The sequence below is a fragment of the Prevotella sp. OH937_COT-195 genome, from assembly GCF_003932845.1.
In the GTDB taxonomy this organism is placed as follows: Bacteria; Bacteroidota; Bacteroidia; order Bacteroidales; family Bacteroidaceae; genus Prevotella.
Genome location: NZ_RQZH01000012.1, coordinates 1 through 90,598, shown reverse-complemented (window position 1 = coordinate 90,598; position 90,598 = coordinate 1). Strand labels below are relative to the sequence as shown.

Genomic DNA, 90,598 nt, shown 5'->3' with positions numbered 1-90,598 from the left:
CTTTTATTCCTGTTCAAAACAATAAGAGAAATGCTAAGAGAGAGGTCATTGATGAATCAATTCCCGTTTAGCATCTCTTTTTAAGGGACGACTAAATACCCATCTATTTTCTTTTTTGTTATACACAAGTTCTATTCTATAGTCAATTCCGCCCTCTAAGTTTTCTGATATTTTAATTTTTGAAGAGACCGGAACATTTAACGTTGTGTCTGCATATGTAAATGTCTTTTTTGCAGCAACAATGTCGCTTATTTGAATAAACTCATATTGGGGTTGGTTTAAACATGTGCCATCTGCACTGATTTCTAATTGCAGATAATCATCAAAAATGTTCCTTTTTATATTATCCGAAAGGAACTTCCTCATTTTTGTACTATCGATGCTTATATGATACTTTGCAGAAACAGATGTTTCTTTGTTTTCAAATTGTGGAATGCCATTCTTTCCCCATTCTTTGAGGATATCTAATTCTTGCCATTTCTTTTCTTCTCTGTAGCAACGCAATATTGAGTTAATTTCAACAGAATTAAATCCTATTGCTTTAAAATTGTCTATAAAATCCTTTTCTCCAAATGATCTGCAAAATTGAAGAGCAAATTCTGCAGCTTTAATAGGTTCTTCCTTAAATCTATATATTGAAGCGTTGAATTTATTTAGGGCATCCTTATCCCAAGTATCAATTTTGTTTTCATAAGCATACCATTGCATCAAAGGATACGACACACCTGTAGTCGTATAGACAGGTTTGAAATAAGCTGTAATTATTTTCTGGGGCATATCCTTAATCTCGTCCAATGATATTGAAACTTCTTCTTTTCTTTGTGCAAATAACATATTAGCACAAAGTAACATTATAAGTACAATACATGTACGATTCACTTTCATTCCTTCTTATTTTGTTGTTTGTTTATTATTTATTTCTGTTTGAACGCTAACATTGAAAAAAACTGAGATTATTATAGAAATCATGTTAATCTCTCTTTCCCTCCATCTTATCTATAAATGTCTCGTAGATGAGAGGATAAGCTTCACTTGCATTAAACGATATGCCAGGACGCAATAGAGATTGCATATCATTGGTAAACTCTGGATCTTCCATCTTCTCCTGCATGTTATTGACAAACTGCTTGTAAGATGGAGCCTTGTCAACGACAAACTCCATATATTTCTTGTAGCATTGAAGAACTTTATCAACATCTACTTCTTTTTGTTGTAAAGCAATATAAAGGTCAAAGAGGTCACGACCTTTCTTTCGCTGGTAAAGGGCACGAAGTTTAGTGCCGAGCAATTCTTCAAAATGATAGGTGGTTAGTTCGGCTTCGCCAGTGAACCAAGAGTTCTCGACTCGGAATGGAACGTTGGTCAAGCCAAGCACGTTAAAATGCTCGAAGCAATTGATTTCAACTTTCAGACGTATTTGTATCGTTGGCGGTATTTCTGACTCTACTCGGAAAAGCATAGTGTTATTATATCGTTTCTGCTTAGTTACTCTATCTGGCAACCAGTCAAGAACTTCCCCTAAGCGATACATTATAGGCTTGATAGGTCCTGGTGTAATCTGAACCAAATCAATGTCCTCACTATATCGTGGCAGGGGTGAAAGATAGAGTTTATGTAAGGCTGTTCCACCTCGGAAAGCCAACTGCGATGCCAGAAACTCATCACTAAAGATGTCAACCAAAGCACGACATATAATCAAGTCTTGCTCAATCTGTGCATTGTCTATCCATGGAGCATGATTACTCCACTGCTGTATCGCTGCTCTGTTAATCATATATCATCTGTTTCAATTTGAATGTTTATATTTATCTTCCATCGGCTATCCCTATTTGATGGATTATCTTCTGCTGATGTGCTTAAAGGCATATACATAAGAGTTCCAGGAATAGTGTGTATTTGGTCATACAGTGCATCTGCCATTTCCTTTTCTTCTATTATATGTTCAAGGATGTACCCAAGCCGTTGCCAAGTCACCTTTTTTATAAAAGCAGAAAGTGGACCAAACTGACTCTTGATGTCAATCTGTTCTGATAGTTCTTCAAGTACAGTTGCGACGCGAGACAATCCTCCTGCGTGCTGTTGATATCGAACAAGGTCAGCAGCCGTCAAGAGAGGATTTGAGATTCGGATGGTACCTGTTTCAGTATTCTTTGTAATCAGAGCATCTTCTGGTAGTTCGTCTCTATAAAACCAATCAATGGTTACATTACGAGTAGAGACTACCCGACGCTTTGGAAAAGTTGTCATAACAGAAAACTGCTGAGGACGCTGATGGGCGGCACCAAGCAATTCTGCTGCATTGAGCATACATACATAGTATGGCTTGTTAAGATAAGCCATCAGCTGGTCAATGTAATAGGTTGCTGGAACGGAACCACGCAAAACATATTGAACAGGAATGATAACATAGAATCCTCGATACACACTGGCTATGGTTTTATTAGAACAAAGTCGGTATAGTTCGTTTTGAAGAATTTGCTCTGAAGAGTACATTCCTGTCTTTCTCACGTCCTCTATAGAAAACGTGGAAAAACCATGAATAGCTCTATCCTTAATCCACTTTTGTAATGTCATAATAAATAATTTTGGTGCAAATATAATAAAAAAAATATTATATGCGTTCTGTTAATACGTAAGTCATGCTTCGTTTTATGGTATTTTAATAAAAAGTGAGCAGTTTGAATCTTCTAACAACCATTTTCTCCCAAGTAACTTCATTGACATGGTTCCTCAGTTAAAGGAGAAGGGGTAGAGAAGAGTATAAATCGGTTTATCTTCAGTAAAAAGAAAAATGGTTGTGTTGGAGAAACATCAAGCCGTTTCGTCCTGCAAGGTTTAGGTTTACGTTTACCATGTATAATACATGCACCTCTAAACTTAAATATTAAACTTTCATTCTTCTAATTTGGGTTTACGATACCTTATTATATATATAAGAATATCTAAACTTAAACCTAAACTTACAGCGCAAGATTCAGGCTGTTTTTCTTTTAACTGAAACAAATTATGGCAAGATAAGATGTCAGTTCGTCTATATATGTTAAAAAGTAAACACATTCTGCAAGAAAAACGTGCAGAATGAACGTAAATTCAGAAGAAATCATTAACTTTGCAAACAAAGTTTGCAGTATGTGTTTTGAAGGCTATGGCCTTTATGAATATGTGAAGCATTAATAGATAAGGATTGTACGACTGAAGTCGGGCAATTTATTGTAAAACCCAAAATAGTAAATATGACATAGAAAGAGAATTTTCTGCCGTAAAAACACGTTTATCGTTGTCACGAGCGTGTAAAAACGTGCAGAATGTGTCGCAAAAGAGTCGCCTGCAGTTTACAACAACTCTGTAACTCGTTGATAATCAACATTCGTTGGCCGCGGCACAGGCAGCGGTAGAGGAATAAACAAAAATCCTTACTATAAGCGAGTTAGGCGGAAGACCCTGAAAAATAAAGGGTTTTCCGCCTGATTTCGTAAAAGGAGGTTCTTACTTTCTGATAACAAATGAACAAAAATGTTTGGGATTTACTCCGGTTCTGGATAATACTACAAGAAAAATACGCTATAAATTCTGTTTACAATTGAATATTTATTGCAGATTGGCTTGAAGGTTTACATTTTCTGCATTTTGATGATAAATAAAGTATGACAATGAGGCTTTAGCACCTATTAAAATGTTTTTAGAGGACACCAACATCGATTAATATCTTTCCGTATCATGTTTAATTTTTAACTTGTCCGCATTTGGTACTCTTTTGCATCATAATATCGCCGATTTTGTAAAGCAATATAGGCGATATTGCAATGCAAATTCGGCGGAATTGTTTTATTGTCAGATATGTTACTACGGCTTGGAATAATAAATGACGTAAATAGTTAATAAAAGGTTGGCAGCCTGACGGAATTTCGTATCTTTATAGGTATAAAACAAATAGTTACAAGAAGAATCATTATGACTGACGACTGTGAAATGTTTCAATTTATTACAGGGGTTCGGGTTAACATGAAAAACAAGTTTATGCCTTTTTGTGAATTTCCTTATCTCGAACCGTAGGTAAATATATATTTAGGGGACACTAATAAAATTATAATTATCTTCTTATTTTTAAGTATTGAAATACTGTTCTATTTGTGCAGCCGCAGAACCTTCCTCATTTATTAAGTCTTTTATTATCACTCCGTGTTCAAGCAGTACAATGCGTTTGCAAATATCAACCGTGTGTGCGATGTTATGACTCGAAAGAAGTATAGTCGCATTTGTCTCGCGGTTGTATTCCGTCAATAAGTCTTTCAGTACGTTTTGACTTGTAGGATCGAGGAAATTGAACGGTTCGTCAAGAATCAAGAGTTGAGATCGTGCAAGCAGTGCAGACATTATTCCAACCTTGTGTTTATTACCGGCCGACAGATTTCTTATAAGTTTCTTCTGTCCCAATATCTCGCCTCCCATGAATGTGGAAAATTTTTCCATTTGCCATTTGACACTTTCCTCGTCTATGTTGCTTACGTTTGCCACAAACCGGAAATATTCCTCAGGAGTGAGAAAATCAATAAGGAAACCTTCGTCTATGTATGCCCCCGTGTGGTTTTTCCAATCTTCGCTTAAGGCGGGATTTACAGTAACCGTAATACCTTTGCCGTTTATGTAAGACAGTGATATTTCTCCTTTGTCTGCCTTTACAAGGTCAACTATCATTCGGAAAAGAGTTGTTTTTCCCGCTCCGTTGTTTCCCACAAGTCCAAGAAAATCGCCGTCATCGATTTTTAATGAGTCAATCGAGACGACGTTTTTCTTTTCATATTCCTTGATGAGATTGTTTATTTCAATTCTCATGGTTCATTTTATCTGTTCTTATACCAATTTTATACCAATCCACGTCCGTGGCAGTTTTTAAATTTCTTTCCGCTTCCACATGGACACGGGTCGTTTCGTCCCGGAAGTTTCTCGCGCAGTATCGGTGTACATCGCCGTTGTTGTTCTGCACTCTCTCGTGTATCGTGTCGTGCGGCAGCCTGTTGGTTGGGATCAACAAGGTTTGTACCCTTCTGTTCGTTATATCTTTGTGAGCGTTGTTCCGGTGCTGCCTCTCGCACTTCTTCCTGCTGCATTTCCGGTATTTGTCCGCGCATGAGGATACTTAGGATACGGTTGTTGTTCTGATCCACCATATTTTCTTTGAACAGTTCCGCACTTTCAAGTTTGAATATCACGAGTGGATCTTTCTGCTCGTAACTTGCATTCTGCACGCTGTGCTTCAGTTCGTCAAGTTGTCGAAGGTTCTCTTTCCAACAATCATCAATGATATGCAGCATTATCGATTTTTGGAACTGTATTATCACACTCTTGCCCTCTGTTTCGTATGCTTCTTTCAGATTGCATGGTATCTGATACATCCTCTTACCATCTGTAACAGGCACCATTATACGTTCGTACACAGCTCCTTGATTTTCATATACTTGTTTGATTACCGGCCATGCCACGTTCTGAATTCTTTCTGTCTTTCTGTTGAAAGCCGCAATTGCACTTTGATATGCTTTTTCTGTAAGTTTCTCTATGTTCTCATTGGTAAATTCCTCTTCGTTGAATGGGCATTCCATTGCCAGCACCTTTATGAAAAGTTCTTTGCATCCTTCGTAGTCGTTGTTTGCGATCATGCTTTCCACCCTGTTCCAGATGAGGTTTGCTATGTCCATTCCGATGCGTTCTCCCATGAGTGCATGACGCCGGTTCTTATATACGATGGTACGTTGAGTGTTCATAACATCGTCGTATTCGAGAAGACGCTTTCGTATTCCGAAGTTGTTCTCTTCTACTTTCTTCTGTGCTCGTTCAATACTGTTTGAAATCATTGAATGTTCGAGTCGTTCTCCATCATCGAAATGCAGTCTGTCCATGATTTTCGCTATGCGTTCTGATGCAAAAAGACGCATTAACTTATCTTCGAGCGAAACGTAGAATACCGATGACCCTGGGTCGCCTTGTCGTCCGGCACGTCCTCTGAGCTGTCTGTCTACGCGTCGGCTTTCATGTCTCTCCGTTCCAATTATGGCGAGTCCTCCCGCTTCTTTTACTTTTTCTGAAAGTTTAATGTCGGTACCACGTCCTGCCATATTAGTTGCAATTGTCACAGCTCCGAGACCGTTGATGCTCTGTCCGGCATTTGCAACAATGTCTGCCTCGCGCTGGTGAAGTTTTGCATTCAGCACTTGATGTGGTATTTTTCGTAAGTCAAGCATTCGGCTGAGCAGTTCGGATATTTCCACGCTCGTTGTTCCCACGAGTGTAGGTCTTCCGTTCTCTCTCATTTCCTGTATCTCGTCAATAACCGCATTGTATTTCTCGCGTGCCGTTTTATATACACGGTCATTCATGTCGTTTCTCACGATAGGCTTGTTCGTCGGTATCTCGACGACATCAAGTTTGTATATATCCCAGAACTCTCCTGCTTCTGTACTTGCCGTACCTGTCATTCCGGAGAGTTTGTGGTACATTCGGAAATAGTTCTGTAGTGTTATGGTGGCGAAAGTCTGTGTTGCTTCCTTTACCTTTACATGTTCTTTTGCTTCGATTGCTTGATGCAGTCCGTCACTCCACTGTCGGCCTTCCATTATACGTCCGGTTTGTTCATCGACGATTTTTACTTCTCCGTCCATCACGACATATTCATCGTCTTTGTTGAACATGGTATATGCCTTAAGCAGTTGTTGCAAAGTGTGTACGCGTTCGCTTTGGATACCATAGTGGCTCAGCATTTCGTCTTTCTTTGCCACTTTCTCCTCATCGGACATCTGTTGTGCTTCGAGTTGCGACATCTCGGTAGTTATGTCCGGCAGCACGAAAAGTTCGCGGTCGTTTACCTGCTTTGCCAGCCAGTCGGTTCCTTTGTCAGTCAAGTCAACACTGTTAAGTTTCTCGTCTACGACAAAGTAGAGCGGTTCAATGGCTTCCGGCATGTGGCGGTTATTATTTTCCATGTAGTATTCCTCGGTCTTGAGCATTCCTGTTTTAATGCCGTCCTCCGAAAGATACTTTATGAGCGGTTTGCTTTTCGGTAAGGCCTTGTGGGAACGATATAGTGCGAGGAAACCTTCTTCCATTTTTTTCTGTCCCTCCTTGTTACCACTCTCTACCATCTTTGTTCCTTCTGCAATCATGCTTTTTGCATCGGCAAGGTATTGCGAGGCAAGTTTGCGTTGTACGTCAACAAGTCTTTCCACCAAGGGCTGGTATTCCTCGAACATCTGATCGCCTCCGTTCGGTACCGGTCCGGATATTATAAGTGGTGTACGGGCATCGTCTATAAGCACCGAGTCCACCTCATCGACTATTGCATAGTTATGACTTCTTTGTACGAGATCGGCAGGATTTATTGCCATGTTGTCTCTCAGATAGTCGAAACCGAACTCGTTGTTCGTTCCGAAAGTTATGTCTGCCCGATATGCTTTGCGTCTTTCCTCCGAGTTTGGTTTGTGTTTGTCTATGCAGTCAACCGACAATCCATTGAACATGTAGAGAGGTCCCATCCATTCAGAGTCACGTTTTGCAAGGTAGTCGTTGACGGTTACGACATGCACTCCGTTTCCCGTAAGTGCATTTAAGAATACAGGTAATGTCGCAACAAGCGTCTTTCCTTCACCTGTTGCCATTTCTGCAATCTTTCCCTGATGCAGTACGATACCTCCGAACAACTGCACGTCATAGTGTACCATTTCCCATTTCAGGTCGTTTCCTCCTGCCATCCAATGGTTCTGGTATATTGCCTTGTCGTCTTCTATCCTCACAAAATCTTTTGTGGTTGCGAGTTCTTTGTCGAACTCTGTCGCCGTCACAATAACTTCTTCGTTTTCGGAGAAACGCCGTGCCGTCTCCTTTACTATGCTGAAAGCAACCGGCATAACCTCGTTGAGAGCCTTCTCGTATATTTCGAGTACGTCTTTTTCCAATTTGTCAATTTGGTTGAAGATTTCCTCTCGTTCATCGATAGGGGTTGATTCTATCTTTGACTTCAAGTCTGCAATCTTATGCTTTTGTTCCTGTGCGGAGTCTTGAACGTATGATTGTATTTCCTTTGTTTTTGCGCGGAGCGCATCATTGTTGAGTTTCTTAATTTCAGGATAAACTTGTTTTACCTTTTCCACGAGAGGTTTCACAAGTTTCATGTCTCTTGTTGACTTGTTTCCAAACAACGAAGTTAACAATTTGTTTAAGTTCATATTTGTATTTAATTTTTTGTTACTTAATTCGATTTGCAAAGTTACGAAAAAAAACGATATTTGCACATAAAATAAATTCCAAATGATACTTATGTAATTAAAATCATATCAATGGAGTTGCAACACAAGCATTTGGTGCCCTGATTCTAATTGCTTTTGATATTGTTGGCGATATTCTTTCTGCTGAAACATGAGTTTCCAATCGTTCCGGTTTTATTCCGGAACCCCATATTATAATAGGAAAAGTTGCTGATGTTGTATTTGGTTTAATCTCTTGCTTGTTTTCCTCGTTTAATAATTTCCATCCGGGTTGTGTAACAATTATAAGGTCTCCGCATGTATTACTGTTGAACGAATTTCGCATTGTTGCAAGCATGTCGGAACCTGCGGTCAGCAATTGGTGTTTTGTAAACACATCGCCAACCCCCGAACTTTCAAGAAGGAACATCTGTGACCTATTGAGCATTTCGCTCACTTCAATCTTTTTCTGTTCTGCAAGTTTCGTGTTTAGATATATCTGATTGTTCATACAGCCTTCGACATATTTCCCTTGGTCGTAAATGGCATTTAGATATAGTTCCAACAGTTTTGCCGAACGGTTTATGTAGTATGTTCCGTGTGGTATTCGTAGTTGCGCGTAGTCAATGTTTTGCGGTGGATAAAGTCCGGTTCCGGTAGTTATGACAAGCAGATTCTCTTCTCCCACTGCACTCGTTGCCATTTTTACAAGACGACTTATGTCTTTATCAAGTTCTTTGTAGGTTGCCAGTTCGTCCGATACGTCAAATGTTAGTGCCAATATGTCACTATCATCGTCTTTCCCCAAAGAAAAATTTGCAATACAACTTATTGCTGCGTTTGCAACAAGGTAGTTGTTTTGTGACAAATTAATTTCGTCTTCCTGTTTCTCAATGTTGGGTAGCCAATTCGGAAGTTCCTCCGGATAATATGTTGAAGTACTCCATCTTCTTGTTATGTCGTCAATCCAAAAAGCGCAGTTGGCATAATGACATGCCGACAAGATTGCAGCTTCACGTTTGGCAGCAATTGCATATACCTTGCCACGGTTTTCTGTTTTTGCCTTCAGTTCATCGCCAATCATCGAAGATAGTACATTCGATGCAGAGCCGCTGGAGTATGTACCTACTGCACTGTATTTGCTGTCGTCAACACAAGAAACTACCTTTAGGGAATGTCTGTCAAGCCATTGGGAGTTGGCAATGCCATTATAATACGGCGTGGTACCGGTATATATAGATGTAATGGCAGACGCGATGTCAACAGGTGCGAACGGCATTGTTGCCGTGGCAAAGACTTTCCCGGACTCGATAAGTCGGCGGAAGCCACCTTCCTCAAAATATCCGGAGTAACTGTCGAGGCACTCCGATGTCATTTGATTGATCACAATGTTTATTACAAGTCTCGGTTTGGGATTCTGTTGTGCCTGAAGCCCCGTGGATATTATGGCAAGCAATGTTGCCGTAAGGTATCGTCTGTTAAACTTTAATAGGTTGTCTCGCATCCTAAAGTGTTATTATTTTATTTATAATTTCACGCTCATACCTTTTCGGGCGAGCCAATGGTAAGGCGGGTATTGCAATTTGAAAGCAGCCCCTTTAAGCTCCTTATCAGCAAAGATAATGCCAAAAGATACATTCCGTCTGCATATAACTGGAAAAATCCGCCTATGAAGAAAAGACATGCCAATGCCACCCATATTATATGTTGTTTATCCTTTATGCCTTTCCTATGTCTTTTGATTAATCTCTTTATGAAGAAAAACGGTAGTGGGTTGAGAATCAGTATTTGGAGATTAAGTCTTACCGTAGGGTGTTGTGAAAAAATCATCAGGAAAAGAATTATACCTGTGGTTGATACAAACAGCATTAGAAACACATCAAAATATATCATTCTTGTACTCTTGACAAATTCAACTATTGTAATCACGATGGTTATAACGAGTAACAACAATGCACAATGGTTGGGTGTCAAAGGGAATCCTTTATCTAAAACAGGAGGCTTGGCATCAATGATTGTCGTTGTTTTTTCAACCAGACGCTTGTGGTTGTCGTTCCTTGTCGCATTTTCAAAATCATACATCAGGTTGTCCGGTAAAAACTGCCGTTGTTCTTGTGTCGTGGGCATGTCCGAGCCTATACCGAGCAACAAGTCGTTTCCGAAGCGTGCCCATGGATAATGTTCGTTCTTTTGATGAATAATCTCTCTGAAAGTTCCACCATTGCGTGATGTGTAATTGATGCCTCCTTTGATATTGTTCACAATTATATCACGTGCTCTCGTGGTGCAGTTGTCATAGAAAAAATTATATCTGTAATATTTGTTCTCCGGCAATAGGTTTACTTGTATGGCATCAAATACAAGCATTTTCTCATCAGGAGTGAGATTAAGCACTTGCTGTACTACACGACTCCCGCCGTCCTTGTATTCTTTAATAAAATATTTGAAAGGGATAATTCCGATTTCATAATCGGTCATGCCAAATACAAACCGTGGTACAAATAAAGGTTTGTCAAAAGAAAACACCCCATAATTCACAGCCACATCAAGACCGGTGCGCATGTCGCGAAGTCTTATGGCAGTGTGTCCGTAAAGGCTGTATATTTGCTGGCGTGGAGAACATGTCAGTAAACTTATCTCCAGTGAGTCAAGAGACAACCTTTTATTCTGTCCGTTCGAAAGTGTTACATTCTGCATGGCCAATACCAATAGTAATACTTTCAATATACCAATTCTCTGTTTCACGTTGCAAAATTACTTTATATTTTCCACTTAACGTTCTTTTGTTTCAAAAAAAAAAGATAATTTTGCACCCGATATTAGTTCGTTTTTTATAATCCGAGCATTTTTGCAGATTGTGACAAGTGATTTACGTCTCATTATCGATGTTGGCAATACATCAATAAAAATGGTTTGTTTCGATGGTATGAATGCCGTTGATGAAGTTCGCATCAATAATATTTGTGACAATGAAGCATTGGATTTTATATCAAGACATAAATTCTCAAAGGGAATATATTGCTCAACAGTATTGCTGAATGACGGTTTTATGGACTTTATCGGCAATCTGCATTTTCCGATGCTTTATTTCCAGCCCGGCATAACTGCCGTACCAATAAGGAATTTGTACAAGACACCTTTGACATTGGGATCCGATCGGCTCGCCGCTGTTGTTGGTGCATCGTTAAACAACAAGGGAATGGACATTCTTGTAATTGATGTTGGAACATGTATAACATACGATTTCATTAACTCTAAAGGAGAATATGAGGGGGGGAATATTTCACCCGGAATAGAGATGAGACTGAAATCACTACATGCATTCACTTCAAAGTTACCTTCCATTGATGCCGAAGGACGCATAACGGAAATTGGAGATTCTACGGAGACTGCCATAAGGAGTGGCGTAATAAACGGTGTGAAGCGTGAAATAGAAGGGTATATAAACATATTTGGTAGTAAATATTCTCAACTTTACATTTATTTAACGGGAGGAAGCCATGTAAATTTGCATTTCTCAGAAAAAAATCACACCTTTGCACCTGCAAATCACAATGGCACAATGCCAAATCTTGTAGAGGACGGTTTGTTAGTGCCGAAAGGATTAAATGCAATACTCGAATACAATAAAGAACAATGAAGAAAATAACTATCGCCATTCTTATGATGGTAACGACGCTTACGGCAACAGCCCAGAGCGGTACTAATTCACCATATAGTCAATATGGATTTGGAGTTTTGTCAGATCAAACCAGTGGCTTTAACAGAGGCATGAACGGACTGGGTATAGGATTTAGGGAGGGCAACCAAATAAATTTCATTAACCCGGCTTCTTATTCATCAATGGACTCGCTAACGTTTATTTTTGATGCAGGAGTAAGCGGACAGTTGACAAACTTTTCAGAGAATGGAGTAAAAAAGAATGCGAATAATGCAAATTTTGAATATGCCGTTGCAGCATTCCGTTTAGTCAAACATTTTGGTTTGAGTTTCGGTATATTGCCTTTTTCCAACGTAGGGTATAATTACGCATCTTCCGGATACATTAACAATGATAGAACTTCAGGATATGTAAATACATATTTTGGGAGTGGAGGTCTTCATCAAGTATTCCTCGGTCTCGGATTGGAACCTTTGAAAAACATATCCATAGGAGTCAATGCTTCTTATCTGTGGGGAGATTGTAATCGCTCTATAATAAATTCATATACGGATGTTTACATAAACAGTTTGTCTAAATTCTATTCGGTAAATGTAAAAAGTTACCGATTGGATTTCGGTTTGCAATATTCCATTCCGTTTGGTAAGAGCAATTCGTTGACAATAGGAGCGACATACGGATTGGGACACAACCTTAATGCTGATGCAGAATGTAAGATTCTGTCAACCAATAAACAGACAGGAGTAAAAGACAGTACGGTGTTTGCAGTCAACAACGGACTGTCACTGCCACATTTTATTGGTGCCGGTTTTATGTATAATCATAAAAATAAGATAAAATTAGGTGTGGATTATTCGTTACAGAAATGGGCTTCCACTTCTTTTCCTGTCTATACCGAAATAGGAGGGAAGGCTGGTTATATCCTCAATGACAAGTATTTTAAAGACAGGCATAAGGTTACTGTGGGAGGCGAGTATTGTCCGAGTGCATTCAGTAGAAAGTTTTTCAACAGACTTGCCTATCGTTTGGGTGCATCATATTCGACACCTTATTTAAATATAAATGGATATGACGGACCGAAAGAATTTTCCGTAAGTGCAGGTTTTGGAATACCCATAATGAATAGTTATAATAACAAGTCGGTACTTAATATATCGGCTCAGTGGGTACGTATAGATACGAATAAGTTCATTACCGAGAATACGTTTAGGATAAACATCGGATTAACTTTCAACGAGCGATGGTTCATGAAATGGAAAGTTGAATAGTCCGTATTGCCGAGTATAATGAAAAAGATATTTGAAAGGCTATGTGGTTTTTCATTGAGAAAGAGGTATGAGAAAATGTATCTCTTACCTTTTTTGTTACCCTTGCTTGCCATATCTTGCGAAAGTGGTGTGGAACATACTGCTCCTGCCATTAACGAGCGTGACTCGGTGGCTCTTATGATAAGTTACGGAGTAAACACGTTGATTAGTGACTCCGGAATAATGAAATACAGAATTGTTACGGAGGAATGGGAAATTAATCAAAACAGGAATCCGTCACGTTGGATATTCAGGAACGGATTGTTTCTTGAAGAGTTTGACAAAAGTTTTCATGTAGAGGCTTTTCTCCAAGCAGACACTGCATACTACTATGATACAAAACGTTTGTGGGAATTGCGCGGAAGGGTTAGCGTAAGGACAAAAAACGGAATGTATTTTACCAGTGAAGAACTTTTTTGGGATCAGAATCTTCACGAACTATACAGCGACAAATATTCGCGTTTGATTACTCCGACAAGGGAACTCGAAGGTACACATTTCCGCAGTGACGAACGACTTACTCACTATACCATAACCAATACAAAAGGCTCATTCGTCAAAGGTAAGAATGGTATAGGAAATTCGGAGGCTGACACGATATTGTCTGCACCGGACACCGCAAAAGCGAAAATAAGGATGCCGGCAAATCCGAAAGCGAAAATACAAGATACACCAACAATCACGAACAAAAGATAATCTCTCATGGATGATATTGACATAGCATTAATCATAGAGATATTAGCAACAATGATTCTGTCTGCATTCTTTTCCGGAATGGAGATCGCATTCGTTTCGAGCAACCGCATGCTTGCCGAAATGGAAAAAGATAAATTCGGAATATCCAGATTGCCACTGCAAATATTCTATAAATATCCTAATAACTTTGTCAGCACCATGCTCGTGGGAAACAATATCGTACTTGTGGTGTATGGCATTCTTGTCGCAAAATTATTCGACAACACGATATTCCAAGGATTTGAGCCAAGTGTTACCGTACCATTAGATACTATTCTTTCTACCATAATTGTACTATTTACCGGAGAGTTTCTTCCTAAATCTATTTTTAAAAGCAATGCAAACAGATTGCTTACCATATTTGCTTTTCCTGCATTTGTCTTTTACATATTGCTATGGCCTATATCAAGATTTTCAACAATAATATCTCATATATTGATGAGAATTGTAGGAATAAAGGTCGAGAAAGAAAGCGGAGATGAGATATTTTCCAAATTAGACCTTGACCATTTGGTACAATCTAGTTTGGCCAAGGCAAAAGACGATTCTCAGATAGACGACGATGTCAGGATATTTCAAAATGCGCTTGAGTTCTCCGATACAAAAGTACGCGACTGCATGATACCGCGTACCGAAATTTGTGCGGTTGAGTACTCTTCGTCTGTATCCGAACTTAAAAATATATTTATTGAAAGCGGCAAATCTAAAATAATCGTTTACAGAGAAGACATAGACCATATCATTGGCTACATACATTCATCGGAAATGTTTCGTGATGCAAACAACTGGCACAAAGGCATACAGAACATGCCTTATGTACCGGAGACAATGCCTGCGAAGAAACTGATGCAGACATTCATGCAACAAAAGAAGACTCTCGGAGTGGTTATTGACGAATTCGGAGGAACATGCGGTATTGTTAGTCTTGAAGATATTGTTGAGGAAATATTCGGAGACATTGAGGACGAGCATGATAACTCCAACTATGTGGCAAAACAAATCTCTGAAAATGAGTTTATATTATCTGCACGCCTTGAAATAGACAAGGTAAACGAGAAATTCAACGTAAATCTGCCGGAAAGTGAAGAATACATGACCATAGGCGGACTCATTCTGAACTATTACGAAAGTTTCCCGAAACTAAATGAAATTGTGACCGTTGGCGAGTTTGAATTTAAGATTATAAAGAATACTATGACAAAAATAGAGTTGGTAAGGTTGAAAGTGTTGAAATAGCAAAACTTTTTCGATATTATATGCCAATAATTATCATCTTTTTTGTAATTTTGCACCTTGAAACTCATTATTTGGGAAATTGTTACTGCGTGTGGTTAAGCAATGAGGCCATACAGACAATAATTCCAATGAAGTTAAGAATAATAAAATAATAAAATAAAATTAAAAACAAAAAATGGCAGCAATTGGAAAAATCAGAAGTTGGGGACCTATCCTTATCGTGGTAATCGGTTTGGGTCTTTTTGCATTCATTGCTGAAGATTGGAGCAAAATTGTCGATGCTCTCTTTGGCAAAAGGAACGAGGTCGGTACCGTGCTTGGAAAGACGGTTGACATCAACGATTTCAATGAAAGGGTAAACGAGTTTACGGAATATGTGAAAATTGCCCGTGGAATGGAGAACCTGACAGACGAGCAGACAACGGCTCTGCGCGATCAAGTTTGGCAGACAATGGTTCAAAACAGCATCATTGAAAAGGAAGCAGGAGAACTTGGTCTTACTGTTACAGATGAGGAGTTGCAGAATATGATGAAAGAGGGAACAAACCCAATGCTTCTCCAAACTCCTTTCGTAAACCGGCAGACCGGTCGGTTTGACTATACCATGGTACAGAAATTTCTAAATGACAAGTCTGCATTGAACAATCCCCAATTAGCCGAGCAGTATGAAGCAATCAGCAAATTCTGGTCTTTCACAGAGAAAAATCTTCGCACACAACTTCTCGCACAGAAATATCAGACCCTTTTTGCTCGTTGCATGATGGTTACAAACAATATTTCAGCAAAGTTGGCATTTAAGGCAGAGAACGAGGAAAGCACAATAGAACTGGCTTCAATACCATATTCGTCGATTAATGACAATAAAGTAACTGTAACAGATGCCGACCTGAAAGCAAAATATGAAGAGTTGAAACCTATGTTCCGTCAGTTTAAAGAGACTCGCGACATAAAATTTGTAAGCGTCAAGGTCGCAGCTTCAGATGCTGACCGTAAAGCAACAAACGACCAAATGAATAAATTTGCAGAAGAACTCAAGAGTGCCGAGACACCGGGTAATGTCGTAAGCAAAAGTTCTTCACTCATTCCGTTCAATGGCGTTCCCGTGGGTAAAGATGCTTTTCCAATGCCTGTGGCATCAAAACTTGACTCTATGTCCGTTGGACAAACGTTAGGTCCGGTAATCGGTGAAGACAATACGATTAATATTATACGTCTCATTGCAAAAGAGCAATTGCCTGACTCAATACAAATTCGTGTAATCCAAGTTGCGGATCAAAATGCAGATATGGCATCAAAACGTGCAGACAGCATCTACAACGCATTACAAGGAGGTGGAGATTTCGATGCACTTGCAAAGAAATATGGTCAGACAGGGGAGAAAACTTGGGTGACAACGCGTCAATATCAGAATGCTCCGGCAATTGACACGGATTTCCGTTCTTATATCAACTCGATTAATAATATGGCTGTTAACGAGACGAAGAACGTAAAACTTTCAGGTGGAAATATGATTGTACAGGTTACCGACCGCCGTTCAATGGTTACGAAATACATTGCTGCGGTTATTTCCAAGACAATGGATTTCTCTAAAGACACATACAATACTGCATACAACAAGTTCAGCCAATATGTAAGTGAAAGCCGCACCATTGGGGCTTTGGAAAAGAATGCCGCAAAATATGGTTATAAAGTGGAGGAACGCAAAGACTTGTCAAGTACGGAATATTATGTCGCAAATGTCAACAACACACGCGATGCAATGAGATGGATTTATAGTGCAAACGTGAATGAGGTTTCTCCGCTTTACGAATGTGGCAACAATGACAATCTCCTTGTCGTTGCATTGACAGGAATACATGATGTCGGATTCCGCACGCTTGACGATTCCAATGTTAAGGAATATATAAAGAATGCAGTCATTCGTGACAAGAAAGCAGAACAGATAATTGCCAACGTGAAAGATGTAAAGTCTGTTGAAGCAGCAAAAGCAAAGGGCGCACTGGTAAATGAGGTGGCACAAGTGACATTTGCAGCACCGGTGTTCGTTCAGGCTACCGGTGCAAGCGAACCGGCTCTCAGTGGTGCTGTGGCTGCGACAGGCAAGGGCAAGTTCTCTGCTTCCCCCGTAAAGGGTAATGCCGGAGTATATCTTTTCATGGTAAAAGACAAGGTTACTCTTCCCGGAAAATATGATGAGGCAACATACGCCGCACGTCTCGGACAGAGAGCAGCACAGGCAGCTCAGCAGGCATTGCAGGAGTATTTCATCAAGGCAGACGTGAAAGATAAGAGATACGTTTTCTTCTAATTTGAATCTTCTATTAGAAAGTATGTAATGTAAACAACATAATACAATTATGCCATTAGGGCGGGTTCCAAAAGTTTTACACACTTTTGGAACCTTCTTTTTTCAATATCAGTTAATGCGTTGTTGTTCCAATTTATATCATACGATGCAACATTTAACCCAAATCGGTCATTAGACCGCATTTACTTAGATTTGCTATTGCCGTTACGCTTCCCAACCGCTTTAGCCCGCTTGCTGACATCTGCGCAGCCATTTCATCTCTACGTTAGCCCGCTACGCCTTCGATGAAACGGCTGCACATCTGCTCAACAATCGAACAAAATCGGTTGAGGGTTCTAATGACCGATTTGGGTTTAAACATAAATGATTTTTTCACTTGTACTTAACCGAACAGTAAATTCGGCGATTTTGGTCTGTAAATTCGGCAAATTTACTATCTTGTTTGTAATTAGTGGCAGGTCTATTCGTCGTTAACATAAAAGCAAGAGCATAAGTCACGATGTTATTTGGAATACGACGAATAATGCAATAAATCTTTTTGGTAAATAGGACTTTATGAGAATAAAAGGATTATCATCAAAATGCCGTATGAAATTGATTACGGTTTCTGGTTGGAAATCAATCGAGATATGTAGTGTTTTTTAGAAATACGGCATTCAAATAATAACCGGACAAGCATTCAAATACTTGTGAGATTTGCCATATTAATATCGGTGTACAGAAGAAATCAAATCTATCCGTGACAATTAGAACGATGGAAAAGCAAAAGAACAGAGCGCACTTTGTGCAGAATACGGATACATATATATTGTAAGTTTTAATGTGTTAATTCTCATTTTTCACTCCTACATATCGACGAATTACAAGATGACAAAATGTAATAAAAAAAGGTTAAAAGCACTTTTTCTTTAAGTAAACATTCTTTTTTAATAAATAAAATCGCTAACTTTGCACCTGCAAAAATGGGTAAGTCCTGCACGGCCAGCTCCCTTCGAATCCTCCAGGACGGGAACGTAGCAAAGGTAGTTGGTTGTAGCGGCGCGATGCAGACCGCTTACCCACCCGCCTCTTTAGCTCAGTTGGCCAGAGCACGTGATTTGTAATCTCGGGGTCGTTGGTTCGAATCCGACAAGAGGCTCAAGAAAGTTAAAGGTTAAAAGTTGAATGTGCAGGTATTTTCTTTGCCATTGACTTTTAACCTTTTATAGTTTAACTTTAAAGAATATATGTGAGTTATGAGAGATTTTGGAACATTGGCGCAGGTTAGACGCAGCCATCGCAAGTTTACAGACGAAGAAATTGGTGCAGACGACGTAAGATTGATACTTCGTGCCGCACTTATGTCTCCTACAAGTAAGAGCAGAAGAGATTGGCAGTTTGTTGTTGTTGATGACAAGAATGATCTTGAAAAGATTTCAGATGCTAAAAGTCATGGTTCACAACTTATAAAAGAAGCCTCGCTTGCCGTTGTAGTCTTAGGCGATCCCATGACAAATGACTGTTGGGTGGAGGATGCTTCCATTGCTGCAATATCCATGCAATACCAAGCCGAGGATTTAGGTCTTGGTTCTTGCTGGGTGCAAATGCGCGGGAGAGGACTTTCCGACGGCACATCTGCCGACACCGTAATACGCGGAGTACTTGATATTCCTGAAAATCTATCGTGTCTGTGTGTGATTGCATTCGGACACAAAGCCGAAGAAAGGAATGCTCAAAATGAAGATCGCTTGAAGTGGGAGAATGTTCATGTCGGGCGATATTAAGCGTATTGTAATCATCGGTGCCGGAAACCTTGCCACGAACCTTGGCGAGGCATTGTTGCGACAAGGCATAAAAGTAGAACAGGTTTTCAGTCGCACGGAAAGGTCTGCCGAATCTTTGGCAAAAAGACTCGGCAGTCGCCGGACGACATCTTTTGACGGCATCGTTACGGGAGCCGACCTTTATATCGTTTCTGTCAAGGACTGTGTACTCGACATTGTTCTTCCGAAAGTTTTGGAAAAGGCGGCAGGCGGCATAGTGGTTCACACTGCAGGAAGTGTCCCGTTAAGTGTTTTCGGAGACACAAATGTGGCGCATGGCGTTTTTTATCCCATGCAGACTTTCAGCAAGCAGAAGAATGTGAATTTCAGAGAGATATCAATTTTCGTTGAGGCTTCCGACGAGCGTACTTGCGAGGTGCTTGAATGTTTCTCGCACGAACTTACGGAAAAGGTATATCGTCTCGATTCCGAGAAGCGTCGTTATCTTCATGTTGCCGCAGTGTTTGTGTGTAATTTTGCCAATCATTGTTTTGCCATTGCAGATGATTTGCTTTCTGCCCACAACATACCATTCAGTGTGATGCTTCCGTTGATAAATGAAACCGTGAAAAAACTTGAGATGCTTTCTCCACGAGAATCACAAACAGGTCCCGCGGCAAGGAGAGATATTGATGTTATCAATGAGCATTTGGAACTTATAGAATCTCCTGTGGCGAGGGATATTTATGAAATTATGAGTAAAAGTATAATGGGAATTGATAAATGACAGAGTAATATAAAAATGATAAACTACGATTTGAGCAAGATAAAAGCCATTGTGTTTGATGTTGACGGGGTATTGAGTTCCGAGACTGTTCCTCTCCACCCCGGCGGCGAGCCAATGAGGACGGTAAACATTAAGGATGGATATTCCATACAGTTCGCCATGAAACAAGGTCTTCGTATTGCCATAATAACGGGAGGTGGCACAGAGGCTGTGCGGTTGAGGTATGAAGGTCTTGGCGTAAAGGATATTTATATGAAAGCCGCCGTTAAGATAAATGCTTACGAAGATTTAAAAAACCGTTACGGATATTCTGACGATGAATTGATTTTTATGGGTGACGATATTCCGGATCTTCAAGTGTTGAGAACGTGCGGTTGTCCCTGCTGTCCTTCGGATGCTTGTGCCGAAGTAAGACAGACTTGTATATACATAAGTGACAGGCGTGGCGGATATGGTTGTGGTCGTGATGTGGTGGAGCAAGTATTGAAAGCACAAGGAAAATGGCTTTGTGATGCACGAGCATTCGGATGGTGATTTTTTAATTGGAAACAGATAATATACAATGAAAATAATATTGGCTTCGGGAAGTCCGAGAAGAAAAGAATTGTTATCGGGGTTAAATGTTGATTTTGAGATAAGATTGTTGCCCGGAATAGATGAGAGTTATCCGGACGATCTGCCTGTACAGGAAATTAGTGAATTTATTGCGAGAAAGAAATCTTCTGCTTACAAGGGAAGTATTTCTTGCGACGAACTTGTGATTACCGCCGATACGATTGTAGTGATTGACGGTAAAGTTCTTGGTAAACCTGTTGATGCCGAAGAAGCCTGCTCAATGTTAAGATTGATAAGCGGTCGTACGCATCAGGTCATAACCGGAGTATGCCTTATGACAAAAGAACAAGAGCGAGTTTTCTCGGTTGAGACCGACGTTACTTTCAAAAAACTTTCAGAGAGTGAGATAGAATATTACGTTGAACATTACAAACCTTTTGACAAGGCCGGTGCATACGGCATTCAAGAGTGGATAGGCTTTATTGGGGTGGAATCAATACAAGGTAGTTATTTCAATGTAATGGGACTGCCGGTACAGCGTATTTATAGCGAACTTTTGGCATTCCAAAACTCAATGTAGCGGCGTGCAACCTTTACATGGTCATGATGTCTTCGAACATATTCGATACTGTCTTGTTTCATCGTCGGAATATCTTTCTTGTGTTCTATCAGCCACTCTAATTGTTCAACGACACTTTTGTAGCATGGCAGAACATTTATAATGGGACGAAGTTCTCTTTCACCTATAATATCATAGTTTTCCGGTTCTCCTCCACCTATACATATTATTCCCTTGCTCATTGCAAGCAGAGAATTCATGCTTGGTGTGTATGAATACAACTGGTCGAGAATGACATCGCTTCCATCCATAATTTTTTGGTATTCGTTGAATGACACCCCCTCCGCTTTCATTATCTCAATTTCTTCCGGATGGCGTGCGGCAACGTCGAGTGCAGCCTTCAGCATAATATCCGTTCCTTTGTATTCGTTCCTTCCGCGGCTTATTCCGATGAAAATTCTAATCTTCTCATTGTGTGAGGTTATGGAGGAGGGGGAGTTTTTTCCAAGATTAATTGGAAGTGGAATAAAACTTGTTTTTTCCGGGAATACATTCTTGTATGTTGCATAGTATTCGTATAGACAAGCAACTATTCCGTCACAGTCTTTTGCTATTATTCTGTTAAGTTGCTCTTTCGGAGTACCTATCCAATCTTTTCTTTCCTTTACCGCATCATAGTTATTTCTGATTTTGTTGCCAATATTGAAATCGCTATATCGCAGAGGCATTTGACAAGAATTTATTTTTGCCCAATAATAGTCCATACCGAAAGCGCCCATGAAAAGTTTCCCGTTTTCTTTTCTTATTCGTTTGTAGAATGGAATAATACGTTGCGCCTTCAATTCAAGGAACATGGGGTTTATTAGTTGAACAACATCGAAGTTTTTCATTTTTGGCATTACGGATAACAGTTTTGCCATTAATTTGACTCCTCCAATCTTCCCCGGTTTGCGTGCAATATCAATGTCTCTTGGGAAATCTTTCCAAAAATCTCCATTGCTTGCCACCACGACCTCGTTTCCCAATTCACGCAATCCCTCGGCAAGTGTCGCATGCAAGTTGCTGTATTCGCCTAACAGTAATATTCTCATCTTTCACGTTTCAGCAAAGGCAGTGCAAGCATTAATACTTTCTTTCCGGTGTCGGATTTTATCATCTTGTTGAATATCTTGTATTTCCATGTATAATTGTCGGATGGGAGCGGATATAGTCCTTTTTTCTCTAAATTCCTTATTCGCTTTTCGAGTTGATGCCTTGACCGGGTAAGTACAATGGTGTTATAAATATAGTCCATGGTAAGTTGTGCCACTCTTCGACGCAATGCCGCGGAATCTTGTGCCGGCAAGGTGCCGGCAAGGTGGTAAAGGTTGTATATGACATGCTCGGTGTCTGCAAGTCGTTTGGCAAGTCTTCGTTTACCTTTTTTGTGCGTTACCGATGAACTGTTCTTGCGGTAATAATATGCGCAAGTATCAGTGGCATACAATTTTTCTGCGCTTAGTATTAGTTGTGGTGTAAATTCTTCATCCTCACCAAATTCTACTCCTGCGCTAAATTTAAGGTTTGCAAGTATGTTACGGCTGAATACATATCCGCACACAGATGCCTTGATGTTGTTACGACGCATGTATTCTTCTCCGCTCAACGGTCCATCGAACATATATGGCGTGTCTATGTTTGTGTCTTTTTTTGTGAAATTGAATAATACTATGTCGGGATCTTTGAATCTAACTATGTCGAGACAGTGTTCATACCCGGCAAGAATTAGTTTGTCGTCTCCATCGATGAATTGTATGTATTTTCCGCTCGCGATTTTCAATCCCATATTCCTTGCCACACTGACACCCTTGTTTGGTTGCCGTATATATATGATATTGTCGCAGATTTCCCTTATACCCGAAAGCGTATCCTCGTCAGAGCCGTCATCGACAACTATAATTTCCACCTCGCGGTGGTTCAGTGATAATGCCGTTATGCTTTGAAGGCATTCTTTGAGCATTTCATCCGGCAGATTGTATGTCGTGACTATGAAACTAACGAGCGGAGTTTGTTCCGTAGCATAAATATTGTTAGGCATCGTAATGGTATTTTATCGTTTGCAAAGTTACGATATTGATTTGAAAAAATGATGTTTTTCATGTGAAATATTTATATATGACATTTTGCGTTTTAAATATTTTTATAAAAAAAGGCGGTGGCGTGTAATAAAAAAGCACTTCCCTCGTTAATAAATGAGGTTATGGAAAGCAACAGGGTCAGTTATAATCATATTTTGAAATATACCGGTATTTTTGGTGGCATACAAGGTGTCAATATTCTTTTTGCCCTTGTTAGGAATAAGTTTGTTGCACTAATACTGGGACCTGACGGAATGGGGCTTGTCTCGCTATTCAATTCCACGGTCAAACTCGTTTCCGATTCTACTAATTTCGGCATTCATATTAGTGCTGTGAAGAATATTTCCGAAGCGTTAAGCAAGAATGACGGGTATGAGGTAGAGAAAAACATTGCAATAGTAAGGTCGTGGAGTCTTCTTGTGGCATTATTTGGCATGCTCGTGTGCATGCTTACGGGATCAATGTTGGACAATATTGCTTTTAGTTGGGGCGACCACAGTCTTCATTTTATACTTTTGTCTCCCATTGTGGGTATGGCTGCGATTACCGGCGGTGAAACGGCAATTTTGAAAGGTACGCAGAAACTTCGTGGTCTTGCTGCTATTTCCTCGCTTAACATAATATTTGCACTTGTCACAACAATACCTATATATTATATATGGGGTGAAAGCGGTATTATTCCGTCGCTTATCGTCGTTGCTGTAATACAGATGTTGCTCACAATACGTTACTCCTCCAGAAAGTATCCTTTAAAATTTGATTTCTCAAAGGCAGCCCTTGGCAGGGGAGGGGGCATGATAAAACTTGGTGTGGCATTTGTTTTGGCCGGAATAATGGGAAGCGGCATCGATTTTGCCATAAGGTCGTTTCTCAACAACTATGGTGCGTTGGATACAGTAGGATTGTATAATGCGGGATATGTCATCACTCTTTCCTATGCCGGCATGGTGTTTTCTGCTATGGAATCCGATTATTTCCCGCGTTTGTCGGCAATTACATCAGATACGGCGGCACGCAACATCGCCATAAACAACCAGATTGAGGTATTGCTTTTGCTAATATCTCCAATGATAGTGGCATTCATAGTCTTTATGCCTGTTATAGTGCCATTATTGCTGAGTTCCAAGTTCCTACCCTCTATAGAAATGATGCAGGTAATGGTGTTGTCGCTCTATGGGAGGGCACTTGTCCTGCCTATGCAATATCTGCCACTTTCCCGTGCTGATTCGCGCTCTTATCTTCTGCTTGAGGCTATATATGATGTGTTGTTGTTTTCTGCGACGGCATTACTTTACATTAATTTCGGCCTTATCGGAGCCGGTGTAGCCATCACGCTTGTGGGGCTGATAGATGTTTTCGTTACTATTTTTTTTCTTCGTTTAAGATATTCTTATGTCTTTAGTCGCAATGTAATGAAATATGTCGTTGTGCAAGTTCCGCTCGGTATTTGTGCCCTCGCAATAAGTTTCCTTATCAACGGCTGTATGTATTGGTGTTTCGGTGTGTTGCTCGTTGCTTGCAGTATTCTCTTTTCGTATATGATTTTGAGACAGAAAGTGAAACTTTGGAAAAAGCTTTCCGACAAATTCTTGAATATATTAAAAATAAAGTCGAAGAGGGGAGATGATGGGGAAAGTTAGTGTATTGGTGGCGGTTTATAATGCCGGGAAGACTATTGCAAGATGCCTTGACTCGCTTATTGCCCAAACACATAACGACATAGAGATACTGTGTGTAGATGATTGTTCCACCGATGACTCTTTTGACCTGTTATGTGAATATGCAAGAAATGATAACAGGATAAGAGTTTTCAAGCATACTGAAAACAAAGGTTCGGCGATGGCGCGTAACAAAGGACTTGCAGAAGCTACAGGAGATTTTGTATGCTTCCTTGACAGTGACGACCGTTTGTCTGAAGACGCATTGGAAAAGGCTTTGTGCGTGTTCGATGACAATCCGCGTACAGATTGCGTTCTGTTTCATGTGAGAATGGTTGACGGAGAAGTGGAAGAGAATTACCCTATGTCACACTTTGACTTTATGACAGGATATGAGGCTTTCGAGGCTTCCCTTACTTGGAAGATACACGGCTGTTACATGACACGCATGCCGCTTCACAAACGATATCCTTATGACGAAACTTGCCGCGCATATAGTGATGACAACACAACGAGAATACATTACTTCAATTCAAAGGAAGTGAGATGCTGCGACGGAATTTACTTTTATTATAAAAACGAAATGTCGGTTACCCATAAGCCAAGCGTAAGACGGTTTGATTACATGAAAGCAAATGAATCGATGAAAAGACAACTCACGCTTATGGGTGTTGACGACAAAGTGATGCGGATGTATGAAAAAGTAAGATGGCTTGTGGTAGTAGATACATATATGTTTTATTTCGTTAACCGCAATCGATTGAAAAGAGAAGAAGCCGATTTCGGTATCAATGAGATTAAACGTGTGTGGGAAACTATTGAAACTGACAAGATTGACTTTGCATTGAAACACAAATTCGGATATATGCCCCTGCGTTTCTCTTGGAAATTATTTCGTCTTCAAGAAGAAATTTACTTCACTTTAAAGAAACTTATTGGAAGAATTTGAAAAATGTCAGATAAAACTTTGAGTTTCGACAAGAAAATGGTAATTTTGCGGTTGAAATGACACTGATAATCGTAACTATATTGATTTTGAGTTATCTTTTGATAGCCACATCAAACCTCACAAAAGTCAATAAGACGGCAATAGCCATCTTTGCAGCGGCTGTGGGTTGGGTGTTGTATATCTGTTACGGAACAGATTTTGTGATGAGTCAGCACTCAGCCGAATATATTGATTTTCTCGGTGGAGCAATTCCCACAAGTACTGCGGTTAAACACTATATCGCACAAAACATTTTTTTGAAATATGTAGGTAGAGGAGCGGAAATAGTATTGTTTCTACTTGCCACCATGACTATTGTGGAGATACTTAACAATAATGGTTGTTTCGATTTCCTTACAGAATTGATGAAAACACGGAATAGTAGGAAACTGCTATGGATGATGACCGGAATAACATTTGTCGTTTCTGCAAATCTTGACAATATAACCACTACTACAATGATGCTCGTAGTGATGCACGGTTTGATACCAAACCGCCGTCATCGGATAATATATGGGTGTGCAATAGTATTGGCGGCAAATTGTGGAGGTGCATTGACCGTCATCGGAGATCCGACAGGCTTACTTTTATGGAATAATGGCGCAGTTACGGCATCGAGGTTCTCGGCATCATTGGCAATTCCATGCCTCGTTTCATGCGCATTGCCGGTATTTATGTTGGGCAGAATGCTTCCGGAAAGAATCAGTATTGAATGGGTCTTACCTTATAGAGGAGACGATACCAACTTATCAAGATGGCAGCGCATAATGATGCTTTTTGTGGGTATAGGCGGACTTTGGTTCATACCCACATTCCACAACATAACCAAGTTGAGTCCGTTTATAGGGGCACTTTGCGTACTGTCGCTTTTGTGGATAGTAAATGAAATTGTGAACCGCAAACTTATGAATGTTGACAAGATGATACAGCGCAGAATGCCGCGTGTACTTCAGTATGGAGTTATACAGATGATGCTTTTTGTCATGGGTATGATGCTTGCGGTCGGGGTGGTATATGAGACTGGCGCTTTGAGTTGGCAGGCGCGAAATATAGATTATCAGATACATAATATATGGATAGTAAGTGCCATGGCTGCTGTAATGAGCAGTATGGTGGATTCTTTTGCAACATCATTAAGTTTCATATCGCTATATCCGATTGTTGATGCCGAAGCATTGAACAGATGGACAGATGCAGACTATATGGCATCGTTTGTTCAAAACGGTAATTACTGGAAAGTAATAGCATATAGTACGGCAATGGGAGGAAATTTTATGCTTACCGGCTCGCTAAGCGGATTGGCATTAATGAAAATGGAACGCATACATGTGGGATGGTATCTGAGAAACGTAGGTCTCATGTCGTTTATGGCATGGATTATAGGAATGTTTGTCATTATGATAATGACATTATAGTTATTTTGAAAATAATAATGCAATGAGTAGGATAAAAACTATTGGCGTGCTTACATCCGGCGGAGATGCTCCCGGAATGAATGCTGCCATACGTGCCGTGACACGTGCAGGAATATATAACGGTTTTAATATAAAAGGTATATACCGGGGTTGGGATGGATTGATTAATGGAGAGATACATGATTTTACGACCGAGAACGTTTCCGGTATCATAATGATGGGAGGGACAATACTAAAAACGGCACGGTCAAACGAATTTATGAAACCGGAAGGCAGGAAGAAAGCATACGAAAACATGCAAAAAGAAGGTATAGATGCACTCGTGATTATAGGAGGCAACGGCTCATTGACAGGTGCGCGCATTTTTGCAGAAGAATATGATGTTTGCTGTATAGGACTGCCGGGTACAATAGATAATGACCTTTATGGAACTGATTCAACTATCGGATACGACACCACGATGAATACAATTATGGAGTGTGTTGACCGTATAAGAGATACTGCGCAAAGTCATGAACGCATTTTCTTTATTGAGGTAATGGGAAGAGATGCTGGTTTTCTTGCGCAGAACAGCGCAATAGCAAGTGGGGCAGAGGCAGCAATTATTCCTGAGGATTCCACCGATGTTGACCAGTTGTCTCGTTTTATGAAAAGAGGTATAAGAAAGTCGAAAAAGAGTTGCATCGTTATCGTGTCTGAAAGTAAGAAATGTGGTGCGTTGTATTATGCAGATCGTGTACGGAAAGAATTCCCAGACTATGATGTCCGGGTGTCAATATTAGGACATTTGCAAAGAGGAGGCAGACCAACGGCACACGACCGTGTACTCGCTGCGCGAACCGGAGTGGGAGCAATAGAAGCAATAATTCAGGGACAAAGGAATGTGATGATTGGAGTGAGGTATAATGAAGTTGTATATGTGCCTTTCAACGAAGCAATCAGAAGTGATAAACCATTTGACAAGAAACTCATAAAAGTGCTTGATGAATTGAGCATATAAATGTATTGCGACTTGCAAAAAATCATAATATGGATTTTATAAGTAAAAAATTTGTCCATGAAGAATTAATTAATTAATTTTGCACCATTATTACTTGCTTAACTCTTAAATATATATAAATTATGACGCAAATCAAAGGGCGAATATCCCAGATTATTGGTCCAGTAATCGATGTGTATTTCGATACAGAGGGACTTGATGCCGAGAAAGTATTGCCTAAAATACATGAGGCCTTGAAGATTACAAGACCCGACGGCTCTCCACTGATTATCGAAGTTCAGCAGCATATAGGCGAAGATACCGTAAGATGTGTTGCCATGGACAACACTGACGGATTACAAAGAGGATTGGATGTAGAGCCGATGGGATCGCCTATTCTTATGCCTGCCGGTGACCAAATAAAGGGACGTATGCTCAACGTCATAGGACAACCTATAGACGGCATGAATAAATTGGATATGAAAGGCGCATATCCAATTCACCGTGAAGCACCGAAGTTTGAGGAACTTTCCACAACGAAAGAAATGCTTGCCACGGGTATAAAGGTGATCGACCTACTTGAGCCATATATGAAAGGTGGTAAGATTGGCTTGTTCGGTGGAGCTGGTGTTGGTAAGACTGTACTTATAATGGAACTTATCAACAACATTGCAAAGGGACATAACGGATATTCTGTTTTTGCCGGAGTGGGAGAGCGTACCCGTGAGGGCAACGACCTTATACGTGAAATGATAGAATCCGGAGTTGTAAGGTATGGTGATAAGTTCAAAAAAGCAATGGATGAAGGTAAGTGGGACTTGTCACTTGTTGATCCGGAGGAGTTGAAGAAATCACAGGCAACACTCGTATATGGACAGATGAACGAACCGCCCGGAGCACGTGCTTCTGTTGCACTATCAGGACTTACTGTGGCAGAGGAATTCCGTGACAACGGAGGTAAAGACGGTGCTGCGGCAGACATCTTGTTCTTTATAGACAATATCTTCCGTTTTACACAAGCAGGTTCAGAGGTATCTGCCCTTTTGGGACGTATGCCTTCTGCCGTAGGTTATCAGCCGACTTTGGCAAGTGAGATGGGTACAATGCAGGAGCGAATAACTTCAACTAAAAAAGGTTCAATCACCTCTGTACAAGCCGTTTATGTACCGGCAGACGACTTGACCGACCCTGCTCCTGCCACAACTTTTACACATCTTGATGCAACTACGGAACTTTCTCGTAAAATAACGGAACTTGGTATATATCCGGCTGTTGACCCACTTGGCTCAACAAGTCGTATCCTTGATCCGCTGATAGTTGGCAAGGCTCATTATGAATGTGCGCAACGTGTAAAGCAAATACTCCAGAAATATAACGAACTACAAGATATTATTGCAATTCTTGGTATGGATGAGTTGTCTGATGAAGACAAACTTATAGTAAACCGTGCCCGTCGTGTACAGCGTTTCCTTTCACAGCCTTTTACCGTAGCAGAACAGTTTACCGGAGTTAAGGGAGTGATGGTAAGTATTGAGGATACTATCAAGGGCTTCAACATGATACTTGACGGAGAGGTTGATTACTTGCCGGAACAGGCATTCCTCAATGTCGGTACGATAGAAGATGCCATTGAAAAAGGTAAGAAACTCATGGAGGCCGCAAAAGGATAGACTTTGTAATCAAGGATTAAAGTTTAAAGATAAAGATTAAATTTGATGCTGAAACTTAAAATTGTTTCACCCGAAAGGGTGGAATTTGAGGGAGAAGTAGAAAGCGTGACGGTACCGGGTACGGCAGGAGAATTTGAAATATTGGTTAACCACGCCCCCATAATATCGTCTTTAGAATGCGGAACTTTGACTTATGTCGGAATAGAAGGAAGCAAACGTCTTGACATACAAGGAGGTTTTGTATCCGTACAAAAAAATGATGTCAATATCTGTATAGAGGTATGATGGACGTTGACAAAGTTGCCAAACACTATGTGGGAATAGGTTCTTGCATTGTCATAGTACTTTTGACAATCGCTCTTCTTGTTTCTGCACTCCGACCGGAATGGAATATGACAGCACCGATATGGGTAAGCACCTGCTTCTCTGTTGTGTTCATGTTGTCGTTTGCATTTTTGTGGAGATGGATTTCCATAAACAATAAAGAGTCTCTTACGACACTTTATTCTGTGGTATCAGGCTTACGTATGGTATTGGCACTTTTCACGATGTTCATTTGTTTCTTGGTAGTTGGCAGGGATGCCATGTTCCCTTATGTGTTGGTGTTCATGGTATTCTACCTCGTAATGGTCGGGTTTCATACCATTTACTTCTCTAAAGTTACTAACCGTCAATAAATCTTTTCAAGTTAACAACTCTATTAATTATATAATACATGAATCACTTCAAGTCTATTTTACTTGTTTGGGCATTTGTGATACTACCCATAAATCTCTTTGCCGGAGAAAAAGAGAAGACCATAGACATACCGGAGATTGTGCTTCATCACATGTCAGATGCCTACGAATGGCATATTGCCGGAAGTCTAAGTGTGCCATTACCAATTATTGTGTATGGGGAGGACGGGTGGTTCTTCGGCACATCTGAGGGAATTGTGAAACATGGGAAATTGTTTTTCGATGAGTCTCACCATGGTAAGATATTTGAGAAAATGTCTGATGGAACAGTAAGACGACCGCTTGATTTAAGCATGACTAAATCGGTTTGTCAGATTTGGATAGTGGCAATAATTCTTATTGTTGTTTTCCTGAGTGTTGCAAAGTGGTACAAGAAACGTGACTGCACGAGTGAGGCACCAAGAGGCTTTGTCGGTGCAATGGAAATGATAGTCATGACAATTCATGATGATGTCGTAAAGGGATGCGTTGGCGAGAAACATTACAAGAAGTACGCTCCCTACTTGCTTACGGTATTCTTTTTCATACTCGTTACAAATCTTCTCGGACTGCTTCCTGTTTTCCCGGGAGGTGCCAACGTTACAGGTAATATCAATGTTACTTTCTTTCTTGCAATATGTACAATGTTGATGGTTAATATTTTCGGCAGTAAAGAATATTGGAAAGAAATTTTATGGCCGGAAGTACCATTCTTCCTAAAAGCATATCCGGTGCCATTGATTCCGGTAATTGAATTGGTAGGTATATTCACAAAGCCGTTTGCCCTCATGGTACGTCTTTTTGCCAACATGATGGCAGGACATGCCATAATATTGAGTTTCACATGTGTGATATTCCTCGGATGGACATTGGGAGTCGGCATGGGCATAGGATTAAACCTTTTCAGTGTAATAATGCTTCTCTTTATGAATTGTGTGGAATTACTTGTTGCTTTCGTACAAGCATATGTCTTCACATTGCTTTCGGCTGTGTTCATAGGATTGGCACATCCGGAGCATCACAGTTCATAAACTATAAGTAAAAAACGAAAATAAAAATATTTATTAATAACAATTAAAAAAATTAAGATTATGATTTCATTATTATTGGCAGCAGAAGGACTTGGTGCATTAGGTTGCAGTCTTGGTGCAGGTATCGCAACAATTGGTGCAGGTATGGGTATTGGTAAGATTGGTAGCAGTGCAATGGACGCTATCGCCCGCCAGCCGGAGGCAACAAGTAAGATTCAGACAAACATGATTCTGACATCTGCATTTATAGAGGGTGTCGCCTTGTTTGCTGTGGTTGCTTGTGCATTCCTTATAAAATAAGGCGTAATGTATAGGAGTCGATGATGTGTATAATCGATTCCGACAAGTGAAACCTTTAATATTATTAATCTCAACAACAACTAATTGCAAATGGATTTTCAGAATTTGCCATCCATACTCACTCCGGATTTGGGACTTCTCTTCTGGATGCTTTTGGCATTTCTCGTAATCTTCTATTTTTTGGCAAAATACGGATTTCCCGTTATCACCAAAATGGTAGAAGAACGAAAGGCATATATAGACGAAAGCCTTCGTAAGGCACATGATGCCAATGAGAAACTTGCCAATATTCAGCAGGAAGGCGAATCCTTGCTAAAAGAGGCACGCGAGCGTCAGGCTCAGATACTTTCTGAGGCAGCTACCACTCGTGAAGCCATCGTTGAGCAAGCCCGAGAGAAGGCTCGTGAGGAAGGAGTACGCATAATATCTGAGGCGAAAGCACAGATTGAGGCAGAAAAACAGAGTGCGATAAGCGACATCCGTAAGTTGGTTGCCGAACTCAGTGTTTCCGTTGCCGAGAAGATATTGCGTGAACGTCTTTCCGGCGAGGCAGAGCAGATGAAATATGTTGATAAGTTGCTGGATGAGTTGTCTTCTAATGATAAATAATTGTAGGATATGGATATAGGCGTCATTTCTATTCGCTATGCGCGTGCTCTGTTGAAGAGTTCCATACAGAACGGATGCGACAAAAATGTGTATAACGATATGGCGGCATTGACAAAATCATTTGTTGATGTTCCTAAATTACGTCATACCATAAACAACCCTACCTTAAATAAGGAAACAAAGAAACAATTGCTCATAACAGCATGCGGAGTGGATATTAATCCGCTAACACGTAACTTTGTTGAACTGGTAATCAAGGAGGGAAGAGAGATGGTCATGATGTTCATTGCTTCGTCCTACATAACTTTATATCGTAAGCAGAAGAATATTATCCACGGCAAACTTATCACTGCTACTACCGTAAGTCCTGCTACGGAGCAAAGAATGCGGCAAATCGTTCAGGACAAGACAAATGGAACGGTAGAATTTCTCACCGAGGTAAACCCCGAAATAATAGGTGGGTTCATCCTTGAGTATGACACTTATAGAATGGATGCGTCTGTGCAATCAAAGTTGCGCGACATCTTGAAAACGCTGAAATAAAAAAAGAATAATGGATAAGATAAAACCAAGCGAAGTATCAGAGGTTCTGCTCCAACAATTAAATAGTATTGGTTCCGGACAGGATTTTGAAGAAGTGGGAACGGTGCTGACCGTAAGCGATGGTGTGGCACGTATCTATGGCCTTCGCAATGCAGAAGCTAACGAGTTGCTTGAGTTCGAGAATGGCACCATGGCCATTGTGATGAACTTGGAAGAAGACAACGTAGGTTGTGTGTTACTTGGTCCTACGGCCGGTATAAAGGAAGGGCAAGTGGTAAAACGTACCAAGCGCATTGCTTCCATACTTGTCAATGACAATATGCTTGGACGTGTTATAAACCCGCTCGGTCAGCCGATAGATGGTAACGGTGACATTGACCTCATAGGCGCATTTGAAATGCCGCTTGACCGTAAGGCACCCGGTGTGATTTATCGTCAGCCGGTTAAGGAACCGTTACAGACCGGACTCAAGGCCGTTGACTCGATGATTCCAATCGGTCGCGGACAGCGCGAGTTAATTATTGGTGACCGTCAGACAGGAAAGACAGCCATCGCAGTTGATACTATAATCAACCAAAAGAGTTTTTATGATGCCGGCAAGCCGGTATATTGTATTTATGTAGCCATCGGTCAGAAAGCCTCCACTGTTGCCGCACTCGTTGCAAACTTGAAAGAACATGGGGCATTGCCTTACACTATCATAGTGTCCGCAACGGCTGCAGATCCGGCAGCCATGCAGTATTATGCGCCGTTTGCCGGTGCTGCCATCGGGGAGTATTTCCGTGATCGTGGTGAGAGTGCACTCGTTGTATATGATGACCTTTCAAAGCAAGCCGTAGCATACCGTGAGGTGTCGCTTATTCTTCGTCGTCCTTCAGGACGCGAGGCATATCCTGGCGATGTCTTCTATCTGCACAGCCGTCTGCTTGAGCGCGCCGCACGCATAAACGATCAGAACGAAGTGGCTATGCAGATGAATGACCTGCCAAAATGTATGAAAGGCCATGTAAAGGGTGGAGGTTCGCTGACAGCCCTGCCAATCATTGAGACCCAGGCCGGAGACGTGTCTGCATATATTCCCACAAACGTGATTTCTATTACTGATGGACAGATATATCTTGAGACCGATCTCTTTAATCAAGGCTTCCGTCCTGCCATCAACGTTGGTATCTCCGTCAGTCGTGTAGGAGGTTCGGCACAGATAAAGTCTATGAAAAAAGTTGCAGGAACATTGAAGATAGATCAGGCTCAGTATCGCGAGCTTGAAGCATTCTCCAAGTTCTCAAGCGACATGGATGCCGTAACGGCAATGACACTTGACCGAGGACGAAAGAATAATCAACTGCTTATCCAGCCCCAATACAGCCCTATGCCGGTAGGCGAGCAAGTCGCAATTCTTTATTGCGGAACACACGGGCTGATGGCAGATGTTCCCGTAGAAAAAGTACGCGAATGTCAAAACACATTCCTTGACAAGATGCGTTCCGCACATCCGGAAGCTATTGCAATTTTGGGAAGTGGCAAGATTGACGATTCTGTGACGTCTGTCATAGAATCAACAATGGCTGACATCGCCGAAACATACAAAAAATAATTGCCTATGCCGTCACTGAAAGAGATAAAAGGTAGAATAGCAAGTGTAAACAGCACCCGTAAGATTACGAGTGCCATGAAGATGGTTGCCTCTTCAAAGTTGCACCATGCACAGGTAGCAATTGAGAATATGTTGCCATACGAGGCAATGCTTGAGCATATCTTGAAGACTTTTCTTGCTTCCGATGCTGATGTACGCAGCATATATGTGGCGGAACGTCTTGTGAATCGGGTGGCATTGATAGTTTATTCGAGCAATTCGTCCTTGTGTGGTGGTTTCAATGCCAATATCATAAAAGAGATGCAAAAAGCCTTAGATGATTACCGGCATCTTGGTAAGGAGAACATAATAGTCTATCCGATAGGTAGGAAAGTCGCAGAGAAAGTTAAGAAACTCGGCTACAACATTGCCGGCAATTACAATTCACTTGCCGACAAACCGAATGCACAAAACTGTCGCGTTATAGCACAAGAACTTGAAGCGATGTATAGCCGAGGAGAGATAGACCGCGTGGAAATGATTTATCATCATTTTAAGAGCGCAGGTTCACAGATACTCACTCGAAAGACATTTTTGCCAATTGACATTGAGAGCGAACTCACAACCGACAAAGAACGTGACTTGAAATCGAATGTCGCAACTCGTGAAGCAGTGGAATACCTGCGTCAACGCGACATGAATCAAGGAGCGAAGAGGAGTGAGAACGATGCCGTACCGATTAATGACAATTTCATAGTTGAACCGGATATTGCATCAGTGATGAACAAACTTATTCCGAAACTTGCACACCTTATGCTCTACACCGCATTACTCGATTCCATAGCGTCCGAACATGCCGCACGTATGGTGGCCATGCAGACTGCGACCGATAATGCAGACGAAATATTGCGCGAGTTGAACTTACAATACAACAAGAGCAGGCAGCAAGCAATTACGAGCGAACTTCTTGACATTGTAGGCGGATCTGTAAATTAGATGTCAACGAATAAATATATAAAAGCCATATCTTACCTCTTGCGGTGTAGGTATGGCTTTTATTTTTCCAAAGGAGGACACATTTATTTATTGTGACATAATGTTACAGTGTAGAGAATATGGGGAAGAAAATTAAACTTTTCCACCATAATGCAATCGTTTTACAAATATTATGTGTAAATTTGTGATTGTCGGTTGACTATTAACATATAACAAATTCTGTTTCATGCAGATGTTTAATAAAATTAATAACTTTGTTACCTTAAAAAATAATATAATATAATGGGCGGTTTTTTTGGAACTATTTCTGTAAAAGATTGTGTGAATGATTTGTTCTATGGAACGGATTACAACTCTCATCTTGGTACAAAACGTGCTGGTCTTGTTACGTTTGACGAAGAACGCGGCTTTTCCCGTTCCATTCATTCATTGGAACGCGATTATTTCCGTTCTCGTTTTGAAAAAGAACTTGACGGGTTTTCCGGCAACTCCGGTATAGGAGTAATAAGTGATACAGATCCTCAACCGATTCTCATCAATTCTCATTTGGGGCGATATGCTGTTGTTACAGTAGCAAAGGTAAACAACATGCGTGAGATAGTATCGGAATTGATGGAAAGACGTATGCATTTAAGTGAAATGAGTGCCAATAATATTAATCAAACGGAATTGGTCGCTCTTTTGATTAATATGGAGGATACTTTCGAAGCGGGAATCAAAAATGTATATGATAAGGTTAAAGGTTCCTGTTCAATGCTTATACTTACAGAGGATGGTATCATCACCGCACGAGACGCGTTGGGACGCACGCCTATTGTAATAGGAAAAAAAGAAGGGGCGTATGCAGTGACGAGTGAGACGACGGCGTTACCCAATCTTGATTTCAAACCGGTAAAAGACGTAGGTCCGGGTGAAATAGTAAAAATCAAGACTGATGGTATAACAGTTCTTAAAAGACCATTTTCCAAATGTCAGATATGTTCTTTCTTGTGGGTATATTATGGTTTCCCTACGAGTGATTTCGAAGGTATAAATACGGAATATGTACGGGAAAGCAATGGTAAGGCAATGGGTAAAGAAGACGATATCGAAGCAGATAGTGTGTGTGGAATTCCTGATAGCGGAATAGGAACTGCCCTGGGATATGCAGAGGGGCATGGAATACCATATAAACGTGCAGTTTTGAAATATACACCGACTTGGCCGAGGAGTTTCACTCCCGGTAATCAAAGTCGTCGCTCCTTAGTGGCAAAAATGAAACTAATTCCCAACCGTGCCTTGCTAAAAGAACAGCGTGTGGTAATGTGTGATGATTCTATTGTTAGAGGAACACAACTGCGTGACAATGTAAGAAAATTCTTTGAGTATGGTGCCAAGGAGGTGCATGCCCGCATTTCGTGTCCTCCGTTGATTTATGCTTGCCCATTCATTGGCTTCACGGCTTCAAAGAGCGAGATGGAACTCATAACTCGTCAAGTTATCAATGATTTTGAAGGGATACCCGATAAAAATCTTAAAAAATACTCAACAACCGATTCTGACGAATATAATCGAATGGTAAAAGAGATAGGAAAACGCTTAGGACTGTCAAGTCTGAAATTCAATAAAATAGAAACATTGATTGATGCCATCGGATTGCCAAAAGAAAGAGTGTGTACACATTGCTTTGATGGTACAGGCTATTTTTTTGAAGCATCAAAAGAGTAAATATTAGAATACGATGTCACTTTAAATAAGAATGAAATCTTGCGACGCAGATTAAGTTTGATTGAAAAAACAAAGTTATACCCTTTGGTTAAAGTTGTAGTGCCATTGATATTGGGTATAGTTATTGGAAATAATTTTGCAATTCATCAAACCGTTGTCGTACCACTGCTCATCGCATTATTGTTTATGGCACTGCTCTCGTATAAGAATTTGATATTTAGAGATATAGTATTCTATGTCGCTGTCATATTTTTAGGAATAGTATTGTACAACAAATCACAACAAGAATTGTCGATTAATATTACTGAAAGTACAATATTTCAAGCGGTCATAATGTCTTCGCCAAAACAACATGGTAAAGTGATGCGTTGTGACGTAATAGTAACAACGGGAGAAATGGCAGGAAAAAGATTACAAGCAAGTATAATGCGTGATACCGTTGAAAACAGATACAGACATTTGAAAACAGGAACCGGTATAGTTGTCAATGCGTCAATATCCCCAATAAAGGATTACAAACGAGGGAATTTCAATTATAAGAACTATCTTCTAAGCCATGGTATTTCCGGTACGGCATTCATAACACCAAATAAATGGACTTTAATAAGGACATCACTTTCCGAATTGTCAACTTTAGACATATTGCGATTGCGGGCAGTCAAATATAAAGAGGTCTTGATTGATAAATTCCGAATTTCGGGATTGGAAAACAACGAACTTGCAATTGCGTCTGCCATGACTTTGGGAGATAAGTCGATGTTAGACAAATCTGTGCGTGATAGATTTTCGGTAACCGGTGTTTCCCATGTGCTTGCCATGTCCGGACTTCATCTCAGCATACTATACCTTTTTTTGACTTATGCTTGGGGAAAACGGAAAAGGTGGGTTGCCGTCTCGCTTTTCAACATATTAATAATTTGGGCATTTGTATTCATTGCCGGCATGCCTTTTTCTTTGCTTCGTTCGGCAATAATGCTTAGTGTATTTTGCATGTTAGACGTAATACACAGAAATACCCAGCCCATAAATACATTGGCATTATCGGCGCTTATAATTATATTCATCACTCCTGAAAGTATTTTCGATGTAGGATTTCAGATGTCTTTCATTGCTGTACTTTTTATATTATCAATTTGCCCCAAGATTGTTTCAATGGAATGGCATTCTTCTGTTTTCCGTTACAATATCGTACGTTATTTATGGAAATTCATCGTGGTATCATGTGTCGCCCAAATAGCAGTGGCACCACTTGTCGCATATTATTTTGGTCGCTTTTCTTGTTATTTCCTTCTGTCGAACTTCATTGCCATACCATGCACATATATCATTATTATATGTGGAATGTTGTTACTGATAATACCACTCCCGGTTATACAATATTCTATTGCAAAGATTCTCTCGTTGGCAGTTGCTGTTATGGACGATTGTCTTATATGGATTTCATCACTGCCGGGAGCAAGTATTGACAACATTCATTTTAATAAAACAGGTGTATTCTCCATATATGTCGCAATAATAATATTGTGTTATGTTTTTGTAAAGAGAAAAACAAATGTCCGATGAATTGTGTAATCAACACATAAAACTGATTATGGCAAATTGATATTTAAATTTAATTGCCATAATATTTTGAAAGAAGATTTTGACAAATGAAAAACAAGACAAATTGAACCGAACAATATACGTTTAATTTTGAACATCCACTTATAATAATTGTAGATTACATGCGTTATAATACTATGAAATCATATAAGTATATTATATTATCGGTGGTCATGTTAATGACAATTTCTGCATGTATAGACGGGGAATTTTCTTCTTCACCGTCTTATCATTTGCATTTTTCTAAAGATACAGTAAAATTTGACACCATATTCTCCAAAGTACCATCAAGTACAAGAACCATGTGGGTTTACAATAAATCAGATAAAAACTTGAGGTGTAACAATGTAAGGCTTCTTAATGGTAATCAGACTGGTTACAGAGTAAATGTGGATGGTGTTTATCTCAGTCCTTCTTCCGGATTTCAAGTACAAAATGTAGAAATAAGAAAAAATGACAGCATCCGGGTTTTTGTTGAATTGACATCTCCTAAAAATGGAACGCGTGAGGCAAAACGTCTTCAAGACAAACTTGTTTTCAAACTTGAAAGTGGAAACGTACATGAAATAATACTTGATGCCTTTTCTTGGGATGCAAAAGAAATTAACAATCTCGTAATTTACGGAGATACAATAATAGAAAGCGAATTGCCTATTCTTGTTAATGGTACTATAAACGTAAAAAAAGGTGCCATACTTACAATTCCCGCCGGACAAACTTTATATTTCAACAGTAATGCCGGTATAGAAGTTGATGGAACATTGATATTGAAAGGGACAAAAGAAAACAACGTAATTTTAAGAGGAGCACGTCTTGATAATATATTTGATTATCTTCCATACGATTTGTTAAGCGGTCAATGGAAGGGAATACATTATACTGAAACATCATATAATAATAGGATTGAATATGCGGACATACATAGTACCATGAATGCAATAGTATGCGATTCGAGTAATGTATCCAAACGGAAACTCAACATTGAAAACTCTATAATTCATAATTGTCAAGGATATGGCGTGAAATCAATAAATAGTAATATTTATATCAATAATTCACAGATAACAAATACTCTCAAAGATTGTTTGGCTATATTCGGGGGAAATGCCTTTATAGGAAATTCTACAATAGCCCAATTCTATCCTTTCGATTCAAAAAGAGGACAGGCTTTGAGATTTTCCAATTCGTATGAAAATAAATCATTGCCCATCTTGTCAATGCAATGTGTAAATAATATTATAACCGGATATTCAGAAGATGTATTGTCCGGAGAAAAAGATGATTCAGAAAACACTTTTAATTATATGTTTACAAGTTGTTTAATTCGTACTCCGGAAATAAAAGATGAGAAAAACAAGAGTTTTTTTGTCGATATTATATGGGAAGATCCGTCTGATAATATTTCCGGAGGAGAAAAAAATTTCAAACTTGTTGACATAAACAAACAACATTATGATTTTCATTTAAGTGAAAAGTCAAAAGCAATTGGTTCTGCTGCGGCATCCCATTCAACAAAAAACGACCGTGACGGAAATGAGCGTGACGATAAGCCGGATATGGGTTGTTATGAGTTTAAGGAATAGTAAAATTGATAACATTTAAAAATATATGAAAGAAGTTACGATTGAAAACAAATTTATTGTTTGTCAGATGAACGAGCTGACACCGGAAGAACAAAAATTTATTGAAATGGCAAAAAAAGCCACGGATAACTCATATTCTCCTTATTCGCATTTTAAAGTGGGAGCGGCAATAAGGCTTGGCAATGGGTTGGAGATTATGGGAGCAAATCAAGAGAATGCCGCTTTTTCCGTGACTATATGTGCCGAACGGTCTGCTATATTTGCAGCGATGTCGCAATATCCGGATCAACCGATTAAACAACTTGCAATAGCGGCGCGTAATAAAAAAGGCTTTACCACGGAACCAATTGCTCCGTGCGGTTCGTGCAGACAAGCAATTCTTGAGGCCGAAAATATTCACAAGCAAAAAATACGAATATATTTATATGGTGCAGACAAAATTTATGTTTTAGAAAGTATAAAAGACATACTACCTTTAAATTTTGATGATGAGAGTATGTGAAAATACAATAACTTGCTCATATTTCAAAGTAAATTCGCCTGTTTTATCGACTAAAACAGGCGAATTTACTTTGAAATATCGCCGAATTTGCGAACTGTGTGGCATGCTTTCGCAAATGGTTTTAAAATAAACGAGAAAAGGGTAGGGATTATTTGCCTTAATATTCCTTTTTGTCGATTATATTATTGTTGCATGTCAAGACTTTCATCGCCTTGTACATGATTATTATGTTGTGAGAAAGGAATATACCTCCGGTTTACTGCAATTCGCGATTAAAGTGCTTCGTCTTCCGGCGGCATTATTTGTCTTTTTGTTTTAGACATGTGTCGCTTTTTTGCAAGCCACTCTTCCTTCCTCTTTTCATATTCCTGTCGGCTGTATTCAAGGAAATTGTCTGCCATTTCAACAGATTTATTTATTAGAGAATTTACTATACACTACACTAATTTTTATTGGTGTATAAGGATTGGCACTGCCACCTACGAGTTTGGTACTTGTAAGCCCCATCTCGTTGTCAACACCAATTATCTGTGCCGGTGCGTATGTGTTGCCGGCTGTCATTCTTATTGAAACCGGTACCAACACCACCTTGTTCCAATCCGGGTGGTTTGTTGTCCATTTTGCATCGCTTTTCTCTCCTTCCGTCTTCAGTTTTTTCATATATGTAATAAGCGATGATATATTGCTGAACACATAAGTGTTGTTGTATGAGTTCTCCGTATTGTTACCGGTTGTTTTTACCTCTGATAAGAAACTCTTCTTGTTGTCGTACAATTTGTTTTTCTCGAAGAAACTATACAAACTGTCTTTCTGTATAAGCAAAAGTCTTGATGCGTTCTTAAGCGTATATTTCGAGTTTGCACCCGTATATATTCTCTTCAATACTATTTTTGCCGTGTTGAGTGTATCGTTGTCGTGTCCTTTGCTTATTTCTTCGACGGGTAATGTCATTTCTGTGAAAATTCCCGCCGGTGTTCTCAAATATGTACATGAGTTGTCTCCTGCAAGTTTCTCAATAGATTTCTTGTCATTGTTTATGACAGTTTTTTGTATTACTTCCTCCGTTCCGGAGAATGATGATGTTACGACAACCGGCTTCCCCTTTTTCTTGACTTTGAAAAATATGTTGAGTTGCGTGATGTAAACGCCTGCCATCGCCCCGATGCCGTTTACCGTCTTAAAATAGAAGCCCGGGCATACGTTGTGTATAAAGTTGTATGAATTCTTGAAATATTCAGGATTTTCCTTGTATTTCCTCATAATATACGTTCCGTAATTTTTGTATTTTTTTCCGTTTTTGTCGGTATATTCCTGATTTAGCGATATGGATATATGCGGAACAAAAGAACTTGAGGTTCTGTCTTTTGTACTATAGTTGAGATCTGAAAGGGTGTAAACCTTGCTTACCTTGAAACTTGATTCGTCGATATATCCTTTCTCTTCGGGATTGTAGTTGGAATAATATATTGTTCCTTCTTCCATAGGTTTGGTCATTTCGTATGCAGTGACTTTCATTGTGGCGAGCGAATCACCATAAAAATCTCTGTAATACAAGCGCAGTTCGCACGAATCTGCGTATATTCCGTCTTCTTCTTTTGTAATGATGTCGTTTTCATCGGGTAATTTATAGTCATCCTGCAGATGGAACTGTGTCATAAAATTCCCGGTTATTATAGCCCCTGTTTCTGGATCTTTTATTCTTCCGAGATAGCCTATACTGTTTCTTGACAGAACAGAGTCTGCCACGATAGAGCGCGATGACACCATAAACGTGTCCGTCATTATTTTCAGATGGTCTTTGTTTTCAGTCAGTGACGAGCCGACTGTATCGGTTGTGTCATCACATGAGACTAATAGTAAGGCGCATAGAGTCAGCGTATATATGAGCTTTTTTTTCATCGAAGTAATTTTTTCTTGTTTATTTGTTATCGTAAACGACATCATAGAAATTGCTGTAATCGTCTCCGTCCGGTTCTTTCTTAAACGGCATTACAGGTATGTTTTTTTCGGAGGCATATTTTATTAATTCTTTGTTGATTTCGTCTCCTGCGGTTATTATCCCGTCGCTGAAATCGATTGCGAGTTTTCCCAATTCCGTAAAATCGAACTTGTCATTATATTTCTCAAGTAATTCGGATGTTACTTCTTTGTATTCCACACATTTCTTGAAATTTTCCCCGAGATCGTTTTGCAATGCTTTGTTGAACAATGACGTTATTACTTTTGTATTTGCGAATGAAGGTTCGTCTCGGTATGCTGTTTTAATGTAAAGCGGAACAATGCTGCTCATCCAGCCCTGACAATGTATTATGTCAGGTGTCCATCTCAGTTTTTTGACAGTTTCAAGGACACCTCGTGCAAAGAAAATGGCTCTCTCGCCGTTGTCTTGATATTCTTCTCCGTTTTCATCCGACTCCATCTGCCGTTTGCTGAAATAGTCGTCATTATCGATGAAATACACTTGTATGCGTGTTTGTGGTATAGATGCCACTTTTATTATAAGCGGGTGGTCTGTCTCATCTATTATAAGCATCATTCTCGATAGGCGAATAACCTCGTGCAACTGTCCTCGACGTTCGTTAATTGTCCCCCATTTCGGCATGAAAGTCCTTATTTCGTACCCTTTTTCCTGCACTGTTTGTGGTACGTTTCTTCCAAAAGATGACAATTCACTTTCCGGAACGTATGGAGTTATCTCCTGATTTATGAATAATACTTTTTTTGCTTTCATCTTATATTGTTTTTATAAAATATATGCAAAGGTACAAAATATAATCGTATTTCTCATTACTTTTTGTTTAATTTAGTCAAATGCATGTGTGTATTGGCAATTTTTAAAAGTAATCTTTGCATAATTCATAAAAAAGTAGTTACTTTGCACTCGCTTTTAAACATTAATTGTTTTAGATGAAAGTATTTCAGAGAATTGTCGAATTACAGAACGAATTGTTCAAGGTTCGCAAAGAAGGAAAGGTAGTAGGACTTGTTCCTACCATGGGAGCATTGCATAAAGGGCATATCTCTCTCGTAGAACGCAGTTTGCAAGAAAATGATATTACGGTTGTCAGTGTTTTTTTGAACCCTACACAGTTTGACAATCCCACAGATTTGAAAAACTATCCACGTACACTTGATACAGATTGCCGTCTCCTTGATGAAGTCGGGGCAGACTATGTTTTTGCTCCCACGGTAGGCGATATGTATCCGGAACCGGACAACCGCCATTTTGAATACCCACCGATTTCTACTGTAATGGAAGGTGCACACCGTCCGGGGCATTTCAACGGGGTGTGTCAGGTGGTAAGCCGTTTGTTTTATATAGTACGCCCTGACAAGGCTTATTTTGGAGAGAAGGATTGGCAGCAGATAGCGGTAATTAAAGAAATGGTGAAGTCTTTAGGGCTTGGTGTGAAAATTGTAGAGTGTCCTATAGTCAGGGAAGAGGACGGATTGGCAAAGAGTTCGCGTAACACGCTGCTTACTTCGGATGAACGTGCGATGGCTCCCATGATTTATGAGACGTTGAAATCGAGTCTTGAATATGCAAAAAATCATACTATTGAGGAAACGAAAGAGAAAGTTGTCTGTGACATAAACTCCAATGAGAGATTGCGTGTCGAGTATTTCTCAATCGTTGACGGAGAAACATTGCAGGATGTTAAAACTTGGGAAGACTGTCAACATATCGTGGGTTGTATTACCGTATATTGTGGAAAAACACCGATACGTTTGATAGACCATATCAAATATAAAGATAATTTTTAATCAATATAGATATTCATTATGTTGATAGAGGTTTTAAAGAGCAAGTTGCATTGCGTTAAAATCACGGAGGCCAATCTCAATTATATGGGTAGCATTACCATTGACGAGAATTTGATGGATGCGGCAGGTCTTATTTCCGGAGAGAAAGTTCAGATTGTGAACAACAACAACGGCGAACGGTTGGAGACATACATAATAAAAGGTAAACGTGGTTCCGGCTGTATATGTCTCAATGGTGCTGCAGCAAGAAAATGTGTTGTGGGGGATACAGTTATTATTATTGCATATTGTATGATGGATTTTGAGGAAGCCAAAACATACACCCCCACAGTGGTATTTCCCAAAGAAGGTAATTTGCTTTAGTTGAAAATATATAACTCAAAGGCAATTTGTAATTAACACTTAATTTATAGAATGAATAAAGGCATGGATTTAATATCTATGCCTTTATTCATTTGTAATAACAAGGTCGTGCTTATTCGATTACAACAAGCGGAGTGTCCTCCATTACGCTGTCTCCCACTTTAACGAGAATTGCTGTAACCTTGCCGCTTTTCTCCGAATCAAGGTTGTTTGCCATTTTCATCGCTTCGAGTATAACTACCGTATCTCCTTCTTTGACTTCATCGCCCACTGCAACCTTTATATCAGTCACTACACCGGGGAGTGGAGCCTTTATGGCATTTGCGGTATTTACATTTCCCTTTGCTGTGGTACTTTCCGTAGAGTTGGATTGTTTTGCGGCGGCAGGGTTTACCACAACCTTCTTCTTTTCAGGTTCTGCCTCTTTCTCCATCTCTACCTTATATTCTTCTCCGTTAACGGTTACTGTGGCAATGTTCTCTTCCACGTCACCGATTTGCACTTCATAATCTGTGCCGTTGATTTTATACTTGTATTCTTTCATACTTTATTAGACGTTTTAAGTTAAGGACGGGCTGTCATCGTGAGTATTCTTGAAGACCAATCGGAGTGATGTTCCTTTATGGTAATGATACCAGTCTCCTTGTCATGCACATTATTGCCTTGAAATTCATGCATCGCAAGAGCAATGGCAGCAAATACTTCGTTTTGTTTCATTTGTATTAATGTTAAATGTTTCCTTACATTGGAATATTGCCATGTTTCTTTGCCGGCAACGAGTCGCGTTTTGTAGCAAGTTGTGCCAATGCCCGGCAGATGCGGAAACGAGTGTTGCGCGGTTCGATGACATCATCGATATATCCGTATTTGGCAGCCTGATACGGATTTGCAAACAAGTCGCTGTATTCCTGCTCTTTCTCTGCCAGATATTCTGCCGGATTCTCGGCTTCCTTGGCACCTTTGGCATAAAGTACGGCAACAGCACCAGAAGCACCCATGACTGCAATTTCCGCATTCGGCCATGCGTAGTTGATGTCTGTGCGTAACTGCTTACATCCCATAACAATGTGCGAACCGCCATAACTCTTACGAAGAGTGACTGTAACCTTTGGAACGGTAGCCTCGCCATAAGCGTAGAGGAGTTGAGCTCCGTGGAGAATAACGGCATTGTACTCTTGTCCCGTACCGGGAAGGAAACCGGGAACGTCAACCAATGATACGATAGGAATGTTGAACGCATCACAGAAACGAACAAAACGTGCACCCTTGCGACTTGCGTTTACATCGAGTACACCGGCGTATGCTGAAGGCTGATTTGCTACAATACCTACACTTTGACCATTGAAACGTGCGAAACCGACAATTATATTCTTGGCAAACTTAGGCTGTACCTCGAAGAACTCTCCATCGTCAGTAATGGCTGTGATGACTTTATACATATCGTATGCCTTATTCGGGTCATCGGGAAGAATCTCATTTAATATGTCGGCTTTACGATCTATCGGGTCTGTACATTTCTTGCGAGGCGCTTCCTCCATGTTGTTCTGTGGAATATAACTGATGAGAGTCTTTATCATCTCAACAGCCTCTTCCTCGGTCTTTGCAGTGAAATGTGTGACACCGCTCTTTGAGGCGTGAACAGAAGCACCGCCGAGGTGTTCTTGATCAATGTCTTCGCCGGTAACGGTCTTTACCACTTTCGGACCGGTAAGGAACATGTAAGAGGTATTTTCCATCATAAGTGTGAAATCGGTAAGTGCGGGAGAATAAACCGCACCGCCTGCACACGGTCCGAAGATACCTGATATTTGTGGTATTACTCCGCTTGCAAGGATATTGCGTTCGAATATTTCCGCATATCCACCAAGTGCATTTATACCTTCCTGAATGCGTGCGCCACCAGAGTCATTGATGCCGATTACAGGAGCCCCCATCTTCATACCCATGTCCATTACCTTGCATATCTTTTCAGCCATTGTCTCCGATAGAGAACCGCCATTTACGGTAAAGTCTTGAGCGAAAACGTAAACAAGTCGTCCGTCAATTGTTCCGGAACCGGCAACGACACCATCGCCGAGGAATTGTTTCTTCTCCATACCAAAGTTTGTACAACGGTGGAGTTTGAACATATCCACTTCTTCGAAACTGCCTTCATCAAGAAGCATATCTATGCGCTCGCGTGCTGTATATTTACCGCGTGCATGCTGTTTTTCAATGGCTTTTTCGCCACCTCCAAGACGAGCCTGCTCGCGCTTGGCGATAAGCTCTTTGATTTTTTCTAATTGTTTGCTCATCTTTTATTTTATATTTGTTATGACACTTAGTGTTCGCAAAGTTCTGTTAGGATACCACATGTTGATTTCGGGTGAAGGAATGCAATGTTAAGTTTTTCTGCACCTTTGCGTGGAGCTTTGTCAATGAGACGTATGCCTTTCTCGTCACATTCTGCAAGGGCATTTGACACTCCGTCTTCTATGCAAAAAGCAACGTGGTGTACTCCTTTGTTTCCTTTGTCGAGCCATTTCTGTATAGTACTCTCCGGTGATGTTGGTTCAAGAAGTTCCAATTTCGTTTCACCGCATTTCAAGAATGCAGTCTTAACTTTTTGGTCTTCAACCACTTCTACCGCATAACACTTCAATCCGAGTACCTGTTCGAAATAGGGTAGTGCTTCCTCAATGCTTTGGACGGCAATGCCCAAATGTTCAATGTGAGATATCTTCATAATATTTTATATATATAAATGGTTATATGATGTCTGCAAAGGTACGAAATTTATTTTTAAATGATACAATTTTATCAATTAAATAAATTATAAATATAATTCGTTAGAATTCAAGAAGAATTCTTCCGTTAATCTGTCTGCCTGTCAGATAGTTTGGTACTGCATATTGCTGATTGGTCACATCTGTAATCCAATAGTATGAATTGACATTGTTTATTCCGAGCAGATTCAGGCAGTCTATGCCAATCCAAACATTCCTGAAAATACTTTTCTTTTGTCTCTTTTCATTATCGAAAGCCCTGAAACTCATGCCAATGTCTGCACGTTTGTATGCTGCTGCCCTGAACGGCATAATATCGAGTCTGCGGTGTGGTGCTCCAAATGGAAGTCCATCGGCATAAGCGAGTTTCAATGCCATTTTCCATTTGTCCGTCCCCGGAAAATAGTCAGTGAAGAACAGATTGAGTGCAAACCTCTGGTCGGTGGGCAACGGTATGTTGTGTCCGTTGAGTTTCATTCTTGTATTCATTACGGAGAGCGTTATCCACGAGTCACTTCCCTCTACAAACTCCCCGAACAATTTCAAATCGAGCCCCATCGCATTCCCGTTGCACTGCTGACTTGCATCATACACAACCTTTACATTGTTTACCGAATATGGCACAAGGTTTCCAAGCAACTTGAAATATGCTTCTGCCGAGAATTTGAATGGTCGGTTCATCATCTTGAATCTGTAGTCCATTCCTGCAATGAAATGTATTGAGCGTTGGCTCTTTATTTTGTCGTTTAATTTTGCATGTGTCACCCCGTTTATGGTCATCGTATCCCTAAGTTCTTTGAAGAATGGTGCCTGATAATAAAGTCCGGTGGCGAACCTGAATGTTACATTGTCGTTGAATGCCGGCACCATGCCGAGAGATAGTCGCGGACTGAATATGCTTTCCTTGTTAAAATTCCAATGCGAGAAACGCACTCCGTAGTTAAGTGTAAAGAAATTATCGCCAGAAGAGAATTTGTAAGTGTCTTGAATGTATGTTTCTATTCTTTTAGCTTTCAGTTTATTATGTGAGTTTAGTGAGTAAATCATATACAGATCTTTTCCAGTGTGTGGCACACTGTATCCGCTTGAGTCTCTCATTTCATACTCCCGTGTATTTTCTTCTATATTTTCTAACTTAAATGTTATACCTGCTCGAATATCGTGTTTTCTTGTTTTATGGCTAAGCATAAGTCTCATGCTTGCAACGGTGGCATTAAGGTAATTACGCGCATGTTCCATATATGTACCCACACCGAGGTTTTCGCTTGTCTCTGTCTGTGTGAGCCAATATTGTCCCTGAATGTCATAAGTTTCCTGTTCGCGTGTCTTGAATGCCGATCCTATGAGCGATACCTTTGTGTTTTCTCCGAAATTCCGTGTAATGTTCAGTGAACCGAAAAATGTACGGAACAAGTCTTTCTCCTGTCCGTCGAAATATACCTTGAACGACTTTACGTTCTCCATGGTACCGAAATTAGTCTCCCTATCTTCCGGTTCGAAATTATAATGGTTGTCCGAAATGTTTCCTATAAAGTCAATAGTCCATCTCTTGTTTGGCCGGTAACTTAAGTATGTCTGATAATCAATGAATGAAGGGTTATATTCTCCTTTCGTTTCAAGCGAACCGAGCAGATATTTGTTAGTCTTGTATCTGAAACCGTTTGTCCATGATATTTTCTTTGTTCCGAATCCGACGTATGCACTTGCTCCGAGCATGCTTGCCGTTACATTGGCTTCAAATTTCTTAGGTTGTTTATAAGTTATGTCAAGAGCAGATGACATCTTATCGCCGTATTTTGCCTCGAACCCTCCGGTGGAGAAGCCTACTTTCTCCACCATGTCTCCGTTTATTACCGACAGTCCCTCTTGTTGTCCGCTACGTACAAGGAAAGGGCGGTACACTTCAACATCGTTTATATATACAGAATTTTCATCGAACGTTCCACCTCTTACGTTATATTGTGATGACAACTCGCTATGCGTACTTACTCCGGCTTGTTGTTGTATCAGTTCTTCCACTTTGTTTCCTGAAGCGGATGGTGTGGTACCGAGTTGTTTCGTGTCTATTTCCTGAGTTGTACCTGTCTGTCGTCTCCGCTCTGTTATCACGACCTCATCAAGCAGTCCGGCATCAAGCAGTTGTACTTGTAATGTAAGTTTCCCTTTCGGACGACGTAACACTCTTGTCTTTGTTTTGTATCCTATCATAGAAAACTTTACACTTACAGAGTCTGCCGATTGTAATTCCATGCTGAATTCTCCGTTGAGGTTTGTCATTGTCAGTTTTCCCTGACTGACTACTGACGCGAGTTCCACCGGATTGTTTTCTTGATCGGTTACACGCCCTTGCAACGTGAATGACTGAGCAAATGTTGTTGCTACAACAAAGATAAACAAGAGACTTGATATTATTCTTTTCATCTTCATTATAACGATGTATTACAAATATTATTGCAAATGTAGTATGTAATATTTCGAGTTAATGAGTATTGTAAAGTTAGCTTTATAATTCTTTTTATCTCGGAAAACAAAGACATGTAATATTAATGTGACTTCAAATTGTTTGTTAATCAGTTTACGTCCCGTTCACAATCTTTAATACGGAAGACCATGAAACGAGACGTAATTCACTGTTTAGTTTAAAGCAATATCGGATAAATATGTTTATCGCATCTCCTTTATAAAGCCATGACGATATGCGTAGAGTAGTTCTTCGAGGTCGCTTATCTGTTTGCGTAACTCGACGCCTTTATCCGTGTCAGCCACTTTCATGCGTCGTGACGACATTTCCACGATTTGTGTGGTTCTTTTGATGTCTGCACCGGTTTTTACCACATCCTCGGCACTTGTGAATGGTTCATGCTGCACGAGTTCAAATCCGCGACTGTGATATACCAATGTGTATCCTGCGATTCCTGTTTCCTTATGATATGCTCGCGAGAATCCACCGTCTATCACCATAAGTTTTCCATTCGCTTTTATTGGATTCTCACCTTTTGTGACATGCACCGGCACATGGCCGTTGATAATGTGGCGGTTGGAACCGGTCAGTCCGAAGTCGTCCATGATTCTATCCATAACTTCTTCATTGTCACGCATGTGGAAGAACACACCTTTCTCTTCTTTGTGTGTTTCTTTGTCGGTAAGGAAATAACGTTCGAATGTTGCCATCTTTGCCTTGTCGAACAACGTAGAGTCCGGTCCGCACCACAAATACAGGAAATAGTCTATTGCATATTCTTTTTCTTTTGGAGAAGAGTCGTTCTGGAATGCGGCACGAATAAGCATACCGGTGTGGTGCATAAGTTCTTTCCCTTTATATTTTCTGCCTTTGTAAATTTCAACCTCTTTCAGCGTACCATCTTGGTTAAGCGGTATTGAAGCATGAAACAGCAAGTTATTGTTGAACACCGAGTACATGCATCCATGCGAGAGCATGGTCCACATGTGATGTTGCAATTTCTCGCTGTGTACAAACGAGTCGTGCAGCCTTTTCAATAATTCGTCTTCTTCTTTTGTAAGTTTGTTCGGGTTTTTAGGGTCTATGGTCGGGAAATTACAACTTGTCATTTTATACTCCTTGCCTTCTATTGTGCATACGCCTCGTTTGTAGTCTATATTTTTCAATAGTTCGCGGTTCTGCATTTTCCATTGTGGGTATTTTTCGAAAAGTTCCGCCTCGACCTTAAATTGTATCACGGCAATGGCTTTGTGCATCCGTGCAATCCTCAGTTTTGTACGATCGTCCATCATGTCGTCTTTGCCACACTTTGGCATAAACTCCGTGCATGGGTCGTCGCCGTAGGTATCGAGTGCGAACGAAAGCAGAGGAACGAGGTTTATTCCATACCCGTCTTCGAGTGTGTCAAGGTTGGCATATCTCATCGAGACACGCAGAACGTTGCAGATGCAGGCATCGTTTCCTGCCTTTGCGCCCATCCATAATATATCGTGGTTTCCCCATTGCATATCCCACGAACCATATTTGCTCAGTGTGTCGGCTATGATGTGTGCCCCGGGACCGCGGTCATATATGTCGCCGAGAATGTGCAGTTGGTCTATTGCAAGGCGTTGTATCACGTTAGATATTGTAATTATGAAATCGTCTGCTCTGCCGGTTGATATAATTGTTTCTATGATTGCAGAAACGTATGCACTCTTGTTTACATCGTCCGGACGTTCGTGCAGCAGTTCTTGAATGATATACGAGAACGACTGTGGTAGTGATTTTCTCACTTTCGAGCGAGTATATTTAGACGAAACCTCACGGCACACTCTTACAAGCCGGTGTATGGTAATCTGATACCATTCTTTCAGATCTTCTTCCTTTTTCTTTATCAGTTCCAATCTTTGTTCCGGATAGTAAATCAATGTACACAGGTCTCGTTTGATGTTTTCGCGGATTTCGTTTCCGAAGAGTTCGTTTACCTTTCTCCTAATGTTGCCCGATGCATTTTTCAACACATGCTGGAAAGCCTCGTACTCACCGTGTATGTCTGCAAGGAAGTGTTCTGTTCCTTTGGGAAGATTAAGAATTGCTTGGAGATTTATAATCTCCGTACTTGCATCTGCCACTGTCGGGAATGTATGCGAAAGCAATTCCAGATAGCGCATGTCTTTTACAATGTCATACTGATTCATAGCGTTAGATTTTTTGTAGTTAATATTAAGATAGATTGGAAATTATATTTTATGCGTAATGAAATCGTATTTGTCGGCTCGCTTGTATGCCAACCAGTGGATAAGTTTCTGCCGGTGACTTCCGACTTCAAGCGGAACGATTTTCCATGCAGGAATTTCGGTAAAGAACTGTGCCATCCTTTTGCGGGCAATCACACTCCTCAACACTACTGAAAACAACATGGCAGTCGGTGCGGAAACAAGAACGGTAATGTCGTTTGACATTGCGCCGTATGCTGTTGCTGCAATCGGGAGCAACAAACTTGAATATAATAAAATACCATCAATCAACAGTGGCATTCTGTGTCTCGTCTTCCTTTGCAGGTGCCTGCGTGTTTCCATGTAGAACAGTCGGTGGTTGCGCCACTCCCTATCTGTCGGACACTTTTCAACAAGCAGTGCATCCGGCGAATTTGTTACGGCCGTACAATCTTTTGCCGCATACTTGTTTATAATGAAATCATATTCTCCACGCATGTATTTCAGGTTCCCCTCAAACCCTCTGCGGTTCATAAAGTCGTCACGAAGTGTCATTATATTTTTGCTTGCAGAACTGTATGCAATTCCGAATGAGGCTTCGTTGGCATGTGCCATGTCGTCATACAGACGTTGGAAGCGGTAGGGTAGGGGGGTATCTTCATCATAGACCGTCATGCCAATTACGATATTTTTACCCGTTTTCATGCAACCTGCCATCGACTCTATCCATTTGTCGGAGGCAGGACGACATGTAATATCCGTGAACAGAAGCAGAGAGTGGTGTGCGGCTTTTACTCCGAGTGTGAGTGCAAGTTTTCTCCTACTTATGTATCTCGAAGAGTCAGGAATGAATGTTGTATAAAGTTTTTCATTTCCTTTAAACCTTTTGAGTACGTCTTCGGTTCCGTCTTCACTTTTAGCCGCTACGACAATAATTTCGAATCCCGGAGGGTAGTCTTGTCCGAGGAATGCGGGCAGATTGCTTTCCAATTCCTCTGCGTTGTCATGTACGGCTATAATTACCGACACCGGCAACCCCTCACTTTCCACATCGGGAGTGTCGAACCTTTGTCTCCGCATGTAAATGCTTAACAATGGCGAAATTATGGCTACTATTGCAAGTATTGATATTATTATCGTATTCAGCATTATAATCTTTACAATGTGGCATTTACATGCCCTTTATTTATGAAACAGAGTGTCCGACAGGCTTTGCAGTGCCCGTTTTTTATCTGTTCCGCGTATAAGGAATGATATGTTATAGTTAGAACCTCCGTATGATATCATTCTTACCGGAATGTTCTTCAGAGCGTCGGCCGCTATCGTTTCGAAACCAACATTGTTCCAATCAAGGTCGCCGACAACGCAGACTATGCACATGTCACTGTCAACCGTTACTGTACCATATTTGTTAAGTTCCTCGACAATTTCATCAAGGTGTAAGTCATTTTCTATACTCATCGACACACCCACCTCGCTCGTTGCCACCATGTCAATGGGTGTTTGGAAACTTTCGAATATCTCGAACACTTTGCGAAGGAAACCTGTAGCAAGAAGCATTCGCGAACTTTTTACCTTTATCGCCGTTATATTGTCTTTTACGGCTACTGCCTTAATCTTTCCTTTCACTTTCTCATCATTAATGACAGTGCCCGGTGCTTCCGGCTGCATCGTGTTTTTGAGGCGTACGGGTATACCGGCTTGTTGTGCCGGCTGTATGCATGTGGGGTGTAGAATCTTTGCACCGAAATAAGCAAGTTCCGCAGCTTCCTCGAAGTGCAGTTGCCTGATGGTTTCCGTTTTTTCAACGACTCGCGGGTCATTGTTGTGCATGCCGTCAATGTCTGTCCATATCTGTATTTCGTCTGCACTTATTGCGGCACCGATTAGCGATGCCGTATAATCGCTCCCTCCACGCCGTAGATTGTCTGTTTCGCCGTATGCGTTGCGACAGATGAATCCTTGTGTGACATATACCCGATGCCCGTCTTCAACACTCATTATACCATTCAATTTGTCATGGATATATTTAGTGTCCGGCTCCTCGTTCTTGTCTGTTCTCATAAAGTCGAGAGCATTGAGCAACACGGCATCGTGTCCGTTCTCTTTCATGTGGTTCACCATCATGTTCGTACTCATTATCTCACCTTGTGCCACAATGTTCTTTTCCTCGAAACTCGTGAAGAGTCCAATCGTGAAAGAGCGTAGAAAGTTGAATCTTTCGCGCAGGAATTCGCGTGTTGTGGTGCGATATTCTTCCGTAGAATATAATTTCTCAACATGTTTCATGTATGCCGCTTCAAGGTTGTCTATAACTTCGTTTGCCTTGTCGGGATTCTTTTTGTATAGATGATTTGAAATCTCTACGAGCGAATTGGTGGTACCCGACATTGCCGAGAGTACTGCGAAAACAGGTTCTCCTACATTTGTCAACAATGATGATACGTCCTTTATGCGTTCCGGAGAACCTACAGAGGTACCGCCGAATTTCATTACTTTCATATTATATCTTGTTTTTCAACGTTACGATCTTTCCTTTTCCTCTGTGAGGTCAATGTTGTTGTAAGTATTTGTAATGTCGTTTATAGATGTTTCGGAACATCTATAAACTATCCCCGGGAATTTGTCAAGCATCGGAATGTTGTGGGTTGACATCACTATGGCAGTACCTGTGAGACTTATGTCTCTCAACAGCGAAATGATGTTGCCTGCCGTCTCGGGGTCAAGGTTGCCCGTCGGTTCGTCTGCAATGATAATCTTCGGATTATTGAGCAATGCCCTTGCTATGGCCGTCCGTTGTTGTTCTCCCCCGGACAGTTCGTGTGGCATGTTTCCGGCTTTGTCCGATAGTCCCACAGCCTCGAGAACTTCTTCTATCCTCTGCTTGCGTTCGGCAGATTTCCATCCTGTTGCTTTCAGCACGAAATCAAGGTTTTTCTCCACCGTGCGGTCATGCAGAAGTTGGAAATCTTGGAAAATTATCCCCATTTCCCTGCGTAATCCGGGTATTTCCCTGCGCTTTATTTTTTTTAAATCTATTCCGAGAACCTCGGCTTTCTGAGCACTTTCGATGTCGAGTTCGCAATATAATGTTTTTAGAAGCGAACTCTTGCCGGAGCCTACTTTACCGATTATATACACGAACTCTCCCTCATCGACATTGAAATCAATGTCTTTGAGAACGCACAAATCGTCTCGATAAATACTTACCTTGTTATAATCTATAAGCATGTCTATATACTTTTAAGTCGTAGTCAACAATCCGATGTTATGCAATTTAGGCGGTATTGCAATGCAATTTCGGCGATATTGATAATCAAATTCGCCGGTTTTGATTACTAATTCTGTCTGTTTTGCTTCTTGTTTTCCGTCCTTCTGCCTTTTCGTCCATCTCTTTTAGGAATCCCCTTTCCGCTTTTTCCGCTTCGAGAATGGTATTTTCGCGGTTTCCCGCCGTGTCTTCCTTTCTTTATCATCGGCACATATTCCGGTCCTTCGCCTATGCCTTCCGGCAATGTGTTCTTTTTAACCTCGTATCCGAGAAATCTTTCAATTTCTATAAAATCTACTATCTCCCAGCCCCTTACGAGTGTTATCGCAACCCCGTCGCGGTCGGCTCGAGCCGTTCTTCCAATCCGGTGTACATAGTCTTCGGAGTCGTGTGGAACATCGAAATTTATAACCGTTGCAATATCGTCTATATCTATGCCGCGTGCAACGATGTCTGTTGCCACGAGAACATCAATTTGGTTTGATTTGAAGCGGTACATCACATCATCGCGCTGTTGTTGTGAGAGATCCGAGTGCATCTCGTCGCAGTTTATTCCGACGCGTTTAAGGTCTCGTGTAATATCCTTTACTTTCAGTTTTGAACTTGAAAATATTATCACGCGACTAAGTTTGTTCCCTTTGAAAAGATGCTTCAGTATGTCAATTTTCTGTGTCTCGTGGCATATATACGCCGACTGCTGTATCTTGTCTGCCGGTTTGCTTACCGCGAGTTTCACCGTAACAGGTTTTTTGAGGAGCGTCCTTGCCAGTTCCTCTATTTTCTTTGGCATGGTTGCCGAGAACATAATCGTTTGGCAGGTGTCGGGAAGTAATTTGGCAATGGCGATGATGTCTTCACTGAATCCCATGTCAAGCATGCGGTCAGCCTCGTCGAGGACGAAGAACGAGACGCGCCCGAGGTCAACATTCCCCATGGTTATGTGGCTCTTCAGCCTGCCCGGTGTGGCTATTATCACATCTGCCCCCATTTTCATTCCCTTGAACTCTTGGTCGTAACGGTTGCCATCATTGCCGCCATATACAGCCACACTGCTCACTTCGGGCATGTAGTATGCAAAACCCTGCATTGTCTGATCTATCTGTTGTGCCAGTTCTCGTGTGGGACTCATTACTATGCAGTTTATCGCATCGTGTGGAAAGCCGCCGTCATCGAGCATGCTCAATATCGGGAGCAGATATGCAGCAGTTTTTCCCGTACCCGTTTGTGCCACTCCGAGGACATCGTGTCCGTCGAGGATTTCGGGGATACATTTCTCCTGTACGGGCGTACAGGTGTGGAAGTTCATGTCATCGAGTGCGTCGAGGGTGTTATCGTTGAGGTCTAAATCGTAAAATTCCATATCGGTGTTTCTTTTATTTTCATTTTTATCTTATATCACATACTGCAACATAATCGTCAGTTCGGTGCCTTCCTATAACATAACCATGCAATCACTCCGAATATTATATTGGGAATCCATGCCGCGAGCATTGCCGGCGTGTTAGCCTGAATCGCGAATGTTGCCGATACTGTTTGCAGCATTATGTAGGCGAAACTCAATGCCAACCCAATTCCGAGATACATTCCCATACCACCTTTTCGTTTTCGTGACGACAGCGAAAGACCTATCGTGGTAAGGATGAACGAAGCAAACGACGATGCTATGCGTTTGTGGTATTCCACTTCATACTGAACAACGTTGCCCGAACCACGATTGATTTGTTTGCTTATATATTCTCGCAGTTGCGGACTCGTGAATGTTTCTTGCTGTCCTTTTGAAAACACAAGGTCGGTCGGTTCCATCATCAAGATCGTGTCAATTACTGCTCCGTTGGTAATTTTCTCGCGCATGCCCCTCATGTCTCTGATGCGCCAGTTTGTGGCGTGCCAGTGATATTTGGAGTCTGCTATCGTGTCATATTGTATCTCTGTGGCAGTCATGTGACTTACAAGTTTCTTGTTCTCGAACTTGTCGAGACAGAAACCATATCCCCGCTTGTTGTTGTTGTCGTAGAACTGGATATATGCAATCACTCCCTTGCCCACCTGCATCTGAACGTTTTCGGCTGCCGTGTTCTTCTTTTTGTTCTTGTACAGTGTTTCAAAATTTTGGCGAATTACCGTTCCATTGGGTATGACATACGAGCCGAGGTAGAAAGTGAGAGCCGAAATCAGTGCCGCTGAAATCATGTACGGGCGCATGAGTCGTCGTTTGCTGACACCTGCGGCAAGCATGGAGATTATTTCGCTGTTGCCTGCAAGTTTGGAAGTGAAGAAGATAACGGCTATAAATACGAAGAGCGGAGAGAAAAGATTGGCAAAATATGGTACAAAGTTTACATAATAGTCAAAGACGATTGCTTTTAATGGAGCATGGTATTGTGTGAATTTTGCGAGGTTTTCGTTTATGTCGAAAACTATGGAGATAGATATGATAAGTGCTATTGCATAGAAATAGGTTCCTATGAATTTCTTAATAATATACCAGTCGAGTATCTTGACATAACGCTTTGGGTTGAAATATTTCAACCATACCATGTATCTTGCTGCCCATTTCATTGTCCTTGAAACGGGTGTCAAAGCCTTTCTTGCCGCCCTTATGGCTTTAAGTGGTCTTCTACGTCGTCTTATATTGTGGTATTCCAAATTGTTGTTGTTATTATGAATACGCTATACAACTATTTTTAAACTCGTTTCCCGAGTTGTTCCACGATACTGTTCTTCCATGACACGAAATCTCCCGCAATGATATGTCGGCGTGCGTCTCCCACGAGTCTTAGATAGAAAGACAAATTGTGTATGCTTGCTATCTGCATGGCCAACAATTCCTGTGCTTTGAACAAATGATGCAGATATGCCTTGGTGTGTATGAGGTCTATATCGCAACCGTCCGGATCTATGGGTGAGAAATCGTTTTCCCATTTCTTGTTTCTCATGTTCATTGTACCTTGGTAGGTAAACAGCATCGCGTTTCTGCCGTTTCTCGTCGGCATCACACAATCGAACATATCGACACCTCTTTCTATTCCTTCAAGAATATTCTGCGGAGTGCCAACTCCCATGAGGTATCGCGGTTTATCTTTCGGGAGAATTTCGTTCACCACTTCAATCATTTCGTACATAACCTCCGTAGGTTCGCCAACAGCCAAACCGCCGATTGCATTTCCGTCGGCATTTTTGTCAGCGATGAATCTTGCCGCTTCGCGCCTTAAGTCCTTATATGTGCAACCTTGTACTATTGGGAAAAGACTTTGCTCATAGCCATATCGCGGTTCTGTATCATTGAATCTCTTTATGCAACGGTCGAGCCATCGTTGTGTCATGGAGAGACTTTTGCGTGCATACTCGTAGTCGCTCTTGCCCGGCGGGCATTCATCAAGAGCCATTATTATGTCTGCACCTATCGTTCGCTCGGTATCCATTACGTTCTCGGGCGTGAAGAAATGACGTGAGCCGTCGATGTGAGAGGTAAACATGCAGCCCTCCTCTGTCAGTTTCCTTATACCGGCAAGCGAGAATACTTGAAATCCGCCACTGTCGGTAAGCATCGGTCTGTCCCATGAAATAAACTTGTGCAAGCCTCCGGCTTTATACAAAGTGTCAAGTCCCGGGCGGAGATATAGATGGTATGTGTTGCCAAGTATTATCTGTGCTCCAACTTGTTGACGCAATTCGTTGAAATGAACCCTCTTGACACTGCCTACCGTTCCTACCGGCATGAAAATCGGAGTTTCTATCTTTCCGTGTGCTGTTGTTATCACTCCTGCACGGGCATCGCTTGCATTGTCTGTATGTTGAAGTTCGAAAGTCATAGGCTCTTCTCTTCTATATCAAAACTTACAGGGTGTGCGACAATCTCTTCCGTGAGTGCAAAGTTCCATACGTCACCCACGTTTTCCACATAATGGAAACATACTCCTTTGAGATATTTTTCCGGTATCTCATTGATGTCTTTCTTATTGTCCTTACACAATAGTATGTCTGATATTCCAGCGCGTTTTGCAGCAAGTATTTTCTCTTTTATTCCGCCAACGGGAAGTACCTTTCCACGCAGGGTTATCTCGCCGGTCATTGCCGTGTTCTTGCGCACTTTACGCTGGGTAAGAGCCGATGCTATACTCGTTGCTATTGTTATGCCGGCACTTGGACCGTCTTTCGGAGTGGCACCTTCCGGCACATGGATATGAATATTCCAATTGTCGAAAATGCGATAGTCTATCTTAAGGTCGTCGGCATGGGCTTTGACATATTCCAATGCCAGTACGGCACTTTCTTTCATAACATCGCCAAGGTTACCGGTAAGTGTAAGTTTAGAACCTTTTCCCTTGCTAAGACTTGTCTCTATAAAGAGGATTTCACCTCCCACGCTTGTCCATGCCAACCCCGTGACAACTCCTGCATAGTCATTGCCTTGATAAATATCGCGATAGAACGGTGGTTTTCCGAGCAGCCCTTCTATTTCGTCTGCACTTATTTTAAGGAATGGCAGTTCGCCCTCGCGCGCCTTTATAAAAGCCATTTTGCGCAGAGCTTTGTTTATTTGCTTCTCTAATTGACGCACACCGCTTTCACGTGTGTATTGCTCGATAATCTTCTCTATTGCCGCCTTGTTGAAAGCGAGTTTTTTCTCTTCGTCGAGACCGGTGCTTTCTTTCTCTTTCGGGATGAGATGTCGTTTTGCAATTTCAATCTTCTCCTCGGTAGTATATCCGCTCACCTCTATTAATTCCATACGGTCGAGCAGAGGTCTCGGTATGGTGTTAAGGTCGTTAGCGGTTGCTATAAATAGAACCTTCGACAGGTCATAGTCCACATCGAGATAGTTATCATGGAAAGCATTGTTCTGTTCGGGATCTAAGACCTCAAGCATCGCCGACGAAGGGTCGCCGTTTATGGTGTTCTGTGTAATCTTGTCAATCTCGTCAAGTATGAAAACGGGATTTGAAGAGCCTGCTTTCTGTATGTTCTTGATAATTCTTCCCGGCATGGCTCCTATGTATGTACGACGGTGTCCTCGAATTTCAGACTCGTCATGCAGTCCTCCGAGACTCATTCTCACATGTTTTCGCTTCATGGCTTTTGCCACGCTCTTGCCGAGAGACGTCTTACCGACTCCCGGTGGGCCGTAAAGGCAGAGTATCGGCGATTTCAAATCTCCCCTGAGACTAAGCACGGCCATGTATTCCAAAATGCGTTCTTTTACCTTTTCAAGTCCGTAATGGTCGCGGTCAAGTATCTTCTGCGCACGGTTTAAGTCAAGGTCGTCCTGCGAATAGTTTCCCCATGGCAGTCCGACCATCGTCTGCAGGTAGTTCATCTGCATTGAGTATTCCGGACTTTGCTGGTTTAGCATGTCCAACTTGTCCAATTCCTTATGGAATACTTTTTTTACGTCTTCGTTCCACTGCTTCTTCACAGCCTCTTCAAGGAGTTCTTTCCTCTCTGGAGAGCCTTCGTTGTTACCGAGTTCTTCGCGGATGTTCTTTATTTGCTGTTGCAGGAAATATTCCCTTTGCTGCTCGTCTATGTCCTCGCGTGTCTTGAGTCTTATGTCCTGCTTTATTTGTTCCAGTTGAGTTGCGCGATACAGAATTTTGAGCAGTGCGAACACTCTCTCTTTGGTGCTGTTCTTTTCGAGCAACATCATTTTCTCGTGAAGTTCGAGCGGAAGGCTTGAACATAGGAAATTAGCCGTGATGACATCGTTGCTGATATTGTTCACGGCGAATTGTGCCTCGTCGGGTATGTCTTCGTTTTTCTTGATATATTCTATCGAGGCACGTTTCATGTCCTCTATTGCGGCACTGTATTCTGTGTCTTTTATCGGCGTGATCGCTTCCGGCGCACTCTCCACCTCGCCGATGAGATAGGGGGATTGACGGACTATTTTCTTAAGCATAATTCTCCCGAGGCTCTGCACTATTACAGTTATTCTGTCTTCTTGTCCGGGTATGTCAAGAACTCGTATTATCTTTGCTGCAACTCCGTATGTGAAGAGATCTTTTCCCGCAGGGTCTTCCATGTCGGGGTCTCGTTGGCAAAGAACCGCCATCAGGGTGTCGGGAGATTTTTTCAGTTTCTCCACGAGCAGTCTGCTTTTTTGCCTGCCGATAAGAATCGGTGTCACGACTCCCGGAAAAAGCACAAGGTTTCGTGTGGCAAGTATGGGCATCTTGCCGTCAACCGGTGCTTCAAAGAGATGTTTTACATCACCTTCGTAGTCGGCAATCATAGAGAATTGATTATTTTGTCTTTCGCTCATTTCTTTTTTAATATGTATAAATCGGGTGCAAAGTTACTAAATTAATTCCTAATTCTTGATTATAACTTATAAAATATTCGTACCTTTGCAGTCGTGGGCAACGATTTTTCACTCAAGCAATTTAATATCAGACAGGAACGAGCAGCCATGAAGGTAGGTACCGACGGAATCTTGCTTGGTGCATGGGCGGCAGGCGGCAGGCATATACTTGATGTCGGCACAGGCACGGGGCTTATTGCCCTTATGATGGCGCAACGTTTTCCTAATGCCTCTGTGATGGCGATAGACATAGATCCGGATGCCGCATTGCAGGCAGAAGAGAATGTCAGTCTGTCTCCTTTTGCCGAAAGGGTGGTTGTTAAATGCTCTTCGTTACAACAGTTTGACGGAAAGGAATGTTATGATTCGATAGTTTGCAATCCTCCATATTTCACACAATCTTTGATTTCTCCTGATGCAAAACGCACTTTGGCACGCCATTCCGTGGCTTTACCATTCGATGATTTGTTTTGCAACGCACGTTGTTTATTGCTGAAAAACGGACTGTTTTCTATAATAATACCTGCTGATGCGTTGTCGAAAGTGGAGACCTCTGCCGTTTTAAGTGGTTTTTTTCTTGTTCGCAAATGTTCAATATGTACCACACCAAACAAATCTCCGCGCAGATTGCTAATGACATTCTCACTCTCTCCGGCTTCACTGAATGAAGAACATGGAATAATTTTCAGTGCTCCTTCAGTGTATTCGGAATGGTATGTTAATATTACTCGCGATTTTTTGATAAAATTTTAAAATACAATCTGTTACAAAGTGTTTCTAATGAAAAAGATTATTAATCCGTGGACACATAGGGAAGGGTATGACTGCTTTGGCTGTTGTCAGGATAATCCAATAGGTGTGCGTATGACTTTTATGGAAGACGGAGACGATGTGGTAAGTTTTTGGAAACCCGGTGAACATTATCAAGGTTGGATAAATACGTTGCATGGTGGAATAATAGCAACTCTGATGGATGAAACGGCAGGCTGGGTCGTATTTCGTAAATTACAGACAAGCGGAATGACGACACATCTTGACGTGCATTATCGCAAGGCCGTAATGACAACGGAGCCACAACTTGAAATCAGAGGGCACATTGCTGAGAGAAAACGTAATCTTGTGTTTGTTGACGTTGTGCTTAAAAATTCTTCGGGAGAAGTGTGCTGTGAAGGGCGTGTGACGTATTTTTGCATGAACGGAGACAAGGCTCGCGAAATGGGATTTGAATCATGTGATGTGGAAGAATGACCTTTGTTTTTGTCTGGTAAATGAAAAATATTTGGCAAATTATTTATTTTTAACAACGTAATATCGCGGAGAATTATTAATTTTGCGATTTGAATTCAAATCTTATCATTTTTTCATTATATTGTTTTTATGAAGATTGGTTTTGATAACGAGAAATACCTCCGTATTCAGTCGGAGCATATAAAAGAACGAATAGCACAATTCGGGGACAAACTATACTTGGAGTTTGGAGGAAAACTTTACGACGACTACCATGCGAGCCGTGTGTTGCCGGGTTTCCGACCTGACAGCAAGTTACGCATGCTGATGCAACTAAAAGATGATGTGGAAATCGTTATCGTAATCAGTGCAGAAGACATAGAACGTAATAAGGTTCGCGGAGACTTGGACATAACATACAACAAAGACGTGCTGAGACTGAAAGAAGTGTTTACCGAACGCGGGCTTTTCGTAAGCAGTGTTGTCATCACACAATTTAACGGACAGGCGAGTGCGGTGTTGTTCAGGGAACGCCTTGAGAGGATAGGGGGGATAAAAGTATATTATCACTATATTATAGAGGGTTATCCTGCCAATGTGGAACTGATTGGTTCTGATGAAGGTTTCGGGAAAAACGACTATGTTGAGACAACACGTCCTCTTGTTGTGGTTACCGCTCCAGGTCCCGGAAGTGGTAAGATGGCAGTGTGTCTGAGTCAATTGTATAATGATAACCGTAAGAACATTAAGGCAGGATATGCCAAGTTTGAGACATTCCCTATTTGGAATATTCCGCTGAAACACCCGGTTAATGTGGCATACGAAGCGGCAACAGCCGATCTTAATGATGTCAATATGATTGACCATTTCCATCTTGAAGCATACGGCAAAACCACCGTCAACTACAACCGTGACATTGAAATATTTCCGGTTCTGAATACTATATTCGAGGGTATATACGGTGAAAGTCCGTATAAGTCGCCCACCGACATGGGTGTTAACATGACCGGTTTCTGTATAAGTGATGACAAAGAATGTTGCGAGGCTTCGAAACAAGAGATAATACGTCGCTATTATACTGCGTTGTGTAACATGACGGACGGCAAGAACGATGATCACGAGGTAAACAAATTGGTGCTGCTTATGAAGCAGATGAAACTTACCACCGCTTATCGTCCGTGCACGGTGGCTGCATACGAGCGTAAACTGCGTTCCGGAACACCGTCTGCCGCCATAGAATTGGCTGACGGCACACTGATAACGGCTGATACAACTCCTTTGCTTGGTCCCAGTGCTGCATTGCTGTTGAGTGCCACTAAATATTTGGCAGGAATTAACCACGAGGTAAGACTTATTCCACAAGAGATGATAGTGCCCATACAGAGAATGAAGACATCAATGTTACATGGAAATAACCCGAGACTTCATACAGACGAAGTACTTGTGGCACTTGCAGTATTGAGCCAAAAAGACGATAATTGCCGTCGTGCCCTCGACACATTGCCAATGTTAGACGGATGTCAGGTGCATGCCACGGTAATGCTTAGCGAGGTTGATCGCAAGATTTTTAAGAAACTCGGTTGTGGACTAACATTTGATCCGGTAAAGAAATAGATGATGATAAAAACTGAAGAAATCGAGGATAAACGTATCGCAGTCTTGCTTTCCGGCGGAGTGGATAGTTCTGTTGTTGTACACGAACTTGCTTCAATGGGATTGTCGCCCGATTGCTTTTATATAAAGATTGGACCGGAAGAAAACGAGGAATGGGATTGTTCTTCTGAAGAAGATCTCGAAATGGCAGCCTCTGTAGCCGCAAAATACGGCTGCAAACTACATGTGGTGGATTGTCATAAAGAATATTGGGACAAGGTTACGAGATATACCATTGACAAGGTGCGAGCCGGCTTAACGCCCAATCCTGATATTATGTGCAACCGCCTGATAAAATTCGGGGCGTTTAACGAGAAAATGGGACATGCATACGACATCATTGCAACGGGGCATTATGCGCAAACCGAGTGGATCAACGGGAAGAAATGGCTTACTACGAGTCCTGACCCGGTTAAGGATCAGACCGATTTCCTCGCACAAATATATGATTGGCAATTGGAGAAAGCCATATTCCCGATAGGTCATTTTATGAAAGATGAGGTGCGTGAGATTGCAGAACGCGAGCATCTCGTCAATGCAAAGCGTAAAGACTCGCAGGGAATATGTTTCCTTGGGAGAATAAAATATAATGATTACATAAAGCGTTATCTTGGCGAAAATCCCGGAGACGTGGTTGATATTGCAACGGGAAAGGTCTTGGGTAAACATCGCGGATTATGGTTTCATACCATTGGGCAGCGACATGGTCTTGGTTTTGGGGGAGGACCTTGGAACGTAGTGCGTAAGGATATTGAAAACAACATATTATATGTGGCAAATGGATATGAACCGTGTCAAGCTTGGAAAAAAGAATTTGAAATAAAGGATTTCCATTTCCTTACAGAGAAAGAACTTCCTGAAATAGTTACATTTAAAATACGTCATACTCCCGAATTTCACCATGCTACGTTGATAAAAAATGGCAATGGCTCTTATACGGTATGTTCGGATTCGCTAATACAAGGTGTCGCACCTGGGCAATTCTGTGTCGTTTACGATGAACAACATCACAAATGCTATGGTTCCGGTGAACTTGCTTTGTAAGAAGAATGTAATTAGACTTAATGAGTTAAATAGTAGGTATTCAAGATTTTATGTGTAGTTTTTATCTACTTTTAATTGTATTCTTATCTTCATGTTTCTTCCTTTTCAAGGTTCACCTTCACAAAGTGGCGGAATTGCTTTCCGAGTTCTCTTACGGCATTAGATTTGCCCGCCTGACGGGCACCCCGTATCAGCAATGGCTTGCGAATTTGTCTGAAATCAACATCTAAACAAATATGACTTCAGCCGGAACAGGCATCGAAAACCCTGTTGCGGCTTTTCGTGTTGTGGTCGGAATCTTATGAATGAATTCCCCGCAAGCCTCTTTTTTCTCAAAAAAACCGACATTTGTTAAAATCTGCAAATATGTCAGTGCTATTTGTTGGTAATTAGTGTGTTGCGAGCATAAAATGTCCGATGGTGCAAGATTGGCAGTATGCAAAATGTCCGATTATGCAATATTTTTGGCAGGATTTGCAATGTCGGTCAGCCACTTTTGTGCTTAACTTTGCACCATGACAATCAACAGTGACGAAACACGCTTTCCCACGTATGGAAAAATTCCGGCAACTGTTCAAATTATAAAAGGTATGAACGGAAGAACGACAGCCCCCAAGCGGCATGACAAGGAAGACTTAGGCTTTCTTGACGACCGCCTGCAACTGCTCGACACCGTTCGCGAGATGATCGACATCGAACTGGAGCGGCGCGGATTGAACGCCGATGGCACCCCTCCGCCTCGGGCGCACATTGTGGCAGCGCATCGTGAGTTTCTTCGCCGGCATCCTTTAATAATAAGGTAATGCAGCGACAAATACACTTTATTGCATATTTTATTTCAAACACATATTTTATTTCAAACACATTAAAATTTCAAGAAAATGAGAACAAACAAATTCCTTGCAAGCATGGCAGCCCAAGCGCTCGCCCTTGCAGCGACAGTGATGATGAGCCTCGCCCTCGGGGCATGCTCGAGTGACAACGACGACGACAACGGCGGCACCACGCCCCAAGAAAGCGTCATCACCCTGACCGCCAAGATAGCCGTGGGCGAGAGCGTCATGCTCTACTTCGCCGAGACCGACAAGCCCGAAGTGACGGGAGCAGACGAAACCGGATCGGAAATCGTCGGCTACGGCGGCACCACATGGCTCAAGAAGACCTACAAGCTCAAGGCGCAAACCTTCACCCTGAAGGGCACAATCACCAAGCTCAACTGCGAAGACACCGCCCTCGACGCCCTCAACGCGAGCCGCTTCCCGCTGCTCACATACCTCGAATGCAGCGACAACTCCTTCACCACCTTGGACGTGAGCGGCTGCACGCAGCTGAAAACACTCCGGTGCACCAGCAACTCCCTCACCGCCTTGGACGTGAGCGGCTGCACGCAGCTGACAAACCTCAACTGCGCCGGCAACTCTCTCACCGCCTTGGACGTGAGCCAAAACACGCAACTGAAAGAGCTCTTCTGCAACAACAACTGCCTCACCTACGACAAACTCAGCCTCCCCACCGTCTCCGGCGGAACGCTACGCTACAAGGGCGGCATCATCGACATGCAGACACTCACCCCCGAGCAGGTGAAAGCCATCAAGAAGAAGGGTTGGACGGTGAAGCACTATAACGGCAGCAACTGGGCAGACTACCCGGGCGAACTGCCCACCATCACCCTCACCACCGCGAAAGCCGTGGGCGAGAGCGTCACGCTCTACTTCGCCGAGACCGACAAGCCCGAAGTGACGGGAGCAGACGAAACAGCGTCGGAAACTATTGCCGACGGCGACGGTACCAAATACCTCAAGAAGACCTACACGCTCACCGCCCGGAGCCTCACCGTCAAGGGCACGCTGACAGAATTCTACTGCGGCGGCAACCAACTCACCGCCTTGGACGTGAACGGCTGCCCGCAACTGACAGGACTCGGCTGCGGCGAAAACCAACTCACCGCCTTGGACGTGAGCCGCTGCCCGCAACTGACAGGACTCAGCTGCTATGGCAACCAACTCACCGCCTTGGACGTGAGCCGCAACACGCAGCTGAAACTACTCTTCTGCAACAGCAACCAACTCACCGCCTTGGACGTGAGCGGCTGCCCGCAACTGACAAGACTCGACTGCTACATCAACCAACTCACCGCCTTGGACGTGAGCGGCTGCACGCAACTGACAAGACTCGGCTGCGAGGACAACCAACTCACCGCCTTGGACGTGAGCGGCTGCCCGCAACTGGAAACACTCTACTGCAACGACAACCAACTCACCTTGGACGTGAGCGGCTGCCCGCAACTGGAAACACTCTACTGCAACGACAACCAACTCACCGCCTTGGACGTGAGCGGCTGCCCGCAACTGACAATAATCGGCTGCTATGGCAACCAACTCACCTACGCCAAACTCAGCCTCCCCACCGTCTCAGGCGGAATACTCTACTACAAGAGGTTCTACGAGGAGCAGACGCTCACCCCCGCGCAGGTTAATGCCATCAAGAAGAAGGGCTGGACGGTGAAGTGGAATGACGGCAACTACTGGGAAGACTACGCCGGGGAGTAAGAGTGCCCCGCTACGACAGGGTACTTCCCAAGGAACGACCAAAGGGCTTCCCAAGGAACGACCAAAGGGCTTCCCAAGGAACGACCAAAGGGCTTCCCAAGGAACGACCAAAGGGCTTCCTAAGGAACGACGAAAACGGAATCGTCAAAGCGGCAAGAGCCGCATAAGTATAATCATTAAAAAATAAAAAATATGTTGATTTACAAAGTAAAATCCGAAATGATGCGCATCGGCAAAAACAAAGGCAAGACCATGTTCTACGCCGCACCCGTGGCGCAGGACAAGATAACCGCCAAGCAGGTGGAAGACCGCATCATCAACCTCACAGCCCTCTCGCGCGCCGATGTGCGCTCGGCAATCACCGCCCTGGCGGAAATCGTCCGCGAAGAGATGTTCGCCGGAAGAGCCATCGACCTGGCAGACCTCGGCTCATTCAAGGTCATCTCCACCGGAAGCGCGTGGAAAGCAGGCAGGACGTCACCGCCGAAACCCTCAAAACGCCACGCATACAGTTCTTCCCACGCAAGGAAATGCTCAAGCAGGCAAAGGTGGTGCAGCGCGTGGTGACGCACGAGGTGTAGCCCCCCGCGGGCGGCACGCACGGCAAACGGGCAGAGGCACGACCATGGGGCGAACCTGCCCGGAGCCACAACTTATTATCAAACTTTTCAGTTCAAATCAATGACTTAATTCAAACAATTATGAAAACCAATTTACTTACGAACATGCTCGCGGCGACAGTCGCGCTGTTCACAGCCCTGTTTGCCCTGCCCGCCTCGGTGACAGCCTCGACCGCCTGCCCGTGGGAGTGTATATATATAATGGTAAGATAAGAAAATCATCAAAAAGTAAAAGGCTCACACCGTCACCTCCCGTGTGGGGTGGGGGAAACACTTTCCCCCTGACTAAGCCCTTAAAGAGAAAATAGGTCTCCTCCAAGCCCTCCAAAGGGGCAGGAGCCGACGGGCGACGGGGACCACGCCTGCTACATCTACTATAACCCTCTCCCGTGGCGAAAGCGGCGGGAGAGGAATTAACAAGAAGAATGTTTCACCATTAAAACCAAACGAAGAAATGGAAACGAGGAACATTAACAGACGACCGAAACCGAACCCCATCGCTGACCTGAAAGAACTGAAAGACGCGGAGTTCACCCGCAGCGCGAAGTACGGCGACATGAGGACTATTGACATCAGGCGAAACGGCAAGAAAAGAAATTGCCAAGATAGTTGGCAGAAGTCTGCAAGCATGCTCTTTATGCATAAATTGCCTATATGTGAAAGCAATCAAAGCCCTTAGAAGCAAAGTTTTTATAATTTCACGGACAAGAAAATTATGAACATTCAGAAGAAACTCAACTCAATAGAAGACCAAGGGAAAAGTTGAAATTTCACACACCAAAAGATGAGTTCTTCAATAAGATATTGTAATTTTGCACTTGCCGGTTGACTCTACCGTAATAAATGTTGAACACTTATTTATTTTATCTGAAACTATCCGTAAGTAACTTTATTTCTATCTGCGGACTTATGCGTTCGTATAGTATATTATATACGGCATCAAGTATTGGCATGTTGACGTGCATGTGACGGTTGATCTCTTTCATGCACTTGGTTCCGAAATAACCTTCGGCAATCATTTCCATTTCAATTTGTGCCGACTTTACGCTATATCCTTTTCCTATCATTGTTCCAAATGTGCGGTTCCGTGAGAAATTAGAATACCCCGTAACCAACAAGTCACCCATATATACAGAATCTATTATTGCTCTTTCAATGGGGTGTACTGCTGTCATAAAACGGTTCATCTCCTGAACAGCGTTGGACATGAGAACCGATTGGAAATTATCACCATATTTTAATCCGCTGCAAATACCTGCGGCAATGGAATAAACATTTTTCAAAACTGATGAATATTCAATGCCGATAACATCTGTTGATGTTTTTGTCTTTATGTAGTCGCTTGCTATGAGATCTGCGAATGTCTTAGCTTTCTCTGTATTAACACAACCGATTGTTAGGTATGAGAGTCGTTCCAATGCAACCTCTTCTGCGTGGGACGGTCCTCCTATACATGCAAGGTTTTCGTGAGGAACGTCATAGACATGATGGAAATATTCCGAACATACGAGATTCTCGTCCGGTACAATACCTTTTATTGCCGTTATGACAAATTTATCCTTGATTCTTGTCTTTAATTTTTTAAGATGATTTTTTAAGTATGGCGAAGGTGTTACAAAAACAAGAGTATCATAATTCTCCACAATCTTGTTTATGTCACTTGAGAACTCAATCTCATTCATGTCGAAACGCACGCTTACGAGGTAAGCAGGGTTATGCCCAAGTCTGCGGAAGTCTTCTATACGGTCATCTCGCCGCATATACCATCCTATGTGATGTGTATGCCCAACAACAATTTTTGCTATTGCCGTTGCCCAACTTCCACCGCCAATTATTGCTATTTTCCCACAGTCAAACATAGTGTTTCGATTTAATATTACAAAAGATATATAAGGGTGATGGCAGGCAACACACGAACAGTGTCTTAAAAATTGAATTTATATGTAACGTTATTGCCGTTTATTGCCTGTCATCGATTTGTCATTCGTTGATTTTGTTAATCCATATTTGTATCTCATCCACAGACGGCTTCTGCATTTCGAGTTTATATCTCTTTACGATGTCGCCAATCTTTTGTTGCAGACCTTGTGCTTTCTCGTCTTTGATGTTTGTTACAAGATTGAATCCGGCTTTGCGCAGTATAGGTACCCATTCCGGAGCAACGCCAATCTCTGCCCATTCTGCTTCATTACTCTGAGGTATCGTTTTTTCTGGTTTCATCTGTGGGAAAAAGAGAACCTCTTGAATGAAAGTTTTGCCGGTCATTAACATTACGAGTCTGTCTATTCCTATTCCGATTCCTGATGTCGGCGGCATACCGTATTGTAATGCCCTTAGGAAATCTTTATCAATTATCATAGCCTCGTCGTCACCTTTATCTGCAAGTTTCATTTGTTCCACGAAACGTTCTTCTTGGTCAACAGGGTCGTTCAGTTCCGAATAGGCATTGGCAAGCTCTTTTCCGTTTACCATAAGTTCAAAACGTTCTGTAAGACCGGCTTTTGAGCGGTGCATCTTTGTAAGTGGCGACATCTCAACAGGATAGTCTGTAATGAAAGTTGGCTGGATATAAGTTCCTTCACAGAATTCCCCGAAGAGTTCATCAATGAGTTTACCCTTTCCCATGGAGTCGTCAATCTCCATTCCTTTTTCCTTGCAGAATGAACGAATTTCTTCTTCGGTCTTTCCATTAACGTCAAATCCTGTTTTCTCTTTGATTGCATCAAGTATGGGCAAGCGACGATATGGAGCCTTGAAAGAAATTATCTTTCCGTCAATCTCACGTTCCGGTTTGCCGTTTACTGCGATACAGATTCTCTCAAGTAATTTCTCGGTAAATGACATCATCCAATTGTAATCCTTGTATTGCACATACAACTCCATACACGTAAATTCAGGATTGTGGTTTCTATCCATTCCTTCGTTCCGGAAATTCTTGCCTATTTCATAGACACCTTCAAAGCCACCCACAATAAGTCGTTTAAGATAAAGTTCGGTTGCGATACGCATGAACATGTTTTGGTTCAGTGCGTTGAAATGTGTAATGAACGGTCGAGCCGATGCACCTCCTGCTATTGTCTGCAGGATAGGAGTCTCTACCTCTGTATATCCGTTTTCATCGAGCACTTGTCGCAATGTGCGCAACACGGTCGAACGTTGTAAGAACGTTTCTTTTACTCCTTCGTTTACCACGAGGTCAACGTATCGCTGTCGGTAACGAAGTTCCGGATCATCGAATTTATCGTATGCCACTCCATCCTTATATTTTACTATTGGTAGCGGTTTGAGACTCTTGCTCAAGAGAGTAAATTCTTTTGCATGGACGGATATTTCCCCCATCTGCGTTCTGAAAACGAAACCCTTTATACCGATAAAATCTCCTATGTCAAGGAGTTTCTTAAACACTTTATTATAAAGATCTTTGTTTTCTTCCGGGCAGATGTCATCACGTGTGACATATACTTGAATTCTACCTTTGGAGTCCTGCAACTCGGCAAAAGAGGCTTTTCCCATTACTCGGATGCTCATAATTCTACCGGCAATGCAAACTTCTCGTTGCTCGTCATCGTCACGAAACTCGTTCTTTATGTCTGTACTAAAGGCATTAGTGGGATATTCTGCCGCAGGGTATGGGTCAATGCCCATGTCTTTTAATTCTTTAAGGCTCTGCCGCCTTCCTATTTCTTGTTCACTCAGTTCTAAGACGTTCATGTGATACAATTTCTTTTTGTTCTGTTAATTTGTTATTTTTTTATGTGTTCCTATTAAAATAGTCTCTGCAAAGGTAACAATAAATTCTGATATAGTGTGCTTTTTAAGTATTTTTTAATAGACTCGCAGTTATACCATGCGTCGAAACTCCGCACAGGTGATAGCCGTTGCTATGGCAACGTTCAACGAATCGGCTGTTTCTCGTTCTTTTGGGTAACTCGGTATTAAAATTCTGTTTGTTATCAAATCAACAATTTTTTTGGAAATCCCATTTCCTTCGTTACCCATGACGATTATGCCCTCGTTTGACAAATTGCTGTCATATATGCTGTCTCCATTGAGGAATGTGCCATATATGGGTATATTGTCCTTTACACTTGTCAGAGCAGTCACAAGATCTACATAAATTACTTGAACTCTTGCAATGCTGCCCATTGTTGCCTGTACCACTTTCGGATTATAAACATCGGCTGTTTCGTTGCTGCAAAGTATTGTGTCAATTCCAAACCAATCTGCAATTCTTATTATGGTTCCGAGATTTCCAGGGTCTTGAACGGAGTCGAGTGCGAGTGTCAGTTTGCCTTTAAGCAAATGTGAATAATCGTTTTTTTCTTTGATACGTGGTATTGGGAAAACCGCCAATACATTCTGAGGATGTTGCAAGAAACTCAATTTGGCTAATTCATCGTTTGTCACGATTTCTACTTCATGGTCGCTGTCACCGTTTTTTTTAAACCATTCTTTTGTTGCAATCAACTTTTTGGGTTGTACAACTTTCAATAAGTCGCCAACAACCTTTGGTCCTTCTGCCACAAAAACTTTTTCTCTTTTCCTAAATTTCTTAAGTTCAAGAGAATGAATGTATTTTATTAGATTTTTACTTAACACTGTTTTATCTTTTTGTTAAATACAATTTGTGGTTGAAAAAGAAAAGAATTATTGTTTTTTCGTTTCTTTCTTTATCCAACCGATGCGGTGAGTTCTTCCTTTCTTTCCGAGAGAATGGATAGAGTAGAAACCACAGGGAAGAGTAGTAATGTCTATGACATCTCCATGATATATGCGAGTGGCAATCGGTGTGCCTGCCAATGATTTGAAAATGACATATTCTGCATCAAGTGTGTTCGGACGTGATGGAAGCCTGACAATTTTCCCGTTGTTCTCAATAAGATGTGGGAACATGTTTTTTTTATGTTTTCCTTCCACCATCGCAGGTTCGCTTTCGTTCCCGAAACGGTCGATTGCACATACGGCATAATTGTATGGAATTTTAGTGTCTATTATCAGTGATGTGCCTTTTACTAATTGTGCTATCAAATTTCTCGGGTCGTCAACATCTACGTTTTCTTCGTGGGAAGCATAAATGTTGTATGATACATCCGGACTTTCGCTTCTGCTTCTTGCTGCATTCCATGTTAACACTTGTTTGTCGACTCCATTTTTAACACTAAGGCAAGTCGGAGTTGTCGGCGGTGTTTTTTGAAGCCATGACATTGCAGGAACTACCGCAAGAAAACGATCGAATTCATTTATGGTGAAATCATATAACCCCTTGGTGTTCTCGGTAAAGAACCTGCTTCTGAAATATGTATGCCCCACGCCAATCTGTCGCAGATAATTCATCTGCCGTTGAACGTCAATCAAGTTCCAGCGTCCTTCCGATGGGTGCATGAAATATATTCCGAGTCCCGGCGCCATAATCCTTCCATTTGAGTTTTCTTTCCAATCAAGTGCGAAAGGATAGAAATTGTCCCCTTTGAAATAAATCATGGGAAACTCAGCATCCATCAATCCGTCTTTCAACCATTGTTGTGCGTCTTGTGCCACTGCATTACGTGCATTCCATCCCCTGCTACTGAATCTTGTCAAGTCATCATGCTTTCCTACCGGCGAACAACTAAGCATAACCCACGGTTTCTCTTTTTTTATCGCATGGTTTATGGCTTTCACGATACGAGTTATGTTTTCACGGCATTTTGCCCTGTTTGCCGGCATTTTCCAAGCGTCGGGATATCTTATGTAGTCAAGATGAATACCATCTACATCATATTTTCTTACTATTTCGGCACAAATATCGGCAATGTATGGAGCCGTATCTGGGTTTTCCGGATCAATATATCCGTCGGTTCCAATCTTGCGCAAAATGTTCGGATGGTTTTTCTGCAATTGCTTTGCCGCATACGAATTCCAAGGACCTATTGGCAATGTTACTATCCACGAGTGTATTTGCATACCTCTTGCATGACATTGTTCTATTGCAAATTGCAGTGGGTCGTAACCCGGATATTTCCCCGGGATACCCGTGATATTCTGATCCCAAGGTTCGATGTCGCTGTGGTATATTGTAGATGCCCTCACTCTTGATTGCATCAACACAAGATTTACGCCGGCCTTTTGAAGTTTGTCCAAAATGTCCGTCAGTTCTTTCTGCTGCCTTTTTATGTTTTCCGGTGAGTCAGCCTTTATTTCCGGCCAATCAAGACTTTTAACAGTTGTAAGCCATACAGCCCTGACTTCTCTTTTAGGAGTCTCACCATAATTGATGTTCATTTTCTTTTGGGCACAGACCGTCAATGAAAGCATGACGGCTATGGATAGAATTATATTTTTCTTTTTCATAATCGTTTGCAAAGTTAGCGATATTTCCGGCAATCTTTTGCATGTTTGATAAAAAATAGTATCTTTGCACTCGGTTTTTAATAAATTAAAGGAATTGTAAACATCGTATGATAACATTTGTTATTAGCCTTGTAATACTCATATCTGAGTATTTCATCCATGGCAAAGTTGTTGAGAGAATTTTCTCTCCCGATGATAAAAAGACTCCGGCTGATTTGGTTATCCGGTATGGACAAAACGGCAAGACGCTGATACGATATTAATAATCTCATTTGCATGTTTCTTTCTCTTGGAAAAGATAAAAGCAAGTGTATAATGTTTAAATTTAAAATTATGAATAAAAAAAATTATGGTATGAAGAAAATAACAATGTTTATCATTGCTTTGGTTGCATCATTATCAGCCAATGCACAATTTGAACAGGGAAAGATTTACCTCGGTGCGTCATTGACAGGACTTGACTTAAGTTACAGTGGTGTAGATAAACTTCATTTCGGATTAGAAGCACAAGGAGGATATTTTGTAATGGACAATATCATGTTGAAAGCAAATGCCGCCGTGGAGTATTTTGGTAGGAACGATGCCCCCACAGATTTTACGTTGGGAGTAGGTGGCCGCTATTATATAATTCAAAACGGTCTGTATTTCGGTGTAAATGCGAAACTGCTGCATGCCAATCATAGTTATAATGATATAATGCCGGGAATAGAAGTGGGATATGCTTTTTTTGTAAACCGCACCGTTACAATAGAGCCGTCATTGTATTATGCCCAATCGTTCCGTAAACATTCGGATTACAGCAAGTTCGGATTGCGTCTCGGAGTGGGAGTGTATTTGTTCAAGGATTAAAATTAATGGTAAATTATATTTGGCATGTTATTGACAGAAGAATTGGAAGAAAGATTGATAGACTTGTCATTTGCAGAAGATATTGGTGATGGAGACCACACCACATTATGTTGTATTCCTGAGAATGCCACCGGCAGCAGCAGACTTATTATAAAAGAAGACGGGATACTTGCAGGAGTTGAGGCCGCCAAGAAAGTTTTTGCACGTTTTGACCCTGACATGAAAGTGGAGGTAATCATGGGCGACGGCTCGAAGGTAAAGAAAGGCGATGTTGCCATGATAGTCAGTGGAAAAACCCGTTCTTTACTCCAGACGGAACGCCTGATGCTCAATATAATGCAAAGAATGAGCGGCATTGCAACGATGACAAATGTTTATGTGGAGAAACTTAAAGGAACAAAGACTCGCGTTCTTGACACCCGTAAGACAACACCCGGCATGAGAATGCTTGAAAAGCACGCAGTTAAGATAGGTGGAGGCGTTAACCATCGCATCGGTCTTTTTGACATGATATTGCTAAAGGATAACCATGTTGATTTTTCCGGTGGTATCAACAATGCAATAAATCGTTGCCATGAATATCTTGAAAAGAAAGGACTGAATCTTAAAATAGAGATAGAAGTTCGTTCCTTTGATGAGTTACGGCAAGTGATGGAATGTGGAGGAGTAGATAGAATAATGTTAGACAACTTTAGTGTATCAGACACCAAGAAAGCGGTAGAAATGATAGGAGGGAAATATGAAACGGAGTCGAGCGGTGGCATAACATTGGATACCATACGTAACTATGCAGAATGTGGTGTTGATTTTGTCTCGGTGGGTGCCCTGACCCATTCGGTAAAAGGTCTCGACATGAGTTTCAAGGCATGCTGACATCATTGTTGCTAAGTGCTGTGCTTACTTTCTCTCCACCTATCCATCACGATGTAATGTTGGCCGGGAATTTCGGTGAGCCACGCCCCAACCATTTCCATGCCGGATGCGATGTGAAGACAGGACAAATAGAAGGTAAACCTGTCTTCTCGATAGCAGATGGTTATGTTTGTCGTGTTACGGTCGGAAAGAACGGCTTTGGTAATGCTGTTTATGTGAGACATCCAAATGGTTATACAAGCGTATATTGTCATTTGCAGCGTTTCATTCCACAGATGGCAGCAATGGTTAAGAAATGGCAATATGCACATCAGCAATATGTTGCAGACGTAGTGTTAAGACCTACGGATTTTCCGGTGGCCGAAGGTCAGTTGATAGCCGTCAGTGGAAATACCGGTGCAAGTGTTGCTCCGCATCTTCATCTTGAGGTTCATGACACCCGTACATGGGATGCACTCGATCCACTTGAATTTATAGGCATATATGTAAAAGATAAAACAGCACCAAATGTCGATGCCGTAATGGTAATGCCCGTAGAAGGAGAGGGTATGTTCTGTGGAAGCAATCGTAAGCAACGATATGCCCTGTCCGGCAACATGTCGGAAATGACGGCATGGGGTAAGGTTGGCTTTGCTTTTCATGCAGAAGACCGTATGGAAGGTAGTTGGAATCGGCTTGGTATAAGGCATTCGGCACTTATTGTAGATGGCGATACGGTTTTCAAAAGCGATATGAGTCGTATTCCAGAGAACAAACACCGGATGGTTAACTCGTGGGGCGACTTTGATTACTACACGGAGAATCGCATGTGGTTTATGAAGTCTTTTCTTGACAAAGGCACAAATATACCCACAATATTTGTTGATGACAACCGAGGAGTGGTTATCTTTAACGAGGAACGCCTCTATCACTTGACTTATTCGGTTTGTGACTATTTCGGTAACAAGAATGAATATTGTTTTGTAATAAATGGTAAACGGCAGGATATAGAACCACGAAAAGTACCGGCGGGCAATTTCATGTCATGCAACATTGATAATACGTTGAAACGTCCTGATGTAATGTTAACACTGAAAAGAGGTCTGTTGCCAAGAGACATTTACATTAATCCGCAAGAGACGGCGAACCATTACGGAATATCTGCGGCATATACTTTCTATGAAAGACTTATGCCAATATTCGATTGGGGCGAAATCCGTCTAAAGGTATTGACCAATTATGTTAAACATACAGATAAGTTTTACATCGTTTGCCATGACATTTACGACCGTTACATCGAAGGGAAATATGATAACGGATGGGTGAAAGGATATATTCGTGACCTCGGACTAAGTTATGAGGTGGCGTATGATGACACTCCTCCGGAGGTGAAATTGTTGTCAGAAACCAATGGTAATTTAGTATTGGACGTTGTTGACGGGAAAAGTGGAATTGCTTCGTTCAAGGCTTATGTAGATGGCGAGTTCGTATTGTTTGAAGACGTTCCGAAATCAACAAATAAAAGATGTATTCTTAACGAAACTCCAATAAAACGCAAAGGTTCGGAGCGAACGTTAACTATATGTGCAACAGATAATTGCAGTAATACTATAAAAGAGATATGGAAAATCTTGTGGTAACACATAAATATTTATCATGTATATAAAGTGTTTAATACTATATAATTAAAATTCTAATGTTATGAAGAAAACGTTTTTCTTATTGGCTGCTTTATGCAGCGCAAGCATATCAATGGCTTGCACGAATTTCATTGTAGGCAAGGGAGCAAGTACCGATGGTTCGGTTATTTGTACTTATAATGCCGATGACTATGGAATGTTTCAGGGATTGTGTCATTTTCCCGCAGCAAAACATGCAAAAGGAGAGATGCGCAAGGTATATGATTGGGACAACAATGTTTATCATGGAGAAATTCCCGAGGCTGCTGAGACCTATAATGTAATAGGTAATATTAACGAATGGCAGGTGACTATTTGCGAAACAACATTCGGCGGTCGTGAAGAACTTGTAAATCCTTCAGGAATACTTGACTACGGCTCTCTGATTTATATTACTCTGCAACGTTGTAAATCTGCTCGTGAGGCAATAAATATTATGACATCGCTTGTTGCCGAGCATGGATACAACTCTGGTGGCGAGTCATTCACGATATGCGACCCTAACGAGGCTTGGATAATGGAAATGGTGGGTAAGGGACCGGACAGGAAAGGTGCCGTATGGGTGGCTGTACGCATACCGGACAATGCCATAAGTGCACATGCAAACCAAAGCAGGATTACCACCTTTGACCAAAAAGACAAGAAAAATGTTCTATATTCAAAGGACGTTATAAAGTTTGCTCGTGAAATGGGCTTTTTCTCGGGAAAAGATGCCGAATTCTCATTTAATGCTGCATACGGGGCACCGGATTTCGGGGGTAGAAGGTATTGTGAAGCACGCGTATGGAGTTTCTTCAACCATTTTGCAGATATGACACCGTACCTTGATTATGCAATGGGTAAAGTTCCCAATGCAGAACCGATGCCACTGTGGATTATACCGAACCGTAAGGTAAGTGTGCAAGACATTGAAGATTGTATGCGCGATCATTATGAAGGTACTCCGTTCGCTCTTGATAACGATATGGGAGGTGGTATTTGGGATATGCCTTATCGTCCGACTCCGCTGTCATTCGAGGTCGATGGAAAAAAATGTTTCAATGAACGTCCTACAAGTACTCAGCAAACCGGATTCAGTTATGTAAGCCAAATGCGCTCATGGCTCCCACGCGAAATAGGTGGCTGCATGTGGTGGGGAAATGATGACGGAAACATGATAGCATATACACCGATATATTGCTGCAATACCGTTCAACCGGAATGCTATAACACCCCCGGAGCTGATGCTGTGACATTCTCTATGGATAATGCTTTTTGGGTTTGTAACTGGGTTAGTAACATGGTTTATCCACGATATTCACAGATGTTCCCGGCACTGAAAGCTGTACGAGATTCACTTGAAAATCAATATTTCATCAATCAGAAGAAAGTTGAGGAGCATGCCTTGAAACTGCATGGACAAGATCCTGCATTATCACGGAAATATCTTAACGATTATAGCAATCAGACCGCCCAGCAAATGCTCGAACGTTGGAAACAACTTGCATTTTACCTCATAGTGAAATATAATGACATGGCAGAAAAACCAGAGGTGAACGGAAAGTTTGAACTTACGCCGGAAGGACTTGGAGCAAAAGTGAAACGTCCCGGATTCCCAGAGAAATATGCAAGAAAACTTATAAAAGAAACAGGCGACAAGTTTGTTCAGCCATAGTTAATATAAATGAAGTTTGTTTGTACGATAATCTTCTTTACAGCGACACTGTTCGCCTCCTGCTCGGTAAGTCCGACAGGAGGCGGACTGCCGCCTTGGGGGGATACTTTATCATACAATACAGCATTATCATTGGATGATATTATCACAAATGGAGAAATCATAGCAGCCACGCTTTACGGGCCTGATACTTATTATGAGTATCGTGGGGAAAGGCTTGGATTGAATTATTTGCTTTGTAATAATTTTGCTACCGAACTCGGAATAATGCTTCGTGTTAATATTTGTCGTGATTCGGCCGAACTGAAAAAAATGTTGATTGAAAGAGAAGCGGACATTATTATAACACCCATGCAGAAAAAAGATGATGCGGAATTCCGTTTCTGTGGTGTGGAAGAAGAGAACGGGAACCGTCAATGGGTGGTTTCTTCACAAAGCGATGAACTGGCCGATGCAATCAATAAATGGTATTCCAAACAAGGTAAAGAATTACAGGTTAAAGGATATGCCGCACTTCGTAACAGCACGAATCTGATATCTCCTTTCGGTGTATGGGGAGGTAGTGCACCAAGCGGTTTCGGAATAAATGATTATAACAGGAAACGCTATGATGAAGGTTTCGCAGAAACAAATCCTTTGAAAGTAAGGATTAAAATACCGCCCATGCCACACGGTGCATTGTCGCCATGGGACGACTTGTTCAAGAAATATGCTTCGCTGGCACGATGCGACTGGGAACTGCTTGCAGCACAATGTTATCAAGAGTCAGGGTTCAATCCGGAGGCATGTTCTTGGGCAGGTGCTTGCGGATTAATGCAACTTATGCCGCAGACCGCACTTTCGCTCGGTGTTCCGCGTGGAAAGATATTCGAACCGGAAACAAACGTGCATGCCGCGGCAAAATTGATGGCGAAACTATCTTCTCTTTATTCTGGCATAACTCCTTTTGAAGAGAGAATAAATTTTATACTTGCAGCATACAACTGCGGAGCCGGTCACATATCTGATGCTCGTGCATTGGCACGAAGGAACGGAGCCAACGGAGAGTCGTGGAAAGACGTGGAATATTATCTGTCATTGCTAAGTAAACCGAAATATTACAACGACCCTCTGGTACGACATGGTTATGTGAGGAGTAGCGAAACAACAGAATATGTTCGTGCCATTATAAAAAGATACCATAAATATAAAGGAAACAATACTTCACATATAAAGGAAACAAAATCTCTTTAAAAGTAATTACTTCTACTGAGATCTTGAAAAATAATTTTGCATATTACTATCCATATATATTTTTTTGATGTATGTTCTGCTACAAGTTGATAACGAGCATGTTTGTCATTAGATAGAAACTATTTGGCAATTTCGCCGAATTTGGTCAGTAAAACCGCCGAATTTGGTCGGTAATTTCGGCTATATTGCGGTACGACTAAGCACAAATGAACCGACATTATATCAACTCAACTTTATCTATATCCTGTTCCACGTCGCAATAGTGACATTTCAATGTCCCCTCAACTTTGTCAACTACATGGAACACTGTTTGCATAGGCTCATTGTTCGTAATGCACTTTGGATTGTTGCATCTCACAATACCGCGAATTTCATCGGGAGTTTCAACATTCTTTTTTTCAACAACTTCATAGTCTTTTATTATGTTTAATACTATGTTGGGAGCCACGACTGACAAACGTGATATTTCTTCATCTGAAAAGAATTTGTTTTCAACCTTTATAATTCCTTTTCTGCCAATTTTGTTAGAGGCATAATTGTTACCAATGGTAACTATACTCTTCATTTCCAACAATTCCAACAGACTTGCAACCTGAAAAGTCTTCTCCGCAGGTATATGGTCTATTACTGTACCATTTTCTATGGCGGCAACCAATCTTTCTTTCTTGTTCAACATCTTATATTAAAGTTTAATTGTTGATTATTGTCTTGTCTTCCTTGATTTCATCGAGGGTTATACCTAACACGTAACATATAATCGCTTCGCGTGCATAAAGTCCGTTGCGAGCTTGTTGTATATAATAAGCGTATGGGGTGTCATCTATATCGTATGCTATTTCGTTGACCCGAGGAAGCGGGTGAAGTATCTTCATGTTGGGTTTGACATATTTAAGCATATCTGCTTTTAAGATATATACGTTCTTTACCCTTTCATACTCCATCAAGTCACTAAACCGTTCTTTCTGTACCCTTGTCATGTATATTACATCTGCGTCTGCTATAACATCCTCGTTAAAATCAGAGTGTTCTACATATTTTATTCCGTTATCTTTGCAATAAATTTTATATTCGTTGGGCATTGCGAGTTCTTCCGGTGCAATGAAATGGAAAGTGGGGGCGAAATGACGCATTGCCATTATCAGTGAATGAACCGTGCGACCATATTTTAAATCTCCGACAAGAAATATATTTAGATTTTCAAGAGTGCCTTGCGTTTGATAAATAGTATATAAATCAAGCATGCACTGTGACGGATGTTGATGTGCTCCATCTCCGGCATTTACAATTGGTATTGGTGATATTTCGCTTGCATATTGTGCCGCACCTTCTATGTGGTGGCGCATTGCGATAATATCTGCGTAATTGCTTACCATCAAGATGGTGTCTTTTAAGGTTTCTCCTTTTGTTCCACTCGTTACTTTAGGGTCTGCAAAACCTATTACCCTTGCACCGAGTCTGTTGGCTGCGGTCTCGAAACTTAAGCGCGTTCTTGTGGAAGGCTCAAAAAAAAGAGTTGCAACAATCTTTCCTTTAAGAAGTTCGCGGTTAGGGTACTTCTCGAATTGCTGTGCCATCTCAATTAAATACATTATTTTTTCTTTTGACAGATCAGCAATGGTTACGAAATTGTTTTTTTTCATCGCACAGAATGTTGTTTAATGATTTTTCTGCGAAGTTACACATAATTTTTTATTTCTTGATGAAAAATTCAAAGAAAAGTTGTATTTTTGCGTTCGATAAAAGAACAACTATTCTAATGAGAAAGAAATTTGTTATATCTCTATGGTTTGTATTGCTTTCCGTAACAGGTTGCGTAGTACTTGGCTTTTTTGCAATTTGGTTTGGATTTATCGGCTACATGCCTAATATGGAAGACTTGCAAAATCCAATAAGCAGATATGCGTCACAGATATATTCCGAAGATGGAAAAATAATCGGAACTTGGAACATAAATCGTGAAAACCGCATAATGGTTGAATATAACGATTTGTCTCCGGATCTTGTTCACGCATTGGTTTCTACGGAAGACGAACGCTTTTACGAACATTCGGGCATTGATTTCATTGCTTTGGGACGTGCCGTAATAAAGCGTGGACTTATGAGACAGGCAAGTGCCGGAGGTGGCTCGACCATAACTCAGCAATTGGCCAAGCAATTATATAGTGAGGCTGCGCATAATTCTATAGAAAGGTTGATACAGAAACCAATAGAATGGGTTATTGCAGTTAAACTCGAGCGTAATTTTACGAAAGAAGAGATTATTGCAATGTATCTCAATTATTTTGATTTCCTGCATAGTGCCGTAGGAATAAAACGTGCATCAAATACATATTTCAACAAAGAACCCGGCAAATTGACGCTTGCAGAATCAGCTACGCTTATAGGCTTGTGCAAAAATCCATCTTACTTTAATCCTGTAAGGTATCCGGAACGTTGCAAGGAGAGACGTGACGTGGTACTCGGACAGATGCTCAAGTCTGCATATATAACCCGATCACAATACAATGACGCTTGTGCCGAGGAAATTAAATTAGACTTCCATCGCACAAGTCACAAAGATGGTGAAGCTCCTTATTTCCGTGAGTTCCTACGGCAATATATGATGGCAAAGAAACCGGAATTTAAAGACTATCCTTCATGGAACCGGATTCAGTATTCAATAGATTCTTTATATTGGGAAACAGACCCACTTTATGGATGGTGCAATAAGAATTTCAAGAAAAACGGCGAACCGTATAACGTATATACAGACGGACTTAAAATACATACAACAATCAATACTTCAATGCAGAAGTATGCTGAGGAGGCTGTAAGAGAACACCTTTCCAAAACGCTACAACCTGCATTTAATTCCGAAAACAAGTATAAGAGAAATGCTCCATACAGTTCTACGGCTTCGACTGATAAGGTAAAGCGAATATATGAAAGGTCAAAAAGACAGACAGACCGTTATAGGGCTTTGAAAAAAAGTGGTGCATCGGAAGAGGAAATAGATAAGAATTTCAACACACCGGTGGAAATGAGTGTGTTCACATATAATGAGGAGATAGATACTGTAATGACACCGATGGATTCCATAAAATATTACAAACGTTTCCTTCGTGCCGGCTTCATGTGTCTTGATTCTCGTACGGGTGCAGTAAAAGCCTATGTCGGCGGTATTGATTTCAACCATTTTAAGTACGACATGGTCAGTCTTGGTCGTCGTCAGGTAGGCTCAACGGCAAAACCGTATCTTTACGCCCTTTCTTTGGAGCATGGTTTTACTCCGTGCAACATAGTACCGTGTGTGCGTCATAATTATGGCAACTGGTCGCCACGCGGCAGTGCCCGCGGCATGGTAACATTGAAGTGGGGATTGCAAAACTCCAACAACCTCGTTTCTGCATATCTTATGAGCAGACTCGTGCCAAACGACTACCGACAATGTGGTATTGTTTATATGGAAATGCTGAAAAAGTTCGGAGTATGTACCACCGGAATACAGCCTTCGCTGGCACTTTGTCTTGGTGCATACGAAGCGAGTGTAAGGGAAATGGTGTCTGCCTATACCGCTTTCGCCAATCACGGAATTCGTTCTGCCGCAATGTTCGTTACAAAAATAGAAAACAGCAACGGTGATGTGATTGCTAATTTTCAGCCACAGATGAAAGAGGTTATAAGTGAGGAAAACTCCTATAGAATGATAGATATGCTTAAGGCAGTGGTTGACCACGGAACTGGTGCCCGCATGCGCAACAGGTATAATGTGAAATGTGAGATGGGAGGCAAGACGGGAACTACAAACGACAACTCCGACGGTTGGTTTATTGGTTTCACTCCGCGCCTTGTATGTGGCGGATGGGTTGGCGGTGAAGACCGTGATATACACTTTGATTCCGGCGGCATCGGGCAGGGAGCAAGCATGTCTCTGCCTATATGGGCATATTTCATGAAGAAAGTATTGTCCGACAAATCACTCGGATATAATGAAAATGACAAATTCGATATACCGGAAGATTTCAATCCTTGCGGAGCAGAAGATCTGGGAATGAATGGTATTGAAGAGGTTTATGAATAATTAAATGCTATTTTAATATGTATATTTGCAAGGTTGAATAAACTTTACTACCTTTGAAAAATATAATTATCAAAACAAATAAAAATGAACTTTAAGATTTACTCATTGACCTTCATGGCCTTAATTAATTTTACCGTAGCATTGGCTCAGGCTCCAAACAATACCGGCACGTACTATAAAGACGCTGACGGGAAAACGGGACGCACATTGAAAACTGCATTATGCAACATAATAAGCAAAGGTTATAACCAGCAGACGTACAGTGCAATATGGACAGCTTATAAAACAACCGACACAAAGCCGGGAACCAATAAAATATATGATATATATAGCAATACTTCCGATTATACATACGGTGTTGATCAGGCGGGAAACTATAAGGAAGAGGGAGATGTGTATAATCGGGAACATACTTTTCCCAAGAGTTGGTTCGGTGGTAAAAAGTATCCCATGTACACGGATCTTTTTCATGTAATGCCGTCTGACGGGTATGTAAACAATAAAAGAGACAATTATCCATTTGGTACTAATAACGGTGAGAAATATTCGAGCAATAACAATTATAGTAAACTCGGTCGCAGTACCACTGAAGGTTATTCCGGCATTGTATTTGAACCTAATGACGAATATAAGGGCGATATGGCTCGCAATTATTTTTACATGGCTACACGATATGAAAATGTAATAGAGAAATGGAATGGGGACGAAGGTGCAATTCTCGCACAAGATTCATACAAACCTTACAAGGACTGGCAGATGAATATGCTGATGCAATGGTCGAAAGACGATCCCGTAAGCCCAAAGGAAACTGCAAGAAATGATGCTGTATATGCAATTCAAAAAAACCGAAATCCTTTTATAGACTATCCCGGACTTGAAGAATATATTTGGGGTAGTAAGGTTGGTTCTCCTTTTTCTTACGACAAGTATGATTTTTCGTCTGGCATTGTACAGATAGAAAATGAAGAACGTCGTCAAAATTCGGTTATCTTTGATTTGCAAGGAAGAAGAGTTGAAAAGACAACACGCGGTATATACATAATGAACGGTAAAAAGTATTTATTAAATAAATAAAGCAAAATCATGAATAATAGAAACCATCTTGTTATAATGGCGGGTGGAATAGGTAGTAGATTCTGGCCTATGAGTACCGATGAATGCCCGAAACAGTTTATAGATGTACTCGGAGTTGGACGGTCGCTGCTGCAACTGACAATGGATCGTTTCAAGGGTGTTGTCTGCCCCGAAAACATCTGGGTAGTAACAAATGGCAAATATGCAGACATGGTACGGAAACACTTGCCTGACATGCCTTCCAATCAGATTCTTTGTGAGCCATGTAGAAGGAATACGGCACCTTGTATAGCGTATGTAAGTTGGCGCATAAAAAGACAAGACCCTAAAGCAAATGTCGTAGTTACCCCAAGCGATCATATCGTAACCGATGTTGAAGAATTTAGGAGGGTGGTTAAACAATGTCTGGATTTTACGAAAGAAAATGATGCTATCGTTACTCTTGGAATGAAACCTACTCGTCCGGAAACAGGATATGGTTATATTCGGGCGGATTTATCTTTAAGCAGCATTCGTAACAAAGAAATTTTCAGGGTTGACAGTTTCAAGGAAAAACCGGATTATGATACAGCGAAGGAATATATAAAAGATAATAGTTATTTTTGGAATGCAGGTATTTTTATATGGAATATAACGACAATAGTTAATGCATTCCGGATTTTTCAACCTGCATTGAGCAAGATATTCGAGAGTATGATCGGAGATTATGGAACAGAACGGGAACAAGGTATTATAGACAAACGTTATCCGGAATGTCCCAACATTTCTGTTGACTATGCCATAATGGAGAAAGTAGAAGAAATTTTCGTATGTCCTTCCGATTTCGGATGGAGCGATCTCGGAACATGGGGTTCTTTGCTGACACAGACAAAGCGAGATATATACGGAAACAGTATCATAGGCGATAATGTGCGATTATATGAAACACAAAACTGCATAATACATACGACACGGAACAACAAGGTAGTTATCCAAGGACTTGATGGATATATTGTTGCAGAAAAAGACGGAAAACTCTTAATCTGCAAACTGTCGGAAGAACAAAGAATAAAGGATTTCAAAGCATAAATATATGGAAAAGAAAATAGCATTGATAACAGGAATAACGGGGCAAGATGGTTCGTATCTTGCAGAGTTCCTTATTGAAAAAGGGTATGAAGTACACGGTCTCCTTCGCAGGAGCAGTTCTTTCAATACAGGACGAATAGAGCATCTATATCTTGATGAATGGGTGAGAGATATGAAGAAAGCCAGACTTGTCAACCTGCATTGGGCAGACATGACAGACTCGTCTTCACTTATTCGTATAATCGGTGAGACGCGTCCCACAGAGATTTACAACCTTGCAGCCCAAAGTCACGTGAAAGTTAGTTTCGATGTTCCCGAATACACGGCAGATACTGATGCCGTAGGTACTTTGCGTCTTCTTGAGGCTGTTCGCATTTGCGGTTTGGAACATAGTTGCAAAATATATCAAGCATCAACATCGGAACTGTATGGAAAGGTTCAAGAGGTTCCGCAGTCCGAGACAACACCTTTCTACCCACGTAGTCCGTATGCTGTTGCAAAACTTTATGCTTTTTGGATAATGAAGAATTATCGTGAGTCATATAATATGTATTGTTGCAATGGCATATTGTTTAATCACGAGAGTGAAAGACGTGGTGAAAATTTTGTCACTCGAAAGATAACACTTGCAGCCTCAAGAATTGTACAAGGAATGCAGGACAAACTATATCTGGGTAATCTTAACTCTTTACGAGATTGGGGATATGCCAAGGATTACGTTGAATGTATGTGGCTCATACTGCAACAGCAGAAACCAGAAGATTTTGTAATTGCCACGGGCGAATATCACACAGTAAGGGAATTTGCCACACTTGCTTTTCATCATGTAGGCATAGAGTTGGAATGGAAAGGTGAAGGTATTGAAGAGAAAGGTATTGACAAGAAAACCGGTAAGGTTATTGTAGAAGTTGACCCGAAATATTTCCGTCCGGCGGAAGTGGATCAGTTGCTTGGAAATCCTAAGAAAGCGAAAGACAAGTTGGGTTGGAATCCAAGAAAGACAACTTTCGATGAACTTGTAAGAATTATGGTGGAACACGACATGAAATTTGTGAAAAAATTATATCTAAAGGCTCAAATCGCCGAATAAAACAACAAGAAATGTTAAGTAAAAAATCAAAGATTTATGTGGCAGGGCACCAAGGACTTGTAGGTTCGGCGATATGGAACAACTTGAAAGGACGTGGTTACGATAATCTTGTGGGCAGATCGCACAAAGAACTCGATTTGCTTGACCCTGTTGCAGTGCGTGTTTTTTTCGATGAGGAAAAGCCCGATGCCGTAGTACTTGCCGCTGCTCATGTCGGCGGAATAATGGCAAATTTGCAGTATCGTGCCGATTTCATATATAAAAACCTACAGATACAGCAGAATGTTATAGGCGAGAGTTATCGCCATGGAGTCAATAAACTCTTGTTCCTCGGTTCTACATGTATCTATCCCCGTATGGCAAGACAGCCGATGAAAGAAGAAGAATTGTTGACGAGCGAATTGGAATATACCAATGAGCCTTATGCCATTGCAAAGATTGCGGGACTGAAGATGTGCGAAAGTTTCAGCATACAATATGGCTGCAATTATATTGCCGTAATGCCAACTAACCTTTATGGTCCAAACGACAATTTCCATCTTGAAAATAGTCATGTGCTGCCGGCCATGATACGCAAAATACATCTTGCCAAATGTTTGAATGAGAATAACTGGGAAGCGGTGCGTAAAGATATAGATCTGCGTCCGGTGGAAGGTGTCAACGGCAGTAATTCCGAGAAAGAAATTCTTGAGAAGCTTGGTAAATTCGGAATACATTATGATAGCGTCATGCTTTGGGGAACAGGCTCGCCAATGAGAGAGTTTTTATGGAGTGAAGAGATGGCAGATGCGAGTGTACATGTTCTTCTAAATGTTGATTTCAAGGATACTTACAAGGTCGGACAGAAGGAAATTCGGAATTGCCATATTAACGTAGGTACAGGTAAGGAGATTTCCATAAGGGAGGCTGCAGAAAAGATAATACACGAAATTGGTTTCTGCGGAGATTTAAGATGGGATTCCTCAAAACCTGACGGTACCCCCCGAAAACTTACAGATGTCAGCAAACTGCACGGCTTGGGATGGCATCATAAAGTGGAAATAGATGAAGGTATACACCGTATGTACGAATGGTATAAAAAAGGTATTTGTATTAATCATCTTACTTAGTCGTTCCTTAAAAACTATATTTCAGCGTGAAGTTTGTAAAATCGAAGTTCACGCTGATTTTTTTTATAATCCACAAAAGAACTCTCATAGCTCTTTTGAAGTTATACGCCGCCGCTGCCAACATTATGAGACCTTTGAATAATTAAATGCTCCCTAAGAGGAGCCCTATCAGAACGCTTCAAAGGAATGATTAGAGTTCTTTTCGAGAAGAATATACTCCCCCTTTACCCCTCGTCGGGCTTCAAATCCGAGCCCAACGAGGGATTTATTCGA

General features: G+C 41.4%; 78 protein-coding genes, 1 tRNA gene and 1 pseudogene. 49 read left to right on the top strand and 31 right to left on the bottom strand.

What is annotated here, in order from left to right; genetic code table 11:
* Positions 1-45: 45 nt before the first annotated feature.
* The 7 genes from EII32_RS06395 to EII32_RS06365 all read right to left on the bottom strand — a co-directional run bounded on the left by EII32_RS06395 (position 46) and on the right by EII32_RS06365 (position 10,976).
* A complete protein-coding gene (locus EII32_RS06395; protein WP_125234605.1) occupies positions 46-885 on the bottom strand; it encodes a hypothetical protein in 840 nt (279 codons plus the stop codon).
* Between the two features lie 85 nt (positions 886-970).
* Positions 971-1,774 (bottom strand): nucleotidyl transferase AbiEii/AbiGii toxin family protein, encoded by an 804-nt coding sequence (locus tag EII32_RS06390; protein WP_125234604.1) that lies wholly within the window; start codon positions 1,772-1,774, stop codon positions 971-973.
* Positions 1,771-2,574 carry a type IV toxin-antitoxin system AbiEi family antitoxin gene (locus EII32_RS06385; RefSeq protein ID WP_125234603.1) on the bottom strand — a complete coding sequence of 268 codons (804 nt, stop codon included), beginning with the start codon at positions 2,572-2,574 and terminating at the stop codon, positions 1,771-1,773. Before EII32_RS06385 ends, EII32_RS06390 begins: the two co-directional genes overlap by 4 nt.
* 1,530 nt (positions 2,575-4,104) lie before the next feature.
* Positions 4,105-4,833: an ATP-binding cassette domain-containing protein gene (locus tag EII32_RS06380; RefSeq protein WP_125234602.1), complete on the bottom strand. Its 729-nt coding sequence runs from the start codon at positions 4,831-4,833 to the stop codon at positions 4,105-4,107.
* A gap of 29 nt (positions 4,834-4,862) precedes the next feature.
* Positions 4,863-8,213, bottom strand: coding sequence for a preprotein translocase subunit SecA (gene secA, locus EII32_RS06375; protein WP_125234601.1), 3,351 nt, complete (start codon positions 8,211-8,213; stop codon positions 4,863-4,865).
* A 103-nt stretch (positions 8,214-8,316) separates the two neighbouring features.
* Positions 8,317-9,735, bottom strand: coding sequence for an alkaline phosphatase family protein (locus EII32_RS06370; RefSeq protein WP_125234600.1), 1,419 nt, complete (start codon positions 9,733-9,735; stop codon positions 8,317-8,319).
* Between the two features lie 35 nt (positions 9,736-9,770).
* Positions 9,771-10,976, bottom strand: coding sequence for a DUF4105 domain-containing protein (locus EII32_RS06365; protein ID WP_233582326.1), 1,206 nt, complete (start codon positions 10,974-10,976; stop codon positions 9,771-9,773).
* A 112-nt stretch (positions 10,977-11,088) separates the two neighbouring features.
* Here EII32_RS06365 and EII32_RS06360 point away from each other — a divergent pair, with 112 nt between their 5' ends.
* The 10 genes from EII32_RS06360 to EII32_RS06315 all read left to right on the top strand — a co-directional run bounded on the left by EII32_RS06360 (position 11,089) and on the right by EII32_RS06315 (position 21,142).
* Complete coding sequence (locus EII32_RS06360) at positions 11,089-11,871, top strand: type III pantothenate kinase (RefSeq protein WP_233582325.1); 783 nt, start codon at positions 11,089-11,091, stop codon at positions 11,869-11,871.
* Entirely contained in the window at positions 11,868-13,160 is a 1,293-nt protein-coding gene (locus EII32_RS06355; protein ID WP_125234599.1) for a hypothetical protein, read from the top strand. Before EII32_RS06360 ends, EII32_RS06355 begins: the two co-directional genes overlap by 4 nt.
* 75 nt (positions 13,161-13,235) lie before the next feature.
* Positions 13,236-13,895, top strand: coding sequence for an LPS export ABC transporter periplasmic protein LptC (lptC, locus tag EII32_RS06350; protein WP_199741406.1), 660 nt, complete (start codon positions 13,236-13,238; stop codon positions 13,893-13,895).
* 6 nt (positions 13,896-13,901) lie between these two features.
* Positions 13,902-15,170: a hemolysin family protein gene (locus tag EII32_RS06345; RefSeq protein WP_410524571.1), complete on the top strand. Its 1,269-nt coding sequence runs from the start codon at positions 13,902-13,904 to the stop codon at positions 15,168-15,170.
* A 175-nt stretch (positions 15,171-15,345) separates the two neighbouring features.
* Complete coding sequence (locus EII32_RS06340; RefSeq protein ID WP_125234598.1) at positions 15,346-17,478, top strand: peptidylprolyl isomerase; 2,133 nt, start codon at positions 15,346-15,348, stop codon at positions 17,476-17,478.
* A gap of 1,064 nt (positions 17,479-18,542) precedes the next feature.
* Positions 18,543-18,616 (top strand) — tRNA-Thr (locus EII32_RS06335).
* Between the two features lie 97 nt (positions 18,617-18,713).
* Positions 18,714-19,241 (top strand): nitroreductase family protein, encoded by a 528-nt coding sequence (locus EII32_RS06330; protein ID WP_125234597.1) that lies wholly within the window; start codon positions 18,714-18,716, stop codon positions 19,239-19,241.
* Positions 19,225-20,007, top strand: a complete 783-nt coding sequence (locus EII32_RS06325; protein WP_233582324.1) for a Rossmann-like and DUF2520 domain-containing protein — start codon at positions 19,225-19,227, stop codon at positions 20,005-20,007. The genes EII32_RS06330 and EII32_RS06325 overlap by 17 nt, the downstream gene beginning before the upstream one ends.
* A 15-nt stretch (positions 20,008-20,022) precedes the next feature.
* The gene (locus EII32_RS06320; protein WP_125234595.1) at positions 20,023-20,541 is read left to right on the top strand and encodes a KdsC family phosphatase; all 519 of its coding nucleotides are present in this window, start codon (positions 20,023-20,025) and stop codon (positions 20,539-20,541) included.
* Between the two features lie 28 nt (positions 20,542-20,569).
* Complete coding sequence (locus EII32_RS06315) at positions 20,570-21,142, top strand: Maf-like protein (protein ID WP_125234594.1); 573 nt, start codon at positions 20,570-20,572, stop codon at positions 21,140-21,142.
* On the opposite strand, the gene EII32_RS06310 is transcribed toward EII32_RS06315, so the two are convergent.
* Positions 21,106-22,212: a glycosyltransferase family 1 protein gene (locus EII32_RS06310; RefSeq protein WP_125234593.1), complete on the bottom strand. Its 1,107-nt coding sequence runs from the start codon at positions 22,210-22,212 to the stop codon at positions 21,106-21,108. The two genes, EII32_RS06315 and EII32_RS06310, sit on opposite strands and share 37 nt — an antisense overlap.
* Positions 22,209-23,198 carry a glycosyltransferase family 2 protein gene (locus EII32_RS06305; RefSeq protein ID WP_125234592.1) on the bottom strand — a complete coding sequence of 330 codons (990 nt, stop codon included), beginning with the start codon at positions 23,196-23,198 and terminating at the stop codon, positions 22,209-22,211. The genes EII32_RS06310 and EII32_RS06305 overlap by 4 nt, the downstream gene beginning before the upstream one ends.
* A 162-nt stretch (positions 23,199-23,360) precedes the next feature.
* Between EII32_RS06305 and EII32_RS06300 the strand changes: the two genes are divergently transcribed.
* The 17 genes from EII32_RS06300 (at position 23,361) to cdd (ending at position 41,110) form a co-directional block, all read left to right on the top strand.
* Positions 23,361-24,878: an oligosaccharide flippase family protein gene (locus EII32_RS06300; protein WP_125234591.1), complete on the top strand. Its 1,518-nt coding sequence runs from the start codon at positions 23,361-23,363 to the stop codon at positions 24,876-24,878.
* Positions 24,862-25,845, top strand: a complete 984-nt coding sequence (locus EII32_RS06295) for a glycosyltransferase family 2 protein (RefSeq protein WP_317125328.1) — start codon at positions 24,862-24,864, stop codon at positions 25,843-25,845. Before EII32_RS06300 ends, EII32_RS06295 begins: the two co-directional genes overlap by 17 nt.
* A 56-nt stretch (positions 25,846-25,901) precedes the next feature.
* Positions 25,902-27,299: an SLC13 family permease gene (locus EII32_RS06290; RefSeq protein WP_125234589.1), complete on the top strand. Its 1,398-nt coding sequence runs from the start codon at positions 25,902-25,904 to the stop codon at positions 27,297-27,299.
* 22 nt (positions 27,300-27,321) lie between these two features.
* A complete protein-coding gene (gene pfkA, locus EII32_RS06285; RefSeq protein ID WP_125234588.1) occupies positions 27,322-28,299 on the top strand; it encodes a 6-phosphofructokinase in 978 nt (325 codons plus the stop codon).
* A 122-nt stretch (positions 28,300-28,421) separates the two neighbouring features.
* A complete protein-coding gene (atpD, locus tag EII32_RS06280; RefSeq protein WP_125234587.1) occupies positions 28,422-29,948 on the top strand; it encodes a F0F1 ATP synthase subunit beta in 1,527 nt (508 codons plus the stop codon).
* A gap of 45 nt (positions 29,949-29,993) precedes the next feature.
* Positions 29,994-30,233: a F0F1 ATP synthase subunit epsilon gene (locus EII32_RS06275; RefSeq protein WP_125234586.1), complete on the top strand. Its 240-nt coding sequence runs from the start codon at positions 29,994-29,996 to the stop codon at positions 30,231-30,233.
* Positions 30,230-30,625 carry a hypothetical protein gene (locus tag EII32_RS06270; protein ID WP_125234585.1) on the top strand — a complete coding sequence of 132 codons (396 nt, stop codon included), beginning with the start codon at positions 30,230-30,232 and terminating at the stop codon, positions 30,623-30,625. The genes EII32_RS06275 and EII32_RS06270 overlap by 4 nt, the downstream gene beginning before the upstream one ends.
* A 38-nt stretch (positions 30,626-30,663) precedes the next feature.
* On the top strand, positions 30,664-31,695 hold the full coding sequence (gene atpB, locus EII32_RS06265; protein ID WP_125234584.1) for a F0F1 ATP synthase subunit A: 1,032 nt from the start codon (positions 30,664-30,666) through the stop codon (positions 31,693-31,695).
* Between the two features lie 57 nt (positions 31,696-31,752).
* A complete protein-coding gene (gene atpE / locus EII32_RS06260) occupies positions 31,753-31,995 on the top strand; it encodes an ATP synthase F0 subunit C (protein ID WP_125234583.1) in 243 nt (80 codons plus the stop codon).
* A gap of 90 nt (positions 31,996-32,085) precedes the next feature.
* A complete protein-coding gene (gene atpF / locus EII32_RS06255; RefSeq protein WP_125234582.1) occupies positions 32,086-32,604 on the top strand; it encodes a F0F1 ATP synthase subunit B in 519 nt (172 codons plus the stop codon).
* A gap of 9 nt (positions 32,605-32,613) precedes the next feature.
* Positions 32,614-33,147, top strand: coding sequence for a F0F1 ATP synthase subunit delta (locus tag EII32_RS06250; protein WP_125234581.1), 534 nt, complete (start codon positions 32,614-32,616; stop codon positions 33,145-33,147).
* A 7-nt stretch (positions 33,148-33,154) separates the two neighbouring features.
* Positions 33,155-34,741, top strand: a complete 1,587-nt coding sequence (gene atpA, locus EII32_RS06245) for a F0F1 ATP synthase subunit alpha (RefSeq protein WP_125234580.1) — start codon at positions 33,155-33,157, stop codon at positions 34,739-34,741.
* A gap of 6 nt (positions 34,742-34,747) precedes the next feature.
* Positions 34,748-35,716 (top strand): F0F1 ATP synthase subunit gamma, encoded by a 969-nt coding sequence (locus EII32_RS06240; RefSeq protein WP_125234579.1) that lies wholly within the window; start codon positions 34,748-34,750, stop codon positions 35,714-35,716.
* A gap of 282 nt (positions 35,717-35,998) precedes the next feature.
* On the top strand, positions 35,999-37,423 hold the full coding sequence (locus EII32_RS06235) for an amidophosphoribosyltransferase (RefSeq protein WP_125234578.1): 1,425 nt from the start codon (positions 35,999-36,001) through the stop codon (positions 37,421-37,423).
* Positions 37,424-37,522: 99 nt separating this feature from the next.
* Positions 37,523-38,986 (top strand): ComEC/Rec2 family competence protein, encoded by a 1,464-nt coding sequence (locus tag EII32_RS06230; protein WP_255416452.1) that lies wholly within the window; start codon positions 37,523-37,525, stop codon positions 38,984-38,986.
* 176 nt (positions 38,987-39,162) lie between these two features.
* Positions 39,163-40,608: a right-handed parallel beta-helix repeat-containing protein gene (locus EII32_RS06225; protein ID WP_125234576.1), complete on the top strand. Its 1,446-nt coding sequence runs from the start codon at positions 39,163-39,165 to the stop codon at positions 40,606-40,608.
* A gap of 25 nt (positions 40,609-40,633) precedes the next feature.
* On the top strand, positions 40,634-41,110 hold the full coding sequence (gene cdd / locus EII32_RS06220) for a cytidine deaminase (RefSeq protein WP_125234575.1): 477 nt from the start codon (positions 40,634-40,636) through the stop codon (positions 41,108-41,110).
* Between the two features lie 272 nt (positions 41,111-41,382).
* On the opposite strand, the gene EII32_RS06215 is transcribed toward cdd, so the two are convergent.
* Genes EII32_RS06215 through EII32_RS06205 form a run of 3 tightly spaced genes read right to left on the bottom strand, consistent with a single transcriptional unit; the run spans position 41,383 to position 43,841 of the window.
* Positions 41,383-41,511 carry a dehydrogenase gene (locus EII32_RS06215; protein WP_125234574.1) on the bottom strand — a complete coding sequence of 43 codons (129 nt, stop codon included), beginning with the start codon at positions 41,509-41,511 and terminating at the stop codon, positions 41,383-41,385.
* A gap of 10 nt (positions 41,512-41,521) precedes the next feature.
* Positions 41,522-43,009 carry a DUF4270 domain-containing protein gene (locus EII32_RS06210; protein WP_125234573.1) on the bottom strand — a complete coding sequence of 496 codons (1,488 nt, stop codon included), beginning with the start codon at positions 43,007-43,009 and terminating at the stop codon, positions 41,522-41,524.
* A 19-nt stretch (positions 43,010-43,028) separates the two neighbouring features.
* A complete protein-coding gene (locus EII32_RS06205) occupies positions 43,029-43,841 on the bottom strand; it encodes a glycogen/starch synthase (protein ID WP_125234572.1) in 813 nt (270 codons plus the stop codon).
* A 176-nt stretch (positions 43,842-44,017) separates the two neighbouring features.
* On the opposite strand from EII32_RS06205, the gene panC reads away from it, so the two are divergent.
* Both panC and panD read left to right on the top strand, forming a co-directional pair.
* The gene (gene panC, locus EII32_RS06200; RefSeq protein ID WP_125234571.1) at positions 44,018-44,875 is read left to right on the top strand and encodes a pantoate--beta-alanine ligase; all 858 of its coding nucleotides are present in this window, start codon (positions 44,018-44,020) and stop codon (positions 44,873-44,875) included.
* Between the two features lie 18 nt (positions 44,876-44,893).
* Positions 44,894-45,238 carry an aspartate 1-decarboxylase gene (gene panD, locus EII32_RS06195; protein WP_125234570.1) on the top strand — a complete coding sequence of 115 codons (345 nt, stop codon included), beginning with the start codon at positions 44,894-44,896 and terminating at the stop codon, positions 45,236-45,238.
* A gap of 112 nt (positions 45,239-45,350) precedes the next feature.
* Here panD and EII32_RS06190 read toward each other — a convergent pair whose 3' ends face one another.
* The 13 genes and pseudogenes from EII32_RS06190 to lon all read right to left on the bottom strand — a co-directional run bounded on the left by EII32_RS06190 (position 45,351) and on the right by lon (position 62,195).
* Positions 45,351-45,782: an acetyl-CoA carboxylase biotin carboxyl carrier protein gene (locus EII32_RS06190; RefSeq protein WP_125234569.1), complete on the bottom strand. Its 432-nt coding sequence runs from the start codon at positions 45,780-45,782 to the stop codon at positions 45,351-45,353.
* A gap of 20 nt (positions 45,783-45,802) precedes the next feature.
* Entirely contained in the window at positions 45,803-45,955 is a 153-nt protein-coding gene (locus tag EII32_RS12385) for a hypothetical protein (protein ID WP_199741405.1), read from the bottom strand.
* 23 nt (positions 45,956-45,978) lie between these two features.
* Positions 45,979-47,532: an acyl-CoA carboxylase subunit beta gene (locus EII32_RS06185; protein WP_125234568.1), complete on the bottom strand. Its 1,554-nt coding sequence runs from the start codon at positions 47,530-47,532 to the stop codon at positions 45,979-45,981.
* A gap of 26 nt (positions 47,533-47,558) precedes the next feature.
* Entirely contained in the window at positions 47,559-47,963 is a 405-nt protein-coding gene (gene mce / locus EII32_RS06180) for a methylmalonyl-CoA epimerase (RefSeq protein ID WP_125234567.1), read from the bottom strand.
* A 103-nt stretch (positions 47,964-48,066) separates the two neighbouring features.
* Positions 48,067-50,430, bottom strand: a complete 2,364-nt coding sequence (locus tag EII32_RS06175) for a carboxypeptidase-like regulatory domain-containing protein (protein WP_125234566.1) — start codon at positions 50,428-50,430, stop codon at positions 48,067-48,069.
* A gap of 237 nt (positions 50,431-50,667) precedes the next feature.
* Complete coding sequence (locus EII32_RS06170) at positions 50,668-52,644, bottom strand: fructose-1,6-bisphosphatase (protein WP_125234565.1); 1,977 nt, start codon at positions 52,642-52,644, stop codon at positions 50,668-50,670.
* Between the two features lie 42 nt (positions 52,645-52,686).
* Positions 52,687-53,811, bottom strand: a complete 1,125-nt coding sequence (locus EII32_RS06165; RefSeq protein ID WP_125234564.1) for a glycosyltransferase — start codon at positions 53,809-53,811, stop codon at positions 52,687-52,689.
* Between the two features lie 33 nt (positions 53,812-53,844).
* Entirely contained in the window at positions 53,845-55,164 is a 1,320-nt protein-coding gene (locus EII32_RS06160) for an aspartate kinase (protein WP_125234563.1), read from the bottom strand.
* 21 nt (positions 55,165-55,185) lie between these two features.
* On the bottom strand, positions 55,186-55,893 hold the full coding sequence (locus tag EII32_RS06155) for a cell division ATP-binding protein FtsE (RefSeq protein WP_125234562.1): 708 nt from the start codon (positions 55,891-55,893) through the stop codon (positions 55,186-55,188).
* Positions 55,894-56,012: 119 nt separating this feature from the next.
* A pseudogene (locus EII32_RS06150) lies at positions 56,013-57,293 on the bottom strand (DEAD/DEAH box helicase); the annotation flags it as partial.
* Between the two features lie 56 nt (positions 57,294-57,349).
* Complete coding sequence (locus EII32_RS06145; protein ID WP_125234609.1) at positions 57,350-58,492, bottom strand: LptF/LptG family permease; 1,143 nt, start codon at positions 58,490-58,492, stop codon at positions 57,350-57,352.
* Positions 58,493-58,617: 125 nt separating this feature from the next.
* Positions 58,618-59,745: a tRNA guanosine(34) transglycosylase Tgt gene (gene tgt / locus EII32_RS06140; protein WP_125234560.1), complete on the bottom strand. Its 1,128-nt coding sequence runs from the start codon at positions 59,743-59,745 to the stop codon at positions 58,618-58,620.
* Entirely contained in the window at positions 59,742-62,195 is a 2,454-nt protein-coding gene (gene lon / locus EII32_RS06135) for an endopeptidase La (protein ID WP_125234559.1), read from the bottom strand. The genes tgt and lon overlap by 4 nt, the downstream gene beginning before the upstream one ends.
* A gap of 93 nt (positions 62,196-62,288) precedes the next feature.
* Between lon and EII32_RS06130 the strand changes: the two genes are divergently transcribed.
* The 10 genes from EII32_RS06130 to EII32_RS06095 all read left to right on the top strand — a co-directional run bounded on the left by EII32_RS06130 (position 62,289) and on the right by EII32_RS06095 (position 70,006).
* A complete protein-coding gene (locus EII32_RS06130) occupies positions 62,289-62,987 on the top strand; it encodes a tRNA1(Val) (adenine(37)-N6)-methyltransferase (protein ID WP_233582323.1) in 699 nt (232 codons plus the stop codon).
* Positions 62,988-63,014: 27 nt separating this feature from the next.
* The gene (locus EII32_RS06125) at positions 63,015-63,482 is read left to right on the top strand and encodes a PaaI family thioesterase (RefSeq protein ID WP_125234557.1); all 468 of its coding nucleotides are present in this window, start codon (positions 63,015-63,017) and stop codon (positions 63,480-63,482) included.
* A gap of 129 nt (positions 63,483-63,611) precedes the next feature.
* The gene (locus EII32_RS06120) at positions 63,612-65,075 is read left to right on the top strand and encodes a DUF1846 domain-containing protein (RefSeq protein WP_125234556.1); all 1,464 of its coding nucleotides are present in this window, start codon (positions 63,612-63,614) and stop codon (positions 65,073-65,075) included.
* Positions 65,076-65,078: 3 nt separating this feature from the next.
* Positions 65,079-66,158: a tRNA 2-thiouridine(34) synthase MnmA gene (gene mnmA / locus EII32_RS06115; RefSeq protein WP_125234608.1), complete on the top strand. Its 1,080-nt coding sequence runs from the start codon at positions 65,079-65,081 to the stop codon at positions 66,156-66,158.
* Positions 66,159-66,748: 590 nt separating this feature from the next.
* Positions 66,749-66,961, top strand: a complete 213-nt coding sequence (locus EII32_RS06110; RefSeq protein WP_233582322.1) for a hypothetical protein — start codon at positions 66,749-66,751, stop codon at positions 66,959-66,961.
* Between the two features lie 78 nt (positions 66,962-67,039).
* Positions 67,040-68,707: a leucine-rich repeat domain-containing protein gene (locus tag EII32_RS12120; protein WP_125234555.1), complete on the top strand. Its 1,668-nt coding sequence runs from the start codon at positions 67,040-67,042 to the stop codon at positions 68,705-68,707.
* Positions 68,708-68,709: 2 nt separating this feature from the next.
* Positions 68,710-68,874, top strand: a complete 165-nt coding sequence (locus EII32_RS12115; RefSeq protein WP_158611139.1) for a hypothetical protein — start codon at positions 68,710-68,712, stop codon at positions 68,872-68,874.
* A 25-nt stretch (positions 68,875-68,899) separates the two neighbouring features.
* Positions 68,900-69,274, top strand: a complete 375-nt coding sequence (locus EII32_RS06100) for an HU family DNA-binding protein (protein ID WP_233582321.1) — start codon at positions 68,900-68,902, stop codon at positions 69,272-69,274.
* 134 nt (positions 69,275-69,408) lie between these two features.
* On the top strand, positions 69,409-69,540 hold the full coding sequence (locus tag EII32_RS12710) for a hypothetical protein (protein ID WP_255416450.1): 132 nt from the start codon (positions 69,409-69,411) through the stop codon (positions 69,538-69,540).
* 241 nt (positions 69,541-69,781) lie between these two features.
* Complete coding sequence (locus EII32_RS06095) at positions 69,782-70,006, top strand: hypothetical protein (protein ID WP_125234554.1); 225 nt, start codon at positions 69,782-69,784, stop codon at positions 70,004-70,006.
* A 184-nt stretch (positions 70,007-70,190) separates the two neighbouring features.
* Here EII32_RS06095 and EII32_RS06090 read toward each other — a convergent pair whose 3' ends face one another.
* The 4 genes from EII32_RS06090 to EII32_RS06075 form a co-directional block, all read right to left on the bottom strand.
* Positions 70,191-71,186 (bottom strand): NAD(P)H-dependent glycerol-3-phosphate dehydrogenase, encoded by a 996-nt coding sequence (locus EII32_RS06090; RefSeq protein ID WP_125234553.1) that lies wholly within the window; start codon positions 71,184-71,186, stop codon positions 70,191-70,193.
* 121 nt (positions 71,187-71,307) lie between these two features.
* Positions 71,308-73,038 carry a lysine--tRNA ligase gene (lysS, locus tag EII32_RS06085; protein ID WP_125234552.1) on the bottom strand — a complete coding sequence of 577 codons (1,731 nt, stop codon included), beginning with the start codon at positions 73,036-73,038 and terminating at the stop codon, positions 71,308-71,310.
* Positions 73,039-73,167: 129 nt separating this feature from the next.
* Positions 73,168-73,926 (bottom strand): TrmH family RNA methyltransferase, encoded by a 759-nt coding sequence (locus EII32_RS06080; protein WP_125234551.1) that lies wholly within the window; start codon positions 73,924-73,926, stop codon positions 73,168-73,170.
* Positions 73,927-73,974: 48 nt separating this feature from the next.
* The gene (locus tag EII32_RS06075; RefSeq protein WP_125234550.1) at positions 73,975-75,657 is read right to left on the bottom strand and encodes a glycoside hydrolase family 10 protein; all 1,683 of its coding nucleotides are present in this window, start codon (positions 75,655-75,657) and stop codon (positions 73,975-73,977) included.
* A gap of 354 nt (positions 75,658-76,011) precedes the next feature.
* Here EII32_RS06075 and EII32_RS06070 point away from each other — a divergent pair, with 354 nt between their 5' ends.
* The 5 genes from EII32_RS06070 (at position 76,012) to EII32_RS12765 (ending at position 81,924) form a co-directional block, all read left to right on the top strand.
* On the top strand, positions 76,012-76,506 hold the full coding sequence (locus tag EII32_RS06070) for an outer membrane beta-barrel protein (protein ID WP_125234549.1): 495 nt from the start codon (positions 76,012-76,014) through the stop codon (positions 76,504-76,506).
* Positions 76,507-76,530: 24 nt separating this feature from the next.
* Positions 76,531-77,379: a carboxylating nicotinate-nucleotide diphosphorylase gene (gene nadC, locus EII32_RS06065; protein WP_125234548.1), complete on the top strand. Its 849-nt coding sequence runs from the start codon at positions 76,531-76,533 to the stop codon at positions 77,377-77,379.
* On the top strand, positions 77,373-78,998 hold the full coding sequence (locus EII32_RS06060) for a M23 family metallopeptidase (RefSeq protein ID WP_125234547.1): 1,626 nt from the start codon (positions 77,373-77,375) through the stop codon (positions 78,996-78,998). Before nadC ends, EII32_RS06060 begins: the two co-directional genes overlap by 7 nt.
* 61 nt (positions 78,999-79,059) lie before the next feature.
* Entirely contained in the window at positions 79,060-80,691 is a 1,632-nt protein-coding gene (locus EII32_RS06055; protein WP_125234546.1) for a dipeptidase, read from the top strand.
* 9 nt (positions 80,692-80,700) lie between these two features.
* On the top strand, positions 80,701-81,924 hold the full coding sequence (locus tag EII32_RS12765; protein WP_125234545.1) for a transglycosylase SLT domain-containing protein: 1,224 nt from the start codon (positions 80,701-80,703) through the stop codon (positions 81,922-81,924).
* A 217-nt stretch (positions 81,925-82,141) separates the two neighbouring features.
* Here the strand turns inward: EII32_RS12765 and pyrI are convergent, their stop codons facing one another.
* Together pyrI and pyrB are read right to left on the bottom strand one after the other, a co-directional pair.
* Entirely contained in the window at positions 82,142-82,597 is a 456-nt protein-coding gene (gene pyrI, locus EII32_RS06045; protein ID WP_125234607.1) for an aspartate carbamoyltransferase regulatory subunit, read from the bottom strand.
* A 16-nt stretch (positions 82,598-82,613) separates the two neighbouring features.
* Complete coding sequence (gene pyrB / locus EII32_RS06040; protein ID WP_125234544.1) at positions 82,614-83,564, bottom strand: aspartate carbamoyltransferase; 951 nt, start codon at positions 83,562-83,564, stop codon at positions 82,614-82,616.
* A gap of 116 nt (positions 83,565-83,680) precedes the next feature.
* Here pyrB and EII32_RS06035 point away from each other — a divergent pair, with 116 nt between their 5' ends.
* The 5 genes from EII32_RS06035 (at position 83,681) to EII32_RS06015 (ending at position 90,325) form a co-directional block, all read left to right on the top strand.
* Positions 83,681-85,984 carry a transglycosylase domain-containing protein gene (locus EII32_RS06035; protein ID WP_125234543.1) on the top strand — a complete coding sequence of 768 codons (2,304 nt, stop codon included), beginning with the start codon at positions 83,681-83,683 and terminating at the stop codon, positions 85,982-85,984.
* A gap of 84 nt (positions 85,985-86,068) precedes the next feature.
* Positions 86,069-87,058 carry an endonuclease gene (locus EII32_RS06030; protein WP_233582320.1) on the top strand — a complete coding sequence of 330 codons (990 nt, stop codon included), beginning with the start codon at positions 86,069-86,071 and terminating at the stop codon, positions 87,056-87,058.
* Between the two features lie 9 nt (positions 87,059-87,067).
* Positions 87,068-88,126 (top strand): mannose-1-phosphate guanylyltransferase, encoded by a 1,059-nt coding sequence (locus EII32_RS06025; RefSeq protein ID WP_199741404.1) that lies wholly within the window; start codon positions 87,068-87,070, stop codon positions 88,124-88,126.
* 4 nt (positions 88,127-88,130) lie between these two features.
* Positions 88,131-89,216 carry a GDP-mannose 4,6-dehydratase gene (gene gmd / locus EII32_RS06020; RefSeq protein WP_125234541.1) on the top strand — a complete coding sequence of 362 codons (1,086 nt, stop codon included), beginning with the start codon at positions 88,131-88,133 and terminating at the stop codon, positions 89,214-89,216.
* A gap of 11 nt (positions 89,217-89,227) precedes the next feature.
* Positions 89,228-90,325 (top strand): GDP-L-fucose synthase family protein, encoded by a 1,098-nt coding sequence (locus tag EII32_RS06015; RefSeq protein WP_125234540.1) that lies wholly within the window; start codon positions 89,228-89,230, stop codon positions 90,323-90,325.
* Positions 90,326-90,598: the final 273 nt, after the last annotated feature.

Excerpts from the sequence above, each read along its gene's own strand:
- EII32_RS06395 (WP_125234605.1), bottom strand. The coding sequence starts at position 885 with ATGAAAGTGAATCGTACATGTATTGTACTTATAATGTTACTTTGTGCT.
- EII32_RS06390 (WP_125234604.1), bottom strand. The coding sequence starts at position 1,774 with ATGATTAACAGAGCAGCGATACAGCAGTGGAGTAATCATGCTCCATGG.
- EII32_RS06385 (WP_125234603.1), bottom strand. The coding sequence starts at position 2,574 with ATGACATTACAAAAGTGGATTAAGGATAGAGCTATTCATGGTTTTTCC.
- EII32_RS06380 (WP_125234602.1), bottom strand. The coding sequence starts at position 4,833 with ATGAGAATTGAAATAAACAATCTCATCAAGGAATATGAAAAGAAAAAC.
- secA (WP_125234601.1), bottom strand. The coding sequence starts at position 8,213 with ATGAACTTAAACAAATTGTTAACTTCGTTGTTTGGAAACAAGTCAACA.
- EII32_RS06370 (WP_125234600.1), bottom strand. The coding sequence starts at position 9,735 with ATGCGAGACAACCTATTAAAGTTTAACAGACGATACCTTACGGCAACA.
- EII32_RS06355 (WP_125234599.1), top strand. The coding sequence starts at position 11,868 with ATGAAGAAAATAACTATCGCCATTCTTATGATGGTAACGACGCTTACG.
- lptC (WP_199741406.1), top strand. The coding sequence starts at position 13,236 with ATGTATCTCTTACCTTTTTTGTTACCCTTGCTTGCCATATCTTGCGAA.
- EII32_RS06345 (WP_410524571.1), top strand. The coding sequence starts at position 13,902 with ATGGATGATATTGACATAGCATTAATCATAGAGATATTAGCAACAATG.
- EII32_RS06340 (WP_125234598.1), top strand. The coding sequence starts at position 15,346 with ATGGCAGCAATTGGAAAAATCAGAAGTTGGGGACCTATCCTTATCGTG.
- EII32_RS06330 (WP_125234597.1), top strand. The coding sequence starts at position 18,714 with ATGAGAGATTTTGGAACATTGGCGCAGGTTAGACGCAGCCATCGCAAG.
- EII32_RS06325 (WP_233582324.1), top strand. The coding sequence starts at position 19,225 with ATGTCGGGCGATATTAAGCGTATTGTAATCATCGGTGCCGGAAACCTT.
- EII32_RS06320 (WP_125234595.1), top strand. The coding sequence starts at position 20,023 with ATGATAAACTACGATTTGAGCAAGATAAAAGCCATTGTGTTTGATGTT.
- EII32_RS06315 (WP_125234594.1), top strand. The coding sequence starts at position 20,570 with ATGAAAATAATATTGGCTTCGGGAAGTCCGAGAAGAAAAGAATTGTTA.
- EII32_RS06310 (WP_125234593.1), bottom strand. The coding sequence starts at position 22,212 with ATGAGAATATTACTGTTAGGCGAATACAGCAACTTGCATGCGACACTT.
- EII32_RS06305 (WP_125234592.1), bottom strand. The coding sequence starts at position 23,198 with ATGCCTAACAATATTTATGCTACGGAACAAACTCCGCTCGTTAGTTTC.
- EII32_RS06300 (WP_125234591.1), top strand. The coding sequence starts at position 23,361 with ATGGAAAGCAACAGGGTCAGTTATAATCATATTTTGAAATATACCGGT.
- EII32_RS06295 (WP_317125328.1), top strand. The coding sequence starts at position 24,862 with ATGATGGGGAAAGTTAGTGTATTGGTGGCGGTTTATAATGCCGGGAAG.
- EII32_RS06290 (WP_125234589.1), top strand. The coding sequence starts at position 25,902 with ATGACACTGATAATCGTAACTATATTGATTTTGAGTTATCTTTTGATA.
- pfkA (WP_125234588.1), top strand. The coding sequence starts at position 27,322 with ATGAGTAGGATAAAAACTATTGGCGTGCTTACATCCGGCGGAGATGCT.
- atpD (WP_125234587.1), top strand. The coding sequence starts at position 28,422 with ATGACGCAAATCAAAGGGCGAATATCCCAGATTATTGGTCCAGTAATC.
- EII32_RS06275 (WP_125234586.1), top strand. The coding sequence starts at position 29,994 with ATGCTGAAACTTAAAATTGTTTCACCCGAAAGGGTGGAATTTGAGGGA.
- EII32_RS06270 (WP_125234585.1), top strand. The coding sequence starts at position 30,230 with ATGATGGACGTTGACAAAGTTGCCAAACACTATGTGGGAATAGGTTCT.
- atpB (WP_125234584.1), top strand. The coding sequence starts at position 30,664 with ATGAATCACTTCAAGTCTATTTTACTTGTTTGGGCATTTGTGATACTA.
- atpF (WP_125234582.1), top strand. The coding sequence starts at position 32,086 with ATGGATTTTCAGAATTTGCCATCCATACTCACTCCGGATTTGGGACTT.
- EII32_RS06250 (WP_125234581.1), top strand. The coding sequence starts at position 32,614 with ATGGATATAGGCGTCATTTCTATTCGCTATGCGCGTGCTCTGTTGAAG.
- EII32_RS06240 (WP_125234579.1), top strand. The coding sequence starts at position 34,748 with ATGCCGTCACTGAAAGAGATAAAAGGTAGAATAGCAAGTGTAAACAGC.
- EII32_RS06235 (WP_125234578.1), top strand. The coding sequence starts at position 35,999 with ATGGGCGGTTTTTTTGGAACTATTTCTGTAAAAGATTGTGTGAATGAT.
- EII32_RS06225 (WP_125234576.1), top strand. The coding sequence starts at position 39,163 with ATGAAATCATATAAGTATATTATATTATCGGTGGTCATGTTAATGACA.
- cdd (WP_125234575.1), top strand. The coding sequence starts at position 40,634 with ATGAAAGAAGTTACGATTGAAAACAAATTTATTGTTTGTCAGATGAAC.
- EII32_RS06215 (WP_125234574.1), bottom strand. The coding sequence starts at position 41,511 with ATGGCAGACAATTTCCTTGAATACAGCCGACAGGAATATGAAAAGAGG.
- EII32_RS06210 (WP_125234573.1), bottom strand. The coding sequence starts at position 43,009 with ATGAAAAAAAAGCTCATATATACGCTGACTCTATGCGCCTTACTATTA.
- EII32_RS06205 (WP_125234572.1), bottom strand. The coding sequence starts at position 43,841 with ATGAAAGCAAAAAAAGTATTATTCATAAATCAGGAGATAACTCCATAC.
- panC (WP_125234571.1), top strand. The coding sequence starts at position 44,018 with ATGAAAGTATTTCAGAGAATTGTCGAATTACAGAACGAATTGTTCAAG.
- panD (WP_125234570.1), top strand. The coding sequence starts at position 44,894 with ATGTTGATAGAGGTTTTAAAGAGCAAGTTGCATTGCGTTAAAATCACG.
- EII32_RS06190 (WP_125234569.1), bottom strand. The coding sequence starts at position 45,782 with ATGAAAGAATACAAGTATAAAATCAACGGCACAGATTATGAAGTGCAA.
- EII32_RS12385 (WP_199741405.1), bottom strand. The coding sequence starts at position 45,955 with ATGAAACAAAACGAAGTATTTGCTGCCATTGCTCTTGCGATGCATGAA.
- EII32_RS06185 (WP_125234568.1), bottom strand. The coding sequence starts at position 47,532 with ATGAGCAAACAATTAGAAAAAATCAAAGAGCTTATCGCCAAGCGCGAG.
- mce (WP_125234567.1), bottom strand. The coding sequence starts at position 47,963 with ATGAAGATATCTCACATTGAACATTTGGGCATTGCCGTCCAAAGCATT.
- EII32_RS06175 (WP_125234566.1), bottom strand. The coding sequence starts at position 50,430 with ATGAAGATGAAAAGAATAATATCAAGTCTCTTGTTTATCTTTGTTGTA.
- EII32_RS06170 (WP_125234565.1), bottom strand. The coding sequence starts at position 52,644 with ATGAATCAGTATGACATTGTAAAAGACATGCGCTATCTGGAATTGCTT.
- EII32_RS06165 (WP_125234564.1), bottom strand. The coding sequence starts at position 53,811 with ATGCTGAATACGATAATAATATCAATACTTGCAATAGTAGCCATAATT.
- EII32_RS06160 (WP_125234563.1), bottom strand. The coding sequence starts at position 55,164 with ATGAAAGTAATGAAATTCGGCGGTACCTCTGTAGGTTCTCCGGAACGC.
- EII32_RS06155 (WP_125234562.1), bottom strand. The coding sequence starts at position 55,893 with ATGCTTATAGATTATAACAAGGTAAGTATTTATCGAGACGATTTGTGC.
- EII32_RS06145 (WP_125234609.1), bottom strand. The coding sequence starts at position 58,492 with ATGAAATGGGCAGCAAGATACATGGTATGGTTGAAATATTTCAACCCA.
- tgt (WP_125234560.1), bottom strand. The coding sequence starts at position 59,745 with ATGACTTTCGAACTTCAACATACAGACAATGCAAGCGATGCCCGTGCA.
- lon (WP_125234559.1), bottom strand. The coding sequence starts at position 62,195 with ATGAGCGAAAGACAAAATAATCAATTCTCTATGATTGCCGACTACGAA.
- EII32_RS06125 (WP_125234557.1), top strand. The coding sequence starts at position 63,015 with ATGAAAAAGATTATTAATCCGTGGACACATAGGGAAGGGTATGACTGC.
- EII32_RS06120 (WP_125234556.1), top strand. The coding sequence starts at position 63,612 with ATGAAGATTGGTTTTGATAACGAGAAATACCTCCGTATTCAGTCGGAG.
- mnmA (WP_125234608.1), top strand. The coding sequence starts at position 65,079 with ATGATAAAAACTGAAGAAATCGAGGATAAACGTATCGCAGTCTTGCTT.
- EII32_RS06110 (WP_233582322.1), top strand. The coding sequence starts at position 66,749 with ATGAACGGAAGAACGACAGCCCCCAAGCGGCATGACAAGGAAGACTTA.
- EII32_RS12120 (WP_125234555.1), top strand. The coding sequence starts at position 67,040 with ATGAGAACAAACAAATTCCTTGCAAGCATGGCAGCCCAAGCGCTCGCC.
- EII32_RS06100 (WP_233582321.1), top strand. The coding sequence starts at position 68,900 with ATGTTGATTTACAAAGTAAAATCCGAAATGATGCGCATCGGCAAAAAC.
- EII32_RS12710 (WP_255416450.1), top strand. The coding sequence starts at position 69,409 with ATGAAAACCAATTTACTTACGAACATGCTCGCGGCGACAGTCGCGCTG.
- EII32_RS06095 (WP_125234554.1), top strand. The coding sequence starts at position 69,782 with ATGGAAACGAGGAACATTAACAGACGACCGAAACCGAACCCCATCGCT.
- EII32_RS06090 (WP_125234553.1), bottom strand. The coding sequence starts at position 71,186 with ATGTTTGACTGTGGGAAAATAGCAATAATTGGCGGTGGAAGTTGGGCA.
- lysS (WP_125234552.1), bottom strand. The coding sequence starts at position 73,038 with ATGAACGTCTTAGAACTGAGTGAACAAGAAATAGGAAGGCGGCAGAGC.
- EII32_RS06075 (WP_125234550.1), bottom strand. The coding sequence starts at position 75,657 with ATGAAAAAGAAAAATATAATTCTATCCATAGCCGTCATGCTTTCATTG.
- EII32_RS06070 (WP_125234549.1), top strand. The coding sequence starts at position 76,012 with ATGAAGAAAATAACAATGTTTATCATTGCTTTGGTTGCATCATTATCA.
- nadC (WP_125234548.1), top strand. The coding sequence starts at position 76,531 with ATGTTATTGACAGAAGAATTGGAAGAAAGATTGATAGACTTGTCATTT.
- EII32_RS06060 (WP_125234547.1), top strand. The coding sequence starts at position 77,373 with ATGCTGACATCATTGTTGCTAAGTGCTGTGCTTACTTTCTCTCCACCT.
- EII32_RS06055 (WP_125234546.1), top strand. The coding sequence starts at position 79,060 with ATGAAGAAAACGTTTTTCTTATTGGCTGCTTTATGCAGCGCAAGCATA.
- EII32_RS12765 (WP_125234545.1), top strand. The coding sequence starts at position 80,701 with ATGAAGTTTGTTTGTACGATAATCTTCTTTACAGCGACACTGTTCGCC.
- pyrB (WP_125234544.1), bottom strand. The coding sequence starts at position 83,564 with ATGAAAAAAAACAATTTCGTAACCATTGCTGATCTGTCAAAAGAAAAA.
- EII32_RS06035 (WP_125234543.1), top strand. The coding sequence starts at position 83,681 with ATGAGAAAGAAATTTGTTATATCTCTATGGTTTGTATTGCTTTCCGTA.
- EII32_RS06030 (WP_233582320.1), top strand. The coding sequence starts at position 86,069 with ATGAACTTTAAGATTTACTCATTGACCTTCATGGCCTTAATTAATTTT.
- EII32_RS06025 (WP_199741404.1), top strand. The coding sequence starts at position 87,068 with ATGAATAATAGAAACCATCTTGTTATAATGGCGGGTGGAATAGGTAGT.
- gmd (WP_125234541.1), top strand. The coding sequence starts at position 88,131 with ATGGAAAAGAAAATAGCATTGATAACAGGAATAACGGGGCAAGATGGT.
- EII32_RS06015 (WP_125234540.1), top strand. The coding sequence starts at position 89,228 with ATGTTAAGTAAAAAATCAAAGATTTATGTGGCAGGGCACCAAGGACTT.